The organism is Paraburkholderia sediminicola (genome assembly GCF_902859805.1).
In the GTDB taxonomy this organism is placed as follows: domain Bacteria; phylum Pseudomonadota; class Gammaproteobacteria; order Burkholderiales; family Burkholderiaceae; genus Paraburkholderia; species Paraburkholderia sediminicola.
Window position 1 is genome coordinate 1,035,525 of the sequence record NZ_CADIKC010000001.1, and the last position, 115,343, is coordinate 1,150,867.

A 115,343-nucleotide genomic window follows, 5' to 3' on the forward strand; every position below is an offset into this window, starting at 1 on the left:
ATCTTCGTATTGAGAACGGCGAGGTCGTGGTGATCGTCGGGCCCTCGGGTTCGGGCAAATCCACCCTGCTCCGTTGCATCAATGCGCTCGAAAAAATTAGCGGCGGCGAATTGCTGGTCGATGGCTTGAGCGTCAAAGGTGATGCATCTGACATCCGCAGCATTCGCCTCGAAGCCGGCATGGTGTTTCAGCAGTTCAACCTGTTTCCGCAGATGACAGCGCTCGAAAACGTCATGTTCGGTCCCATCGAGTCACGTGGCGCTTCCCGTGCCCAGGCACGCGATCAGGCGATGGCGCTACTCGACAAAGTCGGTCTCGAATCGCGGGCCAATCACTATCCGTCGGAGTTGTCCGGCGGACAACAGCAGCGTGTGGCCATCGCCCGTGCGTTGGCTATCAAACCGAAACTGATGCTGTTCGACGAACCGACGTCCGCGCTCGATCCTGAGCTTCGTCACGAAGTTCTCAAGGTCATGCAAGACCTCGCGATGGAAGGCATGACGATGATCGTCGTGACGCACGAAATTGGCTTCGCCAAGCGGGTGGGGACACGCCTGCTGTTTATGGACAACGGCGGAATTGCTGAAGATGGCGAACCGGCGATGCTAATCGACAATCCGCCGACGCAGCGTTTGAAAGACTTCTTGAAGCATGTGGCGTAAGCGGTGCATCTTTTGAATGCCGGAATCAGGCCGGTAGGGGTATGCACGGTACCCCTGCCACCCGCGCGATGCTACGCTTAAAGTTCTTTGCGCACGACACTAATTAAACACAGACTTCAGCCAGACTTCGGACAACTCGTCGAACCGCCACGGGATACATGACGGGTGTCTTTGGCACTCCACAGAGTCGATAGCGAACTGAAAAAGCGGCGCAAGCAACCGAATATCCGTTCAGGAGACTTCGATGAAGACAGCGGCTTCCACCCCTCTACCGCCAGATCAGGCGAAGAAGCAGGCCTTCTGGCCCCAAGGATGGTGGAGGCTGATGGAAATCCGCATCGGCATCATTCCGCTGCCGATCTACATCATTGCCGGCGCGCTCATCGCAGTGCTTGTCTATATCGACAAACTGCCGAATGAGATTTCGCTCGTGATCGTGATGTTTGCGTTCTTCGGTTTCACGCTGGCCGAAATCGGTAAGCGCATTCCAGGCATTCGCGCGATCGGCGCCGCCGCCATCTTTGCGACCTTTATCCCGTCCGCGCTGGTGTACTACAAGTTGCTGCCTGTGCAGATCGTGAAGGTCACCATCGAATTCACCAAGTCCACCAATTTTCTGTACCTGTTCATTGCGTCGATTATTGTGGGCAGCATCCTGAGCATGGACCGGCAGGTCCTGATCAAGGGCTTCCTCAAGATCTTCGTGCCGCTCGGTATCGGAACGATCGTGGCCGGCGCCGTCGGGACGGCCGTCGGCACGGCGCTGGGACTCGGCGCCTATCACACGTTCTTTTTTATCGTCGTACCGATCATGGCTGGCGGAGTCGGCGAAGGGGCCATTCCGCTGACCGTTGGATATGCCGGGATCCTGCATCAGGATCCCGGCGTCCTGTTTGCGACCGTTCTACCTCCCGTCATGCTCGGCAGCCTGGCGGCGATCATTTTCGCCGGCACGTTGAATTTCGTGGGCAAGCGATACCCTCGTTTCACCGGCGAAGGACGTTTACAGCCTGGCGAGCACGGCGAAATGGACCCTGCCCAGCAAGAAATCTCGGGCCATATGGATGTGACCCATATCGCCGCCGCGGGTATCACCGCACTGACGCTCTACGTTGTCGGCATCTTGTGCCAGCGGCTATTCGGCCTGCCGGCGCCGGTCGCCATGCTTTTTATCGCGGTGGTCGTGAAACTCACGCAGGCGGTGTCTCCAGAGCTGCAGGAGGGCGCCTACATTGTGTACAAGTTTTTCTCCACCGCGGTCACCTACCCGCTGCTGTTCGCCATCGGCGTATCGCTGACGCCATGGGACAAGCTGATGGCTTCCTTCACCCTGCCGACCCTCATCACCATCGTGTCGACCGTCGCAACCCTGATGTCAGTCGGTGCTCTGGTGGGGTACTGGATGAAGATGTACCCGATCGACGCAGCCATCGTGAACGCCTGCCACAGCGGTCAGGGCGGCACGGGCGACGTCGCGATCCTGACTGCCGCCAATCGCATGACGCTGATGCCGTTCGCGCAGATCGCGACCCGGATCGGCGGGGCGATTACCGTGACGACCGTGCTGATTGTTCTGTCGCGCATGTCTAGCTAGCGCCTCTCCAACCGGCGGCACACGCGTGGCGTGTGCCGCGTCTAGACACCAGCCAGCGCGGGCAGATCCACCTCGTAAGACACGCGCTCGCGCCAGCTGCTCATCTGCGGCTGACGTACGGCCTGGGCCGCATGCGGCGCGCTTTCGACACGCATCGATACGCGCGCCGGATAGCGCGCTTTTTTCCTCTCGAGGATGGCTCGGCTCAGAAACTCGACGCTGTACGCCTTCAGCAAGTGAGGGTGATGTGCTTCGATGTACGCGGCAATCTGCGCCTCTTCATCGTCGATCATGGCTACCAGCGCCAGCGTGCGCGCATCCCAACGGAAGCGCAGGCCGAGTTCTTCGAAAGCGCTGTTGTAGGCGCACAGTTGCGCCTCTACTTCCGCGTCGTGCGCGCTGTCGCGGGCGTCGAACTGGGACGGGTTCATGGTCGTCTCCTTCAGGCAAATTGACATGACCAAGAATAGGAGCGCGCATAGATAAACAACAGTTAAAGTTATTTCGAAAAACCATAACATTTTGTTTATATATTAATTCCTCTGCCGACAACATCGATGAAGTCGGAACGTCTGAAGAGTCGCCGCCAATCCCCCTCCTTCAACCCGCCGTGCTGTAGCCGCTTCGCGTCGGCCAGACATACCCATCCATTAGGCATGCCTAATACAAACCATAAAATGTTTTAACTTTTACTTATCGCTGTTCGCGCGCAGCATCCTTGAGACGCGCTCCACGCGAAACGCCTTTTACCCAGTTGTTGCGAGATCGACGGGCAAGGGTTTTCGTCAGTGCAATTCCCTCTGGCCGACCACTGGCGCTTGATTGCCAACAGACAAACCGGCGATGAAGCGATTCGATCACGTAGGTCCAACGCGCCGCACGAGCGCGCCGGAATATACAGGAGACGAAGGACATGGGACATTCCAACGTAGCCGGGACAGGCAGTACGCCGTTCCGGCAAAACCGCTGGGTGCAGCTCGCGATCGGCATCGTATGCATGGGGCTCGTCGCGAATCTGCAATACGCCTGGACGCTGTTCGTCGTACCGATGGACAACGCCCATCACTGGGGCCAGGCCGCCATTCAGACCGCCTTCACGGTCTTCATCGTTACTGAAACCTGGCTCGTGCCTATCGAAGGCTGGCTCGTCGACAAGTTCGGGCCGCGCCCGGTTGTGATCGGCGGCTCGGTGTGCGCGGCGCTCGGCTGGATCATCGACGCGCATGCGAGCAGTCTCGTCGAGCTCTACATCGCAGCCGTGATCGCCGGCATCGGCGCGGGTTGTGTGTATGGCACCTGCGTCGGCACGGCGCTCAAATGGTTTCCGGACAAGCGCGGTCTCGCGGCCGGCCTGACCGCGGCAGGTTTCGGCGCCGGCGCGGCCGTCACCGTGATTCCCATCGCCAACATGATCCAGCGCTCGGGTTACGAGCACACGTTCATGTTCTTCGGCATTTTCCAGGGTGTCTGCATTCTGCTGCTCGCCACCATGCTGGTCCGGCCGAAACCTCCCGCATTCGCAGTCGCGGCCAAACGCGTGGTCGCCAGCAAGATCGACTACACGCCCGGCGAGATGATCCGTTCGCCGCTCTTCTGGGTGCTGTATCTGATGTTCGTGTTCGTCGCGGCCGGCGGCATTATTGCCACCGCCCAGCTTGGGCCGATCGCGAAGGAATTCGGCTTTGCCAGGCTGCCGGTGAACCTGATGGGCATCACGTTGCCGCTGCTCACGATGACGCTCTCGATCGACAACCTCTGCAACGGTTTCACGCGTCCGTTGTGCGGCTTCCTGTCGGACAGAATCGGCCGCGAAAACACGATGTTCATGATCTTTCTCGGCGAAGGCGTTGCACTGCTCGGCCTCATGCAGTTCGGCCACAACCCGTACGCCTTCATGTTCTTCGCCGCCGCCGTGTTTCTGTGCTGGGGCGAGATCTTCTCGATCTTCCCGGCAACCTGCGCGGACACGTTCGGCAGCAAGTACGCCGCGGCCAATGCCGGCACGCTTTATACCGCGAAGGGCACCGCCTCGATGCTGGTGCCGCTCGCGTCGGTGCTGTCGGCCAACGGCGGGTGGAGCACCGTGTTCATCTCAGCGGCGGTGGTGTCGATCGCGGCAGCCGTATCCGCGAAATTCATCCTCGCCCCCATGAGAAAACGCTGGATCGAAAACTCAGGTGCGCCGGCTGGCGTAGTTATCGCTGAAGCGCGCCTGCAGCCGTCGCCAGGCGGCTCACCTGAATGAACAACAACGTGAGCTCGCCACTCACGACAAATCCATAACGTCCCGCGACCAAGGAGCAACATCATGGCAGAAGCCGACCGTCAAACAGTAGAAGAGACTTCGACACAACAAGCGGCCGAGACGACCGACGGGTTTCATCTCGTCATCGACGCGCTGAAACTGAACGACATCAGCACCATCTTTGGTCTTGTCGGCATCCCGATCACCGACCTCGCGCGGCTCGCCCAAGCGGAAGGAATGCGTTTCATCGGTTTTCGTCACGAGCAGCACGCGGGCAATGCAGCGGCCATTAGCGGGTTCATGACGCAAAAGCCAGGTATCTGCCTGACAGTGTCGGCGCCCGGCTTTCTGAACGGCCTGACCGCGCTCGCCAACGCAACCACCAACTGCTTCCCGATGATCCTGATCAGCGGTTCCAGCGAGCGTGAAATCGTCGATCTGCAGCAGGGCGATTACGAAGAAATGGATCAGTTGAATGCGGCCAAGCCGTATGCGAAGGCCGCGTATCGCGTGCTGCATGCAGAAGACATCGGCATCGGCGTGGCGCGTGCGATTCGCGCCGCCGTGTCCGGGCGTCCGGGCGGTGTGTATCTGGACTTGCCGGCCAAGCTGCTCGCGCAAACGCTGGACGCCGTGAAGGCGCAGCAATCGCTGGTCAAAGTGGTCGACGCCGCGCCGCGTCAGTTGCCGGCGCCGGAATCGGTCAAGCGCGCAATCGACGTGCTGAAAAGCGCGAAGCGTCCGCTGATTCTGCTCGGTAAGGGCGCGGCTTACGCGCAGGCTGACGCGGAGATCCGCGCGTTCGTCGAGCAGAGCGGCATTCCGTATCTGCCGATGTCGATGGCCAAGGGCCTGCTGCCCGATACGCACGAGCAATCGGCATCGGCGGCGCGCTCGTTCGTGCTGCAGGAAGCCGACGTTGTCGTGCTGATCGGCGCGCGGCTGAACTGGCTGCTCTCGCACGGCAAGGGCAAGACGTGGGGCGCGGAGCCGAAGAAGTTCGTCCAGGTCGATATCTCGCCGACCGAGATCGACAGCAACGTCGCGATTGCCGCGCCGGTGATCGGCGATATCGGCTCGTGCGTGGCGGCATTGCGTGCCGGCCTCGATGCGGGATTCGCGAAGCCGGGCGCCGAGTGGACCGGCGCCATCGCCGAGCGCAAGAGCAAGAACCTCGCAAAGATGGCCGCCACGCTCGACAAGAACCCGTCGCCGATGAATTTCCACAGCGCATTGCGTGCGATTCGCGATGTACTGAAGACGCGCCCGGACATCAACGTCGTCAACGAAGGCGCGAACACGCTCGACTACGCGCGCAGCATCATCGACATGTACGAGCCGCGCAAACGCTTCGACTCGGGCACGTGGGGAATCATGGGCATCGGCATGGGTTTCGCGATCGGCGCGGCGGTGACGAGCGGCAAACCGGTTGTCGCGATCGAAGGCGACAGCGCGTTCGGCTTCAGCGGCATGGAACTCGAAACCATCTGCCGTTACGACCTGCCGGTTTGCACGATCGTGTTCAACAACAACGGCGTGTATCGCGGCACCGACGTGAACCCGACGGGCGGCAAGGACGTCGCGCCGACCGTGTTCGTGAAGGGCGCGCGCTACGACAAGATGATCGAGGCATTCGGCGGTGTCGGCTACAACGCGACCACCCCGGAAGAACTGACGAAGGCACTGCTCGAAGCGATCGCATCCGGCAAGCCGACCTTGATCAATGCCGTCATCGACGAAGCGGCGGGCACTGAAAGCGGCCGCCTGACCAATCTGAATCCGCAAAGCGCGGCAATGAAAAAGTGATCCAGCGTAACCACGGAGATAGCAAAGTGACCAAACCACTCGAAGGCATCAAGATCATCGACTTCACCCACGTTCAGGCCGGTCCTGCGTGCACCCAGTTGCTCGCCTGGTTCGGCGCCGACGTGATCAAGGTTGAAAGACCGGGTTCGGGCGACGTGACGCGTAACCAGTTGCGCGACATTCCTGACGCCGACGCGCTGTACTTCACGATGCTCAACAGCAACAAGAAGTCGCTCACGTTGGACACGAAAAAACCCGAAGGCAAGGAAGTACTCGAAAAGCTGATTCGCGAATCCGACGTACTGGTCGAAAATTTTGGACCGGGTGCGCTGGACCGGATGGGCTTTTCGTGGGAACGCCTGAACGAACTCAATCCGAAGATGATCGTGGCTTCGGTGAAGGGCTTCAGCGACGGCCATCACTACGACGACCTGAAGGTCTATGAAAACGTCGCGCAATGCGCGGGCGGCGCGGCCTCCACCACCGGCTTCTGGGACGGCCCGCCGACCATCAGCGCCGCGGCGCTCGGCGACAGCAACACCGGCATGCATCTGGCAATCGGCATTCTGACCGCACTGATTGGACGCGATAAAACCGGCAAGGGCCAGAAGGTCGCGGTGTCGATGCAGGACAGCGTGCTGAACCTGTGCCGCGTGAAGCTGCGCGACCAGCAGCGGCTGGAGCGCGTGGGCTATCTCGAGGAATATCCGCAGTACCCGCATGGCGAATTCAGCGACGTAGTGCCGCGCGGCGGCAATGCGGGCGGCGGTGGCCAACCGGGCTGGGTGCTCAAGTGCAAGGGCTGGGAAACGGATCCGAACGCGTACATCTACTTCACGATCCAGGGCCATGCGTGGGAGCCGATCTGCAAGGCGCTCGGCAAACCCGAGTGGATCAACGACCCTGCCTACAAGACCGCTGAAGCACGTCAACCGCATATCTTCGAGATCTTCGGCACCATCGAAGCATGGCTTGCCGACAAGACCAAGTTCGAAGCAGTCGACATCCTGCGCAAGTTCGACATTCCGTGCGCGCCGGTGCTGACAATGAAGGAGCTGGCCAACGACCCGTCATTGCGCGCGAGCGGCACGATCGTCGAAGTGCCGCACAAGAAACGTGGCTCGTATCTGACGGTCGGCAGTCCGATCAAGTTCTCGGACATGAAGCCGGAAGTGACCGCGTCGCCGCTGCTCGGTGAACACACAGATGAAGTGCTGGCGGGCCTAGGCTACAGCCGGCAGGACATCTTCAACCTGCGCGAAATTAAAGCGGTTTAACGGTGTTACGCTGCGGGCCTATGTGTAGCTCAGACCCGTGGATACGGCGCCCCTCAGCGGGCGCCGTATCCAATTCCAGAATCTGCGATCCTACTTCCGGGGAGCGCCATGCAAAGCGCTATCGATTTCGAGCAACTCGTCAACGTAATCGGCGATGCGATCATCATTTCCGATGCCGCCGGCAGCATCACATTGTGGAACCCCGGCGCTGAACGCATGTTCGGCTTTACGCAGGACGAGGCACTGGGAAAGTCGCTGGATCTGATCATTCCCGAACGTTTGCGCGGCCGCCATTGGGACGGTTATCACAAGACCATGGCAACGGGCGAAACCCGCTATGGTAATGACGTGCTGCGTGTTCCTGCCGTCCATAAGGACGGGCGGTCACTGTCGATTGCCTTTACGGTCGCGCTGCTGCATTCGCCGCAGAACGAACTCACGGGCATCGTCGCCGTGATCCGCGACGAAACCAGCCGCTTCCAGGAAGATCGCCTGCTGCGCAAGCGTCTCGCAGAACTGGAAGCGTCCGCGGGCGCCTAAGCGGGCGCATAAGCGTCACGCATAGCGCGCAAGAAACATATCGGCAGCAGATTCCGCGACATGCCTTTGCTGATCCGCGCTAAGGGGAGGCTGCCCCATCGTCACCTGCGGCCAGAACGCGAACGCCTTCACGAGAGCCTGCAACTGCTGTGAGGCGAACATCGGGTCCGACGTCTTGAGGCGGCCATCAGCAGCGGCTGCGCGAATCCACACTGTCAGGTCCTCTTCGCGCTCGCCCATGCGCGCCACCATGTCGCGCGCCCGTTCCTGCGAATGAATGCCCGCCGCGATCGCAACGCGCGCGAGAGACAGAAACGCCTCGTTATTCAGAAGGGTCAGCTTCTTGAACAGAAGCTGGAGCAACTGCGCACGCAACGGATGCGCGGCCGAATAAGCCGTCACCTCTCCTGTATCGCTCGACTCCCACAACTGCCCCAGGATCGCCGCAAACAGCGCTTCCTTGCTTGGAAAATGGTTGTAGACCGTGCGCTTCGAGACGCCGGCGCGTGCCGCGATTCGGTCCATGCTGGTCGCGTCGAAGCCGGCCGCGAGAAATTCTTCGATTGCCGCCCCAATGACGGCGGCGCGCTTGCGGTCGGTGAGGCGGAGGGTGGGTTCACTGGTGCTCATCACTAAATTTTACACCGGACAGTTTACTTTTCTCGAAAATAAACTACACTGAACAGTCTACTTTCCGCTTCGAGGCTGCTCGCATGACATCGTTCACCGGTTCTATTCGCCGCGCCTTGGGGCTGACGGCTGCGCAACGCGGGCGTGAATCGTTCGATATGTCGGCTCAGCACGACGGCGAGCGCTTTCGTAACGTCAAACCGCGTCCTGTCGAAGGACTGGGCAAGACCTTGAGCATCGTCTGGAATATTTTGCTTAACAAGCCGGCGGGCACGGTGCCGGCGGGCGCCCTGCCCGTCGATGCCCTGACGCGCGAGCAACTCCAGGCCGCACCTGACCGGAGCCTGTATCGCCTCGGGCATTCCACCATGCTGATCAAGCTGCGGGGTCAGTTCTGGTTGACCGATCCGGTCTTCGCGGAACGGGCATCGCCGTTCCGGCGCTTCGGCCCGAAGCGCTTTCACGCGCCGCCCATTGCGCTCGAAGACTTGCCGCCGTTGCGCGGCGTGATTCTCTCGCACGACCACTACGACCATCTGGACCGCGAGACGGTGCTGGCGCTCGCTGCAAAGACAGGCGTATTCCTGACGCCGCTGGGCGTCGGCGACCGTCTGATCGAGTGGGGTATCGAGGCGTCGAAAGTCCGCCAGTTCGACTGGTGGCAAGGCGTCGAAATCGACGGCCTCGCGTTCACGGCCACCCCGGCGCAGCATTTCTCCGGCCGCAGTCTGTTCGACGGCAACAGCACCTTGTGGGCTTCGTGGGTCATCGTCGATGACGCGCTGCGCGTGTTCTTCAGCGGCGACACGGGCTACTTCGACGGATTCAAGGCCATTGGCGAGCGGCTGGGTCCCTTCGACGTGACGCTGCTCGAAACCGGCGCCTACGACGCTCAATGGCCGTACGTCCACATGCAACCCGACGAGACCGTCCAGGCCCACGTCGATCTGCGTGGCCGTTGGCTCGTGCCCGTTCACAACGGCACGTTCGATCTGGCGATGCATCGCTGGCAGGAACCCTACGAGCGCGTGATCGGACTCACCGCCGCGCGCGGCATTCCGCTGTCGACGCCGCGCATGGGCGAGCGGCTGGATCTCGCCTCGCCGCACCGCGGCCAGAAGTGGTGGCGCGAGGTTGTCGAGACCGAGAGTGCGCAAGAGCCCAGGACACCGCTGCGCCGGTTCTTCTGCCGCCAGACCCGGCAAGCGAATTCGTGAGGTCGGCGGCTTCGCGCAGCGTATTCTCAGCCGGCGTGGACAGCGAACTCCGCGTTCGTGCGTTCCGCTTCCAGCCGCTGCCGCAAGGTCCGGGCCGCGAGGACCATGTTGGTCAACGCGGCTTCCGTTTCCGGCCAGCTGCGCGTCTTTAACCCGCAGTCGGGGTTGACCCACAAACGCTCGGCGGGGATGACCTCGCAGGCGCGTTCCAGCAGCCGCTGCATCGCTTCGACACTCGGCACTCGTGGTGAATGGGTGTCGTACACACCGGGCCCGATTCCATTCGGATAGGCGAATGCGCCGAACCCGGCAAGCAATTCCATGGACGATCGCGAGGTTTCGATGGTGATAACGTCCGCGTCCAGCGCCGCGATTGCCGGCAGAATGTCGTTGAACTCCGAATAGCACATGTGCGTGTGGATCTGCGTGGCATCGGAGACTCCGCCCGCCGAAATTCTGAATGTCCGCGTCGCCCATTCCAGATAAGCCGGCCAGTCGATCCTGCGCAGTGGCAGGCCTTCACGAAACGCCGGCTCGTCGATCTGGATGATGCGGATACCCGCCTTTTCCAGGTCGACCACTTCTTCGCGAATAACAAGCGCCAATTGCAGGGCGGTGATCGATCGTGGCTGATCGTCGCGAACGAACGACCACTCCAGCATCGTTACCGGCCCCGTCAGCACGCCTTTCACCAACCGGTCCGTCAAGGACTGCGCGTGACAGGCCGCGTCCACCATCATCGGCTCGGGGCGGTAAATATCGCCGTAGAGGATCGGCGGCTTGACGCACTGCGCGCCATAGTTCTGTACCCAGCCGCACTCCGTGAACGCATACCCCCACAGTCGCTCGGCGAAGAACTCGACCATGTCGTTGCGCTCAACCTCGCCGTGCACCAGCACGTCGAGCCCGAGTTCCTCCTGCTTTCTCAGCACAGAGGCGGTTTCCGCGCGCATGCGTTCGAGGTAGTCGAGTGCGCGTAATTCGCCGCGCCTGTAAGCCGCGCGAGCCTTGCGGATGCCCGGCGTTTGCGGAAACGAGCCGATGGTCGTGGTAGGCAGGAGTGGCAATTTCAGCGAATGCCGCTGCACGCGAGACCGGTCGGCAAACTGACTCTTGCGGTTCGCCATCTCGTCCGTGATGGTCGCGACTTTTCTCTGCACGAGCACATTCATCACCGCACTTGAGCTGCGCCGCGCATCGAGGGCCTTGTCCGCCGCAGCCAACTGAGGCTCGGCCGCCGCCGGATCGTGAAGCGCGAGCGCGATGGCGCCGAGCTCATCAAGCTTCTCGCTCGCGAACGCAAGCCAGGATTTCAGATCGGTATCCAGTCTCTTTTCCAGGTCCAGCGTCACCGGTACATGCAGCAGCGAGCATGACGGCGCAACCCAGAGCTTGTCGCCACGCTGCGCATGTAAGCGTTGCAACGAGTCGACGATTTCGCCCAGGTCGGCACGCCAGATATTGCGCCCGTCGATGACGCCGGCCGACAGCACCCGGTCAGCCGGCAACGCCTCATGCCACGCCTCAAGTTGCTCCGGCGCCCTGACCAGATCGATATGCACACCGTGGACCGGCAGCGTGGCAACGCGTGGAGCATGATCGGCTGCCGTGCCGAAATACGTCGCCAGCAATACCTTGACACCCGACGCGCCCAGCACCTCGTACACGGCAGAAAATGCTTCGAGCCATTCGCCCTCGAGATCGAGGCACAGCGCGGGTTCGTCGAGCTGCATCCATTCGATCCCGCGTTGCTTCAACTCGTCGAGAATACGCAGGTAACGGATCACGAGCTTGGGCAACAAGGACAGTCTGTCAAAACCGGTCACGTGACTTTTGGACAGCCACAGATACGTGATCGGACCGATCAGGACAGGCTTGACCGGCAGATTCAATGCGAGCGCTTCGTCGATCTCCTCGAAGAACCAGTTCACTCCGCCGTTGAATGTCGTCTGCGGTCCAAGCTCCGGGACGAGATAGTGGTAGTTGGTGTCGAACCACTTCGTCATTTCCATCGCCGGCTGCGCCGTGTTGCCGCGCGCCAGTTCATAGTACTGAGCCAGCGACAGCGATGCGGGCTCGAACGCGAATCGCTCGGGCAACGCACCGAGCAGTGCTGTCAGGCTCAGCATCTGATCGTAGTAGGCGAAATCGCCCACTGTGACGAAGTCGAGGCCCGCCGCACGCTGCTGCTCCCAGTGACGAGCGCGTAGGGCCTGCGCGACGCCGCGCAGAGCGGCATCGTCGGACTCGCCGCGCCAGAACGACTCCTGGGCAAACTTGAGTTCGCGATGCGCGCCGATGCGCGGAAAACCATGTATGTGAGTGCGAGCCATAGCGGATCCTTGACTGCTTCGATCAAATGCCGGCGCGCAACGTTTTCGCTGCCGCAACCATGTTTTTCAACGCAGGAATGACTTCTTCCCACGCGCGGGTCTTCAGCCCGCAGTCGGGGTTCACCCACAAGCGCTCAGCCGGAATCCGCTCAGCCGCCTTGCGCATCAGATTCACGATGTGCTCCTGGCTGGGGATATTCGGCGAGTGGATGTCGTAGACGCCCGGCCCGATTTCGTTCGGATAGTTGAAGTGGTCGAAAGCGTCCAGCAATTCCATATCCGAGCGTGACGTCTCGATCGTGATGACGTCTGCGTCCATATCGGCGATCGAAGCGATGATGTCGTTGAACTCCGAGTAGCACATGTGCGTGTGGATCTGCGTCTCGTCCTGCACGCCATTTGCCGTGATACGGAACGATTCCACCGCCCATTGCAGATAGTCGTTCCACTGCGACTTGCGCAACGGCAGGCCTTCACGCAACGCTGCTTCGTCAATCTGGATCACGCGTACACCCGCATTCTCCAGGTCCAGCACTTCTTCGCGGATCGCCAGCGCCAGCTGATAGCAGGAGACCGAACGCGGCTGGTCGTCACGCACGAACGACCAGTTCAGGATCGTGACCGGGCCGGTCAACATGCCCTTCATCGGCTTGGCGGTCTGCGATTGTGCATACCTGATCCACTCGACCGTCATCGCCTTCGGACGGCTGATGTCGCCGAACAGGATGGGCGGCTTCACGCAACGCGAGCCATACGACTGCACCCAGCCGAACTGGCTGAACGCGTAACCGTCGAGCTGTTCGCCGAAGTATTCGACCATGTCGTTACGCTCTGCTTCGCCATGCACGAGCACGTCGAGACCCAGTGCTTCCTGTTCCTGCACGCTGCGCGCAATTTCGTGCTGCATGACCGTCTTGTAGCCGGCTTCGTCCAGCTCACCGCTCTTGAATTGGCTGCGCGCCTGGCGGATTTCGGCGGTTTGCGGGAAGGATCCGATGGTGGTGGTCGGGTAAGCGGGCAGGTTCAACAGCGCAGACTGCCGGGCAGCGCGTTGCGGATAGGCGCTGGTGCGACGTCCCAGCGCGGCATCGATCTTCGCAATCGCGGCCTTGACCGCCGGGTTGTGCACGCGCGGCGACGTGCGACGGCTCTGAATGGCGGCCTGATTCTCGGCAAGCGCAGCTTGCACCGACTCGCGTCCATCGTTCAGCGCCTTCGCGATGACCTTCAGTTCATCGAGCTTTTGTAGGGCAAAGGCGAGCCACGACCGGATTTCGTGATCGAGCTTCTGTTCGCTGTTCAGGTCGACCGGAACATGCAGCAATGAACACGACGGCGCGATCCACAAGCGAGCCTGCAACGCCTGATGAATCGGCGTCAGCCATTCGAGCACCGCGCTCAGGTCGGTCTTCCAGATGTTGCGGCCATTGATGACGCCAAGCGACAGAATCTTGTCGGCGGGCAAGCGCGCGACGACCGGCTCGATCTCGCTACGGCCGTTGATCGCATCGACATGCAGACCGTGAACCGGCAATCCGCAAGCAAGCGCGAGGTTGTCGCGCAGCTCACCAAAATAGGTTGCCAGCAGCAGCTTCACGCGGGTGGTCTTCAACGCGTCGTACGCCGTGACGAACGCGTGTTGCCATGCCGGCTCGAGCTCGGTGACCAGCGCCGGCTCGTCGATCTGCACCCATTCCACGCCTTGCGCCGCCAGTTGCTCGAGCAGGGCCGCGTACACAGGCAACAGGCGCGGCAACAGCGCGAGCTTGTCCGAATCGTCTTTCGCCTTGCCGAGCCATAGATACGTTACCGGTCCGATGATGACTGGCTTGGCTTTGACGCCAAGCGCGCGAGCCTGGGTGAGTTGATCGAGGAGGCGCGACGCGTCGAGCGAAAACTCGGCCGACGCACTGAATTCCGGCACGATGTAGTGGTAGTTCGTATCGAACCATTTGGTCATCTCGCCGGCTTGCACGCCGCAACTGCAGGCGGAATCATGCGCGGAGCGGCCACGCGCAACACGAAAGTAATTGTCGAGCGCGTCGCCTTCGAAGCCCCGGACCCGTTCCGGGATGTTGCCCAGCATGAAGCTCGTATCGAGCACCTGGTCATAGAACGAGAAGTCGCCAACCGGAACCTGATCGAGGCCGGACTGGTTCTCCCAGTGGCGCTGACGCAGTTGCGCGCCCAGGCTTTTCAGCTCGTCGCGCGACGACTGGCCCTTCCAGTAGTGCTCCTGGGCAAACTTCAGCTCACGCTTTGCGCCGATGCGGGGGAAACCCAGATTGTGTGTCGTAACCATGGTGATGAGCTGCTCCGAAAATGAACGGCTCGATCATAGGGTGGATGGATCATGAAATATAATGGCATTATTTCATTGATCAATTAGTTTTCTTCATGGACTCGCCATGCTTGAACGAACCCATCTGACGATCATTCGGGAAGTGGACCGCCAAGGCTCCCTGACCGCGGCGGCCAACGTACTGTGCCTGACGCAATCGGCGCTGAGTCACACCGTCAAGAAGATGGAACAGCACCTGGGCACCGCCGTGTGGGATCGAGAGGGCCGAAACCTGCGCCTGACCCAGGCCGGTCAATATCTGCTGGCGCTCGCGAACCGGGTGCTGCCGCAAATGGAACACGCGGAAGAACGGATGAAGCAATACGCCCAGGGGCAGCGCGGCACGCTTCGTATCGGTATGGAGTGCCACCCCTGCTATCAGTGGCTGCTCAAGGTGGTCTCGCCGTATCTCGCGCGCTGGCCGGACGTGGATGTCGACGTCAAACAGAAATTCCAGTTTGGCGGCATCGGTGCGCTGTTCGGTTACGACATCGACATTCTGGTCACCCCGGATCCGCTACGAAAACCCGGTCTATGCTTCGAGCCGGTGTTCGATTACGAGCAGGTGCTGGTGGTCGGCCCCGGGCACCGGCTTGCGCAGTTGCCCTTTATTCCGCCGGAGGAACTGGCGGATGAAGTCCTCATTACGTATCCGGTGGAAATCGACCGGCTGGATATCTATAACCAGTTTCTGATGCCGGCGAACGTCATGCCGAAACGCCACAAGGTCATTGAAACAACCGACATCATGTTGCAGATGGTAGCGAGTGGGCGGGGCGTCGCCGCGCTGCCGCGCTGGCTGGTGGAAGAGTATGCCGGCAAGGTCGCCATCAGTCCGGTCAGACTGGGCAAGCGAGGCATCGCCAAGCAGATTTTTCTCGGCGTGCGCGAGACAGACGCGGCGATCGATTATCTGAAAGCGTTCGTCGAACTCGCGCGCGAATCGGACTGGAACGCGACTGGGAAAGCCGTCTGAACAGTGAGCCTATCTGGAGACTTCGACGCGTTGATGGGCGGCCGTAGTGCGTGACGACGCAGTGCTGATCGTCGATTCGCCTCGCCGCCCGGAATCTCGACAGATTTACTCCGGTGACTCCATCGCCGATTGCTGATAGTTCTGAATCCCCACCTTGTCGATCAACTCCAGATTGGTCTCGAGCCAGTCGATATGTTCCTCGGTGTCGTCGAGAATATGGGTGAGGATCGCGCGTGAGACGTAATCGCTAACCGTCTCGCAGTAGGCAATGGCTTCCTTGCACGTTGCCTGCGACATCCGCTCGAGCTTGAGGTCGCACTCAAGGATTTCCTGCGTTTCCTCGCCGATCAGCAATTTGTGCAGGTCCTGCAGATTCGGTAAGCCATCCAGCACGAAGATGCGCTCGATCAGCAGATCGGCGTGCTTCATCTCGCCGATTGATTCGTCGTACTCGTGTTTGCCGAGGCCTTTCAGGCCCCAATGACCATACATTCTTGCGTGCAGAAAGTACTGGTTGATTGCGGTCAGTTCATTCTTCAATTGCGCATTCAGGTATTCGAGTACCTTGGCATCTCCTTGCATACCGCCTCCTCAATTTGCTACGCCACGCCGCTCAGGCAACGCATTTCGCGTGATGCTGTTTGGTGCATAGCATCACGCTGCTCATGTGCGGCACCCGTTAGCGCAGCATAGTGCATGGCACGCTCAGCCGCACGAATGAGAATTGGTATCGCTTCAGATCTAACCAAACCCAACGCGCAAAGGGTCACTGGGTTGCCAACTTTCGTATTCCATCCAGCAGCCTGCCGATTTCCGTCTCGGTAGTCAGATAGCTGACCGACGCGCGCGCGATCTGCTTAAGTCCTCTGGATTCCATATCAAGGGGCGTGTACGGGACACCGTTGCTGCCGATTGAGATGCCTTGATCCGCCAGACTGCGCTGCACCGAAGCAGCCTCCAGACCCGCTATGTTGAACGCCACCAGCCCGGATCGCTCCCGACCCTGGTCCAGCACGGTCACACCGGGAATCTCCGCGAGTTGCCCGCGCAACGCTTGTGCCACGCTGTCGATCTGCGCACGAATATTTTCAACGCCGATCTCCAACGCCTCTTCCAACGCGTTAGCCAGGCCGCAATGCAGCGCTGGCGCGGCTTCCGCCGCCTCGAAACGCACCGCGTCGTCCCGCAAGACAGGTTCGCCGTCTGCGCCCAGCGGCGCGGATCGTATGTCGACGAAAGCCGGCGTCAAGCGGGACAAAAAATCCTCCCGCACATACAACAGGCCCGTGCCTCTCGGACCACGCAGCGCCTTGCGGCAGGGACCGGTCAGGACATCGCAACCCACCTCGGCGACGTCGACAGGAAGCTGTCCGACCGCCTGAGCAGCATCGATGAAGTAGGGGATGCCGTGGCGGCGCGCGACCTGCCCGATCGCCGCAGCCGGATTGATCAGCCCGCCATTCGCCGGCAACCAGGTTAGCGCGATCAGGCGCACACGGTCGTCGAGCATGGCCTCCAGCGCCTGAGGATCCACGGCGCCGCTGGAATCGGACGGAATGACTTCGATCGTCGCCCCTGCGCGCTGCGCCGACAGACGCATGGCCGCCAGATTCCCGCCCCACTCGTGACGCCCGACCAGGATTCGCTCGCCGGATCGCCAGGGTCCTAGCGCGGCGAATGCGCGCCCCCACCCTGCCGAGTTGCCGCTGGTCAGCGCGATCTCCGCCGGACGGGCGTTCAGCAGTCGCGCAGCCAGCAAGCGAGCGCGCTCAGACTGCTCACGCCCGGCTATGCCGGCTTCCATCGGCCCCATCGTGGCTTCGCGCCAAAGATGGGCGCGCATCGCCTCCAGCGTGGCGGACGACGGCAACGAGGCCCCCGCGTGATTGAAATGCGTGGTGCTTTGAGCACCGGGCGTGAGGGCGCGCAATGCGTCGACGGCAGCAGGCGAAAGAGGAGAAGGCATAGCGGTAGTGGGCGAGTCGGATGCATCCGACATGGGCGATAGGAGTTTGCCATGCTACCCCACCTGGCCTGGACGAGCGCTGGCCTCGCGCCCTCGATCGGCTCCACGGCTTTAAAAAAAACCGCATCCAGCGACGGATTCCCACGGGTTGCTCCGTTAAAGAAGCTGAAGCACTACGTTCGCGTGGTCACGAGCCGCCTGACGGCACTGAAAGCCTGCGTGGCAAACCACCAGTCGTGACGTGACGGCCAACGTTATTGCACCCCTGATTGCCGGCTATGCGTTCGATTTCCCTACTATGACAACTCAAATACTGGTCGTTGACGACGATGTCGAACTACTTGGATCGCTGGCCGACTTTCTCGGACGAGAAGGCATGGCGGTCTCCGTATTGCACGAGGTGAAGTCGCTCGGGGAACATATCGAACGCAACCCACCCGATCTGATTGTCCTCGACCAGATCATGCACGGTGTGAACGGCCTCGCAGCGCTGAGCACGCTACGCGCCGCGGGCAACACCGTCCCCGTGATTCTGGCCTCGGGACCCGACGACATGGATCGGATCGTGGGGCTCGAAATGGGCGCGGACGACTGCATCGGCAAACCCTTCAATCCTCGCGAACTCCTTGCCCGCATGCGAGCCGTATTGCGACGGCGAACCCTGACTGCCTCGGCCGCGGCGCAGGAAAAACACGAAGTCGTCGGATTCGGCCCATTCACGCTTGACCTTCAGTTGCGCACGCTCAAGACGGAGACCAACCGGCTTACGTTGTCGGCGGGAGAATTCGCGCTGCTTAAGATCTTCGTCAGTCACCCCATGCGCACGCTTACCCGTGAGCGCCTGCTTGAATTGCTGCACGGCCCGGAAGACGATCATACCGGCCGAGGGGTCGATGTCCAAGTGTGGCGATTGCGCAGGCTTCTCGAAGCGGACCCCTCCGCGCCGCGGTTCATCCAGACCGTCCGCAGCCATGGTTATGTATTTGTGCCGAACGGCGCGCAACCGTCTACGACGCACTGAATCTTCACGCGTCGCGGCAATCGCAAGCTCGAGTGCGGATATGGACAAGGCGTGCACGGCACTGCATTATCCATGCTGGCTGTCAGACACCACCCGCGCACGAGAGGCGAACAATGCCCAGGCACAACCCAGCGCTTCATCGCAATGAAAAACGCCCGATGACACCGGGTCGCCGGCGGCTTCTCATCGCCGGCGTGATCGTGCTAATCGCTGCGTTTGGTTGGGGGCTTTGGGTCATACTCGAACCCGCCTTCCGGCACACCATCGTCATCACAACTGGCGCAGACAACGGGATCTATCGCGGTTTTGCAGATCGCTATGCACCTATCCTGAAGCGTGACGGCATCAAGCTCGATATCCGCAGTTCGTCGGGCTCGAGTGAAAACTATCAGCGGCTGAATGACCCTGACAGCGAATACGAGGTGGGCTTCATCCAGTCCGGTACCACCAGCCCGAAAGAATCCGACCATCTGCAGACGATCGCCGCCGTCTCCTATGAACCGATCTGGGTGTTCTACCGTGGTGACTCCACCATCACGCGGCTCGCACAACTGCGTGGCAAGAGAGTTTCAGTCGGCGTTCCTGGCAGTGGCCTGCTGAACGTCGCGCAGGTATTGCTCGGATACAGCGGCATCACGCGGGACAATACGAAGCTGCTCGAAATGGACGCGGTCAAATCCTACCAGGCTCTCGAAAACGGTCAGCTGGATGCAGCATTCTTTATCGGCAGGCCTGACGCGCCCATGCAGACCACGCTGCTGAACAGCGATCTCAAGCTGATGAGTTTCGTGCAGGCCGATGCGCTGATACAGAAATTCCCGTCGCTATCCAAGGTTATTTTTCCGCGCGCCGCAACCAGCATCGTCAACGATCTGCCGCAAGCCGACGTCACGCTGCTCGCCGCCACCGCCCTGCTCGTCGCCAAAGATACGCTGCACCCTGCGCTGGTTTACCTGTTGCTGGACGCAGCTAAAACCGTCCACGGCGGCGAAGATTACTTCACGCCGCTTGGCGTATTTCCCAATCTGAATACCGCGGATTTCCCTGTTTCCGAAGAGAGCGAGCGTTACTTCAAAACAGGCCGTCCCTTCCTGCAACGCTACCTGCCATTCTGGCTGGCCAGCTTTATCGAACGACGTCTGCTGATCCTGCTCCCCTTCATGGCGTTATTGCTCGGCCTGCTGCAGGCGTTGCCGCGCATGGCGGAGGCACGCATAAAAAAACGCCTGGTTGTCTGGTATCGCGAGATCAAGGCGCTCGAAGACGAAATATGGAAAACGAGCCATCCAACGCCGGACCAGGTTGCGCAATGGCAGGACGAGATCGAACACATCGATGCCAACGCCAATCAGATCCGGATGCCGCAGCGTTATTTCCAGGACGTTTATGCACTCAAGCAGGCGATTGCCGTAGTGCGGAACCGGATTTCCCGCGTCGCGGACCAGGCTACGACGGGCGCAGCATAAGCTTCTGGACTCGCCAGTTCAGCAACTCGGCGACAAACAGCACGTTCTCGGACGGACAGGCCATCTGGTGAATCCAGCCGAACTGCTTCAGTTGCTTGCCGGATTGACCCAGCATGCCGAGCAGCTTTCCTTCGAGCGTCAGTTTGTAGATGCGACCCGGAAACGCATCGGAACAGTACAGCACCTGATTCGGACCGGGAGAAATGCAGATCGCCCACGGAGAGCCTGGTGCGAACGTGCCGGCAGCTATCGTGGCTTCATCGGGAACGTTACCGATCGCGGGTTGAGCGCCGGGCGGGGCCGGTACGTCGATCGTGAACTGCCGCTGGAAATTACCCTCGCCGTCGAAAACCTGAATGCGACGATTGCTGCGATCGGCAACATACACGAGGCCTTTGGCATCGACAGCGATACTGTGAGGCGTATGAAACTGACCCGGGCCGGTCCCACGTTCGCCCCATGATTTCAGCCAGTTGCCGTCCTTGTCGACTTTCGCCACACGGGAGTTGATATATCCGTCGCTGATATAGGTGTTGTCAGCGCTGTCCCACGCGACATCGGTGACCTGCCTGAAGCGTCCCGGCTCCGCGGGCAAAGGCGGATTCGGATGCTTGAGCGGACCCGTTTCCTCGTCTGCCGCCTCCTGCTTACGACCGAAAACCATGGCGACGCGTCCCTCCGGCGTGAACTTGATCACCATGTCGGAACCCTTGTCCGTCACCCAGATGTTGTCGTGCCGGTCGACCTTGACTGTATGTGCGAACGACCAGGCATACAGGTTGTGGCCAATTTCGCGGACGAACCGACCGTCCGGTGCGAACTCGAGAAGCTGAGCCGCGGCAGCGCCGTAGGCAGGCCCAATCGAACTGCCGCGCGAAAGCACGAAAATATGCCCCTTCGAGTTGAAGCTCACGCCCGAACACTCGCCGAAATAGACGTCTCGAGGGAGATGCAGCAGATCGGGAACCGACTCGTAAGCAATGGTCGGGACAGAGTCTGCGTAGGCAAGACCAGGGAAGAGAGCGAGCGCCGCGGCGCTTTCGGCCGCCAGGGTGAGAAAGCGGCGGCGGCTGAAAGCAGCGCTCGGGGAGTCGCTGCAACATAGACAAGAGTACGGTTGCCGATCGTTCATTGGCTTGCCTCCTTTTCGCTTGCTGTGCGGGACAGCAGCGTTGTCGGTTTTCGCGCCGATGCATACGGCATGTCCGAACAACAGGCGCGGTAGGTCTTGCACGCCGAGGATACACCGAGTAGCCGCGGGTGATCGGAGTCAGCTGGTCAGAGTCAGGTTAGCCGAGAGGCGCACACGCAGACTTCAGTCGCATATAAGATCACGCGTACGATCCGTACCATTCAGTTCACCGGTCATACTCAGCGACCGCAACTGCCATGCACCGCGTTTCACTCAAGGGGATATCCATGCTCAGGAAAGTTTCGCAAGCAAGCTTCGCAACCATCGCCGTATCCCTGCTGGCCGCGTGTGCCACACCACCAGCAAGTCCCCCAAGTGCATCTATCAATCCACCTCAAGCTGAGCGCTTGATGACGCTCACTGCTTCAGGTGTTCAGAACTATTCGTGTGAATTCGACGCGCAGCATCAGCTGGGATGGGTGTTCAAGAGTCCGCTGGCAACACTCTACGATGCGAGCGGCCACGCTACGGTCCGGCATGGCGCAGGTCCGTCCTGGGAAACAGAAGATGGCAGCCGGATCGTCGGCCACGTGCTTGCACAGCAGCCCAGCGAAACACGGGCGAGCATTCCCCAGCTATTGCTCGAAACGCATAGCACGGCTGGCAGCGGCCCACTGTCAGCGGTGCGGTATGTGCAGCGCTTGCATACCGTCGGCGGCCTGGCGCCAACGGCACCGTGCTCAACGGAACATCAAGCCGGAAGCTCGCCCTATCTCGCCGACTACGTGTTCTACCGGTAGCGCTTATTTCATGTCGGACTGATTCGGTGGCGGCAATGACGGATCGAGTTTCGCGGACTCTTTTACCAACTGGTCAGTCATCGCAGCCGCAACCGGATTCGAGCCTGGACGATACGAATCGTCATGAGTGGCTTGGGCTTGAATCTGGACTTGGGCCGGCGGCGGCAAAGCTGGATCGAGTTTCGCAGACTCCTTGACCAGTTCATCCGTAATCGCGGCCGCGACCGGATTCGAACCATGCCGACGCAGACTGTCACGCGTGCCATCGGTTCGCCACATGGGGTTGGTCTTCGACTCGGCATAACCACGAACGGCGACCGATTCGCGTGGTCGCGTGTTCGCTCGCGGCAATGGCACGGCGTCGTCCACTGGCGAGCCGGATACGGTCACCACTGTCCCGTTCGCAGACTGCCTGGGGTCAGTCACCGTGTTGCCGGAGAGCGGCGCCGCACCGATCACACTTCCCGCAGTCACATGGATGTCACCCGATCTGGGGGAAGTGACGGCCAATTCCGTCGAATCGCCTGGCGCAGGGTCGGGGTCGACTGTCGAGCGATGGCTTTTTTGTAGCAGTAGAAAAGCGCCGAACACCAACTCGAGGAGCAGCACTCCAACAATCAATGATGTACGTACATTCCTCATATTAACCAACGATTCGTTCAATCGAGACGATTGGATTGATGATGGCCGTTGGCTCGAAGAGCATGCCAAACGGCAAGTTCGCAGCGTGAGTCTGCGATGGGTTGATGTGGGGATGATTTGCGCGACCCGCACACGTTGATTGTCCGGTGGCAATGGTCCGGTGATTCGCTCCACCGAACGGCACGGGACATCTCCCGTATGCTAATGCGAAAAAATAACCTGTGCTGAGCGGTCACCCTTCGGGGCGCGATCGTCAAAAACACGCGGGCATTCTCTGCACCCGCGGCCACGGGGGACTACAGCTTGATTTGATGGACCATGCGGTTGGCGAGAGGCAATTTTCTCGTCCGGTGCAGTCAGATTTTTGTCGGCAACGAACTAGTTCTGTTCGCGTTTGATGTGCATGCGATTTGTCCGACGATCCGCACGCAGCGAAATGCCGCGTGCGCTGTCAATCAATATGCTCCTTGCACCAGATTGGTCGGCACACCATTGACGAAGTTTTCAATGTTGTCCATTAATTGATCGGCAAGACACTGTTGCGCCTCATCAGATGCCCATGCAACGTGCGGCGTCAGAACGACGTTCGAGCGACCGGCGGCACGCATCAGCGGATTGTCCTCAGGCGGCGGTTCGCTTGCGGTCACATCGAAACCCGCACCGCTGATCAAACCTTCGTCAAGCGCCTGCACAAATGCGCCTTCGTCGACGAGGCCGCCGCGCGCCGTGTTGATGATCAAGGGCTTTCTTTTCATCGCGCGAAACTCGGGCATGGCCAGCATATTCCGCGTGTTCGGTGTGAGCGGACTGTGCACGGTGATGATGTCGCTGGTCGCGAGCACCTCGTCCCACGGCGTGTAAAGCGGCCCCAGACCGTCACGCCCCTTGTGCGCGGCGAACATCGGTTGCATGCCGAAGGCTTTGCCGATTTCCGCAACACGCTGACCGAGCACGCCTTCACCGATGATGCCGAGACGCGCGCCCGCCAGATCGTGGATCGCGTGCGTAAAGAAACAGAATTGCCCGGACTTCTGCCACTCGCCGGCGAGCACATCATCGCGGTACGCGATCAGATTACGCCGCAGAGCAAGTATCAATGCGAAGGTGTGCTCGGGCACCGTGTTGATCGCATAGCCGCGAATATTGCACACAGCGATGCCGAGCCGCTGGCAAGCCGCTTTGTCGACACAATCCGTGCCCGTCGCCGCAATGGCGACAAGCTTCAGATCGGGCAATTGAGCGAGCATGTCCTGCGTCAGCGCCACCTTGTTGATGATCGCGATCGACACGCCGGCGAGCCGCTGCAACACCTGCTCAGACGACGTGTTTTCATACTCGATCAACTGATGATCGAAGCGCGGCTCGCGCAACGCGATTTGCGGCGCAAGCGTGGTGCGGTCGAGAAAGGCGATCTTATGCATGTTCATGTCCTTGTTGATTTACAGGTGCCGCTTTGCTTCGGCCACGACATGCTGTGCGGTGATACCGAAGTGCTCGTACAACGTCTCCGCGGAAGCCGAAGCGCCGAAGCCCGTCATCCCGACGAAACCACCCCGCTCGCCCAGATAGCGATCCCAGCCGAAACGCAGCGCCGCTTCGATACCGACGCGCACCGTGTTCGGACCCAAAACCGCGGCGCGATAATCGGCGTCCTGTTCATCGAAGATTTCCCAGCACGGCATCGACACCACCGCGGTCGCAATGCCCTCTTCCTGTAACTGAAGGCGCGCCTGCAACGCCAGCGCGACCTCGGAGCCGGTGGCCAGCAATGTGACGACACGCGTGCCGCCCTCCGCTTCTGCCAGCACGTAGGCGCCGCGACGCGACAACGACTCGGCGCTATATTCGCGGCGCACCAACGGCAACGCCTGCCTTGCAAAAATCAACGTGCTCGGCCCGTGCCGATGTTCGAGAGCGAGCGCCCAGCACTCAGCGGCCTCCACCGCATCCGCGGGACGCAGCACGCGCATATTCGGCATCGCGCGTAACGAGGCAAGTATCTCGACCGGTTGATGCGTCGGCCCGTTTTTGCCGACGCCGATCGAGTCGTGGCTAAACACGTAATGCACCGGCAAGCCCATCAGCGCGGCCATGCGCATCGCCGGACGCTGATAGTCGGAGAACGCCAGATACGTAACGCTAGTCGCGACGATGCCGCCGTGCGCAGCCATGCCGTTGGCCATCGCGCCCATCAGATGCTCGCGCACACCGCAGTGGACGTACGCGCCGCTGTGGTCGTCGGCGGTGAAGGCGTGCAACTGGCGTTTGTGGCCCGTGGGCGCTTCGAGGTCGGCGCAACCCACCATGCGCTCAGGCAGCAGCGGCGCGAACAGATCGCTGATCTCGCCGGACACGGTGATGCCAGGCTGCGCTTCGTCGCGTTCCACTGCGCGCTTGCGGTAAGCGTCGAGCACGTCGCGCCAGCCTTCCGGCAAGCCGCCTGCCATGACCCGTTCGAACTCGGCGCACTCCGCGTCCGGTAACGCGGCGAGGCGTGCATGCCACGCGTTGTATTCCTCACTACTGCGCCGGCCCGCTTCGCGCCATGCGCCCAGGACATCGGCGGGCACGTCGAACGGTGCATGCGGCCAGCCGAGTTGTGCACGTGCCGTGTCGGCATCCGCCTGGAACAGCTTGCCGCTATGCCCGCCACGCTGTCCTTGCAAGCGCGCAATACCGCGGCCGATAACTGTCTTGCACGCGATCATCGAGGGCCGCGGGTCGGCGCGCGCAATCGTCAACGCCGCGCTGACCGCTTCGAGATCGTGGCCGTCAACTTCGATCACCTGCCAACCGGCAACGCGAAATCGCGCGCACACATCCTCGCTGATGGAGAGTGAGGTACTGCCGTCGTCGGTGATCTGGTTATCGTCCCAGCAGAGGATCAGTTTGCCGAGCCGCAGATGGCCGGCCAGCGAGATCATTTCCTGACCGATGCCCTCCTGCAGGCAGCCGTCACCGACGAATGCATACGTGTAGTGATCGACGAGCTCGCGGCCAAAATTCGCCGCGAGATACGCTTCGGCGATGGCCATGCCGAACGCGTTGGCAATGCCCTGCCCCAGCGGACCGGTGGTCGCCTCGATACCATGCGCCGGCTCATACTCGGGATGCCCTGCGCAATGCGAACCCAGTTCGCGGAAAGTCTTGAGCTGGTCAAGCCCGATCGCCGCATAGCCAGTCAGATAGAGCAGCGAATACAGCAGCAGCGATCCGTGGCCGTTGGACAGCACGAAGCGGTCGCGGTCGGGCCAGGTTGGATCGGCGGGATTGAATTTCAGGTGCCGGGTGAACAACGCAGTCGCGATTTCGGCCATGCCGAGCGGCACGCCCTGATGGCCTTCACCTGCGCGCAGAATTGAATCGATGGAGAGGAAGCGGATTGCGTCGGCCAGCGGCAATTGGGGCGCTTGCTCACGAGATTGCGTTTGCGTCGCTGCGGCCAACAAAGAAGTCGATGGCGTAAGCGAAGCAATCGGTGCGGCAGACTGAGCTTCAGTGGTGGACATGGCAAAAGGCTCCTCTACGCCGCCCCGGCACGCAGGGCGGCGGCAATCAAAACGGATCGAATCGGATCAGGCGGAAGAACGTTGTATGAGGCGGCACCGCGCAGCCCCATACGTCAGCGGGTCAATGCAGGAAACCTGTCGAAATCCACGGCACCGCGGCGACGATAATCAACCCGACCATCAGCGCTGCGATGTAGCCAAGAATCGGCTTCATGCCTTCGTCGGGATGAATGCGGCTCACCGCGCAAGCCGAGTAATAGCCCACGCCGAATGGCGGTGCGAACAGGCCCACGCCCATTGAAAGAATCACCACCATCGCGTAGTGCACGTCGTGAATGCCCATCTGTCGCGCGATCGGGAACATGAGCGGGCCGAACAGCACGATCGCCGGAATGCCTTCGAGCACGCTGCCGAGAATCACAAACACGCAGATGGAGGCAGCCATGAACATCGCCGCGCCGCCAGGCAGAGCGCCGAGCGTCTGTGCGAGCTGCCCGGAGAAGCCCGATTGCGTCAACGCCCAGGCCATGCTCGTCGCCGCGCCGATGATCAGCAAAATCGCGCCGGACAAAGTCGCGGTATCGATCAGCATCGGCTTGAGCCGCTTCCACTCGAAACGGCGATAGATCAGCAAGCCAGCCAGCACCGCATACGCAATGCCGATGGTCGAGACTTCAGTCGCGGTCGCAATACCTTCGACCACCGCGGCGCGGATCACGAACGGCAACGCAATCGCAGGAAACGCGATGACGAACTTGCGCAGAATCTCGACGCCCGTCGCACGCTTGACGCCGGACATGTCTTCGCGCCGATAACGCCACTGCACCACGATGCACAAGGTGATCGCCAGCACGATGCCCGGCAGCATGCCGCCCGTGAAGAGCGCCGAGATCGACACGCCGGTCACGGAACCGAGCGTAATCAGCACGAGGCTCGGCGGAATCGTCTCGGTCTGCGCGCCGGTCGCGGCCAGCAGCGCGACCAGATCGCCCGGCTTCGCACCGCGCGCTTTCATCTCGGGAAACAACACGGGCGCAACTGCCGCCATGTCCGCGGCTTTCGAGCCCGAAATGCCCGACACCAGATACATCGCGCCGACCAGCACGTAGGACAGGCCGCCGCGCACGTGACCCAGCAAACTCGCGAGAAACGCGATCATCGCCGCGGCCATGCCGGTCATTTCGATCAACTGGCCGAGAAACACAAAGAGCGGCACCGAAAGCAGGATCAGATGCGACATGCCCTCGTCCATCCGGCCGACCACCACGGGCATCGGCGTATTTGTGGTGAGCGCAAGGTAGCCGAAGGTGGCGAGTCCAAACGAGAAGGCAATCGGCACACCGCTCAGCACACCGAGCGCGACCAGGCCGACAAAGAAGATCAGCAGGTTGATATTGCCGAGATCGCGCAGCAACGGGCCGAGTGCGATGAAGATGCCGGCCAGCGCGCCGACCGTTGCAATCGCGGCGAGCGTCAGGCGCCAGTTGCCCATACGGGCGAGCCTTACCACGGCCACCAGCAGCATCAGCGCCGAACCAACCGGCAGGGCAGCTGCGCGCCACGAGTTCGACAATTCGAGTGCCGGCGTAGTGATGAACGACTCGTCCTGCGCGAAGCTGATCGCCGGACCGATCACCATCGCGAGGAACGCGATCGGCGCGGCAATCGCGACCACGTCGAGAAAGGCGCGCACACCTGGCGGCGCCATGCCGACCAGCGCCGTCATCCGCATATGCTCGCCGCGCCGCAAGGCGATCACGGCGCCTAGCATGGCGAGCCACAGGAACAGCATCGACGCGAGTTCATCGGACCACACAAGCGGTGCGTGCAACAGATAACGGCTCGTCACACCAGCCAGCAGCACGACGATTTCCGCGAGCACCAGCAACGCAGCGGGAATCTCCACCAGATGGCCGAGAGCGGAGTCGAGCGCACAGGCGAACCGATGCTGCCGCTCGTGCGAATAGGAGATCGAGATCATCGCATTACCCCAGTTTTCCGACGGACTTCTCCATCAGTCCCCACGCCTCATCGCCGTACTTGGCTTTCCAGTCGTGATAGAAGCTCGTCTTGGCCAGCGCGCCGCGGAAAGCGTCCCGGTCAACGTCGATAAAAGTAATGCCCTTCTTTTTCAGGTCGTCTCGCAGCGAGAGGCTGAGTCTGGCGATATCCGCGCGTTGCAGCATCGCGGCGCTTTCGAATTCACGCGTGACGATCGCGCGGATGTCTGCAGGCAGACGCTCCCACGCGGCGCGATTGCCGAGAATCCAGTAACCGTCCCACACATGCGACGTGAGGCTGATGTACTTCTGCACTTCATAGAGCTTGGCCGTCGCGATGATCGGCAGCGGGTTTTCCTGACCTTCCACCACACCGGTTTGCAAGGCCGAATACAGTTCGTTGAAATTGATCGGCGCGGGGCCGGCGTCGAGCGCCTTGAACAACGAGGTCAGCATCGGCGCTTGTGGCACGCGAATCTTGAAGCCTTTCAGATCGGCCGGTGCATGCAACGCTTTGGTGGAGGAGCTGATCTGCCGGAAGCCGTTGTCCCACACCTTGCTCACCGAGACGAGGCCAGACTTGCCGATCTGCGCACGGATGTAGTTGCCGAGATCACCGTCCATCGCCTTCCAGACCGCGTCGTAGTCCTTGAACGCGAAGCCGGTATTGACGATGCCCGCGGAGGGCGTCAACGTCGCCAGAATCGACGACGCCTGGTTGAAGAACTCGACGCCGCCATTGCGCACCTGCGACAGCAGATCGGTATCGGAGCCGAGCTGATTCTGTGGAAAGAGTTTGATGTCGAGGCGGCCCTTGGTCGCTTCGCGAATGCGATTGATCGCCTCCTGCGCGCGGATATTGACCGGATGTGTCGGGTCCTGGCCGGTGGCGAGCTTGTACGAAAACTCGGGGGCCGCCATCGCGCTTCGCGAGATGCTCCATAACGGCGCGGCGGCGGATAAGGTCGCACCGGCCTTCAGAAAAGTGCGGCGGCTAATGCCCTGCGGGGCGTTCGAACGGGTTGTCATGGTGTCTTCCTCCAATGCTGGATCGCGCGTCGTTATGGTTTTGGAATCTGAACCGCGGCGGCTGCACGTGTTGCTCGCCGCGATCGTCTGTTCTCTACTACGTGGTCCCCATCGCCGCCGCCGGCCCCCCGCCTGACGGCCCGTCCTGCCGTCAGGCGTCAGCCGTGAATCAGCATGCCACCGTTCACATCGATCACCGCGCCGGTGATATACGACGACAGGCTCGACGCGAGGAACAGGAAGGCGCCGGCCACATCGTCGGGTACGCCCAGGCGATTAAGCGGAATGCCCGCGAGAATTTCGCCGCGCTTGTCGTCGCTGATCTTGCCCGCGTTGATGTCGGTCTGAATCAAGCCCGGCGTCACGCAGTTCACGCGGATGCCGTCGTTGCCGAGTTCGCGCGCCATCGCTTTGGCGAGTCCCAGCACGCCGGCCTTCGCCGCCGAGTAATGCGGGCCGCCGAGAATGCCGCCGCCACGCTGTGCCGATACCGAAGACATACAACCTATCGAGCCGCTTTTCTGCTTCTTCATCTGCGGCACAACCGCTTGCGACAGATACAACACGCCGCGCAGATTGACGTCGAGAATACGGTCCCAACCTTCCGGGTCGATTTCGAGCAGTTTGGCCGCCTGGGTAATGCCTGCGTTGTTGATCAGGATATCGATCGAACCAAAATCGGCGACGGTGCGTTCGACAGCGGCCTGGCAGGCGCCACGGTCGGTCACATTGCATACATAGCCGCGATGTTCGGGCCCAATCGACGCAGCGGCTTCGACCGCGGCATTTTCGTCGAGATCGAAAATGGCGATGCGTGCGCCGTGCGCCGCGAACATGCGGGCGGTCGCCATACCGATGCCGCGCGGCGACGCGCCGCCGGAAATGACGGCGACCTTGCCGTCGAGTAGACGTGACTCTGACATGATGCGGATCTCCTGAATATGAAGCTTATGGTTTGCTGAATTGTTTGCTATCGGTAAGTGCGCGTATGTGCGGCACTTACCCGCCTTGATGAACCTTTACCGCAGCCAGCCTTTGATCGTGTCGCACATCGCCTCGGTGGAAATGCCGTAACGGTCATGCAAGGTCGGCAGCGCGCCCGCGTCGAGAAACGCATCGGGCAGGCCGATCTGGCGGAACGGCGGCGTGACGCCATTGGTCAGCAGCACCGCCGCCACCGCTTCGCCCAGGCCGCCGATCACCGTGTGGTTCTCCGCCACCACGACAAGGCGGCCGGAACGGCGCGCTTCGCGCAGCAGCGTGGCGGTGTCGAGCGGCTTGATGGTCGGCACGTGCAGCACGCCCACGTCGACGCGATCGGCGGCCAGCGCCTTCGCTGTTTCCAGCGCACGCATCGTCATGATCCCGGACGAGATGATCAGCACCTCGGCGCCGTCGCGCAGCAGCTTCGCTTTGCCGAGTTCGAACTGGTAGTCGTATTCGTCGAGCACGACCGGCACGTTGCCGCGCAACAGCCGCGCATAGACGGGCCCGCGATGGTCGGCGATGGCCGGCACCATCTGCTCGATTTCGATGGCGTCGCATGGGTCGATCACCGTGAGGTTCGGCATCGCGCGGAACAGCGCGAGGTCTTCCGCCGCCTGGTGGCTCGGGCCGTAGCCGGTCGTGAGACCCGGCAAGGCGCAGACGATCTTGACGTCGAGGTTGTCCTCGGCAATCGCCTGATGGATGAAGTCATAAGCACGGCGTGCGGCGAACACGGCGTAGGTGGTGACGAACGGCTGCGCGCCTTCGTGCGCCATGCCGGCCGCGGCGCCCATCAGCAGTTGCTCGGCCATGCCCATCTGGTAATAGCGCTGCGGGTATTCCTTCGCGAACAGATGCAGGTCCGTGTACTTGCCGAGATCGGCGGTCATGCCGACCACTTCGGGCCGGTTGCGCGCGAGTTCGACCAGCGCGTGGCCGAACGGGGCCGAGCGGGTGATCTGCCCTTCACCGGCAATCGAGGCGATCATCGCCGACGTTTTCAAACGCGGTTTCGGTACGGCGGCGCTCATACGGTTCTCCCGGCTTCCAGCGCCTGCAGCGCGAGCTGCCACTCGTGCGCATCGACGCGGATAAAGTGATTTTTCTCGCGCGCCTCGAGGAACGGCACGCCACACCCCATGCGCGTATCGCAGACGATGATTCGCGGTTGCGCTTCCGGATGCGCGTGTGCCGCGTCGAACGCGGCGACGACGGCGGCGAGATCGTTGCCGTCCACGCGTTGCACGAACCAGCCGAACGCCTGCAGTTTGTCGGCCAGCGGCTCGAACGCCATGACGCTCGACGACGGGCCGTCGGCCTGCTGATTGTTGACGTCGACCATCGCGATCAGGTTGTCGAGTTTCCAGTGGGCCGCGGACATCAGCCCTTCCCAGATCGCGCCTTCATCGAGTTCGCCGTCGGAGAACAGCGTGTAGACGCGGGCATCCGAGCCTTTGCGCTTCAGCCCCAGACAGCGGCCCACCGCGATCGTCAACCCCTGTCCGAGCGAGCCGCCGGACATCTCCATGCCGGGCGTATAGCTCGCCATCCCGGACATCGGCAGACGGCTGTCGTCGCTGCCGTAGGTTTCCAGTTCTTCGTCGGCGATGATGCGGGCCTCGATCAGCGCGGCGTACAGCGCGATGGCGTAGTGACCGTTCGATAGCAGAAAGCGGTCGCGGCCTTCCCATTCGGGGTCGTCGGCGCGAAAGCGCATGGCGCGGAAATAGGCGACGGCGAGGACATCGGCGATATCGAGCGCCTGGCCGATATAACCCTGCCCCTGTACTTCGCCCATGCGCAGCGCGTTGCGGCGAATCTGATAGGCGTGCTCCGCGAGTTGGGCGTACGGCGCGGTTTCGCTAGTGGTCACTGTTTGTCTCCTTGAGGATCGCTTCGCAGGGGCCGCTGTGATGCCGATCCCAGTGACTCAAGCGTAATCTCGCGCTCACACGCGCTCAAACGAATTAAGATGGGTCAATGGATGAATTCAATTCACCTTGATGCTGCCATGCACAATCGCGTCACCTTCAAGTCGATACAGGCATTCGAGGCCGCTGCGCGGCTCTCGTCGTTTGCGCTCGCAGCAGACGAACTGTTTGTCACGCCCTCGGCCGTCAGCCATCAAATCAAGCTGCTGGAAGAGCAATTGAGCATTCGTCTGTTTCATCGGCTGCACCGAACGGTGATCCTGACGGACTATGGGCGGCAATACGCTGAGGAAATCACCGCGGCGTTCGCGCGAATCGATTCGGCCACCCGCGAGATTGGGCGCGCCGCCAAGAGCGACATCCTCACGATCCATTGCACGCCCAGTTTTGCGACTCAATGGCTGATGCCGCGCATTGCGCGTTTCAGTGCGGCACATCCGGATATCGACGTGCGCCTGAATGCTTCTTCAGAGGCGGTGGATCTGATCTCGGAAGCCGTGGATATCGACATCCGCTACGGTCCGAGAAAACTGCAGCCGGCCGGTACCATGGTGCTCGAGCTGCCGCCCGAGACAATCGTCCCGCTGTGCTCGCCCGCGCTGATGGCTGGAGAACATCCGCTGCGCAGCGTCGCGGATTTACCGCACCATGCGTTGATTCATAGCGAGGGGTGTCTGGTCGGATGGAGAGACTGGATGCGCCTATATCGCAAGACGCGACTCGATATCGGACGCGGTCCGCGTTTCGATCGCTCGTTCATGGCGATCAGCGCGGCGGTGGACGGCCTGGGTGTCTGCCTCGAAAGCCTGCTTCTGGCGCAGCGCGAACTGGAAACGGGACGACTCGTAGCGCCCTTCGGTCTGGAAGGACTTCCAGTCAATGGCTATACGCTGAACCTGCTGAAATCTCGCGCCGAATTGCCGAAGCTGCATAGCTTCCAGGATTGGCTGTTTGCCGAACTTGAGAAGTGATGCGTGTGCGGCACTGATCCGGTCATGCGCAATGCGCTGCCGGTGACAGTGCCGACTACGAGCTTTTAAGATTTGCCTTTGAGGGTGAACGGCGCAAGCAGTGACCGTACGTCGACCTGCTGCCCCTGGAGCAGAAGCAGCCTTGCGTGAAGCACCGTGTTCTCGAGAACAAGCTTGGCGGTGCTCAGCAGATACAACGCGTGGATATCGGAGATCGACATGTTGCCTGCTTCGACCTGGTGGTGACGCTCGACAAGTGAACTCATGACGAGCCGCCTGAGTTCCTGTTCTCCAAATGGAAGGTCCGCGTAGTCGATCGGGTCGTCGGCTTCTACTTCCCGCAGCAGTTCCACCAGCGTTTCAGTGCTCACGTCCATGTGCAGGCTCCACGTTGTCGTTCAAGACCAGCATAGCCAAACAGAGTCACCAGCACTGACAGCCTACCGTTTCTATTCAAGGGAGTCCAGCGTGAGCAGCGCAGTAGAATGCTTCGGATACGGAGGGGTACGCCATGGCAAGAATCACGAGTGTCGGCATTGAACAACTGCGCCCGCTGCAGGCAACAGTCGGCATGCTGGAAGTCGATGCAAAACGAAAGCGCCTGCTGGCCATGGATGCAAAGTCTTTGAAAGACTTTCTAAAGAGCGCACCGATTCCCACCGTCATCGGCAAACGTGACAGGCACTACGTCATCGACCACCACCACCTCGCGCGTGCGCTGTGGGATGGCGGCATCACCAAGGCGTTCGCCGAAGTTGTAGCTGACCTGTCGCGGCTGCCGAACGCGAAGTTCTGGGACACCGTGATTGAAAGGCGCTGGGTGCATCCCTACGATGAGCGCGGCATTCTGCGAGCCATTTCCTCGATCCCCGATGAGGTTTCCGGCCTCACTGACGACCCGTACCGCAGCCTCGCCGCGTTCGTGCGTGACGCGGGCGGCTATCTGAAGACACCGGAACCCTTCGCCGAATTTCAGTGGGCGGACTTTTATCGAACACGCATGCCGATCTGGACGAGCGAGTCGCAGTTCAAGGCGGCTGTGGAGCAGGCTGTCCACCTTGCGTGGAGTCCCGACGCCCGGACACTGCCGGGCTTCAAGTCCCGTCGCGTGAAATAGCGTCCGGATAGTCCCGGTAAAGAAAAACGGTTCGACGCCCCGGCAAGTCAGTTGCCGGAGCGTCGAACCGCAGCGAAGCGCAACTTATCCGTGCCGCTTCTTCTTCAACTCGATCGTTTCGAACAACTCATAGTTCTGCGTCGGTGTCTGGTCCGCACCCGGCGCGTGATAGTAGTTCATCGTTATCGTGGTCTCGCCACCCGGATGGCCCGGATCGTGGTCGAACACCGCGATACCGTAGCCCGTGCCCGTGTCCCGTTGCGCCGACCACACCGCATCTTCAACGGCATCCGCGCTGGCGCGTACAAACGTACCCGCGGTGGTCCCTGTAACCGGACGATTCGGCCGCGTGAAAATACGCGCCTGCGGCAAGCCTGTGCCGATATCCACCCCGTACACGTCGAGCGGCGCGCTCGTGCCGCCACCGCCGAGAATCAGGTGAATCGTGCCGTGACTCGTATCGAACGTCGATGCCCCCGACGACACCGCCGACATCACCGGCCGCGGCTGCAGCGTATCGACTACGCGCCCTGTGGCGATATCGGTGCCCTTGTTGTGATTACAACCACGCACCGGGTAGCTGCGCTCGTAATCGTGATCATGCCCGCACAGCACCAGATCCACGCCGTAGCGGTCGAACAGCGGCAGCCACGCTTCGCGGATGCCCTTGTCGGAGCCGTTGCCGGTCTTCGATGAACTCAGCGCGTCCTGATGCATCTGCACGACGATCCAGTCGACTTCGTCGTCTTCCGCCGCGCGGCGCAATGTCTTCTCGAGCCAGCGAGTCTGCTCGCCCTCGCTATAGCCACGCACATAGAGCGACGTGCCCGGCTGAATCGGCGGATTGCCGGTGCTCGCCACCGGCACCAGGGGAGCCGGGCCGGCCACGAAGGCAGCCGCATCCTGGTAGACCACGTCGTCCGCATCGAGCGAGATGAACAGCACCGAGCTCACGCGGAAGCTGTACCAGCGTCCCTGGAAGCGCGTGTGATTCTCAGGCAGCGTGTAGCGCGAGAGATACGAGGCGAGGCCCTGTTCGCCGTTGTGGAATTCAAGCTCGTGGTTGCCCGGACATGGCATCCACGGACGGTTCGACGCCGAGGTCTGGCAGTTGTTGCCGAAATCGCGCCACACGTCCGGCTGGTGCGTCGGATTCAGATTGGCGTAGCAGAGATCGCCGTTGAGCAGGTGGAACAGCGGCTGAAATCGCTCGACGGCCTGAACCGCGAAACGGCTCTGCGGCGACGACAGGACCCAGCCGGTGTTGGGCGTCGCGAGATCGCCGTAGCTCGTCCAGCGAAACGGCGCGCGGCCGCGGGGCGCCGTGCGGAAGCTCGCGGTGAATGGCTGAGCGGCGTTGCTGGCGTTGTCGGCGCTCACCTCGTACTCGTAGCTCGTGTCGGCCTTCAGGCCACGTAGACGCGCGTGATAGGTGAACACGACCTCGCCGTTGATGCCATCGGTATAGGTGCTTTGCACGCCGTGCACCGTCACTCTCGCCCCGCCCCCGCCGCTTAAGCGCACCTGCGGATTGACCGCCGGCGCCGGCGACGCCCATGACACGGTGACCTCGCTCGTCGGATCGTTGCCCCAGGTCAGGTGGATCTGCTCAGGCGTGCCGTCGGGCGCGCCGTTCGCGGCCCGCGCCGCGGATGCGAGCGTGCCCGCGGCCGTCGCGAGGCTCGATGCGCCTGCAAACTTCAGAAAGCCACGGCGCGAGACGATGGTAGCGCCCTGATCGGCCGGCGAATCCTTGTCGATTTTCTTGTTTGTCATATCGGGTTTTTGTATGGGGGTGGAAGGTCGGCAACGCGGACGGCGAGCGCACGGCGCGATAGGCGCCACGCGTGCCGTGCCGGACCAGGGTGCGACAGAAGTGACAGGGCATCCTAGTCGCGAAGCTATGACAGCCCGATGAAATGGCTGGCCCTGGGCGACGCGGCGCAGCCTCTTTCGGGAGAGACTGCACCGCGTCGGCGCAGTACATTGCGCCGCGCTACCGCCGTGATCATTCAGTCGATAGACGGTGTAGAAGCCGCCCAATTAACCTCGTAAAAACCCTCGTGGCGGCCCAAACCACCCCATTGCGATCGGCCCGTTGGCCGCGCTGAAACCCCTCACTTACCCGGCCCACTCATTAAGGGGCTGCATCCCTCCCCCCGCCGACGTGTAAACTGCTGACTTTTTTGACTCTGGTGGTATGGTGCAAGCCCCACAGCGCACAGCTTTCAGTGGCCCGGCGCTCATTCGTTTACTTGCTCGCCTGACGGACGTCGATGTTCCCGAATCCAGCCAGTCGCTTTCGGACCGGCTAAGCCAATGGCTCGGCTGGACCGACGCGATCGCGTTGTCCTCGGCGCTGAGCAACGCTCCGCCTGGCGTCGCCGCCGGTGCACGCGCCTTCAGCGAGGCTGAAGAGAGCGAGTGCGCCCGCGTGCGCGCGTCGTTGGCGGACGCCATCGCAGGCGATAGCGTGTTTGCCGTCGCGCGGCGTCGCGGGTCGGCGGCGCAGGCGCTCCCGCATGGCGCCCCGGCGGATGCGCCGGTCGATTATGCGGTTTTTCGTCAGCGCTACCTCTCCTTGCAGCAGTCGATGGAGACGGGCATCGGCACCCTGCGCGCGCGCCTGCGGGCCATGCTGGCCGCCAGAACGCCCGCCATGGCCCGGCTCGCGGTGGTGGACGCCGTGATGGAGCGAGCGCTCAGCGAACGTGAGCGGAATCTGCTGGCCGCCGTGCCCGGCTTGCTCAAGGGGCACTTCGAACGTTTGCGCGCGGCGGAGCAACAGACGCTGGCCGACGCCGAAGCCTCGGGGGACGCCCCAACAGGCGAACCCGTCCCACCCGCCACACCCGGCGCATGGCTGAACACGTTCCGCAAGGATATGCAGAGCGTGTTGCTGGCCGAACTGGATGTTCGTTTACAACCGGTCGAGGGGCTGCTCGCCGCCCTTCGCACCTGCTAACTGGGACACTATGTCCAGATATCTCAATCTCGTTGTTTTTCTGGTCGGTCTGGCCGCGGTGTGCTGGATCGGTGGCGGCTACGTCGGTTCGAATGTGCTGGCTTTGGCGGTCACCCTGTTGATCGGCGCCTGCTACCTCGCAGGCGCGCTCGAGCTGCGGCGCTACAGCCAGGCCACGTCCACGCTGGCGCGTGCGGTTGCGGACCTGTCCGGACCGCCGGCCAGCCTGGGCGCCTGGCTCGGACCCTTGCATCCCAGCCTGCGCAATGCGGTGCGCCTGCGCGTCGAAGGCGAGCGCGTGGCGTTGCCGGGCCCGGCGCTGACGCCGTATCTGGTCGGCTTGCTCGTGTTGCTGGGCATGCTCGGCACGCTTCTCGGCATGGTGGCGACCCTGCGCGGCACCGGCATGGCGCTGGAAAGCGCGACAGACCTTCAGGCTATCCGCGATTCGCTCGGCGCGCCGGTCAAGGGACTGGGCTTCGCGTTCGGCACCTCGATCGCCGGCGTGGCCACATCCGCGATGCTGGGACTGCTTTCGGCGTTGTGCCGGCGCGAACGGATCGATGCCGCGCAGATGCTCGACGTGAAGATCGCGACGACCTTGCGCATCTACTCGCAGACCCATCAGCGCGAGGAAAGCTTCAAGCTGCTGCAGCGGCAAGCCGAGGTGATGCCCACGCTGGTCGATCGTCTGCAGGCGATGATGACCGCCATCGAACAACAGAGCCTCGCCTTGAACGAGCGGCAACTCGCCAGCCAGGACGCGTTCCACGGCAGGGCCGAGGCCACCTATACGCGCCTTGCTGCGTCTGTTGAGCAGTCGTTGAAGGAGAGCGTCGCCGAAAGCACCCGCGCCGCCAGCGCAGCGCTGCAGCCGGTCATGGCGGCCACGCTGGCAGGTCTCGCGCGCGAGACAGCCGCGATGCACGACTCCGTCACACACGCCGTGCAGCAGCAGTTGGATGGACTCTCGACTGGCTTCGAGGCAACCACTTCCACCGTCGCGGGCATCTGGAACAAGGCGCTCGAGGGGCAGCAGCGATCGAACGAGGCTCTTACGCAGCAGTTGGGCACGTCGCTGGAGCGATTCACCGAGACTTTCGAGCAACGCTCGGCCGGCCTGCTGGAAGGCGTCTCAGCGCGCCTCGAGGCAACCGCGGGCAACGTGTCGACAGCGTGGAACGAGGCGCTGTCACGGCAAGAACAGGTCGGCGAGAAACTGGCGGGACACAATCAGCAAGCTTTGGCAGCGGCCGCTGCAACTTTCGAGCAGCACTCGGCGTCACTGCTAAGCGCCGTGGGCCAATCGCATACGGACTTGCAGACGGAATTGGCCTCGCGAGACCAGCAACGATTGGCAGCCTGGACCGAGACGCTCGGTTCGATGGCCGCTACGTTGAACAAGGAATGGGAGCAAGCCGGCACGCTTAGCGCGAGCCGACAGCAGGAGATCTGCGACGTGCTGGCGCAAACCGCGCGCGACATCTCCGCTCAAACTCAGGCACACGCAAGCAGCACGATCGCAGAGATCGACCGGCTCGTGCAAGCGGCGGCGGATGCCCCCAAGGCCGCCGCAAGCCTGCAGGCAGAACTCGCCGCGCGAGATCAGCAGCGACTGGAGGCCTGGACCGCGGCACTCGGTTCGATGGCCGCTACGTTGAACAAGGAATGGGAGCAAGCCGGCACGCTCAGCGCGAGCCGCCAGCAGGAGATCTGCGACGTGCTGGCACAAACCGCGCGTGACATCTCGACCCAGACGCAAGCACACGCAAGCAGCACGATCGCCGAGATCGACCGGCTCGTGCAAGTGGCTGCGGATGCCCCCAAGGCCGCCGCAAACCTGCAGGCAGAACTCGCCGCACGGGACCAGCAGCGGCTGGCCGCATGGACCGAGACACTCGGCTCCATGGCCGCTACGCTCAGCAAGGAATGGGAGCAGGTTGGCACGCGCAGCGCGAGCCGCCAGCAGGAGATCTGCGACACGCTGGCACAAACCGCACGCGACATCTCCGCTCAAACACAGGCGCACGCGAGCAGCACAATCGCCGAGATCGGCCAGCTTGTGCAAGCCGCGTCGGAAGCGCCCAAGGCCGCGGCGGAAGTTGTCGCCGAATTGCGTCAGAAGCTCTCCGACAGCATGGTCCGCGACACCGCGATGCTGGACGAACGCAGCCGCCTGCTGGCAACGCTGGAAACCCTGCTCGATGCCGTCAACCATGCATCGACCGAACAGCGCACGGCCGTCGACGCGCTCGTCGCCACGTCGGCAGATCTGCTGGATCGTGTCAGCACCCGTTTCACCGACAAGGTCGAACTCGAAACCGGCAAGCTGGGCGCGGTGGCCGCACAGGTCACCGGCAGCGCCGTCGAAGTGGCGAGCCTCGGCGAAGCGTTCGGCGCGGCCGTTCAGGTGTTCGGCGAATCGAACACTACGCTCGTCGCGCATCTGCAGCGTATCGAAGCCGCGTTGGACAAGTCCCTCGCGCGCAGCGACGAGCAACTGGCCTATTACGTTGCCCAGGCGCGAGAAGTCATCGACCTGAGCATGATGTCGCAGAAGCAGATCGTCGAAGACTTGCAGCACCTCGCCGGCAAGCGGGCGTCCGTCGGAGCTGAAGCGGCATGAGCGAGGAAATCGATGGCGGCGTAGAGACCACGGCGCCCATCTGGCCCGTCTTCGGCGACCTGATGTCGGTGTTGCTGGGCGCGTTCGTGCTGATCCTGGTGGGTGTCATCGGTGTGCAACTGGAACTCTCGACCAGGTTGGAGCAGGAGGTCAAGCAGCGTCAGATGGAAACGCAGCGCCGCAAGACCCTGGAGCAGGCGCTGGCGGGACCGCTCGCAGCGGGCCGAGTCACGCTGGTCAACGGACGCATCGGCATCAATGGCAACGTGCTGTTCGCACTGAACTCCGATCAGTTGCAGCCCGAAGGCCGGGACGTCCTGAAGAGTCTGGCGGGGCCGCTGTCCGCTTACCTCCGGACCAATGACCAGATCCTGATGGTGAGCGGCTTTACCGATGACCGGCAGGTGCGGGAAGCCAACCGTCGCTTTGCCGACAATTGGGAGCTCTCGGCCCAGCGCGCGCTGACGGTGACCCGTGCATTGATCGATGCAGGCGTTCCCGCCTCGTCCGTATTCGCGGCCGCGTTCGGCTCGCAGCAGCCCGTCAGCACGAATGCCGACGACCAGGGCCGGGCGAAAAACCGGCGCGTGGAAATAGCACCGGTTCCGAGGCCTTCGAGCGCAACGGTGAAGCCACGTGAGTAGTGTGAGTCATACGAGTAGTGGCGCTAGCGAGGTGACAGGCGCCGCCCGGGCAACGCTCGACGCATGGCGCGAGCGCGGCGCCGATCGCATGGATCCCATCCGCTTTCATCTCATCGAGGCGCTGGATCGGCGGGCAGCCGGTCATAGCGGTGAGGCGCGGCGTCTCCTGGATGAGAGGCTCTCCAAACTGATCGAGGCGTATGCCGTTGATCTCGAGCGCGTTGCGTCCAAGGCTGGCGATGCCGACACCAGGGCATCCGAGGGCGAGCCCGCTCGCGGAGCGCTGGCCGGACTGATCGACTACATCGCCAGTCATGTGCCTGCAGACGGTGACGGCCTCACAGCAGGTAGCGCGACGCCTCGGCGATCGTCTTATCCGGAGCTGGAGGCGCTCGACTACTTCAGGGAAACCTGGTCCAAGGTCCGCTCCGAGAAACAGTTGCGCCAATCGCTGAAGAAGGCGCCGGGCAATGCCGGCCCGCTCAATTCAAGCAGCCTTGTGCATCGATCGCTCTCGCTGATGCGAGAGTTGTCGCCGGGGTATCTCCAGCAGTTCCTGTCGTACGTCGACGCCTTGTCGTGGATGGAGCAGATGAACGGCGGGAGTGCCTTGCCGGCTAAAGACGCGCCTCGCGCCACAAGCGCCAAAAAGAATACCAGGGGCAAATCGCGTTAGCGCGAGGGCAGATCCGTCTAGCCCCTGGACCATCACAATCCAGCCAAAAGCAATCCTCCGGTTTGCGCCGCTTTAACATCCGAAATCGCAATTTAGAAGACAAGCTCTACTTGCGATAATCAGATTGTACTGGCTGGTTAAAATCTGAAAATGTTCGAATCCCCGCTGTCTGATGAAGATTGGCAACGCATTGCCCACCTGTTCCACCACGACACTACACCCAGAGTTGGCCGACCACGGCGAGATCCTCGCGAGATCGTCAACGCCATACTGTGGATCGTTCGCAATAACGAAAAGTGGCAACGTCTCCCCGCAAGCTTTCCGCCATCGCAAACCTGCTATATCAAATGGCTGGAGTGGCGACGCGCCGGCATGATGTCAAAGGTGTTCGCCGAACTTGGCATGAGCGAGCAGTTGGAGTGTTCAAACGGCACGCGATGTTGAAGTGGTGAAGCAGGACAGGAAGAATCGCGACATCGCGAATCACATCTATCCGCAGGTTGCGCGGGTCGACACACGTCACGCCCGATCCGCTGTCCACTTCACGAACGCTGCACCGACCTCCCGCAAGACGGCCTCCCGTGCGGACATGTCAAGCGCGGGCGCATCGTAATAGGCTGCGATCAAAAGCGGTGCGCGTCCGGGCGGGCGAACAATCGCATAGTCGTTGGTTTCTTCTTCCACGCTGGTTCCAGGCCGGTCACCCGCAATCCAGTCAGGCGGTAACGCTGCGCGGAGCCGGTTCAAACCCGGCTTGCAGGCAATCATCCACTTTTCCAGCTGCGTACGCGATTGGGGACTCAGAACATTTCCCAGGAGAATTTTTCTCGCCGAGTTAGCGATCGATCGAGGCGTAGTGGTATCGAGCACACCGCTATATTTGTTCGACTCGGGTTCGTACCGATCGGAACGCGTCACGGTATCGCCGAGACCGCGAACGAATTGAGTCAAAGCAGCGGGACCACCGGCGCTTCTCATCAACAACACGGCTGCCGTGTTGTCGCTCACTTCGACAATCGCCTGGCACAGTGCGCCGACCGACATCGCACCTTCTGCAACGTGTGCCTTCGTCACGGGCGACGTAAAGATCAGATCCTTCTCGGTGTACTTCACAAGACGGGCAAGATCTTCCTTGCCGGCATCGACGCGCGACAACACCTGCGCGGCAAGCAGTCCCTTAAACGTGCTGCACATCAGAAAGCGCTCGTCAGCGCGATGAGCCAAGGTTCGCCCCGAACCGGTATCGATAGCGAATACGCCAAGGCGTCCACCATGGCGGCGTTCGATGTCGGCTAAAGGAGGTGCGTTTGCGGCTAGTGTGGGAGTAATGCGAAGACTCAGGAGCAGCGGCAGCCCGAGTGTCAGGGTCCTGCGTGTCGCAGAGATGGTCAAGGAATTGTCCTCAAATCAATTCGCTCACAACAAGCACGCGACGGATGGCAACGATCAGGCACATCACGTCCTGGCTCACCATAAAAAACGGGCCAGTCCTAGGTAGGACTGGCCCGCTCACAGCGCAAAAATCACGTCTGAGGATTCGTACCGTCTGCAGCCTGAGCATTGTCGGCGTCGTCCTGCTTCTCGCCGTCTTTCTTCTCGACCAACCCCTCCAATGCACCGGCGCCTTCAAAGCCGGCAATCGCTGCAACGCCTTTCGTTAGCAAACCTGCATCCGGATCGACTTTTTCCGCTGCTTCAACGGCCGCCACTGCACCAGCGATCTTGCCTACTTCGTCCAAGAGTCCCATTTCGCCCTCCGCGAGAAAAAGTGAAATGCCATCCTCTCACGAACTCAGCGCCTTGTCGCCAAATGTAAAATTGACTTACCAGTTTGCCGTCAATCCGAAATGACATTGAAAGAAATGCCGGCTCCGTACGCCTAAATCGCCGACGTCACAGGCGCAGTGGCAGCCGGATCGGTGATGCTGGTGTGGCCCGTTTCCACGTGACCTGCAATGCGCCGCAACCAGCCCGCATTGCCCGCGACAGTCAATTGAAAGTCATACCACTGGCTACTGCATGACAGGTCCCAATGCGCCTCTACACTGCTTGCCGCAGGCACGCTCACCGTGCGCGGCGCCTGCCCGTAGGCGACGTCGGCCACGGTGACCGTGAGCGGCGTAGTGCCCGCATTGGATAGCGTGACATAGACGTTGCCGTTGGCCACGTCGTAACAGGTCACGACATCCGGCTTCGCGGCAGCATCCGCAGTGGACGAACCCGCGAAGCGGCGGAAGTAACCGTTCGGGCCATAGACGTTCACCAGGTAATTACCGTTCGCGTCGAGTGTCCACGTATCGGTCAGCTGCTTGCCGGCCTCGACGGTATAGCGACGCGGCATCGCGGTCGGATCACCCGTGTACACCCAGAAATGCGCGCCCTGCGTGCCCGTGTTCGCGAACGTCAGCGCATACCCTTGCGACTGCAACTGCCCGTTCACATGCAATTCATACGGCAGCGCCCGTGCGGGCCGCGTGCCCGCCTCCTGCGCCGTCACCAGTTGCTGGGCCGTGCTGGCCGGCGCAGCCTGCGCCGTGGAACGCGCGCATTGCAGATCGGCCTGTGCGACGTAGGTTTGCGTGCTCGGCAGCGACGGCACGGTCGAGTCCGATTTCGAAAAGTCGAGCGCCGTGGTCAGGTCGCCGCAAACGGCACGGCGCCACGGCGAGATGTTGGTTTCGACTACGCCGAAACGCTTTTCGATGAATTGCAGCACCGACGTGTGATCGAACACCTGCGAGCAGACAAAACCACCCTTCGACCACGGCGACACGACCGTCATCGGTACACGTGGCCCAAGGCCGTACGGCAGATTGTCGGCGGTATACGTGCCGGCCTGCGTCGCGGTCACGACGTTGTGCCGTTCGAGCGAGATGTCCACGGTGCTCATACCGGAGCCGGGCACCGTAGGCGCTTGCGGCGGCACGACGTGATCGAAGAAGCCGTCGTTCTCGTCGTACATGATGAACAGGACGGTCTTGCTCCACACGTCGGGATTCGACGTCAGCGCGTCGAGGATCGTCGAGATGTAATTGGCGCCGTAGAGCGGCGTGAACTTGGGATGCTCCGAATACGCGGCGGGCGGCAACAGCCAGGACACTTGCGGCAATGCGCCGGCCTGCACGTCGGCCTTCAACTGTGTCAGCGTGCGCGTGCTCATCCCACGGTTTTGCAGCGACGAACCCGCCGGTGCGTTCACGAAGTTCTGGAACGAGGCCAGCATGTTCGTGCCGTAGTTGCCGGTGAAATTGTCGAAGCCGGTGCCCTGCTGATAAATCTGCCAGGAGATGCCGGCCGTTTCCAGCCGCTCGGGATACGTGGTCCAGTTGAAGGGCTGCAGTTTGATCGTATCGAACTGGTTGTCGATGTAATCGGTGTTGTCGAGTAGCGGGCCGCCACCCGTGGCGAGTGGGTCGACCATCCCCGTCATCAAATACATGCGGTTCGGGTGCGTGTTACCTGGAATGGAACAGAAGTAGTTGTCGCACACCGTGAAGGCGTCGGCGAGCGCGTAGTGGAACGGAATGTCCTCGCGCACGTGATAGCCCATCGTCATGTTGGTCTTCTGCACGGCCCACTTGTCGGCGCGGCCGCTGTCGATCGCGCCATGCGTGGTGGCCCACGTATGCGGCAAACCGCCGATACATTGCGCGTTGACGTTCGGATTGGTCGTGTCGTAGCGGAACGGCGCGATCACCTTCGTCTGATCCTCCTGGCGCGGCTGGAACCACACCGGCTGACCGTTCGGCAGCGTCACAGGGAAACGGTCGTTATAACCGCGCACGCCGCTCAGGTGACCGAGATAGTGGTCGAACGAGCGGTTCTCCTGCATGAACACGACAATGTGCTGCACGTCCTGGATCGTGCCCGTCACCGAATTCGGCTCGATCGCCAACGCCTTGCGAATCGATTCGGGAAACAGAGTGGTGGCGGCTGTCGCGCCAGCCAGCCCGGCGGACAGCTTCAGAAAATCTCGACGAGTTTTGGTGACCATGCGATGAACCTAATTTGAATTCTGAACTCAGGAGGCGGGCGGGACGAAGCCCGGCGGGCAGCTCATGCGGGCGTTCACTTCGGTGGTGTTGCCGCATGCTGCCTTGACCGGCGTGGACGATACGCCGTCGCTGCATGCGCCAAGCAGCGCTGCCGCAGCAACAGAACAGATAAGCGCAAACAGCCGGAATGCCGACGTCGGCATGGAGGTCTCCGTGGAAATGAATGACGGACGCGATCGCGCGTCGGCAACCGCCGCGCTCTGGCGCTAGCGGTGCCGAGACAATAGTTTCGATTTATTACACGCGAGTGTCGTGTTAAAAAGGAGATGAACTACATGTAATCGCTAGCGCCTGGGCGGCTGCTGGTTATTCGCGGGATTAGTATCGAACCGGGCAACGCTTTTAAAGCCATCGTCACTAGCGAGTGCCGTCAATTCAGCTTCCAGCACGTCGGCGACTTCCTTGCCGTATATCTCGTCGCCATTCACGTAGACCGTGAATGATTGCAAGTACTTCGCTTTCTTCTCGGGGTTCTCAATTGTCTGCCGGGTCCATTGATAAAGCGGATAGTTTTCCGGGCCCTGCTTTTCCGCTTCATTCACGTAATCGGCGAAAGCGTCGAATTGACATTTCAAAGTCGCGTTGTGCTTGCGCAGCACATTGCGAAGCGCAGCATGCGAGGCATACGTCGGGTCGGCGCGAAGATCGTTAGCAAGTTCGGGGGAGACGGTGATTCTTAGCTGGAATTGCCAGGTGGGTTCCATGTGGGCCTCGGTATGGAATCGTGAGCACGCCAAGCGGAGATGAGTAAATGCTATTAGCAGTAGTGCAATTTCTGAACACGGACCGATTGATTCCGAATTAGTCCGTCGATACATCTCGCATAATAGTATTACGCCAAGCTTTCAATTACAAAAAGAGAATATCTCTTCTGTCAATTTTTCTCCGGACTTGCCGATAACACGTGAACTGCCTCTACATAAACGTCGAGGCGGTCGGCCACCTCATTTTGATCATAACCAAAGAGGCATTAGAAGCCCATGTTTGCTCTGCGAAGGATTCTCCTTTTCGTCCCCGTTGCCGCGCTCGCCGCGTGCTCGGTTGTCGCGCCGCCCTACTCGGCCTCCGTCGACAATATCCAGGCGCTGAAGAACGCCTCCCCCGTGGCAACGCGTCTCGGCGCATTCACTAACGACGCAGCCGATGGCGATCACTCATCGGTGCAACTGCGTGCGAATAGCATGCGCTCGCCCGTTGGCGATTCGTTTGCTCAATACCTGTCGAGTGCTCTGCAGCAGGAACTGACGATCGGCGGCGCGCTTTCACCCGACGCCAAGGTCGAACTGAGCGGCGTGCTGCTGAAGAATAACGTCGATGCCAACATCGGTACAGCCACGGGCACGATCTCCGCGCGCTTCATCGTCAAGCGTGGCGCCGAGGTGCGATACGACAGCGTGAAAACTGCGACAACGCAATGGGATTCGTCGTTCGCAGCGGCGATCGCGATTCCGAGGGCGACCCAGGAGTATCCGCTCATCGTCCAGAAACTGCTCGCGTCGCTCTATGCAGATCCCGCATTCATGCAAGCCATCCATTAATCGCTCTCTTCTCAACGACAAGAAATCATCATGAAGCTGATCCACTTTATTCGCAGTATCGCGGTCACCGGCGCCATTGCGACGCTCGCAGGTTGCGCACACGACATCACCATCTCCGGCGACCCGGCATCGCTCACAGCGACATCTACTACCGCAGCAACCTCGACGGCGCAAACGCAGCCGATCAACAAGACGGTTGGACTCGTTATTACCGACGAACTTCGCGCAAAGGAAGTCGTCACGCCAGGCGGTGGTGGCGACAAGGTGGCCTACAAACCGTATCGCGATCTGGAGCTTCCGATCTATGTCGAACTCAGCCAGGTGTTCAGCAACGTTGTGAAGCTGAATACCGTGCCTGATGAGGCAACCGTCCAATCAAAAAGCCTGGCCTATGTCGTCACGCCGACCATCTCAACGACTTCTTCGTCGCCGAGCCTCCTGACCTGGCCGCCGACCGATTTTTCGGTGACGCTCGTGTGCACCGTGACAGATCCGAGCGGCAAGCTCGTGACGAAGAAGGAAGTGACGGGCAACGGTCACGCGGAGTTCGGCGAATTCAAGCGCAACTTCGGTCTCGCCGCACAGCGTGCGACGATTGATGCCGTACAGAAGCTGCAGGCAGCTATGCAGGATTCGCCGGAACTGCGCCAGTAACAGCAGGCCGCAATGATCGGCGCCCGCTGAACTCAGCGGGCGCATCGCACAGTCGCGCAAAGACGACCCCTGCCAGACAGCGCCCCCCTTCCAAGCGACTCGCTGGTCGACGACACGGCTAGCGTTAGTTGGCAATGCATCGACTTAAAGCTGCTGTCAGACAAGCAGTCCATCAGCACTTTGCTCTGAATCCAGCAGCTTGAAATTACGATCCCACCCATCGAGCGGCGCAGCAGGACGCCCGCCTCGATGGCATAGCTCGTGCTTTGTAGTCCATATGGTCAAGAGCTCAACTGCTCTGCCTTACTCCACCTATCGACTCAAGAGCAGGCGCATGACATCACAAAACTCGCGTGAAAAACACCCGCTTTCGTATGGCACAGACTATGAACAGTTGGCTGCCAGGTTCAGGCCGATTTTCAACCGGATCGCGGAAGGCGCGCTCGAACGCGAACGCACTCGTGCGCTGCCGTACGAGCAGATTGTCTGGTTAAAAGAAGCCGGGTTCGGCGCTGTCAGAGTGCCGCGCGAATACGGCGGCGCCGGCGCGTCGCTTCCGCAACTCGTGCAGTTGCTCATCGAACTGGCCGAGGCCGATTCGAGTTTGCCGCAAGCATTGCGCGGCCACTTCGCCTTTGTCGAAGACAGAATCAGCGCAGCACCCGGCTCTGCACAGGATAAATGGCTGCAACGCTTCGTGGCGGGCGAGATCGTCGGCAACGCGTGGACCGAAGTCGGCGCGGTCAAGATCGGCGACGTGATTACGCGTGTCTCGCGCCGCGGCAATCAGTGGGTCGTCAACGGAACCAAGTACTACAGCACAGGCAGCATCTTTGCCGACTGGATCGACGTCTACGCGCAGCGCGACGACACCGGCGCCGACGTCATCGCTGCAGTGAGCACACACCAGTCAGGCGTCAAACAAAGCGACGACTGGGATGGCTTCGGCCAACGTACCACGGGAAGCGGGACATCCGTATTCGAAAACGCCTCGGTCGATGAAGAGAACATCATCGACTTCTCCACGCGCTTCAAATACCAGACTGCCTTCTATCAACTCGTGCTGATCGCCGTCATTGCCGGCACGGGTCGCGCTGCCTTGCGTGACATCTCACACGAAGTCCGTAAACGCACCCGGGTTTACAGCCACGGCAACGCGCCACGCGTCAGCGAAGACGCCCAGGTTCAGCAGGTGGTGGGACAAATAGCGGCACGCGTGTATGCAGCAGAGGCTGCCGCTGTGCGAGCCGCGGAGCCATCACAAAGAGCGTACGAAACGCGCTTCGGTGCGGACCGCGATGCTGAACACGCTGCGAACGTGGCGGCCGAAATCGAATCGGCAAAAGCCCAGGTCGCCGTGGCCGGTTTGATCTTGCAGGCAACCACCGACCTGTTCAATGCACTCGGTGCTTCGGGTACTAGCGAAAACAAATTATTGGATCGGCACTGGCGAAATGCGCGCACCGCTGCGTCACACAACCCGCTGATCTACAAGGAGCGGATCGTGGGAGATTGGGAAATCAACGGTAAAGAGCCGCCCTTCGTCTGGCAGATCGGGGACAGCAGAACCGCAGCATAGTGCGCAAAAGCGGCGACATGCAGCGACATGCGGACCGGTCTCGCGACCGATCCGCTTCGACTTCTAATAGCATGCAAAAGGCAGTACCGCATCCACTATCCGCCATCACGCACATGAGCCTACTTCTGCGCGGAAATCTGCTTCGCCCGAATCAGGCGCGCCCGCAACACATTGCGGCTAATGCCCAGCAGCCTCGCCGCCTGGATCTGATTCCGGTAGCAGAAGTCGAACGCCACGCGCATCACCGTGTCTTCAATCTGCTCGAACAGGTTACCTTCCGTGTGATCGAACAGATGACGCAATGCCTGCTCCAGCCCTTCCAACGGCGTGGACGCAGCAGGCTCACTGGCAGTTCGTCGCGCGGCGTGAATCCCAAACGAGGACATTTGCAAATCACCCTCGCCCAGCGAATCGCTGCGGCACACCAGCAACGCGTAGTGAATGACGTTTTCAAGCTCACGGATATTGCCGGGCCAACTATGTTCCAGCAGCTTTCGCTCCGCACGCGGCTCGATGTCGACGGGACCGTAGCCCAGCCGGTTCCGGTACTCTTCAATAAAGTAACGGGCCAGCGGCAATATATCGCCGGGCCGGTCGCGCAGCGTCGGTACAGCCAGATGCACGACATTCAGACGATAAAACAGGTCCTCGCGGAAATGGCCCGCCGCCACTGCGTCCTGCAGATGCACATTGGTCGCGGCCAGTACCCGCACGTCGATGGGAATGCTCCGGCGCGAGCCGAGCCGTACGATCTCACGCTCCTGCAATACGCGCAGCAGCTTGACCTGCATCGATAACGGCAGATCGCCTATCTCGTCGAGAAACAGCGTCCCGCCATTGGCCGCTTCGAACCAGCCGGGCTTGGCGCAGAACGCACCGGTGAACGCGCCTTTCTCGTGACCGAACAACTCGCTCTCCACCAGCGACTCGGAGAAGGCCCCGCAATTGACCGCCACAAACGGGCCGTCCTTGCGAGCACTCAGGTTATGCACATGACGCGCGACCAGCTCCTTACCCGTCCCTGTCTCGCCGATCACGAGCACGTTAGCGTCGCTCGGCGCCACCATGCGAATACGTTCGAGTAACGCCAGCGATTGCGGGTCTGAAAAGACCTGCGCGGTTGCGCGAATCGAGGTGGTCAGCGTGCGCTTGTCGGGCATCGTCAACAAAGGCGGCACTTCCGTTCGTGCGATGGCAGGCCGGTCTGGTAACACGTGATTGAGTGAATAGTTCATGAGTAGAAGCTCGGCGTCGGATATCGTTGCGTCAGGGCCCATTCGCCGATTTCTCGAAGCTTATAGGCAAGCGGATCGTGAAGCGTATGCGTGCGCAAATTCCGCCAGTGACGGTCCAGTCTCAGCGCGCCATGCGTCGCACGCGCGCCGGCCACGTCAAACATACGGGTACAGATGGTGAGCCCGATTTCTGTGGCGGCAACTTTCGCCGTTGCGACTGCCAACGCCACGTCGCCGCGTTCCGCGTCGGTCAGCGCATCCGCTCGGGTCCAGGCCGCATCGAAACGATCGGCCGCCCTGTCGGTCAACAGCCGCGCTGCCTCGAGGCCCGCCCAGAACTCGCCGTACTGGCCGAGAATATATGGATCCGCCGAGGTGGTTTGCACGCCGGACGTATGCCACGGACGCGCTTCATGAAGCGTGTAGTGACGGGCGTCGTTAAACGCGCTTTCGCCGATGCTGAGGTACACATTCGTCAGGATCAGTTGAGCGAGCAAGGGCCGCAGGCATGCAAAAGGCGTCGACAGCGGCCCTGGGTCGGTCAGAATCTCATGGTTCTCCACCCGCACCTTTTCCAGCGTCACCGTGCCGCTATCCGTTTGGCGCTGGCCGATGTTGTTCCAGTCCTCCGCGACAGAGATGCCCGTGCGCCCCGTGGGCACCGCCGCGATTAGCAACGCCCCCGAATCCACATCTCGCGCTGACGCGATCAGCATTTCGGAATCGAGCGCGCCGGAACAGAAGCTCTTCTGCCCGCTGAATTCCCACCAATCCGCGTGCGAGTGGCTCACGGCCCGTTCATCGAGCGGGTTTAACGCATTGCCCCAGAACCATTGACGGCGGGCCGTCTGCTCGAACCAGGCGCGCCACTGCGCCGACGAACCGAACAGCCGCACTGTCGCCAGCATCAGATGATGGAAGCCGAATACATGTCCAAGCGAACTGTCGGCCCGGCCAAGCGTGCGCACTACATCCAGCGTCTGCCGCCAGTTCGCCCCGAGACCGCCGTGCGCTTCGGGAATGCTCATCGCAAGAAGACCGCTGGCGCGCAATGCGTCCCGCTCAGCTTTCGGCGTCCCGCCCCGCGCGTCGCGTTCGGCGGCGGTCAGCGCAAATGTGGTCGCGAGCCGCTGCGCGATCCGCAGCGGCGTTTCAATAACCGATGCTGTCTCCGCGCTCGATTCCAGGGAAGCCGGCGCGTCCGGCAGTACGTAGGTCGAATTCATATGGGCAAAGACACTCACTCCGCTACGCGCGGGCGTTAGACGGCATCGATCAGGGTTGCTTCCTTAGAAGCGTATTCTGACCATCTACCGCAACTTCCGATGCAATTTGTTGTGGTATCCAAAGTCGAATTGCTGCTTACGCAGCAGCAGCGGTATGGATGCTGCCTCTGCACCAGCACCGCCCTCACTCACTGCCTCCCAGGCAGCAGGCCAGTTGGAATACTGAACGCCCTCCCGCCCATCTCCGGCGTCCGGCGCTGCTTCTCCAGCAGCAGCGCCGAGGCCATCTTGCTTCGCCAGCTTCATACGTCAGCCTGCAATGGTTCCATGCCACCGCGATATGCGCGGCAGCAAAAACCGCAAACGGTTATGCCATTTGACTTTCGCGCGATCGACGTTGGTCCGCGCCTTCGTCTTCAACCTGACTTGTTCACGCAAAACCGGATGGCACGGTATTCGCTAAATAAGCGGCACTCCCGATTAATTCGCTTTCGCGTGAAAGGATCGTTCGAATGAGTAAGAGATTGAAAGTAGTCGCCGTCTCCGGCGGATTGCAACGGCCGTCGCGCACCCTCGTGGTGGTCGAACGCCTGCTTGCCGCGCTCGGCGACGCGCTGCCGATCGACTCGCATCTCGTCGAACTGGGGCAGATAGCCTCGAGCCTCGCCGGTGCGGTTCATCGCTCGCAGGTCTCTGCCGACGTGGCCGAGCACATCGAGGCCATTGAATCGGCGGACCTGCTGATCGTTGCGAGCCCGGTTTATCGCGGTTCGTATACGGGGCTCTTCAAGCACCTGTTCGATCTCGTGCATCACGAGGCGCTGGTCGACGTGCCGGTTCTGCTCGCCGCAACGGGCGGCAGCGATCGCCACGCGCTTGTCATCGATCATCAATTGCGTCCGCTGTTCAGCTTTTTTCAGACTCGCACGCTACCGATCGGCGTGTACGCGTCCGAAGCGGATTTCAACGGCTATGCAATCTCTAACCCGGCACTGGAGGAACGCGTTGCACTCGCGGTGACACGCGCGCTGCCATGGTTGCACGCCGGACGCCTACCCGCCTCTTTCCCGCAAGCCGCAACGCTGGCTGCCTAGACCTCTTCATTCAATCATCAGGAATATCATGAGCCAGAACCACTCTCACGACGACGCCGTCAAGTTCGCTTACTGGGTGCCCAATGTCAGCGGCGGTTTGGTCGTCAGCACGATCGAGCAGCGCACGGACTGGAGTCTCGAGTACAACCAGAAGCTCGCGCTCACCGCGGAGAAGGCGGGTTTCGAATACGCGCTGAGCCAGATCCGTTTCACCGCCGGCTATGGTGCGGAATATCAGCATGAGTCGGTGTCGTTCAGTCAGGCCCTGTTGCACGCTACAACCAAACTCAAGGTGCTGGCGGCGATTCTGCCAGGTCCGTGGCACCCCGCCGTTGTCGCCAAACAGATTGCCACCATCGACCATATTTCCAATGGCCGCATTGGGATCAACGTGGTGAGCGGCTGGTTCAAGGGTGAATTCACCGCGCTCGGCGAACCGTGGCTCGAACACGACGAACGCTATCGCCGCTCGCACGAATTCATTCAGGCGCTCAAGGGCATCTGGACACAGGACAATTTCACCTTCAAGGGCGACTTCTACCGCTTCAACAATTACACGCTGAGTCCCAAGCCCGTGCAAAAGCCGCATCCGGAGATCTTCCAGGGCGGCAGTTCACGCGCCGCACGCGACAACGCTGCGAGCGTCTCCGACTGGTATTTCACCAACGGCAACACGCCGGAGAACCTGAAAGCACAGATCGACGATATTCAAACCAAGGCAGCAAAGAACAATCACAAAGTGCGCATCGGCGTGAATGCCTTCGTGATCGCCCGCGATACCGAAGAAGAAGCCAAGGCCGTGCTCGCCGACATCATCAAACATGCTCACGTCGAAGCCGTGCATGCGTTCGGCGACGCCGTCAAACAGGCCGGCAAGGCTTCGCCGGAAGGCGAAGGCAACTGGGCCAAGTCGAGCTTCGAAGACCTCGTTCAATACAACGACGGCTTCCGCACCAATCTCATCGGTACACCGCAGCAGATTGCCGAGCGCATCGTCGAACTGAAATCGGTCGGCGTGGATCTCGTGCTGACCGGCTTCCTCCATTTCATCGAAGAGGTGGAGTATTTCGGCAAGCGGGTTCTGCCGCTGGTGCGTGAGCTTGAACTCAAGCAGCAGGCCAAGGTCGCCTGATCATGACAAACGCACAGCCGTCGACGCTGCCGGACTGGCTGCACCATCAGGCGCAGCATCGGCCGCATGCCATCGCATTGCGGCACAAGCGGCTGGGCGCGTGGCACGCGTTGTCGTGGCAAGACGTCGCCACGGCAGTCGAGCAGTTGGCCGCCGGTCTCGCGCAACATGGCTTCGCGGCGGGTGACGCGCTGCTGCTCGTCAGTCATCCGCGCGAGGAGGCGCTGCTACTGTCGCTAGCCGCACAATGGAACGGTGGCGTCGCGATACCGCTCGACCCGCAACTCACCGACAACGCATTGCGCTCGGTACTCACGCATATCGCGCCGCGCTTCGTGTTTGCAGAAGACGACAGCCAGATCGATCGCCTGCTGACGCATAAAGGTTTGCGCGTGATCGATGCCAACCCACGCAATCTGGCGTCGCATCCGCATGCGGACGTGACCGACTATCGCGCGTTGTCGGTCCGTAACGAGGGCGGCTTTGCTTCCACGGCTCGTCCCCATGACGACGCATTCGCCTTTGTGCGCCTCGATGCCGATGGGCAACTCGTCGAACAACGTTTCCAGCATGCGACGTTAGTGCGTGAAGCACAGCAGCTCGTCGCCACCGAGAAACTCAACGCGGACGACGAAGCGTTTGCAGCACGCGCATTCGCGGCCGGCTCCCAGGCACGTTACCTGATTGCACCGTGGGTACTGAGCGGTTTTCGTCTGAATTTTCCCGAGTCGCTCGCGACGCGCGACAACGACCGCCGTGAACTCGCCCCCACGCTCGTAGCAGGCACGCGCGAAACCTACGCCCGGGTGGCGCAGCTCGTCGACGACCGTTTGCCCGGTGCGCGCTCATGGCGGCGCCGTCTGATCAACCGTGCGCAGCGCAAACAGGGCGGCCCACTTGCTCGTGCGCTGACCTGGTGGCTCATCACCCGTCCGTTGCGCGAAGTGATCGGTTTTTCGCGCACGCATGCCGCGCTCGTCATCGGACCGCCGCTCGATGAAAAAACCGCTGCATTGTTCGAAGCAATACGCGTCGATGTGCGCGCCTGGCCCGATACCGGCGACTGGCGGCGTGTCGAACCTAAACGTCAGGCCCTGGCGCCGCAGCGCTATGCGACAGACGGCGCGTCAGAACAGCCGGCCTATTGACGCATGACTCAACGTCCAATGACTTCATCCTCAAACGCTCTGCTCTCGCTCGACCATATCTCGCTGTCGTTCAAAGGCGTGAAAGCGGTCACCGATATCAGCTTCGCTGTGCACACGGGTGAGATCTGCGCACTGATCGGCCCGAACGGCGCGGGAAAAAGCTCGCTGCTCAACGTGATCAACGGCGTCTATCAACCGCAGCAAGGCAGCGTCAATTTCGACGGCCGCGTCTATCGGCGCATGAATCCGTATCACGCGGCGCACAGCGGCATTGCCCGCACGTTTCAGAACATCGCGCTGTTCCGGCGGATGAGCGTGCTGGACAACGTGCTCACCGGCCGCAATCTGCATCGGCGCAGCACCTGGCTTGAACAGACTTTGAGCATTGGCCGCGCGCGCCGCGATGAGACGGTGCAACGCCGCTATGCCGAAGTCGTCATTGAAGCGCTCGACTTGCAGCGCTACCGGCATACCACCGTCGGCACCTTGCCGTACGGCGTGCAAAAACGCGTTGAACTGGCCCGCGCGCTCGCCGCCGAGCCACGTCTCTTACTACTCGACGAACCGATGGCCGGCATGAATGCAGACGAAAAACGTGCAATGGCTGGTTATGTGCTCGACGCCAACACGCAATTCGGTGTGACTGTCGTGCTGATCGAGCACGACATCGGCGTGGTGATGGACCTGTCGGATCACGTGGTGGTGCTCGATTACGGCAAGAAGATCGCCGACGGCGCTCCCGCCGACGTGCGCACCAACCCGGACGTACTGGCCGCTTATCTCGGCACCCGTCACTGAGAGATTGAACAACATGGGATTTTTCCTCGAAGTACTCGTCGGCGGACTGCTGGCGGGCGTGATGTATTCGATGGTCGCAATCGGCTTCGTGCTGATCTACAAGGCGTCCGGCGTGTTCAATTTCGCGCAGGGTTCGATGGTGCTGTTCGGCGCGCTCACGTATGTAAGCCTCGTCGAGCGGCATGTGCACCCCGTGCTGGCATTTGCGATCACGCTAGCGGCCCTGGTGCTGATTGCGTTGCTGATCGGCCGGCTCGTATTGAGGCCGCTGGTGAATCGGCCGCCCATTGTGCTGTTCATGGCGACGCTCGGCTTGAGCTTCATTCTTGAAGGCGCGGCGCAATTGTTCTGGGGCGCCCAGGTGCACGGCCTCGATCTCGGCATCGACGACAAACCGCTGAACGTGGCCGGCGTCATGATCAGCCAGTTCGACGTCTTTGCGGCGGCGACCGCCGGCGTGCTGGTGATCGGTCTGTCGCTTCTGACCCAGCGCACACGTCTCGGGCTGTCGCTGCGCGCAGTCGCGGACGACCCGCTCGCCGCGCTCGCTATCGGCATACGGCTGCCGCGCGTGTGGGCGATCGTATGGGCCCTGGCGGGCTTTGTCAGCCTCGTGGCGGGGCTTCTGTGGGGCGCGCGGCTTGGTGTGCAGTTCTCGCTGTCGCTGGTGGTGCTGAAGGCGCTGCCGGTGCTGATCATCGGTGGGTTTTCGTCGATCGGCGGGGCGATTGTCGGCGGCCTGCTGATTGGCGCGTCGGAGAAGCTTGCCGAAGTCTATGTCGGCAGCCTGCTCGGCGGCGGGATCGAAAACTGGTTTCCTTATCTGCTCGCGATGCTTTTCCTGCTCGCGCGGCCTGTGGGTCTGTTCGGCGAACCCGCCGTTGAACGCGTGTGAGGCTCGCCATGTCATCTCCTCACTCCGCGCTGAATACGCCGCGTCGGTTCAAACCGTACTCGCTTCAATCGCAGGGACTGAAGCTTTGGTTCGCGGCGGTCCTCGCGCTGATTGCGTTCGTCGCCGTGCCGATCGTCGGCAACGATTACTGGCTCAATGCCATTCTGATTCCGTTCCTCGTGCTGTCGCTCGCGGGACTCGGGCTGAACCTGGTTACGGGCTACGCGGGTCAACTCTCGCTCGGTTCCGCGGCATTCATGTCGGTCGGCGCCTATGCCACCTACAACCTCATGGTGCGGGCGCCCGGGTTGCCGCTGATCGTCGATCTACTGCTCGGGGGATTGATCACTGCCGCGGTGGGCGCCGTGTTCGGCTTGCCGAGCCTGCGTATCAAAGGCTTCTACCTGATCGTCTCGACGCTGGCTGCGCAGTTCTTTGTCGAATGGATCTTTACGCGAGTCAGCTGGTTTTCCAACGACGACACCTCGGGCGTACTCAGCGCACCACGCCTCACTGCGTTCGGCTGGAAAATCGACACGCCGGCGGCACGCTATCTGCTCGTGCTCGGCGTCACCACCGTCCTGTTCATTCTTGCGGCTCGCCTCGTGCGCAGCGAACTCGGCCGACGCTGGATGGCCGTGCGCGACATGGACACGGCCGCGCGCGTGATCGGCATCCCGACCGGCCGCACCAAGTTGCTCGCATTCGCGCTGAGTTCGTTCGTGATCGGCATTGCCGGCGCGTTGTGGGCATTTGCCTATCTGGGCACCGTCGAGCCGCACGGCTTCGATCTCAATCTGTCGTTTCAGGTGCTGTTCATCATCATCATTGGCGGCATGGGGAGCATCGGCGGGAATTTTCTCGGTGCGGCCTTCATCGTGCTGCTGCCCATTCTTCTCTCGAATGCGGCAGGTGCGCTAGCCAGCATCGGCATTGAAGCCGGTCAGTTGCAGAACCTGCAGAAGATCCTCTTCGGCACGCTGATCATTGTTTTTCTCATCAAGGAACCGGACGGGCTCGCAAGACTGGTTCAGACCGCGCGGAATCGTCTGCGTGACTGGCCGCTGCGCCCATGACTTCGCTTTCACGCATCGCTGTTTAATCCATCGTTTATCCATTCAAGGTCCATCCAGCATGAATTTCATCGACTCCTTCAAAAGGCGCGGGACAGTCTCGCGCGTCGCCGCTGCCGCGAGCCTGATGCTTGCCCTTACCGCCGCATTTGCACCCACCGCGCAAGCCGCGGGCGAGGAATACTTCCCGCTGCAAAGCTACCGCGTCGGACCGTATGCGGCGGGCGGCAGTGGCTTCTTCGGGGGCTTTATCGACTATATGAACCTCATCAACAAGCGCGATGGCGGCGTCAATGGGGTCAAGCTGACGTGGAGCGAATGCGAAACCGAATACGTCGTGGAAAAAGGGGTGGAATGCTACGAACGGCTCAAGAGCGGCCTGAACGGCGCGCCGGCTGCAGCGACCAATCCGCTCTCGGTCGGGATCGCCTATGCGACGCTCGATCGCTCGACCGCCGACAAGATTCCGCTGGTTACGATCAATCACGGCCGCACGGACTCCACGGACGGCGCAGTATTTCCGTACGTGTTTCCGCTTCAACTCAACCCGTATAGCGAAGTCTCGGCGATCGTCAATTACATCGGCCAGCAGTCAGGCGGGCTGAATCAGCTGAAGGGCAAGAAGATCGTGGTGCTCTACCATGGTTCTCCTTACGGCCGCGAGACGATTCCCGTGCTCGATGCGCTCGCCAAAAAATACGGCTTTGAACTCACGCAGATCGAAGTCCCGCACCCGGGCAACGAGCAGGGCTCACAGTGGCTCACCATCCACCGGATCAATCCGGACTGGGTGATTCTGCGCGGCTGGGGCGTGATGAATCCGGTCGCGTTGAAGTCGGCGCAGAAGGTTGGCTTTCCGGCGAATCACATCATTGGGAACATCTGGAGTAATTCGGAAGAGGATGCGCGCCCGGCAGGCGACGCGGCGAAGGGATTCATTTCGATTACCACGCATCCGTCGGGAACCGACTTTCCGGTACTTCAGGCAATCAATCAATATGTGATCAAGCCCGGCAACGGCAACCTGAAGGACCCGGCGCGCTTCGGTACGGTGTATTACAACCTGGGCGTCGTCAACGGCATTCTCAACGTCGAAGCGTTGCGCGTGGCTCAGGCCAGGTTCGGCGACAAACCGCTTACGGGCGAACAGGTGCGCTGGGGTTTCGAGCATCTGAATCTCGACGACGCGCGTCTTAAGCAATTGGGCGCGTACGGTCTGGTTCAACCGCTGAAACTCTCGTGCTCCGATCATGAAGGCGGCGGCGCCGTCCGCTTCCAGCAATGGGACGGTCAGCAATGGAAGGTGATTAGCGGCTGGGTTCAGGCCGATCGTGCACTGTTGCGCCCGATCATCGAGAAGTCGGCGAACGCATATGCCAAAGAAAAGGGCATTACGCCGCGCGATTGCAGCAAGGACCTCTGAGCATGAGCGCCGCCCCGATCCTGCAGGTCGATGACATCGCCGTGACATATAGCCAGCTCATTCCGGCATTGCGCGGCGTTTCGCTGACGGTGCCGTCCGGCGCCATAGTCGCTCTGCTGGGCGGCAATGGCGCGGGCAAAACGACCACGCTGAAGGCCATCTCGAGCCTGATTCGCGCGGAACGGGGCGAGCTTACGTCGGGCCGCATCGCGTATCGTGGCGACGCGATTACCGACGTGGACCCGTGGACGCTCGCGGAACGCGGCCTCGTCCAGGTGCTGGAGGGACGGCGCTGCTTCGCGCATCTTTCTGTCGAGGAGAATCTCCGGCTCGGCGCGTTTGTGCGGCGGCCTGCCCGCGCTGATCTCGAGGCGGATCTCGAACGTATCTACGGCATCTTCCCCCGGCTAAAGGAGCGTCGTAAGGCGTTTGCAGGCTATACGTCCGGCGGTGAACAGCAGATGGTTGCGATCGGCCGCGCGTTGATGGCGCGGCCGTCCCTGGTGTTGCTTGACGAACCGTCGATGGGGCTCGCCCCGCAAGTTGTCGAAGAGATCTTCGAGACAGTGGCGACACTCAATCGCGACGACGGCGTCAGCTTCCTGCTGGCGGAGCAGAATGCAGCGATCGCGCTGCATTCTGCGCAGTCTGGATACGTGCTCGAAGGCGGCCGCGTGGTGGCGCATGGGAACGCAGAGACGCTGCTGGAACTGGATACCTTGCGCGACGCCTATCTTGGGCGTGGAAAATCCGCCACGAGCGGCACGCGCAGAGGATCACGCCACCCTGCCCTTTGACTGGCCGGCCAACGCCGCAGTCAAAGTACCGCAAAAAATAATTCCTCTGTATATTGGCGCTTTCGTGCCGTGCAGCCTGCCCAACGAAACCCGGCAGCCGCGCACGCACGAACCCTCGATCCCGACGAAAGCCTGACTGTGTGCGGCTGACAGCCCGGGCTCTGAGTTCCAACCGGTTTTGTCAGACGTTATCGGCCTGCCAAAGTGAAACGAATTGTCAGCCGGGATGGGTTGCGCGCACTTCGGTGTACGCTCGTGAAATGAGCCGTGATCCGAGCGACATCTTGTAGTTATATATTTCGGAAAAAATCGTTTTGTCCCCAAGGGAGTAGAAGATGGTCAGTTTCTTAACGCATGCCGCATGTTTATTGATCGGCGTGGCGATCGGCGTGTTCGTATGCGCACTATGCGTTGCGCGGTCAAGGACACCAAGAGACGATAGTTAAGCTAGCTAAGCTCGCCGCTTTCACGACCTCCGAACAGCGCGAGTTCCAGACGTCGATCATGCTCGTCGACCATGCTTTCTGACCTAACCAACACGCCCCAGATAACGGTCAACGCCAGACGCAGCGATGACATTCTTCCAGCGTAAGTGCACCAGTGTTGATGGATCGTTCAAGGGCACCATATCGCCCTGGAAATCGCAAATGCTGGAAAATACGTCAGGACCCGTCACTTTGCATTGAATACCGAACGCCGCGGCGGCATTCAGATTGGAGGGTGAGTCATTGCAGATGATCCTTTTACCGAGCGCGGCATACTCCAGCAGCTTGGTTGGTGTCTGCACGTTGTACGGGCGCGTATAAGGTATGGTTGAGACAGCGAATTCGCAGTTGCGCACAACCGCGAGCGCGTCGCGTTGGGACAACCGCCCTGTGAACAGGACACCTGGCGACTGGCGATAGGCGTCAGCAATCTCCTTCTCGACCGGTCCAATCAGAACGAGAGAATCCGAGCCGCGCCTCGCCAGCAAGAAGTCCGAGAGAAATCCAACAAAGCCGCGTTCACGCGTTATTTCGCCGAGGTAGCAATAGGTGCCCGACGGTAGCGCCTCGTTCTGAGCCGTGTCAGTCGCGAAGATCCAGTCAGGCACGCCCATCGGCAGGAAAATGGTATCGACATCGTCCTGAAAGCCCATCAGGTCGCACATGGGTTCGTTCTGAAAAATCCTCAGATCCGGCCGCGGGTGGAATGCCTTCTTGATTCGATCCTTCAGGACACTGTTACTTCCAATCGAAAGCGAACGGTAGTCATGAATCACATACCGGGCTGTCAGCTTTCTCGGATAGAAACCCATAATGCACCACAGCACATAAGCTTCAGGGTGCTTGATGTCCCGGTACTCGTCCAGCGTTCCGGATAACACTTCGCATCGACTCTCCCGGAAATATTCGGTGTAGGCGTCTATTTCTGGGTAGTTCGCCTTCCCGGGGTGAAGAATGAATATTTTCATTTCATTGCCGCCTTTCTGTTAGGCCTGCACCTATGTCCCGTCTCTCCGACGGGCAGCGCTGATACGACTTGTCTCGACATCGCATGACAATTCATCCTTCAGGAAGCGCCCAAATTGAGTCCTCTCGGTAAAAAAGACGCTACGTTCGATTGCTCGATCACTTTGTCCCACATCAGATTTCTGAAATCCGAGCCACGATTCGACTTTGCACCGCGCATGGCGTCGTCGTCGATCTCATCGAAAATACTGGCCTTGGTGATAACGCTGTTGATGCCCATCTCCTCGCAACATTGAATATTCGAAGGGGAATCGTTGCACAGGATTTTCTTGCCCAATGCGGCGTACTCGAGGAGCTTGGTTGGCGTCTGATAGCAGTGCGGGCGGTGATAGGGGAAATAACATACGGCAACGTCGGACTCGGCCACCAGCTTCAGTGCTTCGATCTGAGGCAACGGGCCGGTAAAGACCAAGCCCTTCCGGTTTGAATACTTTTCATAAATGCGTGCGTCTGGCTTTCCGACCAGAAGAAGCGAGACGTCACGGTCGGCGAATTTCCGGAGGAAGGCGTCCAGCACGTGATCGAATCCTCGCTCGAAGCTCATTTCTCCGATATAGCAAAAATCGGCCTTTTTCCCCGCCCGCCCGCCTTCCCCGTGGACGTCGAATATCCAGTTCGGAACACCCATTGGCAGGATGACATGCGGCACATCGGTGGCGAACCCCATGATTTCCTGCTGCCGCCGGTTCTGAAATATCCGCAGATCCGGCCGATAGTTAAAGTACCTTTTTGCGAAGTCCTTCATGGCCGGCCATCCGCCAACGGAGAGTGACCTGTAATCATGAATCACGAAATTTGATGCGAAACGGTTGGGGTAAAACCCCATAATTGCCCAGAGCAGGAAATCGCCCTTGTTGTCCAGCAACCGATATTCGCTCATCGTTCCCGCGATCACATCCACACCGCGGGCCTGAAAGTAGTTCTTATACGCAGTGACTTCCGGATAGTTGGCGTTACCGGGATACATGATGAAGATTTTATGCATGTCGCCTCTTTCGATCTAAAGAGATGCTGGGCAATGAGACCGTTATCCGGGTACTCCTTTACTCCGTTGGCCACGCCCACCTTCGCGGGAAACCAGCGTTATCGATGCGGCAGAGTGGCGAACCGGTCCGAGCGACTTTCCATCAGTGGGCCGCAATCAGAAGCACCCCACATGGACTGGTGCTGCGATCATTGCGCCTGCTTCAATGACCCGGGTTTGTTGAAGAGACGCGCCCCAAGACGCCGGACGCGTCCCAACCGCAAATAGCGCGGCATGAGTGTCAGGCCCGTTAGCTGCACGGCAAACCATGGCACGGAGGAATCGTCCTCAATGTCGAATGCCTTAAGCCGAAACGGGTCGCTTCGTTCGTCGTTCCAGCCGACATCCGTCGTGCGTCCTGTTTTGTATCCTGCGGCTTTCAGAATGGCGACTTCGCGCGAACCGTAAATTCCGTACGGGTAGGCGAAATGCTCACACGGCCTGCCGATCAGCCGCTCAACCTCCGCCTTGGATCCGATCAATTCTTCGGCGCACTCTTCGTCCTCACAACACGTCAGCGTCGGATGAAAGCGCGTGTGAGACTGGAAGTCGACAAAGGGGCGCATCGCCTGAATCTGTTCGCTGCTAAGCCCGCTCACTTTCGCTTCGCCGTTCAATTGATCCTGATAAAAACCTTTCGCGTTCAATTCAGCCAGGCGCTCACCATTTCTCATACGGATAAGCCGCTTCACGCCCGCGTCCTTGGCAATCGGATGTAGCCACCAGTGCGTACGTTCGTGCGCCACGATGCTGCTGCAAATATAGATAGTTGGATGCACGCCATGTTTGATGAATACCGGAAGCAACTCTGCATTGCCTGCATGTCCATCATCGAATGTAATCGCAGCACGTGGGCGACCATTTCCAGGCGCACTAATCTGTGACAAGGGAATGAAATCGACTTTGTCTTTAAGGTATTGAAGATGAGCGTCGAGCGTAGCGGGCGTAGGATCGTGATACAGCAATATCGCGGCTCGATCACGCCAAAACATCGCCCGAATTGCCATCGCCACACCGGTGAAGAGCAAAACACGCGTGAGTAGTTCACGCATCAGAGATTTCATGTGTATGCCTCTTTTCCAAGCGTCTCATTCGATTGTGCCGTTGTCGGAAAAGACGCGAATGTGCGTTAGCGAACAGAGACGGGACCAGGCTCTATTTAGACCACACTATCTGTTGGATACCTAATTTAATTTTTTGCTCGACGATAAATCTATGCTACGGTAATCAGGGTTCCAGTGGTGTTCTCGCAAACACTCTGCAAAGCGAATCGCGCAATCATCCTAAGTAACTTGCAATAGTTTCTTGACTGATGAATCTGAATGGGAAGTTCCTGCGTAAGTAGTTGCGGACACACTCTTATTTCAGTTTTCTGCATAGGCGGAAATAGAAAGAGAGCTTGTCCGATATACGCTTCCCTTTAGTTCTGGTACGCCATTTTTTGCATTGAGTATCCGCCAAACCCGGCCAAAGTTCTGCAATCCGGAATTCAGCGTGTTTCGACGCGCCGATTTGGACAGACGGTGTTCATCAAGACTGAACGCCTTCCCCTCTCTTCAGAAGACACACGTTCGACACAATCTGCGCGCCGCGTCCCAATATTTCGTATACCGAATCATGGAGTTTCGATGAATCAGAGCGCTCCTCTCGCGAAAGTTGCTGTGCAGCGAAATGACGATGTCAGCCTTTCCCGCTATATCGACGTATTGATAGCGAACCGTTGGCTGGTGGGGGCCATCGCCGCAAGCGTGCTCGCACTCGGCGCAGCCTACGCGTTTATCGCGCCCCCTGTGTACCAGGCCGACATCCTCGTACAGGTTGAAGACGCTGTTCCAACCTCGAATCCGAAGAGCCCGCTAGGCGACGTCTCCAGCATGTTCGACGTGAAGACGGAACCCACGGCGGAAATGGAAATCCTCCAGTCACGCATGGTGGTCGGAAAAGCCGTCGACAACCTCGGACTGGACTTGAGCGCCAATCCAAAGCGCTTTCCCCTGATCGGAGAATGGTTGGGCAGACAGGCCAAAAGCCTTTCCGATCCTGGACTATTTGGGTTGGGTGGCTACGCGTGGGGTAATGAGCAGATCAAGGTTTCGAGCTTCAGCGTCCCTGAGGAACTGGAAGGTGAAAAGTTTACGCTGACCCTGTTGGGCGAGGGCCGCTATCAGCTCGAACAGTCTGACCTTGCCAGCCCGATCGAAGGTCACGTTGGCGACACGCTAACTTCAAAGCAGGCCGACGGCACGATCACGCTGCGAGTCGATGCCGTGGAGGCAAAACCAGGCACCGAGTTCGTGCTCGTAAAGGAATCGCGGCAGAAGACGCTGGAGAACTTGCAAAACAAACTCAGCATTGCCCAAAAGGGGAAAGATAGCGGCGTAATCGGCGCCTCGCTAACGGGTACAGATCGGCTGTTGACCGCCGCCATACTGAATCAGATCGGCGCCGAGTATGTCGACCAGAACCTCAAACGCAAAGCCGCTGAGGCCGAAAAGTCTCTCGCATTTCTGAGCGACTTGCTGCCGCAACTCAAAGGCGATCTCGAGCGCGCGGAACAGCGCTACAACGCGATGCGAAACAAGCGCGGCATGTTCAATCTCAGCGAACAGGGCAAGGCCTACCTCGACGAAAGCGTCGCGCTGCAACGTAGCTTGCTCGAACTGAAGCAGAAGCGGGCGGAGCTGGTTCAGCTCTATACCCCGGAGCATCCGAATGTCGAGGCGGTCGACGGGCAAATTGCCTTGATGACAAGCAAGATCGACAGCCTCTCCCAGCAAGTGAAGGCACTTCCGGATCTGGAGCAAACTGCTCTACGCCTGACCCGTGACGTGAATGTCGACAACGATCTGTATGTCGGCATGCTCAATAACATGCAGCAACTTAAGCTGGTGCGGGCCGGCAAAGTAGGAACGGTGCGGCTGATCGATAGCGCGCTTGTGCCGAAGGATCCCGTCAAGCCGAACAAGCTGCTGGTGCTGATCTATGCCGCGGCGGCTGGGTTGATTCTGGGCGCCGGGGCAGCATTCGCTCGCACAGCGCTCTACAGAGGCGTGACCGATCCGCACGAAATCGAGGAACAAACGGGACTCAACGTCTACGCGACGGTGCCACTGTCACTCGCAAAAGTGACGCGGATAGGAAAGGGAGCGAGTCGACTCTCGCAAGACCCGTTTCTATTGGCAAGCCAGTTCCCTCGCGATCCCTCCATTGAGAGCCTCCGCGGACTCAGAACAGCGCTGCACTTCGCGATGCTGGAAGCCGGCGACAATCGCGTATTGTTGACCGGACCCACAGACCAGGTCGGCAAGTCCTTTCTTTCGGCCAATCTTGCGGCCGTCATGTCGACAGCCGGAAAGCGCGTGCTCCTGATCGACGCCGATTTTCGCAAGGGTCATCTCGATCAGTATTTCGGCGTGAGCTCGCAACCCGGTCTGGCCGACTATCTTGCGTCCGATGCGACGCTTGACGATATCGTTAGACACGACGTGGTGCCGGGCCTCGACTTCGTTCCGCGCGGAACGACTCCATCCAACCCGGCCGAACTTTTACTCGGCGAACGCATGGAGCATTTCCTCTCGATAGGTCACGAGTACGACATCGTGCTGATCGATACGCCACCCGTGCTTGCCGTTTCCGACGCGACCGCACTGGCCCATTGCTGCGGCACCGTGCTTCTGGTCACTCGCTTCGAAGCGACCTCCATTGACGAAGTGATGGAGGCCACCAAGCAACTGAAGCAGGCGAACGCCCAGGTAAAAGGCGTCATTTTCAACGGGTTCAACGCGAGCACGTATCGCTACAGCCTGGGCTCGCGTGCGGGTCTGAATCGGAACGCCTCCTATCTCTATGCGTTGCCCGCGGGTGACGAGTCCCATAAGACCTGACGTGAAACCGAAACGAGGCACCGTCACCGTAAAAATCGCTGAACATTCCAACCGGCCTCCGGCGCAAAGACAATTGTGAATATCAAGCACTCGTTCGTCAGTGTCGTTGGTGTTGTACTAAGCCAGGCACTGAATTTTGTTTCAATACTATTAATTGGGAAGTACTGCGGTCCGACGGATCTAGGCTACTTCAGCCAGCTCACTGCCAGCGGGCTCTTTATCGGATCGGTGATCGGCTTGCGCCTGGAGGTTGCATGCATGGCATCGGAGAAGGCGCTTGCCGTCCGCGCGATGGTCAGCTCCGGCGTCATCGCTTTTGCAATCGGACTCGTGCTTGTCGTGGGCGCGCTCCTCGGCGGCCGGCAAGAATACGCTCCGGCGATCGCACTTGCGCTGGGCGTCTTTCTGCAGCAAGCCTTGTGCGCGGCGCTCACCAGCGAAAGAAAGTATACAAAGATCGCAACCATCCGATTCTTTCCAAACGCGGCTTTTGCGGTCTATTTTGTCTGCCTGATGGCATTCTCAAAGAAGGAGTGTACGGGCACCAACGTATTTAACATTTACAGCTGGATCTTCCTGACTTCGACGTTGGTGCCCGCCGCCATCTACATTTTCCGCGCACGGGGGCTGATCCCGGCCAGGTTCTTGAGTCTTTCCGCGATCCAGATACAGTACGCAAAATTTGGCTTGCCCACGACCACCCTGAATTCGTTCGTGATCTATGCGTCGGCGATCGTCATGCCGCTCATCTTCGATCACCGTGACGCCGGAATTTTTGCTTTGGCTTATCGCGTGGGCTATTTCCCAGCCTCCCTGTTATCGCAAAGCCTTGGAGCGGTGTTCCGCCGGGATCTGATTGACTTTTTTGACGGGAAAGGAAGGCGCGGGGAGCAGAATCCGTCGAAGACATTTTTTGTCACGCTGACGTTCATCAGCGTCGCGCTTGTTGCGGCGTGCTATGCAGGGTTGAGTTTGATCATTACGCTGAAGATGGGGGACGAATGGAAACCTTCGATGTCCGTGTACTTCATTCTGGTTCCGTACTTCCTCGCAATGGCAATCTACGGCTCCATGGCGCAGATCTTTATCGTGCTGAATCAGCAGAAAATTGACCTGATCATCCAAACCACGAACGCGGCCCTGATCTTTCTGGTGTTCGCCACCGCCCATTTTCTGAAGGTCGGTTTCATGGAGACAGTGTCGCTTCTCAGCATCTCGGGAGCAATTGTTGCCAGCATCGGTACCTATCAGGCGATCAGGATAGGAAAAGGACCGGAAGAAAAACGCATCCTGACCGCCGGCCCGAATGAAGGAGCCAGCGATGTCAGAGCCTGAAGCATTGCCGGCCGGCAACCGGCATTCCTCCGCAAGCCGACGCACAACCGGAAGGAGCGCGGTACAGCCGTTCGAGGAGCAAAAATGCGCATTGTGAAAATACCTGGCCTGATCGGCACCAATGCGAGCGCCGGCGTTTCAGCCGCAGTCTGGTTCGTCGTGTTTGTCGCGCTCTACGCAGTCTCGGCGACACATGAGACATCTCTGCCGGCGCGCTTCCTGTTCGACGAAGTGGTGATATTCGACCGCATGAAAACCGTCGCTGGTTTTCGTGCCTTTGGAGACTCTTTCGACAATCTCGCGTGGGTATTCAATTTTTTTGGACTTGGAAATTTTTCCATATCGCTGATCGGTTTCCTCACGTCGACATTGGGTCTGTTCTTTGCAATCTGGCGATCCAACGTGAGTTCATTGAAGCCCCTTGAGTTCTTCCTGGTAGTCTTCTGGCTCATCAACCAGACTGTCTACATCGGCGTCCCTTCGAAAGAGTTGATCATCTCGCTGCTGGTGTTGTTTGTCTTTATTTTCAGCACTTCGCGAGCCGTGATCCTTGCGTTCATATTTTCTGCGGTACTGGTCGCCATTTTCTTCAGGTCTTACTGGGGCATCACGCTGGTCGCAACCACAATCCTGTACCTCGGACCCAATGGCTTGAGGAAACCAGCGTCTCTGGTTTTTTTCGCACTCAGTTTATTTGTCGTCGTGGCCTTTCTGTTCGCAAAGGTCTACGGCGAGTCGCTGGATTTTGCAAGGCTGAATGCCAATGAGTGGAGAGATCCGAACGAGGTAGGTTCGATCATTGTCCAGTTCATTCCCGGTGACGGCATCTTCGTTGGCGTTGCGAACGTTGCGATAACGCTGGCAACCTTTATTCTGCCGCTTCGGTTGATTCTATCGGGTGCGCTCATGCAGACGATCGGCGGCATCGGCGTTTTTTTTACTTTTTCCCTCCTTCTGCTCCGATACCGCGTGGCCTCAACCCTATTTCCTGTAGGTAGATTTGAGAAGCTATGCTTCTGCTTTCTTGTCTGTTTCATCTCGACCCAAGCCATTTTTGAACCTGACTATGGATCGTTTCTTAGACACCTTTCGCCGGTGTCGCCGATGATCATGTATCTGGTTCTCCGGCTGAAATCACTTCGCGAGCAGGGAGAGGAGCCCGTTTTAGCAGTCCCCTGAATTTCCGTTGCGTTCAAGCCGGCACCCGCTGACGGATACCTTTTAATTTCGCCGCATAGAGCAACGCCACATTGTTGAAGAAGCGGTCCTCGCTAAACCGGTCGCGCGCTTCCTCGCGAGCCTGGCGCGTTAGTGCGTTTCGGAAGACGTCGTCGTCCATGATTCTTTTGAGGAGCATTCTGGCTTCCAGAGCGGAATGATAGATCGCGCCGGTCGAACCATGACGAACGGTATCGATGTTTCCAGGGCAGTCGGAGGCCACCACCGGTGTGCCGAGCGTCATGGCCTCGATGACGGAAATCGGCATGCCCTCCCAGGAGGCCGTCGACAGAAAGATATCCGCCTGTGCAACAGCATCAATAACTTCCGTTCGCGCTAGCCATCCCGTTACTCGCACACCCGCTTCCTCCAGCATTCTTTTAAGATCGGGATCGCCGTCGCCGATCCATACGAACTCAGTGCCGTCCTGGTTAAACGAGCTAGCAATCTCCGCAAACAGCCGGGGATTTTTTTGCACACGAATGCCGCCTACCGTCACAATTCGTTGCATCGTCTTCGAATGCGATCTGTCCGAATTCCAATCGCGACGCGCTGTCACAGTTCGATCCACCGCGTTTTCGATTAGCACCGCAGGCCGTCCGAGGTAGCGCTGGATTGCCGCGCACTCGCTCTCCGAGCAACCCACATAGGTGCAACTCTTCACGCACGCCAACAGTTCCAGCGCAGCGAAGCAATATCGTTTCATACGGCCGACGTCCCGTCGAATGAAGGAAATGCAATGAGGGCTATATAGAAACGCAGTTGAAGGCAGGCAGAACAACGTAGATAGCCGGCCCAGAAATCCTGCGAACGACGAGTGCAGATGAACAATGTCGGGCCGCAACTCGATAAGCTTTCGGCGCAAGCCCAGCAGTGTGCTCGCCAACGAAGGCCCTTTCATCTGTAGATTCAGTAAGACGACGTCTGGGTGAAACAGGGCATGCAGGTTCTGTGGCGTTTCATCTCTTGCGGAATAAATCACCTGGACTTCGTGACCTTCCGCAGCCAGACGATTGGCGATCGTGCATACCACCGCAAGCGTTCCTGTGGCAGTCGATTCGATTACGTGGACTACTCTCATGATTTATTCTGTCTGAAAAAGGAGTGCGCTACATGGCGACCATGTCAAATTCAATGGAGGAGATCTGCAACCGAAGACATGGATTGAATGCGGACGGCTTAGTACGCCCCGTCTTTTTCCAGCACTACTTTGACGGTCTTCAAGAGAATCGTGACGTCGAGCGCCAACGAGCGGTTCATGGCATAGCAAACATCCAGTGAGACACGGGTCGGGTAATCTACGTTGTTTCTACCGCTGATCTGCCACAGACCTGTGATTCCGGGCTTCAGCATCAGGTAATAACTCACATCGGGTCCGTACCGTGCCAGTTCCTGGCGGACAACCGGACGCGGCCCCACAAGGCTCATATCGCCGCGCAACACATTCCAGAGCTGGGGAAGTTCATCAAGACTTGTTCGCCTCAGAATGCGTCCTATCGGTGTGATGCGAATATCGTTTTTAAGCTTGAAATCGCGGTTCCATTCCTCACGAGCCTGTGGATCGGTGGCCAGCAATTTTTCAAGTACCTGATCTGCGTTCCTGACCATCGAACGGAATTTCAGACACAGGAAAGTCCTCCCTCCCCGACCGATTCTCGGATGCCCGAATACGATGCTTCCCCGGTCACTCATGACAGCGATCGCGATGACAATCAGAATCGGAAACAGTACGACAAGCAGCGTGGAAGCTCCGCAGACATCGACCGTTCTCTTTAAGAAATCTCCCCACCATCCAGAGAATGAGTTTGCATTCTTCGGAACGGTGTCATTGGAGGCGGCTTGCTGCGAGGATACGTCGATGCGCGAGTCTCCTAACTTCGGATCCGTGCGAACTTGGGAATCGGACATGCAAACTCCTTTAGATGCGGGCATCATTTGACACGATGCCAGCGTGCAGCACGTACGCGGCGTCTTTCGATTTCAAATCCGATTGGTATGGAACGCGATGGCTCTTGCGATAAGCATCGCCCGCATCGCTGTGACTTCAAGACGAGGGTAGCACCCCCTTGCGCACGCCGAATACTTCAATAGCGCGCTCAGACGCCATCGTACAGTCGGATCACGACACGTTGGCAGAGATGGGGAATTGAGCTGGAATCTTGCCGAGATTGAAGAAAAATATCTCGAAGAATGTGAACATACCAGGTCAAAAAAGATACATGTCTTTCAAATCGTCAATTCGTTTGAAGAGCACTGACCATTGCAGAGTCCTAAACGTTTTGACATTTGAAACCGAGAGTGCAGACAGGCCTTTCGTCGGACATTTGATGAGCTGTCTGACGCGACGACAACAAGCTGTCACACGTTGAACCTGATGATTTGATTGCGAGCCTTGCGAGTGCAAGTTTGGTGCATTAGACGTGACTGATTACCGACTCGATCGTATGTCGGTCAAAAAAACCGTTCACTCCTTATCCGCGGAATGCGCAGCAATTCTTTTTTCGAGGTGCGCAATTTCTTCACTCCGGACCGGTTTGCCCAGTAGAAAACCCTGAGCGTGCGTGCATCCGCAGACGCGCACGAAATTCAACTGCTCCTGCGTCTCGATGCCTTCCGCCGTGGTGGGCATGCCGATCTCTCGTGCTAACGCCACAATCCCGCGAACCACGGCCGCGGATTCGCGTCGATGCACGGACTCTTTTACGAACGAACTGTCAATCTTGAGCTTGTCGAATGAGAAGCGCACGAGCGTCGACATGGTTGAGAATCCGGTGCCGAAATCGTCGAGTGCGAGACCGATTCCCAATGCCCGAAGCTTCTCGACGTTGTGCCGCGTGACGATATCGTCGCTCAACAACACCGTCTCCGTGACTTCGATATTCAGGCGCGCGGGCGGCAATCCGGTTTTCGCGAGGATCGCAGCGACCGTGGACGCGAACGATTCCTCCCGCAATTGCACCGGCGAAACATTCACGGCGACACTCACTGCATCGCGCCACGTGGCAGCTTCCGTGCACGATTGCAGCAGCGCCCATTCGCCGAGTGCGAGGATGAGGCCCGTACGCTCGGCCGTCGGAATAAATGCGGAAGGAGAGAGTTCACCGCGCGTCGGGTGTGTCCAGCGAAGCAGCGCTTCGCGGCCGGAAATCGTATCGTCGGCGAGATCGACGATCGGCTGGTACTCCATGCGCAGATCGCTGTAAGACTGCATCGCGCCTTCCAGATCGCTTCGCAGGAGGCTCAAACTTTCGTCGGATGCGTGCCTGACGGCGTCGAAGATAGAGAAGGCGCTTTTGCCGCTGCGTTTGACGGCATACAACGCGCGGTCCGCGCAGATCAGCAACTGCGGTCCTGTCTTTGCGTGCTCCGGATAGAGCGAGACGCCCACGCTCGCACCGATATGCACCAACGCTTCGCTGAGTGTGAAAGGTCGTGCGAGCGTTTTGACGATACGGTCTGCCAGCAAATGGACATCGCGGGTCAATGCCGTGCCATCGGTAATGGCGACGAACTCGTCGCCGGCGAGGCGTCCGACCAGATCTCCGGCAGGCAGTACTTCACGCAATCGAATCGCCGCTTCCTGAAGGATCTGATCGCCCGCGGCGTGACCCAGGCTGTCATTGATCGCCTTGAACCCGTCGAGGTCGATCAGTAGAACCGCGAACCGATGATTCAGCCGTAACGAGCCTGCCGCCGTGCGTTCCAGCAGAAGCTCGGTAATACGAGCGCGGTTAGGCAGGCCAGTGAGACTATCCTGGTGAGCCAGCCGATGACTGCTCTCGCGCGCCAGCAGTAATGCAACGGTGTCGCGATTGCTGCGTAATGCCACGGTAAAGAAACCCGCCGCGCAAAACGGCGCCTGAAACAGCAGCACGAGCTTGCCGGAGCCGGGAGAAAGCGCCGCCCCGCAACCCAACAGCCCGAGAATGAATGAAATCTGGAGAAGCACCAGCCGGGGTGTGCCTGCGTTGCGCCCGGCTAATCCGCCGATCACGCCCACGGCGCAAACGTTGCCGAGCAGAAAAAGTGTCTGATTTCCGCTGATATTGCACAAAAAAGTGCCATAGCCGAACAGGGCCGCCCAGAGAAGACTGGCAAACAGAAAAGCTGAAGTAGGAGTGGGCAGATTGCGGGCACTGCGCTCGCAGCACAACCAGATCAACGCGAGACGCGTTATCAGCAGCGCGACCACCGCGCCGCCCCACCACGCGTAAAGGGCCCTTGGATAAAGGTAGTACGCAGTTGCGCAGACACTGATTTCGCAGATCGACGCAAAGACAATCGACGCGGTTCGAGTGAACAGATTGGCAAGCAATATTTGCCGATTGTCGGCGCTCAGGTTCTGAGCGGAGGACACTACCCACTTGAAAAATGGAGACCTTGGTTCGCTGAAAGCCATGACCTGCGCATTTTTAATGGTTAATGGGTCGAATCGGACACGCCTCGCAATTATTACGTAAACACCCAATGTCCGTTACAACGCAATTGCGTTGGCTTATTGGACACGCTCATTGGGCATCCTCATTGGGCACCCTTATTGGACACCACTACGCCTATGCAACAGGCAATGCGGCGCCACTGCTCGTCCGAAGACGCGAGTATCCCTTACGAATTACATCGCGCCCCGGCGAGAGATGCGGTCGTTCAGACTACTTCTACAGGCACCCGTTTTGCCAAGGCGCACATCAGCTCGTACCCGATCGTCCCGGAAGCGTGAGCGACGTCATCGATTTTGACCTGTTCGCCCCACAGTTCGACCTTTGAACCGATCTGCGCATGCGGGCACGGTGTCAGATCGACAGTGAGCATATCCATCGAAACACGGCCCACTACCTGCGTCATGACGCCGTCGATCGAGATCGGTGTACCCGTCGACGCGTGACGAGGGTATCCGTCCGCATAACCGCATGCGACCACACCAATGCGCATCTCGCGGTTCGCGGCGAAGGCGCGACCGTACCCAACCGTTTCCTCCGCCAACAACGACTGCACACCGATCACTTCGCTCCTGAGTGTCATCGAGGCGCGCAAGCCCACGTCGTCGATATGGCGCGACTGGCCCGTAGGCGAACCGCCGTACAGCACGACACCTGGCCGCACCCAGTCACGATGCGCCTGGGGATGCCACAAAACGGCCGCTGAATTCGCCAGGCTCCGTTGACCCGGTATGTCTTGCGTCACCGCATCGAAACGATCCATCTGCCATGCCACGTCGCCGTCATCAGCATTCGCGAAATGGCTCATCAGCGTGATGTCCGCTATAGCCGCAATCGACCTGGCCTCCTCCCACGCGGCCCGGTACGCATCGGGTCGGAATCCGAGTCGGTTCATCCCGGAGTTCATCTTGAGATGCACCTTGACGCGCTCATGCGACGGCGACAGGCGCAACAGATCGAGTTGCTCACGGCAATGCACGGCCATGGAAAGATCGAACTGCTGGGCGATTTGCACATCGCCTGGCTTGAACACGCCCTCCAGAAGAAGGATCGGCTTGGTCCAACCCAACTCACGCACACGGACTGCTTCGTCGAGATCGAGCAGCGCGATACCGTCGGCATTCGCGAGTGCCGGGAAAATGCGGTCGATTCCGTGTCCGTATGCGTTGGCTTTGACCACGGCCCAAGCCCGCGATCGAGATGCCCGCTGCTTGACGATGGAGAGGTTGTGGCTGACTGCGGCCGGATGAATCTGAGCAACGATCGGGCGTGGCATAGGAGGCGTTGAGGGCTAGTTTGGAAAGGGAATGGATGCCCGTTGGTAAAGACTGGCGTTACGGCCTACAGGCAGCTTTTTCCGCTATCGTATCTAGCCATAACCAGTTTTTGTTACTGTATTGTTTGGATTTTTGGGTTTATCTATCGCCCCCTGTTGCCCCTCGAAATCCTCCCCGGCGGTTCTCGATGTTTGAGATCGGCGAGGCATGTTGATTTGCCGGCGCGCGGCTTTGGCCTGATTCCATCTATTACCGGCCGCTACTTGTTGAGGGCACACGTATCGCGCTATATATAGTTGGATACAACGACACAAAAGTAGATACCTCAAGGTCCATGACTCGCTCAATCAACGCCTTTCAGGCGCTCACGCTCGTATCCGCAGGGATGGGGGCGACGTTCTCAGCCCATGCTCAAGACGACGGAATTCAACTCACACCTGTCGTCATAACTGGAATATCACCCTCCTCATACCCGTCATATCAGATCGACCGAACGAAAGTTGGACCGCTCGGCGAGAAAGTGCTGCTCGATACGCCGTACTCAATTAGCGTCGTTCCCTCATCGCTCGCGGAGAATCAGCAACTGCAGAGCGTGCGCGAAGCGTTTCGCTTCATGCCGACGGTTCAGGGCGAAAATATCCGTCCGCAGACTCGAGGACTGCAAGCCGGGGTAGTCCAGAACACGCGGGTTGATGGCCTGAATATCGCGGCGACAACCGACTATCCAATCGAGCAATTCGAGCAGATTGAGGTTCTGAATGGTCTGGCCGGTGCGCTGTACGGCCCCGCCAGTCCCGCGGGCACATTCAACTATGTGCTCAAACGGCCTACCACCGAGCCATTGCGCGAGTTCACGTTCGGCTACGCCTCACGCCAGTCCTTGACTGAACATCTGGACCTCGGAGGACACTTCGGCAACGACGATCTCTTCGGGTATCGGTTGAATTTACTCAACCAGAATGGTGAGGGATATGTGGAGGGCAGTCGCCTTCGCAGACAACTTGCAAGCCTCGCGTTCGACGTTCGTTTCTCCCCGGATACGAGACTCGAGACCAATTTCAGCACGTACCACTATCTGTCGACCGGATTCCCAGGAACGTTTGCTTTAGCGCGCAACGTGCCCTTTCCCAGCGCGCCCGACCCTACACGTCCCGGCTACGGCCAATCGTGGGCTGGTGACGACAACGTCACCAACATGTTCAGCGCCACCTTGAAGCACGACTTCAACAAGGACTGGCACTTTAGCGCTGGTGTGTTGAGAGAGACGAACGACCGTGCGTCGACAGTGCCAACCAACACCATCACCAGCAAAACAGGCGCCTATACGACGACCACCGCGACAACCACGTACAGCCTGGATACGATCGTCAGCAACACGGTCGCATTGAATGGCCACACGGAGCTTGCAGGCTTGTCACACGACGTTTTCGTGTCGAACACCGGGTTCTTCTGGAATCGATACACGCCATTTCAGACAGGCGCGATTACGCTCGGCAACGCAAGCATCAACGATCCACTCTCTTTTGCAAAGCCTCCGCTGCCCGATTTCTCGAATCGATATCGGTCCGTCAACACGGTCCAGCAGTCGATTAGCGTTGGAGACACAATCGGATTCGACAAACACTGGTCAACGCTATTGGCCGCGAGTCAGAGCTGGATACACACTGAGAACTACAACAAGCAGGGCGCGACGACCAGCAAGTACAACGCGAACGGCATCAGCCCGACGGCCAGTCTGATGTTTAAGCCGCTAGACAATATGACGGCGTATCTGACGTACGCCGATAGTCTTCAACAGGGGGACAATGCCCCGGCTGGATCAGCCAATGCGGGAGAGAGCCTCGCTCCCTACCGAAGCAAGGAATGGGAACTGGGCTACAAAGTCGATGTGAGCCAAGTTACGCTCGGCGCGGCCCTTTACCGCATCGAGCGACCGTACGCGTATGTCGGCGCAAATAACGTGTTCGCCGAGCAAGGTCAACAAGTCAATCGCGGGCTTGAGCTCACCGCGACAGGCGCGGTGACAAGAGATCTCAACATCTTCACGGGGATCTCGCTTCTCGATCCCCGTCTATTCGACACTGGTTCGGCGTCTACCAGTGACAAACAGATCCTCGGGCTTTCGCGCGTCGTGTTCAATGCACTACTCGACTACTCCGTGCCGGCCGTTGCCGGTCTCGGGTTCAACATCAACATGAACTACGCAAGTCGTCGACCAGGCAACTATACGAACACGGACTATGTCGACGGCTATACCGTCTTCAATCTAGGCGCGCGCTACAGAACGAAAATTGCCGGCAAATCAGTGACGCTGCGCATTGCTATCGACAACATCACCAACCGCCAGTACTGGGCCAACATCACACCAAGTGGACAGAACGGCTACAGCGGCTCCGACAACGGCACAGGTACGCTTGGCGCCCCACGTACCGTCCGCGCTTCGCTACAAATCAATCTCTGAACAAGGACCGACATATGGTACTTCGCACTTTCCTTGCCGTCGTTCTCAGTAGCACCACGAGCATCGCCTGGGCGCAACAGGCGCCCGCCACACCGGTTGTCACCATCTATGCTGCGGGAAGCATGAGCGGTGCACTCGCCGCTATCACGCAACAATACACGAGGGAGTCTGGCCAGAAAGTCGATCTCGTTACAGGTCCAGCAGGTCTTCTACTGAACAGGATCGAGAATTCCGCCAGGGCAGACGTTTTCGTTTCCGCCAATATGGCGCATCCACAGCGCCTGACGACGGAAGGAAAGGCCGCGCCCACTGTCGTTTTTGCGAGGAATCGTGTTTGTGTTCAGGCTCGCCCGGACGTCGGCCTCACAACGGACAATCTGCTCGACAAACTGCTTGATCCGAACGTTAAGATCGGCACTTCAACACCCAAGGCGGACCCGGGCGGTGACTATGCATGGGAGTTGTTCGCGAAGGCTGACTCAGTGCACCCCGGAGCGAAGCCGATTCTGGAAGCGAAAGCACAGCAACTAGTTGGTGGCCCAGCAGCGCCGCAGGTTCCAGCGGGACAGAATCCCGTGAAATACTTTATGGCGACGCGGCGTGTCGACGTTTTCATTGGCTATTGCAGCTCTCACGAAACAAAGCCCGATTTGGACCTTGTGCAGGTCGAGCTCCCGGCCAATCTCAGCATCTCCGCCGACTATGGGATGACGGTTCTGGAACTGCCGCAGACCGCTGCCACCCGTAATGCCGCTTACCGGCTCGCCTTGTATCTGATGAGCCCTGAGGCACAGGACGTACTCACACGTTACGGGTTCACGCCGGTTGCGCGCCAATAGAATCTCCGCAAGCTGACGGGCCACGGCGTTCGCTTTTCGCCGGACGGCTCGTCAGCAGAGCGTCTTGGTTACGGTCAGCCACATCGATGTTCGTATCGCGATCGCTCGCTCCAGATCATTTCACGGCAACGTAACGAGTTGCCCAAATTCACCGTTCTGAAAAGCTCTGATGCGATCTTCGAGTTGTTCATTGGAGTTCATGACCAACGGCCCGTGCCTGGCAATCGGTTCATTCAAGGCTGAACCGGAAAGCATGACGAAGTGGCTGCCTTCGTCAGAGACAAGCCGAATCGCGACGCCGCTCTCCGTAGCGTCCTCATCCAAAGCGACACCAACTGCCTCTCCGGCCAGCAGATGTCGCACCTCGCCTCCAATCTCGATCCGCAACGTTCCTGAGACCGCATAAAACAATCCATTCCACCCGCGCATCAGCTCATGGTTGAATGCAGATGAAGGTGAAAGGAACGCATCCAGCAACGTGAATGGCTCGGGTAGTTGTGCAGAGTGAGCGGCGCTCACGCCATTGCTGCTGCCCGACACCACACGCACGCGAACACCGGTAGCCTTGAACTCCGGAATGTCACGCGGCTCCGCATGAACGGCATAGGGCGCGTTGAATTTCTTGCTGGCCGGCAGATTCACGAAGATCTGCAGCGCGTGAACATGTTGTTCCTCGCCTTCCGGCTGTTCGGTATGCACCGCTCCGCGCCCCGCGGCAAACCAGTGCAATGCGCCCGGATTGATCGGACCATGATTGCCCAGCGAATCGTAATTGACATGTGCCCCTATCGCGTCCTCGAACACGTAGGTCACCGCCGAAATTCCAGCATGCGGATGCGCGGCAAAGGTCGGACCAGTCATATGAAAATGATCGAGCATGACAACGGGATCGATCAACCCGTCGAACGATCGCTCATCGAAGCGCTTTGCCCAAAACGCTTCGCCAATGGTCACGTCGTGACCGGCAATGACATGCGACACGCGCACAAACTTGTCCATGGTGGTGTTCCGTCTTACCTTGGCATTCAGCCCCGAAGCTATCCAGGCCTGCATGTCTGGATAGCTTCGGGGTTGTTCAGACGAGGACGCAGTTCGCCCTCACCGGATCAGGTTGCTGCCTCACTTGCGCGAAGCGTTCTTGAGCTGCCACACGAGGTTGGCAAACGGCATGTCGAGATCGGCATACACCTGCTGCGCCTTCGGATCATCGTTACCCTGCAGCATTTCCACACCAGCCGTGGCGTAATCGGTCACCGGGATGCCGGCACCTGCCAGACGCTGCAGCCCAACCGTGCGCTTGGCATCGCTAAACGTACCCGATGCGTCGAGCACCACGCGGGGGTCGTAGCCCGCAGCCTTGAGCGACAGCGCCGGGAACGTGGCACACACTTCCAGAGAAACACCGGCGATCAGAATCTGTTTGCGGCCGGTCTTCTCGATCGCGGCGCGCACATTCGGATCGTCCCATGCATTGATCGAGGTGCGGCTGATCACCGGGACACCCGGAAGCGCGGCGGTCAGTTCAGGGATCGTGGGACCCCACATGCCGTCGGGCATCGTAGCGGTGACAATGACCGGGATGCCGAGCGTCTTCGCGGCTTTGGCGAGCGCCACGACGTTATGCTTGAGCTCACCGGTATCGATGTCGCGCACTCCGGTGAACAGGCCAACCTGGTGGTCGACCAGCACGAGCACCGTGTTGTCCCGCGACAGCAGCGAGTAAGGGGCGCCCGATGGAGCGACCGCGTTCGTCGCAGGCGCTGCGCTGGCCGTCTGGATGGTGCCGGCAGAAGTGGCGACGATAGCCAGGGGAAGAACAACAGCTTTCAGGAGATTAAGGATTTTCATGGTCTTGATTAACGTTGGCATTTGGGATGCGGCAACGACGTAGAACCGCCCTGCCGGACCGTCCGGTGCACATCTGCGCCGGGTTGAGATGAATCATATTTGCGCAACGACAATCGATAAATATGGTATTTCTCAACCTATCGTTTCCCACAGGAAACGATCAACACACCAACCCAACGAAAACCGGACGTCGGATGAACCCCGTATCCTCTGACCTGAACGACCTCTATCTCTTTGCTCAGGTGATCGAGCATCACGGCTTTACCGCGGCCGGAGAGGCGCTTGGCGTAAGCAAATCCCATATCTCCCGCCGGATCACCGATCTGGAAGCCAAGCTCGGCGTTCGGCTGCTTCACCGGACCTCACGCCGGCTTAGCCTGACCGACGCCGGCGAAGAGCTGTACGCCCATTGCCGGGCCATGATCGCCGAAGCGCAGGCCGGTGAGGAAGCGGTTCGGCGCCGGACCGCCGAGCCCTCTGGGCTGGTGCGGGCCAGCATGTCCGTCGCGATTACAGACATCGTGCTGGCCAGATTGCTGCCCCGTTTCATGTTGCGCTACCCGAAAGTGCGACTGGCCATCGAGGCAAGTAATCGACAGGTCGACCTTCTCGAAGAACATGTCGATGTGGTGATACGCGGCCTCGGTGTTGACGTGGAGCTTTCCAGCCTGGTCCAGGCCCCGCTGGGCACGGTGCGCTGGGGGTTAGTCGCAAGCCCCGTGTATCTGTCGGAGACCGGGACGATTGGTACGCCGGATGCGCTACCTCGCGGCGATCTGTTGATCTACGAGTCGATCAGCAGGCCGGCGACCGTATTGCGGCTGATCGGCGCGAATGGCGATGTTTCCACGCAGACGATTCAGCCCCGCCTGCAGAGCGACAACATCGCGGCGCTGAAGGAAGCCGCGTTGGCAGGAATGGGTATCGCGAGCCTGCCTCTCTATGCCTGCACGCGGGAGATCGAAATGGGAACTTTGAACCTTGTACTGCCGGAATTTCGTTCAAGGGAGGGACGATTGGCCGTGCTGTTTCCGACGCGGCGCGGAATGATGCCCGCGGTACGCGCCTTCGTCGATTTCCTGAAGGACGAATTGCCGCCGCTATTGGGTTAGTGCCAACGCGGTTCCTTCATCGTCGAAGGCGAAGGGCGAAGGCATGGTCCACAACCTCTCCATCTATCGAAGTGCGTTCAGATAGCGATTGACTTCCGTTAGGAGCGACGAGTGATACTTTTCCGGTAAGCATCGGTCGTCACTGAGGCCCATCAAATCTTCAATCCTGTCGCGGAACGAGGCGGCGATATCGGCCCGCATGGCATTGGGCAGGTGCGTCAGCACGGAAACCAGCAATTCGCCGATGACTGCGAGGCGCGCATCATGCTGAACAACCGTAATGCCATTGACCTTCGATAGCGCAGTGAGCGCGTTGAGTAACGCGCGGTCACTCTCTTTGCGGAATTGAACCGCCACGGCAAGTGGCGATTGTTCTGCCGATGCGTCGTCAGCCTGTTGCGCGTCGTCGTTCTGCATTTTGGAGTTGTTATACATAGGTTCGGGTTCAGGTCAGAAGGTTTGCCAGTCCGAGCCCGCAGTATCGACAGCGGCCATTACAGGTCTGTCGGACATAGTTGCAGGCGCAATCCTCGGCTTCGCAGGCTGTGCGCGACGCGTCGTTTGAACATTCGATGCAGGCAGTCGAGGCCTGGCCTGTGGCAGAACCACTCGCGGCTCACTATGCACAGCGCCCGCGGCCACCTCAAACACCGAGACTGCATCTTTCAGTCTGGTTGCCTGCTCCTCAAGTGACTTGGCACCGGCTGCCGCCTGCTCGACGAGCGCCGCGTTCTGTTGTGTGACTTCGTCCATCTGGCCGACTGCCTGATTCACCTGTTCAATGCCACGGCTCTGCTCTTCGGACGCTGCAGCGATCTCGCCGACAATATCGGAAACCTGCTTGATCGCCTGCTTGACCTGTCCCATGGTCGAACTGACTTCCACGGCTTGCATGGAGCCGTCCTGAATGGTTGCCACCGAGGAGCCGATCAATTCCTTGATCTCTTTCGCAGCAGCGGCAGAGCGCTGCGCCAGACTGCGAACTTCACTGGCGACGACAGCGAAACCGCGTCCCTGTTCGCCCGCACGTGCGGCCTCCACAGCCGCGTTCAACGCCAGAATGTTGGTCTGGAATGCAATGCCTTCAATGACACCGGTGATCTCCGAAATCTTGCTCGAACTCGCACTGATTTTCTCGATCGTTCCTACCATGCCTTGTACGGTCTCGTTGCCTGCGTCGGCTATGTCGGTAGCGCGCGTTGCCAGCGCATTGGCCTGGCGGGCATTGTCGGCATTCTGTTTTACCGTCTCGGTCAGCTGTGTCATGCTGGCTGCAGTTTCCTCCAGTGATGCAGCCTGTTGCCCGGTACGGGCCGCAAGGTCCGTGTTGCCGCTAGCGATTTCCCGCGACGCCACCGTGACCGATTCCGCGGATGTCTTGATCCCGTGAATCGTATCGCTCAACTGTTGATCCATTTTCTTGAGGGACGAGAGAAGTTGCCCGAACTCGTCTTGGGATTGGTTCGGGATGTCATTCCCGAGTTTCCCAGTTGCGATCCGCTCGGCAATGTTGACTGATATGTTCAACGGCACCAGGATCGCACGCAGCAAATAGATCAGGGCACCAGCAGCAAAAAGTACGGCACACGCGATCACGCCAAAAGAAATGTAGCGCGTAGTCACAACAGCAACTTGCTGTGCAGCGAAACGCGCCTGAGCCGTTGCGCGCAAATCCTGTTTCATTTTGGCGAGAATGCCGAAAACGTGATTCGCGTTGTCTTTGACTTCCAGCCTGTTCACTTCGGCACCGCCTTTCACATCCCCGGCCTCAATGCGCTCCACCTGATGCTTCATCCCGGCCTGCATTTTCTGGTAGGCGTCCTGTAGCCCCCTGACCACCTCCAGTTTTTCTCCATCGCGATGACTTGCCAGTTCGGTTATCACTTTGTCAACCTGACTAAACCGCTCTGCATTTTCCTGCTTCCATCCGGCGATTGAGGCAGGGTCCCCAATCGCGATCATCCGGAGAATGTTGATATCGGTTCTGGTAAGTAGTCCGTCGATCTCGCTAACGGACGCCGCATCAGAAAAATCCGCCCTGTACATCAATTCCAGTTCGTCCCCAGCGGCACTGAGGCGCATGAGAAAGAAGGCGCTCAAGGCGAGCGTGATGAGCACGAGGCCCGTGACAATGGCGATGAGCCGATTGCGAATGCTTAAGTTCACTGACTGTTCCTATCCGTAGCACGCGTAGCGCGAGTTGATGGTATTCCCCGCGCCAGCGGGAGCACATTGATCTCCACCAGAGCTTGCTGAAGAGCGCAACAAAACCTTCCGCTTGTTGGCGCGGGTTGTATAGGAAGTAACGGCAACGTATACGGGGTCTGAATAGCTAATCCTAGCCATGCGGGATGTGTTTTATCGCATCGGTTAGCCGCCTTAGGACGGAAACACGATAGATGACGTGTGCGGCAAATACGCTTTGTCGACACTGGTGTTGTGGCTCGCCTTAAGCACAGCGAGTCCAATGCCGGCGCGAGAATCGATCGCGAGTTTTTCAAGTATTCGGCCGACATGAATGCGCACAGTCCAGTAGCTTATCTTCAGGATGGCTGCTATCTGTTTGTCGGCCAAGCCCTTGAGCAGCAAGGGGCAAATTTCGCCTTCACGAAGAGTCAGATCAAAGTGCTGCTGAAACCATGACCCTGAACCGACCGTACGTGCCAACAGGTAAACCATGTACGCACGTCCCTTCTTGTGTTCATCGGCAGCGTACTCGACGCAAAGGTCGAAACCGTTCCATTGCGCGGCCACAGATGGGTCATACGGTATCTGGGATATCAGACGGCACAATGCCTCCCTTTCAGCCGGTTGCAGACCAGCCAGAAGCTTATGAGCCTTGTGATTGGGTTTCGGCTTTTCTGATTTCTGAACCAGGAAGCTAGCGTAATTTTCTACGGCGGTATCCGTCTGGGTGTTGGTGCGCGCCATGTGGCGCAATTGGTATTCGTTGATCAGGTAGGGACGCAGCATATTGAGCAAAGAGACTTCGCGCTCGCCGAAGCGCTTTTTCTGGTTGCTAGTCCAAAACCGATAGTTAAACTGAATCTGCCCGGCGTCGTGTGGGTACAGGTCAACGCCGGAGTACACCCGGTAACGTAAAAGAAAATCACTGAAATATTCCGTGTTACGGAACGTTCGACGATCGATCAAACTGTCGCTTGGAACCGCGTCTTCGCGTCCAATTAACAAGGGGGAAATTGGATCAAGAAACTGAAAATGCTGTTCGTATTCCACAGCCATGTGAGCGTCGCGGCCCCAGTGAGTGGCCTGTTCGAATTGGCCATTATGGCGACTCCAAACGGCGTGTCCGATGAAATCTGCGTGGAATAGAGACGCGAGTTTCTGAATGACGTCTGGGCGATCGATAAGATTCTCGCGCGAAGGCCTGCCGAGTAGTTCGACCAACTCAAGTACAAGACGAAGATCTTCAGCAGTAAAGTGCATCGTATGTAGAACGAGTGATTGATAACTCACCGATGGGACAGTATCCACATGGTCCCAGGCAGGAGAACGATCGGCGCTCACCGGCTTAAGCTGGTGAGCCACCCCGTTCGGGGACCGAGATGGCTTCAAGTAACAGGCGCGATTGATGTTCAACACGCTGAGCCGCTGCGGCACTTTCTTCCACCAATGCGGCGTTTTGCTGTGTGGTGAAGCGCAAAGACCTGGGCGAAGTAGTTTTAGCTTAAGTTCGTTGCCCGACCGGCTGTCACGCCGGCGAACGCGCCATTGCAGCAATCTCAACCTGACTGTGCGTCAGCGTGGACAGCACCGTGTGATCAAGAAAGCGGAACGAGCAAAGTATCTGCGAAGTGGAGGCAAGCCTCTCGATCTCTTCAGGCGAGAGCGCCAGCAGAACATCGGCCACCTCCGACGACACGCCAAGACTGCTCATGCCCGAGGCTTTATCTTCCACAAGCAGGCGCCGGGTCAGGAGAAGATAGGCGAGATTTATATCGTGTATCAGGCGGTGCGTGTCGTGTTCCATTTCAGCTCCCCCGCGAAACCGACCGGATCGCCCCTGCTGTGAAGGCACCGCGCAGCGCACAGACGCAACAAACGTCGCCGTGTGTAGATGCTAGATCGGCGGCGGGTGCTGCGCAGTCAGGACTCGTGGAAATTTCGCTAGGTCGATGCGGAATCTTGCGTAGGGAACTCCCTACATGCACTGCGCGGCCCTAGCGCAAATCCAAATCCTGACCGATCAGACAGTTTTGGCATGGTTCCTGCATTTACTCGCGGCCTGCATGGGTATTGGCGTTTAAAGCTGACTGACCGGTCAACATTGGGGCGTCAGTGCACGCAGAACATGCGGCCTGCAGTTTAGCGGTGCTCCTGCCAAAGTTTGGAGAGATTCACACAGCAGTGGCTCATCGAAAATATTAACGACAGTAAGGATTCGATCCGATGATTAACATTAGGTATCCAAAGGAAATAAACGGAAAGAAATGGATGACTCGCGCAAAGCGCTGTGGCGCGCTTGCGACCTGGATCGGAATGGCGATGTCGGTCAGCCTGCTGGCCGCGCAAACGGCTTGGGCCGACGGATCCACCGACTCGACGCTTGCGGAAAGCGGTGCAGTCGTGACTGATCCGACGCCACGAACCGCGGCTTCTCCTTATGTGTCGAGCTGGTTTCACCAGAGTTTGGGCGTGATTGGCTCGAAGGACATCCGCTTCGGTCCGTATAAGACCAACGACGTGTACCTGGAGTACGAATACTTCGGCCGCAAGGGTCCGTTCGATTTGTACGGGTACGTGGATGCGCCGAAGGTCTTCGGCGTGGGCAGCAAGCATGACTCCGGCGTGTGGGATAGAGGGTCCCCTCTCTTCACCGAGCAGGAGCCGCGCGTATCGATCGACGACGTCGTCGGCAAGCATCTTGGCTTTGGTCCATTCAAGGAATGGTATCTGGCGTTCGATTGGATCTATGACCAGGGCTATAACATCGGCGGCCGCCAGAACACCCTGTATAGCGGCATCGGCACGGATATCGACACGCACACACCATTGATTCTGTCTGCCAATTTGTATGTGAAGCGCCAATGGGAGAACTACGGTGCGGCGAACGAGAACTCGTGGGATGGCTATCGCGCCCAGATGAAATACATCTATCCGCTTGGCACGTTCCACGGCGGCAATCTGACCTACGTCGGTTTCTTCAACTACGACTTCGGCTCGCGACTGCGCGAAAAGACGGGTGACGATAGCCGGACCGATACGGCCTTCGTCGCAACAAACGTGCTGATCTACTCGTTTACGCACTGGCGCTTCTGGACCGCGGCTCGCTACTTCCACAACGGCGGCCAATGGGCCGGTGGAGACCTCAACTTTGGCGATGGTCCGTTCGCAAACCGTTCGACCGGTTGGGGCTATTACGCCAGCGTCGGTTACCAGTTCTGATCTCATAGACAACGCAATTCAGATCAAGCCTCACAAACAATCAGGGACACCGATTTAATGTTAAAGCAAAATTTTTGGCGAATGCTTGCAGGATTGGGGCTCGCGATTTCGCTGGTGACCAACGCCCATTCCGCGGGTGATACTGCACAACGCCCGCGGCCTGTGAAGGTCCTCATCATCAGCATGTTCGGGCCGGAAGGCAAAGTGTGGTTGGACCATCTGGGTCCGATGGAACACGTCAAGGTACCGGGTCTGTCCGCGGACTACCCCGACGTCCAGTGCAACCACGACAGCGTGTGTGTCCTGACGACCGGTATGGGCCACACGAACGCGGCGGCCTCAATGGCCGCGCTGGTGTATTCGAGAAAATTCGATTTACGCAAGACGTACTTCCTCGTATCGGGCATCGCCGGCATCGACCCGGCGCAGGGAACGCTTGGCTCAACTGCCTGGGCGCGCTATCTGGTGGATTTCGGCATCCAGTGGGAACTGGATGCGCGTGAGATTCCGGCTGGATGGAAGTCCGGCTATCTCGGCATCAACACAAAGAGCGAAAACGAAAAACCGCCGCTGGATTACCGCACCGAAGTGTTTCAACTAAACGAGGCGCTGCTGCAAAAGGCCTACGCTCTTTCGCGCGACGTGACACTGACCGACAGCCCGCAGGCCGTCGCCTATCGCGCGAAGTATCAGAGCGCGCCGGCCAATCAGCGTCCGACCGTCATCCAGTGTGACACTCTCGCAGGCGATACGTGGTTCTCGGGCAATGCTTTAGGGCAGCGCGCCCGTGACTGGACCAGGCTTCTGACCGACGGCAAGGGCGTGTACTGCACGACGCAGCAGGAAGACAACGCGACCTTCGAGGTCGTCAAGCGTGCCCAGGCGGCAGGCCTCGCCGATACGCAGCGCGTGGCGGTGTTGCGCGCCGGTTCGGATTTCGATCGCCCGCCACAGGGCGGCTCGAACATCGACAACCTGCTCGATTATCAGAATCAGGGCGGCTTTGTCCCGGCGCTCAACAACCTCTATCTGACCGGCTCGCCGCTCGTGGCGGCGATCGTCAGGGACTGGAAGCACTGGAAAGACGGCGTACCGGCCAATTAAACACACCGTGTTGATTCTCACGACCGGTGGAAAAGATGTCCGCTTCCGGTCGTGCCGTCCGCCTCAATCCGGGGCGTTTTTTTCTAACTTCAAAGGGGAACTACGTGGATATCGTGCGCAGCGTTTGCGGCATGTTGATACTGCTGTTGATTGCCTATTTGCTATCGAACAACCGTGGCGCGGTCCGGCCCCGGACCCTTTTCGCCGCGCTTGCGACACAGTTGGCAATCGGTGCGCTCGTGCTGTTCGTCCCATTCGGGCGTAGCGCGCTCGCAGTCGTTGCCACCGCGGTCAACCGTGTGCTCGAAATGGGCAACCATGGGGTGTCGTTTATCTTCGGGGGGCTGGTCGACAGCAAGATGTTTGAGCTCTTCGGCGCGGGCGGTTTTGTGTTCGGCCTGCGTGTGCTGCCTATGATCGTCTTCGTGACCGCACTGATCGCGGTACTCTATTACGTCGGGATCATGAAGTGGATCGTCACCATCGTCGGTATGGCGCTGGAAAAATTGCTGGCGGTGAGCCGCATTGAGGCGTGCTCGGCAGTCGCAACCATCTTCCTCGGTCAAAGCGAAATGCCGGCGCTCGTGAAACCGTTCGTGCGGCAAATGACCAGTGCAGAGATCTTTGCCGTGATGTCGAGCGGGATGGCGTCGGTAGCAGGGTCCGTGCTTGCTGCCTATGCCGGCCTTGGCGTAAAAATGGAGTATCTGCTGGCCGCATCGTTCATGGCCGTGCCGGGCGGCCTGCTGTTCGGCAAGCTGCTGTATCCGACTGTCGAGCCAACCCAGATGAATATCGACGGGCTGGATTTCGACGAGAAGGGTTCAGCCAATGTCATCGACGCGGCAGCCTCGGGCGCGATGATCGGACTGAAGATCGCCATCAACGTCGGTGCGATGCTGATTGCCTTCATCGGTCTCATTGCGCTCGTCAATACGGGCGTAGGCGGCATTGCCGCATTGTTCGGCTTTGCGAACGTCACGCTGCAGGGTCTGCTGGGCGGCTTGTTGGCTCCGCTTGCCTGGATGATCGGCGTGCCGTGGCACGATGCGTCGCTAGCCGGCAACTTCATCGGCGAGAAGCTGATTCTCAACGAGTTCGTCGCCTATGGGGATTTGTCGCCGTACCTGAAGGACACCGCGCAGGTCGCCGCGGCGGGATTGCAGGTTCTTGATCCCAAGACGATTGCGATCGTATCGTTTGCGCTATGCGGTTTCGCGAATTTTTCGTCGATCGCCATTCTGGCCGGCGGATTCAATGCCGTGGCGCCGCAGCGCCGCTCGGAGGTGGCGCGCCACGGTCTGCGCGCGCTGGCGGCCAGCACGCTGTCGAATCTGATGAGCGCGGCGATTGCCGGTCTCTTCTTTTCCTTGCATTGATATTGAAGGAGTCGTCATGTTCCTGCCCCAGGAATTTATTCGCAAGAAACGTGACCGGCAGCCACTCGATCGAGACGAAATTGCAGCGTTTGTCCGCGGCGTGGTGGATGGCAGCGTCACCGAGGGGCAGGTGTCAGCATTCGCAATGGCGGTGTATTTCAACGACATGAGCGTCGACGAACGCGTCGCGTTCACCCTTGCGCAACGCGACTCGGGTCAGGTGCTCGATTGGCATGCGTTGGACCTGAATGGACCGATCGTCGACAAACACTCGACAGGTGGCGTCGGCGATCTGACCTCGTTGTTGATCGGTCCGATGGTTGCCGCTTGTGGGGCTTATGTGCCGATGATTTCGGGGCGCGGGCTCGGACATACGGGCGGCACACTCGACAAGCTGAATTCGATCCCGGGCTATAACGTGACGCCCGATACGAACGAATTTCAGCGCGCAGTACGCGACGTCGGCGTGGCGATCATCGGCCAGACTGCGCAGCTCGTGCCCGCCGACAGACGCATCTATGCGATCCGGGGCATCACCGCGACGATCGAATCCGTCGCGATGATCACTGCTTCGATTCTGTCAAAGAAGCTTGCAGCGGGGCTTGAAGGTCTGGTGATGGACGTCAAGGTGGGCTCGGGCGCGTTTATGCCGACTCCGGAAAAATCGTTCGAACTCGCGAGGAGCATCGTCGACGTCGGCAACGGCGCCGGCATGAAGACCACGGCGCTGCTGACCGACATGAACCAGTCGCTTGCGCCGTGCGCGGGCAACGCGCTGGAAGTTGCGTGCGCAATCGATTATTTGACAGGCAAGTCGCGTCAAGTTCGTCTGCACGAGGTCACAATGGCGCTCGCCGCGCAGATGCTGATCAACGGCGGAATCGCTACGGACGACCTGCAGGCGCGAGTCAAGTTACAGGCGGCGCTCGACTCCGGTGCGGCCGCGGAGCGCTTCGCGAAAATGGTGGCGGCGCTGGGCGGCCCCATCGACTTGATCGAGGCGCCTGCGCGTTATCTGGCCAAAGCGCAAATCAGGGTTCCGGTCGTTTCACCTGTGAAGGGACAGGTAGAGCGGATCGACTGCCGCGCGCTCGGCGTCGCAGTCGTAGAACTGGGTGGAGGCAGGGTGCGGGCGGAAGACTCAATCGACTACGCTGTCGGCCTATCGGAACTCGTGCCGCTTGGACAATGCGTGGACGTTGGGCAGCCACTTGGCTTCGTGCACGCACGCAGCGCCCGGGAAGCGGTGCATGCGGCGGCCGAGGTGCAGCGCGCATACACGCTTTCCGCGGCAGGCGAAGCGCTACCGTCGATCATCTATCGAATCGTTCAGTAGATGCGGCCGCCGAATCAAGACCAATATGTCCTATGGCGCCGCCGCTTTTGTTCTATCCGCAGATTTTTGACTTTGATGTACTGACGATCAATCTCATTGGTTGGCGAGGCATGCATTATGAGTCTTACAAAGGCTGCCTTCGTCCTTCTTGGCTTCATCTGGGGATCGAACTTTATCTACATGAAGTGGGCGGTGACCCTGATCAGCCCAATGCAGATCGCGTTTTTACGGGTACTCTTCGGCTTCCTGCCACTGGCGCTTGCCGCCTGGCATCAGGGAGTGATCAACCGTAGCCAGGTGCGTCATCTGCCTCACTTTTTCGTCATGGCCTCTGTGGCGACAGCTTTCTACTATGTTGCCATCGTAAAGGGCACTGCGCTGCTTCCCTCCGGCACCGCAGGTGTTTTGGGCGGCTCTATTGCTATATTCACCGCTATCTTCTCACGATTGCTCCTGCGAACCGAGAAGGTGAACGGGTTGATGGTGGTGGGCGTGGTTCTGGGATTTGCGGGCATCGTTCTGATTGCACGGCCTTGGGAAAGTGCAGACAACCCCATCGATCTTGCCGGCGTTTTCTGGATGTTGGCAGGTGCGATCACTCTCGGGCTGTCGTATGTTTACGTCCGCCGCTTTCTGTCGCCATTCAACCTCCCGCCCTTGGCGTTGGTCACGTGGCAGATAGGGCTGGCCCTGCTTATACTGACCTTGCTCACAGACTTCACCGGGATGCAGCACATACTGCGGGATTGGCGCGCGGCCGCCGGTGTCGTGGTCGGACTTGGTATCCTGGGAACCGGAATTGCCTTTCTGATCTACTACTTCCTGCTGCAGGAACTCGGCGCAGTTGCCGCTTCGGGCTCAACCTACATTACACCTACCGTTGCGCTTCTGATCGGTTGGGTCGCCGGGGAAAAGGTTGGCGCATTGGAAGTGATCGCCGTCGCCCTGATTCTCGCCAGTATCGCAATGTTGCAGATTGGACGGCAACGAGCATAGGAGCCCTCCCACAATTTACTTGACATCTAAACTATCGACGCCTAAATTACCCTCCAGAGCAAGGTCCACATGGAGAGTCAACATGCGCATCGTATGTATCGGCGGCGGCCCGGCCGGCTTGTATTTCGGCCTGTTAATGAAGGGCCGGAACCCGGCGTATGACGTCACGGTGGTCGAGCGCAACCGGCCCTATGACACCTTCGGCTGGGGCGTCGTATTCTCCGACCAGACACTCGGCAACCTGCGCGCCGCCGACGCCCCCAGCGCGGACGCGATTCTCGACGCCTTCAACCACTGGGACGACATCGAGATCAATTTCCGCGGCAGGCAGGTTCGCTCGTCAGGCCACGGCTTCTGCGGCATCGGCCGCAAACGTCTGCTGAATATCCTCCAGGCGCGCTGCGAAGAATTGGGCGTCAAGCTGGTTTTCGAAACCCAGGTCACGGACGACACCGTCTACGAAGCCGACCTGATCATCGCCTGTGACGGCGCCAACAGCGCTGTCCGTCAGAAGTACACCGCCACCTACAAGCCCGCGATCGACATGCGCGATTGCCGCTTCGTCTGGCTCGGCACCAAAAAGCTCTTCGACGCCTTCACGTTCGCTTTCGAAGAAACCGAGTTCGGCTGGTTCCAGGCGCATGCCTACCGTTTCGACGATCGAACTTCGACGTTCATTGTGGAAACACCGGAGCGCGTATGGCGCGCCGCCGGCCTCGATGAAATGAGCAAGGAAGACAGCATCGCGTTCTGCGAGAAGCTGTTCGCCAAGTATCTGGACGGCAACCCATTGCTGTCGAACGCCGCGCATTTGCGCGGATCGTCGCAATGGATTCGCTTCCCGCGCGTCGTCAACGAGGAATGGGTACATTGGCGCGGCAACGCCGATGGCACCGAAACGCCGATCGTACTGATGGGCGACGCGGCACACACCGCGCACTTCTCGATCGGCTCGGGCACCAAGCTCGCGCTCGAAGATTCGATCGAACTCGCCAACAGCATCGGCGCGCATCCGGGAGATTTGCCCGCTGCGTTGCAGCACTACACGGACGTCCGCAGTATCGACGTATTGCGTATTCAAAACGCCGCGCGCAATTCGACGGAGTGGTTCGAGCATGTCGATCGCTACACTTCGTTCGAGCCGGAACAGTTCGCCTATTCGCTGCTCACACGCTCGCAACGCATTTCGCACGAGAATCTGCGGGAGCGTGACGCAACCTATCTCTCGACGTTCGAAGACTGGCTGGCACACCGCTCAGGTATTGACCGCACGCCTGAAAAACACTCCGTTCCGCCGATGTTCACGCCTTTCACCTTGCGTGGCGTCACCCTGAAAAACCGCGTAGTCGTCTCGCCGATGGCGCAATACTCCGCCGTCGACGGCATCGCCGGTGACTATCACCTGATGCATCTCGGTGCGCGCGCCATGGGCGGCGCCGGTTTAGTCATGACGGAAATGACCTGCGTGTCGCCCGAAGCGCGCATCACGCCCGCTTGTCCCGGCATGTACGCGCCCGAGCATCTCACGGCGTGGAAGCGCATCGTGGATCTCGTGCATGCTCAGTCGGACGCGAAGATCGGCATTCAGCTAGGACACTCCGGCGCAAAAGGCTCGACGCGCGTGGCGTGGGAAGGCATCGACCAGCCGCTTGACGAAGGCAACTGGCCGCTCGTGTCCGCTTCGCCGCAGCAATATTTAAGCGGCGTCAGTCAGACCTCGCATGAAGCCACACGAGACGAACTTAAAGAAATCGAAGCGCAGTTCGTACGCGCCACGCAGATGTCCGCCGAGGCAGGCTTCGATTGGCTCGAACTGCACTGCGCGCACGGCTATTTCCTCTCGAGCTTCCTGTCGCCGCTGACCAACCATCGCACGGACGAATATGGCGGCTCACTTGAAAACCGTCTGCGCTACCCGTTGCAGATCTTCAAGGCGATCCGCGCTGTCTGGCCGCAAGATAAGCCGATTTCCGTGCGTATTTCCGCTAACGATTGGGTTGAAGGCGGCACGACGCCCGACGACGCCGTGCAAATCGCCCGTGCCTTCAAAGCCGCAGGCGCCGACATGATCGACGTCTCGTCGGGCCAGGTCAGCAAGCAGGAAAAGCCCGTGTTTGGCCGCATGTTCCAGACACCATTCGCCGACCGCGTGCGCAACGAAGCCGGCATAGCAACCATTGCCGTCGGTGCGATCTCGGAAGCGGACCACGTGAACAGCATCATTGCGGCAGGCCGTGCCGATCTCTGTGCAATCGCGCGACCGCATCTGGCCAATCCGTCGTGGACGTTGAATGAAGCCGCAAAAATCGGCTATCTGGACGTGACCTGGCCGAAGCCATACACGGCAGCGAAGTCGCAACTCGAACGCAATCTCGAACGTGAACGTGCACAGGCTGCGGCAAACGCAGGGTTGTCGCCGCAAGAACGCGCACAACGCGCTGAAGGAACCACGTGAATACGCCCAACACGACCCTCGCAGGACAGCACGCTGTCGTCACGGGCGGCGGCAGTGGCATCGGTGCGGCAGTGGCCGAAGCGCTGCTGCGCGCCGGCGCTCGCGTCACCTTGATGGGCCGCAGCGCACAACGTCTCGATGCGCAGCGGGAAAGTTTCAACGGACTCGGCGAGGTCGCCTGCATCAGCGTCGACGTCACGAGCGAAGCATCGGTCGAGAAAGCATTCGCACAAGCCGGCGCAATCGACATTCTCGTCAACAACGCCGGCCAGGCGCAAGCCGCGCCCTTCGCTCACACCGACATGGCGCTCTGGCAGCGCATGCTCGACGTGAACCTCACCGGTGTCTTCCTCGGCACGCGCGCCGTATTGCCCGGCATGCTCGAGCGCGGCCAAGGCCGCATCGTCAATGTCGCGAGCACGGCGGGACAGATCGGCTACGCCTATGTCGCCGCTTACTGCGCCGCGAAACATGGCGTGATCGGCCTGACGCGCTCACTCGCACTGGAAGTCGCGACGAAAGGCGTCACCGTCAACGCCGTATGCCCCGGCTACACGGAAACCGAACTGCTGCACGCATCGCTCGAACAGATCACCAGCAAGACCTCGCGCACCGAACAGCAGGCGCGCGAAACCCTGCTTCGCACGAATCCGCAGCGTCGTTTCGTGAGCCCGGAGCAGGTCGCCAATGCCGTGCTTTGGCTCTGCCAACCCGGCTCGGACGCGATCACGGGGCAATCCATTTCCATCTCCGGTGGAGAAGTAATGTGACCAAGTTATCGAACCTCAAAAAGACTACGGCTGCTGAAACCAAGCCGCCGCGCAAAGGCGTTGCCAAACCAGCGGAGAACGTCGTGGATCTGGAAATGAGTACCGGCGCCGATAGTCACATGGGCCTGCGTTTGTGGTTGCGCATGCTGACCACGACCAATCTCGTGCAAGCCGAACTGCGCAAGCGCCTGCGCAACGAATTCGACACCACGTTGCCGCGTTTCGATTTGATGGCGCAACTCGAACGTCATCCGGAAGGCCTGAAGATGACCGAACTGTCGCGCCGTTTGATGGTGACGGGCGGCAACGTGACCGGCATCACCGATCAGCTTGAAAAAGAAGGTCTGGTTTCGCGCGGCACCGATCCCAACGATCGCCGTTCGATCAGCGTGTGCCTCACACCCGCCGGCCGCAAGGCGTTCGACAAGATGGCCATCGCGCATGAGCAATGGGTTGTCGAACTGTTCGGTGGCCTGAGCCTCGACGAAAAGTCGCGGACCCATCAGCGCCTCGGCAAACTCAAACAACATCTGCTCGACAGTCTGAAAGACTGATCCGCACCGAATCCAGCTATGCATGTGACCAGAGTAAGACGTCAAAGCGCCAACTCTGGTCGACAGGAGATACTCATGACACGATCCAACGCCGACGCCCTACTGGCCGGCAACCGCCTGACGCTCGCCGGTTACGAGGCGCGGCACTTCGGCTGGTCGGTCGCCGACAAGGTCGCGACGATCACGCTGAATCGCCCCGAACGCAAGAACCCGCTGACGTTCGAATCGTATGCGGAGTTGCGCGATCTGTTCCGGCAACTCACCTACGCGACCGACGTGAAGGCCGTCGTGATTCACGGTGCAGGCGAGAACTTCTGCTCCGGTGGCGACGTGCACGACATCATCGCGCCGCTGATCGATCTGCCGATGCCGGAACTGCTGCTGTTCACGCGCATGACCGGCGATCTGGTCAAAGCGATGCGCCACTGCCCGCAACCCATCATCGCCGCAGTCGACGGCGTGTGCGCGGGCGCAGGTGCAATTCTCGCGATGTCGTCCGACATGCGGCTCGGCACCGCGCGCAGCAAGCTCGCGTTTCTGTTCTCGCGCGTCGGCCTCGCCGGTTGCGATATGGGTGCTTGCGCGATCCTGCCGCGCATCATCGGCCAGGGACGCGCCGCCGAATTGCTGTTCACCGGTCGCTCCGCAAGTGGTGATGAGGGCCACGCATGGGGTTTCTACAACCGCCTGTGCGAACCGGCAGCGCTCATCGCAGACGCACAGAAGCTCGCCGCTGATCTCGTCGCCGGTCCGACCTTCGCGCACGGCATCACGAAGAAGATGCTGCACCAGGAATGGAGCATGAGCATCGACGAAGCGATCGAATCGGAAGCGCAAGCACAGGCAATCTGCATGAGCACACGCGATTTCGAACGTGCGTATAGCGCGTTTGCCGCGAAGTCGCGCCCAGTCTTCGAGGGAGATTGAATTGAGCCCTAACAGCGATCTGGATCTGCACAGCGCACTCGCCTGGCCGTTTTTCGAACCACGTCATCGCGAACTGGCCGCGGGTATCGAAGCATGGTGCCGCGCGAATCTCTCGCACGTAGAACATGACGACGTCGATGCAACCTGCCGCCGTCTGGTCCGCGAACTCGGTGCAGCGGGCTGGTTGAAATACGGTGTCGGCGGCGTTGCCTATGGCGGGAATGGCGACACAATCGACACACGCGCCGTGTGCCTGCTGCGTGAGACGCTCGCCAAGCATTCCGGTCTCGCGGATTTCGCTTTAGCGATGCAAGGACTCGGCTCAGGCGCGATCTCGCTCGGCGGCACGCATGAGCAAAAGACACGGTATTTGCCGCGCGTGGCGAACGGCACGGCTATCGCCGCCTTCGCTTTGTCGGAGCCGGAAGCGGGATCGGACGTCGCTGCGATGTCCCTCTCAGCACGCGAAGACGGCGACTTCTACGTACTCGACGGCGACAAGACGTGGATCTCGAACGGCGGTATCGCCGATTTCTACGTCGTGTTCGCCCGAACCGGCGAAGCGCCAGGCGCACGCGGCATCACCGCGTTCATTGTCGATGCCGACACGCCGGGCCTGGAAATCGCCGAACGCATCGACGTGATCGCGCCGCATCCGCTAGCGCGTTTGCACTTTGCCGGCGCACGCGTGCCGCGCAGCCAGATGCTCGGCGCGCCCGGCGAAGGTTTCAAACTTGCGATGCGCACGCTGGATATTTTCCGTACGTCGGTGGCGGCAGCGTCGTTGGGCTTCGCGCGTCATGCAATGGCTGAAGGCCTCTCACGCGCGTCGTCGCGCAAGATGTTCGGACAGACGCTCGGCGATTTTCAGTTGACGCAGGCGAAGCTCGCACAGATGGCATTGACGATCGACAGCAGCGCATTGCTGGTCTATCGCGCGGCCTGGCTGCGCGATCAGGGCGAACAGGTCACGCGTGAAGCCGCAATGGCCAAGTGGCACGCAAGCGAAGGCGCGCAACAGGTGATCGACGCCGCCGTGCAACTCTACGGCGGCATGGGCGTGCAAAGCGGCACCGCCGTCGAGATGCTGTACCGCGAAATTCGTGCGTTGCGGATCTATGAAGGCGCGACTGAAGTGCAACAGCTGATTGTCGGCCGTGACCTTCTGAAGGCGCATGCCGCGGAAGTCATCAAGGACGCAGCGAAATGAACACGACTTTCGAACGACCTGTCCGCATCCGCTTCCAGCACTGCGATCCGGCCGGCATCGTGTTCTTTCCGCAGTATCTGGTGATGACCAACGCGTTGGTCGAAGACTGGTTCAACGAAGGCATGCAGATCGACTACGCGCAAATGATCGCGCAACGCCGGGTCGGTTTGCCGATCGTCAAGCTCGATTGCGAGTTTTCGCGGCCGAGCCAGATGGGCGAAACGATCACGCTGTCACTCAGCGTCACGAAGGTCGGGCGTCGCTCGATCAGTATCGAGATCGTCGGCCGGCACGGCGACGAAATCCGCTTCAGCGCGAAACAGGTGCTGGTGACGACATCGCTCGATCGCGGCACATCCATTGACATTCCCGCAGACATCGCGAGCGCGCTCGCGGCGTTTGTCCCACAGCCTGAATCCATCGAGGCGCATCGCTCATGAAAAAAGCTCTCCTTCCCGCCGGTTGGATCAAGCCGCGCGGTTACGCGAACGGCGTTGCAGCAACCGGCACGCAAGTGTTCATCGCCGGCCAGATCGGCTGGGACGAACAGGCGCAGTTTCAGACCACCGACTTCGCACAGCAGGCGATTCAGGCGCTCAAGAACATCCTCGCCGTCCTGCACGAAGCGGGCGGCAAGCCTGAGCATCTGGTCCGGCTGACGTGGTACGTCACGGACAAACGCGAATACCTCGCCTCGTTGAAAGATATCGGCCGTGCGTTTCGCGAGCTGATCGGCGACTACGACATCGCGATGAGCGCGATACAGGTCGTCGCACTGATCGAAGACGAAGCCAAGGTCGAGATCGAAGCCACGGCCGTGATCCCCCAGTAAGCACCCGAAACACGTAACACGCAACCCAGCCCCCAAGCCAACCGAAGCGCATTCAGCCGGCTCAACGCCCGGGAGACCATGATGGAACCGTCAGCACACGTCGATACCTTCGCGCGCGACAATCTTCCGCCGCAGGATCAATGGCCTGTCTTTCTGCTCGACAACCCGGACGTGGCTTACCCGGCGCGCTTCAATTGCGCGACCGAATTGCTCGACAGAACGATCGAAGCGGGACATCGCGACCGTCCGGCGATCTGGTCGGACGTGGATGGCAAACCGCAGGCGACCACTTATGGCGAGTTGCTGGCTTTGGTGAATCGCAGCGCGCATGTGCTGGTCGATGAAATGGGTTTGCATCCAGGCAACCGCGTGCTGCTGCGCGGACCGAACACCTTGCACATGGCGGTGACGGCGCTCGCCGCGCTGAAGGCCGGCCTCATCGTGGTGCCGACCATGCCGCTGCTGCGTGCGAAAGAACTCAAGCAGATCATCGAGAAGGCGCAAGTCAGCGCCGCGCTTTGCGACGCGCGCCTGACGGCTGAACTCGCGCGCTGCAACGATCCCAAGGACGAGTTCTACTGCGCAGGTCTGAAACAAACGCGCCTGTTTCACGATGATTCCGCCGATTCGCTCGACACCCTCGCGATCAACAAACCGGATCACTTCACTGCCTGCGACACCGCTGCTGACGACGTCTGCCTGATCGCCTTCACCAGCGGCACGACGGGCGCGGCGAAGGGCTGCATGCACTTTCATCGCGACGTCCTGGCGATGTGCGATCTGTTTCCGCGTCATGTACTAAAACCTTCGTCGAGCGATGTATTTTGCGGCACGCCGCCGCTCGCTTTCACATTCGGCCTCGGTGGCTTGCTGTGCTTTCCGCTGCGAGTGGGTGCGTCGACGGTGCTGATCGAGAAGCTCACGCCCGAGACCTTGCTGCAAACCGTCGAGCGTTTTCACGCGACGATCATGTTCACCGCGCCGACGTTCTATCGGCAGATGGCTCCGCTCGTTGCGCATCACGACATTTCGACCTTGAAGAAAACGGTCTCGGCGGGAGAGGCGTTGCCGGATTCGACGCGCCGCCTGTGGCACGAAGCAAGCGGCATTGAGATGATCGACGGGATTGGCGGCACGGAGCTGATCCATATTTTCATCTCGGCGCAAGGCGACACGATCCGCCCGCATGCCATCGGCCGCGCGGTGCCGGGTTACGTCGTGCAGGCCGTGGACGACGCCATGCAACCGGTCCCGGCTGGCACAATCGGCAAACTCGCGGTGCGCGGGCCGACGGGCTGCCGCTATCTCGCCGACGAGCGGCAAGCGAAGTTCGTTCGCGACGGCTGGAATCTTCCCGGCGACTCGGTTTATCTCGACGAAGACGGCTACGTGTTCTACCAGGCCCGCGCCGACGACATGATCGTCTCCGCCGGCTACAACATCTCCGGCCCGGAAGTGGAAAGCGTGTTGATGCAACACGAGGCGGTGGCCGAATGCGGGGTGATCGGCGTACCCGACGAGACGCGCGGACAGATCGTCAAGGCCTTCGTGGTGCTGAACCCAGGTTATACGCCTGACGACAAAATGGTCGCGCAACTGCAGGATTTCGTGAAAAATAGCGTGGCGCCGTATAAATACCCACGCGTCATCGCTTTCATCGGGGCGCTGCCGCGCACCGAAACCGGCAAGATCAAACGCTTCGAATTGCGCACGCTCGGGTAGCCCCTCATGTAGTCCCACTTTCCCGTTGGAGACACACCGCATGGCCGCCTCTTTCATCGAAGTCGTCGCCCAGGATGGCGGCCGTTTCAACGCCTACGTCGCGCGTCCAGCGCAAGGCTCGGGCCCGGGGCTCGTCCTCCTGCAGGAAATCTTCGGCATCAACGACACGATGAAGTCGATGGCCGACCGGTTCGCAGAAGAAGGTTATGTGGTGCTGGTGCCGGATCTGTTCTGGCGGAACAAGCCGGGCATTTCGCTCGGCTATGGCGAGGCCGATATGAAGCAGGCGCTCGACTATCTCGGGCGCTTCGACGTCGATCTCGCCATCGACGATATCGCGGCAACGGTCGCGACATTGCGCACGTTGCCCGAGCAGGCCGGCAAGGTGGGCACAGTCGGCTACTGTCTCGGCGGCAAACTCGCATTCCTGAGCGCGGCACGCACCGACGTGGACTGTGCGGTCAGCTACTACGGCGTCGGACTCGAAGCTTATCTGGATGAAGTGCCTGCCGTGCGCTGCCCAATGGTGTTTCACTTCCCCGAGAACGACGCGCACTGTCCGCCCGAAACGCGCGAGCGAATCAGCGCCGCATTGCGCACGCGCCCGCAGATCGAGCAATACGTGTACCCCGATTGCGATCATGCATTTGCCGCACCATCGCGTCCGCAGTACGACAAACCCGCCGCGATGATGGCCTATTCGCGCACGCTCGCCCTGCTCCGCAAAGTGCTGGGTCCGGTCTACGATCTGAACGCGTTGTGGGAAGCGCATTGCTATTACGAGTTCGCCACGCGCGACGTCGACGCCGTCATGCCGACCATGGTCGCGCAACCTTACGTCAACCACGTCCCAACCATGACCGGCGGCGTGGGGCATGACAAGCTCAAACGTTTCTACACGCATCACTTCGTCAATTCGAATCCTGCCGACACGAAGCTGATTCCGATTTCGCGCACGATCGGCGCGGATCGCATCGTCGATGAATTCATTTTCAGTTGCACGCATAGCTGCGAGATCGACTGGCTGTTGCCTGGCGTCGCGCCAACCGGTAAGTATTTCGAAGTACCGATGCTGGCCGTGGTGTGCTTTCGCGGCGACAAGCTGTACAACGAGCACATCTATTGGGATCAGGCATCGGTGCTGGTGCAGGTCGGCTTGCTGAATCCCGAGGGACTGCCGGTGGCCGGCATCGAAAGCGCGCGCAAGCTGCTCGATGAGACCTTACCGTCAAACCAGCTGATGGGTACGAAGTCGCGCGTGTGAGCTGTGGCCAAGGGTGGGCAGGAGAGCGAACTCGAGGGCAAGCAAATAGAGCCCCGCCTCGGCTCAACACCCCTATGATGTGACGCTTCACCGGCCAACCTCCCTCGATCCATGCTGACCGTCCATCATCTGAACAACTCCCGCTCGCAACGCGTGTTGTGGCTGCTCGAAGAACTCGGCGTGCCCTACGAGATCAAGCGCTACGAGCGCGACCCGAACACGATGCTGGCGCCGCCCGAGTTGCGTGCGGTGCATCCGCTCGGCAAGTCGCCGGTCATTACGGACGACGGCCAGACCCTCGCCGAATCCGGCGCGATCATCGAGTATCTGGTCGACAAGTACGGTCAAGGCCGCTTCGCGCCCGCGGCGGGCACGCCCGAGCGGCTGCGCTACACCTACTGGATGCACTACGCGGAAGGCTCGGCCATGCCGCCGCTGCTGTTGAAACTGATCGCCCTGCGCATCGCCAGCGCGCCGATGCCGTTCTTCGCCAAACCAATCGCCCGCAAGATCGCGTCGACGCTGCAATCGAGCTTCATCGATCCGCAGTTGAAGCTGCACCTCGGCTACATCAATAAGGAATTGGGCGCGACCGGCTGGTTCGTCGGCCATGATTTCACGGCGGCCGACGTTCAGATGAGCTTTCCGCTCGAAGCCGCCACCGCGCGCGGCGGCCTGGAAGGGCAGATTCCCGCCGTCGTCGATTTCGTGAAACGCATTCACGCGCGGCCGGCCTATCAGCGGGCACTGGAGCGCGGCGGCAAGTACGAACTGCTGGGCAGCGATTGACGGCCAACGCCGCCCAGGAATTCGTAGTTGTGGCTTAAAACTCGTGGGTGCTAGACTAAAAGTCCCCATTGCCATCAACGGGTTGCCGACCGGGCTTCGAATTTGTGCCGTGCGGCGGAACGTCCGGCATTCGCTTGCATCCGCTGGCGCCCGCTTGAGCTTGATGGACCACGGCAAAGGAGCCCCTGCATGACCCATTCCATCCACGGCAACAAACGCTGGCTGGCGCTGATCGTTCTGTGCCTTGGCGTGCTCATGATCGTGCTCGATACGACGATCGTGAACGTTGCCCTGCCGTCGATCGCCGCGGACCTCGGCTTTAGCGAAACCTCGCTGGTGTGGGTGGTCAATGCGTACATGCTCACCTTCGGCGGCTGCCTGCTGCTGGGCGGGCGGCTGGGCGATCTCTACGGCCACCGCAAACTGTTCCTCGGCGGCATCACGCTGTTCACGCTGGCGTCGCTCGCGTGCGGCATGGCGAACTCGCAAGTCCTGCTGGTGTGCGCGCGTGCCGTGCAGGGTTTGGGCGGCGCAGTGGTCTCCGCTGTTTCGCTGTCGCTGATCATGAATCTGTTCACCGAAGCAGGCGAACGGGCGAAAGCGATGGGTATCTACGGTTTCGTCTGCGCGGGCGGCGGCAGCATCGGCGTGTTGCTCGGCGGTCTGCTGACTAACCTGCTGAGCTGGCACTGGATCTTTCTCGTCAACCTGCCGATTGGCATCGCCGTCTACGCGCTGTGCGTGGCACTCCTGCCGTCGGCACGCGGCCATGCTCATGGCGAACGGCTCGACGTGGCCGGTGCGGTAACCGTCACTGCTTCGCTGATGCTCGCCGTGTACGCAGTCGTAAACGGCAATGAAGCGGGCTGGACCTCGGCGCAGACGCTCGGCCTGCTGTTCGCTGCGCTCGCGCTGCTCGCCGTGTTTCTTGTGATCGAAGCGCGCGTGCAGCATCCGTTGATGCCACTCGGTCTGTTCCGCTTGCGCAATGTTGCGACTGCCAACGTGGTCGGCGTACTGTGGGCGGCGGCAATGTTCGCGTGGTTCTTCATCTCTGCGTTGTATCTGCAGCGCGTGCTCGGCTACCGGCCCTTGCAGGTCGGGCTCGCGTTTTTGCCGGCCAATCTGATCATGGCGTTCTTTTCGTTGGGCCTGTCGGCGCGCGTGGTGATGCGCTTCGGTCTGCGGCTTCCGCTTGCCGTCGGATTGCTGGTCGCGGCAATTGGCCTCGCGCTGTTTGCACGCGCACCGGTCAACGGCAGCTTCGTGCTCGACGTGCTGCCCGGCATGATCCTGCTCGGCTTCGGCGCGGGCATCGCATTCAATCCCTTGCTGCTCGCCGCCATGAGCGACGTCGATCCGAGCGACTCGGGCCTCGCGTCCGGCATCGTCAATACGTCGTTCATGATGGGTGGCGCACTCGGTCTCGCTGTGCTCGCGAGTCTCGCGGCCGCACGCAGTGACGCGATGCAGGCGTCTGAAAACGCGGTGGCGGCGCTCAATGGCGGCTATCACGTAGCGTTCCTGTTCGGTGCGATCTTCGCGGCGGCGGCGGGGGTGTTAGGTGGTTTACTGTTGCGCCCAGGGCAACCTGGTGGTGCGAACGCAAACGCGGATGCGCACGGTGACGACGGCTCCACGGCTGCGCAGTCGCGTGGCGCCAGTAACGCGGCAGCGACCGAAAACTACTGACCTCTCCGATCTGAAACCAGTCCGACCGCGGTCAATCAGGCGCCCACCGCAAAACCGCAAGCGCGATCAAATGCGACGCATCGCGCCTGGCTATGCTGGCTTCATGCTGACGTGAGAGCCGAAATGAACCCCGTCGGAAAAGCGCTCTGGTTTATCGAAAGCCACTTTGCTCGCGAGTTGACGCTCGACGACATCGCCAACTGCGGATGCGTGTCGCGCTTTCACCTGGCGCGTGCTTTCGAAGCAGCCACTGGGCTTTCGGTGATGCGCTATGTTCGCGCGCGCCGCCTGAGCGAAGCGGCACGCCGCCTCGCCGACGGTGCGCCCGATATTCTGAGCGTCGCCATCGACGCCGGTTACGGTTCTCATGAAGCATTCACGCGTGCGTTTCGCGAGCAATTCGGACTGACGCCCGAAGCGCTGCGCGCGCGTGGTCACCTCGACAACATTGCTATCGTGGAGCCGATCAAAATGGACGAAACCCTTCTCGCGCATCTCGAACCGCCGCGTTTCGAAAACGGCAAACCGTTTCTCGTCGCGGGCCTGAGCGAGCGCTATACAAGCGAAACCTGCGCCGCGATTCCTTCGCAGTGGCAGCGCTTTGGCGAATACTTCGGCAGAGTGCCCGGCCAGCTCGGCAAGGTGGCCTATGGCGTCTGCTACAACGCCGACGACGCCGGCAATATCGACTACCTGTGCGGTGTCGAAGTCAGCGACTTTTCGGCATTGCCTGCCGAACTGGGCCGCTTGCGCATTTCCCCGCAGCGCTACGCGGTGTTCAGCCACCGCGAGCATATCTCGACCATACGGCGTACCTGGAACACGATCTGGAATCAGTGGCTGCCGGCATCGGGACATATTCCCGCCGATGCGCCCAACTTCGAGCGCTACGACGAGAAGTTCGATCCGGTCAGCGGCATGGGTGGCCTCGAGATCTGGCTACCCGTAAAGGCTTGATCCGAGCGTTGGGCGGCTCGCCCGGGAAACTAGCCGCTCACTTTGAGCAGCACCGGATCGTTGCGATACAGATCGGGAAACATGCGCTTCAGTCCACTCACCTTCGGCAGATCGTTAATCACGATATACGGGTAGTCGGGATGGAGCGCGAGGAAATTCTGGTGATAACTTTCTGCCGGATAGAAGCCCTTGAAATCCTCTACGCGCGTGACGATCGGCCCTGAAAATACGTGCGCCTTGTCGAGCTGCGCAATGTATGACTGCGCGACGCTACGCTGCTCAGGATTGGCTGGAAAGATGGCCGAGCGATATTGCGTGCCGTGGTCGGGCCCCTGGTAGTTCAACTCGGTGGGGTCGTGTGCGACCGAGAAGAAAATCTGCAGCAAACGTCCGTACGTTATCTGCGTCGGGTCATAGGTGACCTGCACCGATTCGGCATGCCCAGTATCGCCCTCGCTGACGGTTTCATATTGCGCCGTCCCGGCCGCGCCACCCGTGTATCCCGAGGCGACCTGCTTCACACCGCGCACGTGTTCGAACACCCCCTGAACGCCCCAGAAGCAACCGCCCGCGAACACAGCGGTTTCGCTGTGCACCGAGCCGACGCTCTCGTCGTGGGCCGGTGCCGGAATCTTCGTCATCGCTTCGGCTGAGTTCGCAATGCGCTGTGCAGCGAAGACGCCTGCCGCAATCGCGACGCAACCCGCGAGCCGGAAAAACGACGAACGCCTGCGCTGGGAAACCTTGCTAGTAGAGCTTGTGTGCATGATGTCAGTCTTTAAAAAAGAGTGGTTGAGTCACGTCGTCAGGCTCGGCTTAGCCAAACGTAAAGGCGAACGCTTGCACGCCCGGATCCAGAAACTCGATCGAGAACGTGTGATCCGCAACATCGCCGGTTTGCCGCACGAGCTGGTAAAGGCGCTGCTCGGTGACGATGCCGGTACCGTCGGCGGCGACGTCTGTTCCGTGCGCTGCGCCCGGGGCGGCGCCATCCACGCTTACGCGGAAGCGAACCGGCTTGCCGTCCTTGCCCGGACCGAGCACCAGATGCAGATCACGCGCATGGAAGCGATAGACGATGCGACCGGACGGCGCCGCGAGCGTCGCATGTTCAGCGCCCACATTCCACGCGCCAGCCAGCCCCCAATCGTTGACGGCGGGCTGTGACGGCGCCGTATAGGTATGCACCTTGTCCTCCGCTGCACCGCCGGGCGACGTGAAATTCTCGGCACGCTCGTATCCCACATAGGTTTCCGGCGATTGCATATCGACGCTGTCGGCCGCTGCCTGCACGCCTTGCGCGCTCGTGCCGGTGATACCGATTGCAACCTTCGACGCACTCGCATGCCCTGCCTCAGTCAGCAATTCCTGAATCACCTTTTCCGATTCTGCATAGTCGCCTTCGCCGAAATGGTGATAGCGGATCTGCCCTTTACCATCGACGAAATAATGGGCTGGCCAGTACTGATTGTTCAGTGCACGCCAGATCGCGTAGTTGTTGTCGATCGCGACGGGATAGTCGACGCCGAGATCGTGGACAGCCTTCTTGACGTTGTCGACATTGCGTTCGAACGCGAACTCCGGTGCATGCACGCCGATCACGACAAGCCCCTGGTCCTTGTACTTCTGCGCCCACGCTTTCACGTACGGCAGCGAACGCAGGCAGTTGATGCACGAGTACGTCCAGAAATCGACCAGCACGACTTTGCCGCGCAGGTCCTGAACCGTCAGCGGCGGTGAATTCAGCCACTGGACGGCGCCGTTCAAGGTCGGCAGCACACCTTCGACGGGCAACGCAGCCGCGCCGCCTGACGCGCCTTGAGAGGCACGCATCATCGCGCCGGCGTCGCTTGCATCGGCGGCGAGGTTGGCCGTCATCACGGCATCGTTGCCCGATGCGTTGGCTGCTGCGTTGGCCGGTGCATTGGACTTGGTCCCCGCCGCCACCGGATTCGCCGGCGTCGCGCCAGGCGACAGCTTGTCGACCAGTTTCTGTTCAAGACCACCGGTAGCGATGGTCGATACACGCGCCAGCACGCCGGTGTCGAGGCCGAGTGAAATCGCCACCACGCCGCACAGCATCGCCGCGCCGATCCCGCGGCGGATCCATTCGCCCGCGCCCAGCGAGCGCTTCATCGCCGTGAACACGTTGCCGCCGATCAGCAGCGCCACCGCGAGCGACGTCGCCGCACCGGCCGCATAGGCAACCAGCAACAGCGTGGTGCCGACGCTCGCGCCCCGCAATGCCGCGCCGGTCAGCACCAGGCCGAGAATCGGACCGGCGCACGGCGCCCACAGCAAGCCGGTGGCGATGCCCAGCAGAAAGGACGATCCCGCGCGAACCTGCTGACCGTCGCCCTGCGCGAAATTCGACAGGCGATTGCCGGCGCTCACCAGCGGGCGCATCAGATGGTCGGCGAAACGCGGCAGAAGCAGCGTCAGTCCGAAGATGGCGAGCAAGGCGATTGCAAGCCAGCGGCCATACTGGTTAGCCTGCGTGACCCAGCCGCCACCCACGGCGGCGAGGGTCGCGACGATGGCGAAGGTCAGCGCCATGCCGGCCAGCAATGGCAGCCCGCTGCGCACAAAAGGCTGATCGGCGCGCGCGAAGACAAACGGCAGCACCGGCAGGATGCACGGACTGAGGATCGTCAGAGCGCCGCCAAGATAGGCAAGAACGATGAGTAGCATGTCGGTTCCGGGCGATGTTGTAAGTCGGTTAGGATGGTTACGCGGCTTGGGTACGCTGCCAATCAGCAGATGGCGCAGCGCAAAGCGAGCGGAAAGTGCCCACATCCTAGGGCGCGAGGGGTGTCAAAGTCCTCACGAAAAGTTAAATTAAATGTGATAACTCGCCGCCCGGAAATTTTGCACAATGGTGCAACGGCCCGTTTTTGCGGGCGCCCTGTCTTTCCACCGCCCTGAACCACGCCCTTACCCGCGGCCAAAGCCCTCCATGGACCCATTGAAGCGCATCCTGATCGTTGAAGACGACGTCGACATCGCCAACGTGCTGAGCCTTCATCTGCGCGACGAGCGCTACGAAGTCGTGCACAGCGCCGACGGCAGCGAAGGGCTGCGTCTGCTGGAGCAAGGCGGCTGGGACGCGCTGATCCTCGACCTGATGCTGCCCGGCGTCGACGGCCTGGAAATCTGCCGGCGCGCCCGCGCGATGACGCGCTATACGCCGATCATCATCACCAGCGCGCGTTCGAGCGAAGTGCACCGGATCCTCGGCCTCGAACTCGGCGCCGACGACTACCTGGCCAAGCCGTTCTCGGTGCTCGAACTGGTTGCGCGCGTCAAAGCCTTGCTGCGGCGCGTCGAAGCCATGGCGAAAAACTCGCGCATCGACGCGGGCAGTCTGCAGCTCGCCGGACTCACAATCGATCCACTGACGCGCGAGGCCACAGTGGACAGTCAGCCGATTGAGCTGACGCCGCGTGAATTCGACCTGCTGTATTACTTCGCGCAGCATCCCGGCAAAGTGTTCTCGCGGATGGACCTGCTCAATGCCGTGTGGGGCTATCAGCACGAGGGCTACGAACACACCGTCAACACCCACATCAACCGCCTGCGCGCGAAGATCGAGACCGACCCCGCCCAGCCCGAGCGCATCCTGACCGTCTGGGGGCGCGGCTACAAGCTGGCTATGCCCGGCAATCCAGGCGACGGACCCACGCCCGCCGGCGCACCTCAGGACGCGCCGTGAATCTGACACTGACCCAGCGCCTCTCGCTCGTCTTCTCCGCGCTGCTGCTGGCGTGCTGTGGCGCGTCAGCGTGGCTGCAGATCCGGTCGAGCGACCTGCACGAAAAGGAAGTCGTGCAGCGCCTGTCGAAGGATCTCGCCAACCATATCGCGCATCGCACAACGCTGATGGACGCGAACGGCCTGCGGCCCGACGCGGTGCGCCAGTTGTTCGGCCAGTTGATGATGGTGAATCCGAGCGTCGAGGTGTATCTGCTTGACAACCAGGGGCGCATCGAAGGCGACGACGCCCCTGCGGGCCACGTCAAGCGCGCTCAGGTGGATCTCACGCCCGTCCGGCAATTCATCGCCGGGGACGCGTTGCCGATCCTGGGCGACGACCCGCGCAGCGTCGACGGGAAGAAGGTGTTTAGCGCCGCGCCGCTGCAATTGAGCGGGCAACCGCCGTCCGGCTATATCTACGTGGTCCTGCTCGGCGAGGAACACGACGCGCTCGCCGCGCGCGTGGCTGCCAGCTCGGTGCTGCGCACCACGCTCTGGTCGATGGCGCTGGTCGCGCTGCTGGGATTGCTTGCGGGGTTGACGGCATTCGGCCTGATCACGCGGCCGCTGCGCCGCCTCACCGACGCCATGCGCCGTTTCGATGCCGACGGCGAGCCGGACACCCAGCCGGCAGTGCCACGCTCGTCGCCTGCCGGACGGCGCGACGAAATCGGCGTACTCGAGGCGACGTTCGCGCAGATGGCCAACCGCATCGGCGAGCAGTGGCGCGCGCTGACACGCCAGGATCAGCAGCGGCGCGAACTGATCGCCAATATTTCGCACGATCTGCGCACGCCGCTGACCTCGCTGCATGGCTACCTCGAGACGCTGTCGCTCAAAGCCGAGACGCTCGGTGAAACGGAGCGCAAACGCTATCTGGCGATTGCGCTCGCACAGAGCGTCAAGGTCGGGCGGCTCGCGCAGGCGCTATTCGAACTGGCCCGGCTCGAACACGGCAACGCGCAACCGGCGCTCGAGCCGTTCTCGCTGGTCGACCTGGTTCAGGACGTCTTCCAGAAATTCGAATTGCCGGCCGAGGCGCGGCACATCCAGTTGCGCGCCGATTTCCCCCCTCGTCTGCCGGCGATCTACGCCGATCTGGGGATGATCGAGCGCGTGCTGACGAACCTGCTCGACAACGCGATTCGCCATACACCCTCCGGCGGCTCGATCGACGTCGATCTCGCGCACAAGGACGGCAAGGTATCGGTCACGGTCAGCGACACCGGTCCCGGCATTCCAGCGGAGCAGCGCGAAGGCCTGTTCGAACGTCCGTTCAGTTCAGGTGGCGGGCATCGCGGCGGCGGACTCGGCCTGCTGATCGTGCAACGCATGCTGCAGTTGCATCACAGCCAGATACGCCTAATCGATCGTGAGGGAACGGGCACGGCATTCTGTTTCGAGCTGCCGACCACCGAAAAGCCGGCTGTCGCCGGCATCCCGCTCTGACTTTTTTGTTCTACGCTATAGGAGCGACCCGCAGCGCGTCCGAATGTCTTTCCCGCATCCCGGTTATTTGAGAGCATCTCTGAATCTGCTGCGTCCGCAGACGGTCCTCCGGCTCGATATGGAGCAATACGGTGTAAACCGCCGGAGGGTAGTTTCTAGTCAGACCAATTGCCACTCAACACCCAGGTAGCCCACGGGACGTTACGCCGACCGCGGCACGGGTACCTCGGTGCACTCACCTATGGAGACTGAAGATGTCGATTCGACTAGGAGAAAACGCTCCTGATTTCACTGCCGAAACCACCGAAGGAACGATCCATTTTCACGAATGGATCGGAGACCACTGGGCGATCCTGTTTTCGCATCCGAAGGATTTCACCCCAGTTTGCACGACGGAACTCGGCTACCTGGCGGGTCTCAAGCCAGAATTCGATAAGCGCAACACGAAAGTTATCGGGCTCAGCATCGATCCCGTGAGCGACCACAAGGAGTGGGTCAAGGATATCGCGGAGACGCAGGGCCACGCGATCAACTACCCGCTGATCGGCGACCCGGACCTGACAGTCGCGAAGCTCTACGACATGATTCATCCCGAGGCGAGCGGCGGCGGCCCGCGCACCGCGGTGGACAACGCAACCGTACGCGCCGTGTTTCTCATCGGACCGGACAAGAAGGTCAAAGCCTCGCTCGTCTATCCGATGAGTGCTGGCCGCAATTTCGACGAAGTGCTTCGGCTGCTCGATGCCCTGCAACTCAACGCGAAACATACGGTGGCGACGCCGGTAAACTGGAAGCCAGGCGAAGACGTGATCATTCCAACCTCCGTTTCCAACGATGCCGCGATGCAAAAATATCCGGATGGTTTCAAAACCGTGAAGCCTTATCTGCGATACGTTACGCAACCGAAGTAAAAAAACGCGCATTGATTGGAGCGGCGAACGCCAGATAGTGCGAAGTCCGGTGGCCGATGCGAGTCCGGGTGCGCCCACGTGCCCGGACCGCTGAACGGGGTGCGTCCAGTTTGATTGCCTGAAGGACGATTTGGCGACGCTCCAGGGGCCGCGATCCTTAACCGCTCGCAAAAGCGGGCCGCGGGGTGAAATCGTGTTGATCTTCAGACAGCTGTTCGATCAGCAATCCTCGACCTATACGTATCTTCTTGCCGACAGCGCAACGCGAGAGGCCGTGCTGGTCGATCCGGTATTCGAACAGGTGCGCCGGGATGCCGCGCTGATCGAAGAGCTCGGATTGCATCTGCTTTACACAATCGACACCCACGTCCACGCCGATCACGTGACCGGTGCATGGATGCTGAATCGCCGCACAGGTAGCCGGATTGCGATCTCGGCTGCAAGCGGCGCCGAAGGCGCGGACCGCTATCTGAGCCAAGGCGACAAGGTCGCGTTTGGCACGAGGTATCTGGGCGTACGCGCGACGCCCGGTCATACCGATGGATGCATCACACTCGTACTCGACAACGAGACCATGGCGTTTACCGGCGACTGCCTGCTAATCAGAGGCACCGGCCGCACGGATTTCCAGGGCGGTGACGCGCACGCCATGTTTCGCGCGGTCCACAACCACATCTTTACGCTACCTTCCGCGTGCCTGCTTTACCCAGCCCACGACTATCGCGGTTTGACGGTCACCAGCGTGGATGAAGAGCGGCGCTTCAATCCGCGTCTTGGCGGTGAATTGTGCGAAGACGATTTCACCGGATACATGACGAACCTGCATCTGGCGCATCCCAAGCAGATCGACGTGGCGGTACCCGCAAACCTGAAATGCGGCCTGGCGGCGAGCTACCCCGCGCAGATAGCGGAGCCCGATTGGGCGCCACTGACGTGCAGCTTTGCGGGCATCTGGGAAATCAATGCCCAGTGGCTCGAGGAAAATCTGCGTGCGGTCGAGATCCTCGACGTGCGCGAGCCCGACGAGTTCAGCGGGCCGCTAGGGCGCATCCCCCTTGCAAGGCTCATTCCATTGGGCGAGCTCGCCAGGCGCGCGGCCGAACTCACGAAGGAACGCCCGATCGTGACTGTCTGCCGGGCCGGCGGACGGTCGGCACAAGCCACGGTCATGCTGCGACAGGCCGGATTCGAGCAGGTTGCGAACCTGCCTGGCGGCATGCTCCGCTGGCGTGCGGAAGGCCGCGTCGTCGAAAACGCCAGCATGTAGCGGAATCGTCAATCGCCGGCTGATGGCTAAGCATCGGCCAGGCGGCGTCTGATTTAGCGCTTCACGCGTGCTCCTGCTTCCATTGCCGATAACGCCGCGTCAGCCGCCGCGTGCGCAGTTGATCGAGTATCAATGTCAAGATCGCGGAATACCGGGCGGGCGCCGTGCGTCCCGTGCCGAGCGAACGCAGACGGCGTTTGACGAGCGCCATGCGCGCGAGTCCCGCAAGTGCCCGGTCGCGCCACTCGACCGGCTGAATGTGCGCCCCGAGATCGGCGCCTGCCTGCCAGCGTGCCGGCAAATCGGGCATCACAGCGAGCGCCGTGGCCATGCCGACGACGGCGACGCCGCTGTTCAGCACCTGCTCGGCTACGGCGCGGCGCCGGATGCCGCCGGTGGTCATGACAGGCATCGTGGCGACGCCGGCCAGATCCTTGGCGAATTCGAGGAAATAGGCTTCGCGCGCGAGGGTGCGCCCGTCGGCCGTGTCGCCCTGCATCGCGGGGCTTTCGTAGCTGCCGCCGGATAGCTCGACCAGGTCGACCGACAGGTCATTCAGCCACAGCACGACTTGGCGGGCATCCTCTTCCGAAAAGCCACCGCGCTGAAAGTCAGCGGAGTTCAGTTTGACGGCCACGCAAAAACCCGGTGAAACCCTTGCGCGTACCGCACCCACCACGTCCAGCAAGAGACGGGCACGGTTGGCCAGGTCGCCGCCCCAACGGTCGGCGCGGCGATTGGTCAGCGGCGAAAGGAACTGCGAGATCAAATAGCCGTGCGCGGCGTGAATTTCCACACCAGTAAAGCCCGCCTGTTCGGCCGCGTGCGCCGTCGCGGCAAAGCGGCCGATGGTCTCGCTGATCTCGTCCTCGCTCATGGCGCTCGGTTGCGCGAACAGCTTGCTGTGTTTGCCGAGCGCCATCGGCACCACCGAAGGCGCCCACGCCATGCCGCCCATTGCCGCCAGCACCTGCCGGCCCGGATGATTGATCTGCATCCACACCTGAGCACCGCGGCTGCGCGCCGCTTGTGCCCACTGCTTAAAGGGTGCGAGAGGCGTATTGGCATCGAGCACGATCCCGCCAGGCCCGGTCAGCGCCCGGCCGTCGATCATCACGTTGCCCGTGACGATAAGACCTGCGCCACCTTCGGCCCACGAGCGGTATAGGCGATGGATGGTTTCGCCAGGCAGTTGCCCCGCGTCGGCCAGGTTTTCTTCCATCGCCGCTTTGGCGAGGCGATTGGGCAGCCAGCTGCCGTTGGGCAACTGCACGGGCGTGAACAGCGATGTAGTCATGGCGGAGTCAGCATACAAAATGAGCGATGCCGCTATACTAAGATTCAAGTCAACTTGAAGGTCAAGCGTTATGAGAATCGGCGAACTCGCGGAGAAAACCGGTCTCGCGCCGTCTGCCATCCGCTTTTATGAGCAGAGCGGCTTGTTGCCCGAACCGGAGCGCAGTCCGAACGGTTATCGCGTCTACTCGGAGCAGGCCATTGGGCGCCTGCGCATGGTTCAGTTGGCGCAGAATCTGGGCTTTCCGCTCGACAGATTGCGTGAGGCCTTCACCGGTGACGAGGTCTATCCGAAAGAGGATTTGCTGCACAAACTCGATACGCGTCTCGAGGAGATCGAGCAACTCATGATCGCCCTGCGTACGCAGCGAAAGACGCTACGCACGCTTCGCACCACGCTCAGCGAGACGTGGGCTGCAGGAAAGTGTGTCGACGGCGTGGAGCTGGCCAATCAGCTCCTGGCACAGCAGCAGGAACCGGTGCGCCGGTCAAAAAGCCGGCACGAATGAAGCAGATCGCGCGCGCACCGCGATCAAAGCTTATTTGTTGAACGGCGCCTTTTCCGGCTCGGCCGCGTACTTGTCGCGGATCGCGTTCACGCAGTGCGTGAAGCGCGTGCGGAAACCGACGGGATCGGTGCTCGGCGGTGTCAGTCCGTCCGAAGTCACGGTCCAACCGTCGGACGTACGGGCGACATCAAGATCGAAAGAAGGACCCGGCTCGTCCTCAAGAATCACCGTTTCGCGCACATCCCGGTCACCGGCGCGGATGATCGCCATGCATCCCTGGCGGAGCCCGCCCGAAGCACGCTTGTAGACGCTGCCCGGAGCGGGGTTATCGGGCGCGGCGCCGTACATCCGCATTGATTCGAACTGGGGCGGCGTCCCGGTGCTAACGAATGCGGCGTCGGCCTCGGATATCCCGTCACTACAGCCGGTTACCAGGGTGGAGATCGCAGCCAACATGACGCCGGCGGAAGCGCGTCGGAGACTCGATGTGGCGTAGCGTGGCATGGTTGGTCTTGGATTTTGTAATACGTAGCGGTAAGCGGCATTTTAGGGCAAGTCGGCGTTCGTCAGCACGACCAGACGTTTCTCACGATCCGCCAACGCATCGTCATCGGCGCGAGCGCGGGCGAGAACCACGAATATCGCAATCGCGCACAGCAGCGTGATGACAGTTAAGCCTTCCAGCAAAAGACTGAAGGCGTCGGTGTAGATGTGCAGCAATGTCGCGCGGGCGACGTCCGGAAGGAGCGCCGACGCGCGATCGAGATCGCCGGCGGCAAGTCGCGCAGCGGCTTCTGATACTTCAGCGGATCGGGCATGGGATCCCAGGGCTGCCAGCAGACGTGCCTGCGTGATCGCGGCAAGAATTGCGCTGACCGTTGCGAGTGCAATGCATTCGCCGGCCACGCGCGTGGTGCTGAAGATACCCGTCGCCATCCCGGCACGCTCCTTCGGCACGACGCTCACCGACAGTCCATCCATCAATCCCCAAGGCATCCCTGCACCAACACCGATTGTGAGCAAAGGTGCGATCGCCGCATTGCTCGCGCCGTCATGCAACACAATGGTCAGCCAGTACAGGCCGGCTGCGGCGATCAGCAAGCCGATACCCGATATGACGCCGGCGGACATCCAGCGCGTTAGCGTCGCCGCGACGAACGGCACGACGAGCATGGGCGCGGACAGCGCGAGCATCAGCCAGCCAGCGTCGATCTCGTTGTAGCCGTCGGCGCCGACGAAACGCAGCGGCAATACGACGAGCAGCACGATGTAGCAGTAGCAGGTCGCGATGGGCAGCACTTGCACGCCGACAAAACGCGGGTAGCGGAACAAGGACAGATCGAGCATAGGCCGCGCGACCCGCGTTTCGATTACCCAGAACGCGGCGGTCAGCAGTGCCGCGCCCAACAACGATCCGACGACGAACGGGTTCGACCAGCCGCTCTCCGAGGACTGGATCACGCCGAACGTGAAGCACGACAACGCGCCGGTGAACGTCGCGATTCCCGCCCAGTCGATACGCCGCGCGTCCGGGTCGCGCGATTCACGCATCTGCGGCACGCCGAACAGCAGCGACAGGACACCCGCAACAGCCCCCGTCGCGAAGATCGCTCGCCAGCCAAAGCGCTCGATCGTGAAACCCGCCAGCACGGGCCCGAGTGCAAGTCCAAGCCCGAAGGTCGTGCCGAGCAGACTGAACGCGCGGGTGCGCGCACGGCCATCGAACTCCTGCGCGAGAGCCGCCGTCCCACCCGCGAGCGCGGCCGCCGCGGCGACGCCCTGCACGGCGCGCAGCAAATCGACAACGAGGATCGAAGGCGCGAGGCCAAGCAACAGCGAAACCAGCGTGAATCCACTTACACCAATCGCGAATAAGCGCTTGCGTCCAAACCGGTCTGCAAGTGTCCCCGCCGCCATCAGCAGGCTGCCAAAGGTCAGCATGAACGCGTTCGTGATCCAGTTCATCTCGACCGGGCCACCCGCAAGCTCCCGGCCGATCGCGGGCGTTGCCAGCGCCCCCGCCGAAAAACTGAGCGGTAATGCGAGCGCCGCGAGACAAACGGCCGTGAG

Annotated in this window: 99 protein-coding genes and 1 pseudogene (2 of these 100 cut by a window edge); 57 read left to right on the top strand and 43 right to left on the bottom strand. The window is 60.3% G+C overall.

Annotated features, from left to right (window positions below; translation table 11 throughout):
- Positions 1–662, top strand: the 3' portion of a protein-coding gene (glnQ, locus tag R8871_RS04605; RefSeq protein ID WP_175049255.1) for a glutamine ABC transporter ATP-binding protein GlnQ. Its footprint begins 67 nt before the window's first position; 662 of the gene's 729 nt are visible here — the last part of the coding sequence; its start codon lies off the left edge, out of view; it ends in the stop codon at positions 660–662.
- Positions 663–906: 244 nt separating this feature from the next.
- Positions 907–2,256 carry a 2-hydroxycarboxylate transporter family protein gene (locus R8871_RS04610; protein WP_175049256.1) on the top strand — a complete coding sequence of 450 codons (1,350 nt, stop codon included), beginning with the start codon at positions 907–909 and terminating at the stop codon, positions 2,254–2,256.
- Between the two features lie 41 nt (positions 2,257–2,297).
- Here R8871_RS04610 and R8871_RS04615 read toward each other — a convergent pair whose 3' ends face one another.
- The gene (locus tag R8871_RS04615; protein ID WP_175049257.1) at positions 2,298–2,687 is read right to left on the bottom strand and encodes a hypothetical protein; all 390 of its coding nucleotides are present in this window, start codon (positions 2,685–2,687) and stop codon (positions 2,298–2,300) included.
- Between the two features lie 482 nt (positions 2,688–3,169).
- Between R8871_RS04615 and oxlT the strand changes: the two genes are divergently transcribed.
- The 4 genes from oxlT to R8871_RS04635 all read left to right on the top strand — a co-directional run bounded on the left by oxlT (position 3,170) and on the right by R8871_RS04635 (position 8,124).
- Positions 3,170–4,501 (top strand): oxalate/formate MFS antiporter, encoded by a 1,332-nt coding sequence (gene oxlT, locus R8871_RS04620; RefSeq protein ID WP_175049258.1) that lies wholly within the window; start codon positions 3,170–3,172, stop codon positions 4,499–4,501.
- 63 nt (positions 4,502–4,564) lie between these two features.
- Complete coding sequence (gene oxc, locus R8871_RS04625; RefSeq protein WP_175049259.1) at positions 4,565–6,307, top strand: oxalyl-CoA decarboxylase; 1,743 nt, start codon at positions 4,565–4,567, stop codon at positions 6,305–6,307.
- A gap of 26 nt (positions 6,308–6,333) precedes the next feature.
- Entirely contained in the window at positions 6,334–7,584 is a 1,251-nt protein-coding gene (gene frc / locus R8871_RS04630; protein ID WP_175049260.1) for a formyl-CoA transferase, read from the top strand.
- Between the two features lie 108 nt (positions 7,585–7,692).
- Positions 7,693–8,124: a PAS domain-containing protein gene (locus tag R8871_RS04635; protein WP_175049261.1), complete on the top strand. Its 432-nt coding sequence runs from the start codon at positions 7,693–7,695 to the stop codon at positions 8,122–8,124.
- A gap of 15 nt (positions 8,125–8,139) precedes the next feature.
- Here the strand turns inward: R8871_RS04635 and R8871_RS04640 are convergent, their stop codons facing one another.
- On the bottom strand, positions 8,140–8,754 hold the full coding sequence (locus R8871_RS04640) for a TetR/AcrR family transcriptional regulator (protein WP_175049262.1): 615 nt from the start codon (positions 8,752–8,754) through the stop codon (positions 8,140–8,142).
- A gap of 83 nt (positions 8,755–8,837) precedes the next feature.
- Between R8871_RS04640 and R8871_RS04645 the strand changes: the two genes are divergently transcribed.
- Complete coding sequence (locus R8871_RS04645; RefSeq protein WP_175049263.1) at positions 8,838–9,971, top strand: MBL fold metallo-hydrolase; 1,134 nt, start codon at positions 8,838–8,840, stop codon at positions 9,969–9,971.
- A 26-nt stretch (positions 9,972–9,997) separates the two neighbouring features.
- Here R8871_RS04645 and metE (R8871_RS04650) read toward each other — a convergent pair whose 3' ends face one another.
- Together metE (R8871_RS04650) and metE (R8871_RS04655) are read right to left on the bottom strand one after the other, a co-directional pair.
- On the bottom strand, positions 9,998–12,304 hold the full coding sequence (gene metE / locus R8871_RS04650; protein WP_175049264.1) for a 5-methyltetrahydropteroyltriglutamate--homocysteine S-methyltransferase: 2,307 nt from the start codon (positions 12,302–12,304) through the stop codon (positions 9,998–10,000).
- Positions 12,305–12,326: 22 nt separating this feature from the next.
- A complete protein-coding gene (gene metE / locus R8871_RS04655) occupies positions 12,327–14,606 on the bottom strand; it encodes a 5-methyltetrahydropteroyltriglutamate--homocysteine S-methyltransferase (protein ID WP_175049265.1) in 2,280 nt (759 codons plus the stop codon).
- A gap of 106 nt (positions 14,607–14,712) precedes the next feature.
- On the opposite strand from metE (R8871_RS04655), the gene R8871_RS04660 reads away from it, so the two are divergent.
- Complete coding sequence (locus R8871_RS04660; protein ID WP_175049266.1) at positions 14,713–15,621, top strand: LysR family transcriptional regulator; 909 nt, start codon at positions 14,713–14,715, stop codon at positions 15,619–15,621.
- A 105-nt stretch (positions 15,622–15,726) separates the two neighbouring features.
- Here R8871_RS04660 and bfr read toward each other — a convergent pair whose 3' ends face one another.
- Both bfr and R8871_RS04670 read right to left on the bottom strand, forming a co-directional pair.
- On the bottom strand, positions 15,727–16,203 hold the full coding sequence (gene bfr / locus R8871_RS04665) for a bacterioferritin (RefSeq protein WP_054033607.1): 477 nt from the start codon (positions 16,201–16,203) through the stop codon (positions 15,727–15,729).
- A gap of 184 nt (positions 16,204–16,387) precedes the next feature.
- Complete coding sequence (locus tag R8871_RS04670; RefSeq protein ID WP_175049267.1) at positions 16,388–17,587, bottom strand: aminotransferase class V-fold PLP-dependent enzyme; 1,200 nt, start codon at positions 17,585–17,587, stop codon at positions 16,388–16,390.
- Positions 17,588–17,885: 298 nt separating this feature from the next.
- Here R8871_RS04670 and R8871_RS04675 point away from each other — a divergent pair, with 298 nt between their 5' ends.
- Positions 17,886–18,608 (top strand): response regulator, encoded by a 723-nt coding sequence (locus R8871_RS04675; protein WP_175049983.1) that lies wholly within the window; start codon positions 17,886–17,888, stop codon positions 18,606–18,608.
- Between the two features lie 113 nt (positions 18,609–18,721).
- Positions 18,722–20,074, top strand: a complete 1,353-nt coding sequence (locus R8871_RS04680) for a TAXI family TRAP transporter solute-binding subunit (protein ID WP_175049984.1) — start codon at positions 18,722–18,724, stop codon at positions 20,072–20,074.
- Here the strand turns inward: R8871_RS04680 and R8871_RS04685 are convergent.
- Positions 20,055–21,206, bottom strand: coding sequence for a peptidyl-alpha-hydroxyglycine alpha-amidating lyase family protein (locus R8871_RS04685; RefSeq protein ID WP_175049268.1), 1,152 nt, complete (start codon positions 21,204–21,206; stop codon positions 20,055–20,057). The genes R8871_RS04680 and R8871_RS04685 overlap by 20 nt on opposite strands.
- A gap of 410 nt (positions 21,207–21,616) precedes the next feature.
- Between R8871_RS04685 and R8871_RS04690 the strand changes: the two genes are divergently transcribed.
- On the top strand, positions 21,617–22,006 hold the full coding sequence (locus tag R8871_RS04690) for a DUF3455 domain-containing protein (RefSeq protein ID WP_407673092.1): 390 nt from the start codon (positions 21,617–21,619) through the stop codon (positions 22,004–22,006).
- Positions 22,007–22,009: 3 nt separating this feature from the next.
- On the opposite strand, the gene R8871_RS04695 is transcribed toward R8871_RS04690, so the two are convergent.
- The 8 genes from R8871_RS04695 to R8871_RS04730 all read right to left on the bottom strand — a co-directional run bounded on the left by R8871_RS04695 (position 22,010) and on the right by R8871_RS04730 (position 32,046).
- On the bottom strand, positions 22,010–22,669 hold the full coding sequence (locus tag R8871_RS04695; protein WP_175049270.1) for a hypothetical protein: 660 nt from the start codon (positions 22,667–22,669) through the stop codon (positions 22,010–22,012).
- A gap of 434 nt (positions 22,670–23,103) precedes the next feature.
- Entirely contained in the window at positions 23,104–24,069 is a 966-nt protein-coding gene (locus tag R8871_RS04700; protein ID WP_175049271.1) for a D-2-hydroxyacid dehydrogenase, read from the bottom strand.
- Positions 24,070–24,087: 18 nt separating this feature from the next.
- On the bottom strand, positions 24,088–26,157 hold the full coding sequence (gene tkt / locus R8871_RS04705) for a transketolase (RefSeq protein WP_175049272.1): 2,070 nt from the start codon (positions 26,155–26,157) through the stop codon (positions 24,088–24,090).
- 121 nt (positions 26,158–26,278) lie between these two features.
- Positions 26,279–28,138, bottom strand: a complete 1,860-nt coding sequence (locus R8871_RS04710; RefSeq protein ID WP_175049273.1) for a TRAP transporter large permease — start codon at positions 28,136–28,138, stop codon at positions 26,279–26,281.
- Between the two features lie 4 nt (positions 28,139–28,142).
- Entirely contained in the window at positions 28,143–29,186 is a 1,044-nt protein-coding gene (locus R8871_RS04715; RefSeq protein ID WP_175049274.1) for a TRAP transporter substrate-binding protein, read from the bottom strand.
- Positions 29,187–29,344: 158 nt separating this feature from the next.
- Positions 29,345–30,109 carry an SDR family NAD(P)-dependent oxidoreductase gene (locus tag R8871_RS04720; protein ID WP_175049275.1) on the bottom strand — a complete coding sequence of 255 codons (765 nt, stop codon included), beginning with the start codon at positions 30,107–30,109 and terminating at the stop codon, positions 29,345–29,347.
- Between the two features lie 96 nt (positions 30,110–30,205).
- Positions 30,206–31,204, bottom strand: a complete 999-nt coding sequence (locus tag R8871_RS04725; protein WP_175049276.1) for a transketolase family protein — start codon at positions 31,202–31,204, stop codon at positions 30,206–30,208.
- Positions 31,201–32,046, bottom strand: a complete 846-nt coding sequence (locus tag R8871_RS04730) for a transketolase (protein ID WP_175049277.1) — start codon at positions 32,044–32,046, stop codon at positions 31,201–31,203. Before R8871_RS04730 ends, R8871_RS04725 begins: the two co-directional genes overlap by 4 nt.
- Positions 32,047–32,157: 111 nt before the next feature.
- On the opposite strand from R8871_RS04730, the gene gcvA reads away from it, so the two are divergent.
- Entirely contained in the window at positions 32,158–33,075 is a 918-nt protein-coding gene (gene gcvA / locus R8871_RS04735) for a transcriptional regulator GcvA (RefSeq protein ID WP_234475221.1), read from the top strand.
- Between the two features lie 65 nt (positions 33,076–33,140).
- Here gcvA and R8871_RS04740 read toward each other — a convergent pair whose 3' ends face one another.
- The gene (locus R8871_RS04740) at positions 33,141–33,452 is read right to left on the bottom strand and encodes a hypothetical protein (protein ID WP_054033629.1); all 312 of its coding nucleotides are present in this window, start codon (positions 33,450–33,452) and stop codon (positions 33,141–33,143) included.
- A 134-nt stretch (positions 33,453–33,586) separates the two neighbouring features.
- Between R8871_RS04740 and R8871_RS04745 the strand changes: the two genes are divergently transcribed.
- Positions 33,587–34,192: a ParB-like protein gene (locus R8871_RS04745; protein ID WP_175049278.1), complete on the top strand. Its 606-nt coding sequence runs from the start codon at positions 33,587–33,589 to the stop codon at positions 34,190–34,192.
- Positions 34,193–34,276: 84 nt separating this feature from the next.
- Here R8871_RS04745 and R8871_RS04750 read toward each other — a convergent pair whose 3' ends face one another.
- A complete protein-coding gene (locus tag R8871_RS04750; protein ID WP_175049279.1) occupies positions 34,277–35,968 on the bottom strand; it encodes a purple acid phosphatase family protein in 1,692 nt (563 codons plus the stop codon).
- Positions 35,969–36,392: 424 nt separating this feature from the next.
- Here R8871_RS04750 and R8871_RS04755 point away from each other — a divergent pair, with 424 nt between their 5' ends.
- From R8871_RS04755 to R8871_RS04775, 5 genes are all read left to right on the top strand, one after another.
- The gene (locus tag R8871_RS04755; RefSeq protein WP_175049280.1) at positions 36,393–37,157 is read left to right on the top strand and encodes a DUF3348 domain-containing protein; all 765 of its coding nucleotides are present in this window, start codon (positions 36,393–36,395) and stop codon (positions 37,155–37,157) included.
- Between the two features lie 10 nt (positions 37,158–37,167).
- Complete coding sequence (locus R8871_RS04760; protein WP_175049281.1) at positions 37,168–39,783, top strand: DUF802 domain-containing protein; 2,616 nt, start codon at positions 37,168–37,170, stop codon at positions 39,781–39,783.
- The gene (locus R8871_RS04765; RefSeq protein ID WP_175049282.1) at positions 39,780–40,427 is read left to right on the top strand and encodes an OmpA family protein; all 648 of its coding nucleotides are present in this window, start codon (positions 39,780–39,782) and stop codon (positions 40,425–40,427) included. The genes R8871_RS04760 and R8871_RS04765 overlap by 4 nt, the downstream gene beginning before the upstream one ends.
- Positions 40,420–41,103: a DUF2894 domain-containing protein gene (locus R8871_RS04770; RefSeq protein WP_407673096.1), complete on the top strand. Its 684-nt coding sequence runs from the start codon at positions 40,420–40,422 to the stop codon at positions 41,101–41,103. Before R8871_RS04765 ends, R8871_RS04770 begins: the two co-directional genes overlap by 8 nt.
- Positions 41,104–41,253: 150 nt before the next feature.
- A complete protein-coding gene (locus R8871_RS04775) occupies positions 41,254–41,547 on the top strand; it encodes a transposase (RefSeq protein WP_175049284.1) in 294 nt (97 codons plus the stop codon).
- 75 nt (positions 41,548–41,622) lie between these two features.
- Here the strand turns inward: R8871_RS04775 and bla are convergent, their stop codons facing one another.
- The 5 genes from bla to R8871_RS04800 form a co-directional block, all read right to left on the bottom strand.
- Positions 41,623–42,489 carry a class A beta-lactamase gene (gene bla, locus R8871_RS04780; RefSeq protein WP_407673119.1) on the bottom strand — a complete coding sequence of 289 codons (867 nt, stop codon included), beginning with the start codon at positions 42,487–42,489 and terminating at the stop codon, positions 41,623–41,625.
- A gap of 137 nt (positions 42,490–42,626) precedes the next feature.
- Positions 42,627–42,851: a hypothetical protein gene (locus tag R8871_RS04785; RefSeq protein ID WP_093637023.1), complete on the bottom strand. Its 225-nt coding sequence runs from the start codon at positions 42,849–42,851 to the stop codon at positions 42,627–42,629.
- Positions 42,852–42,982: 131 nt separating this feature from the next.
- Positions 42,983–45,097: a phosphocholine-specific phospholipase C gene (locus tag R8871_RS04790; RefSeq protein ID WP_175049286.1), complete on the bottom strand. Its 2,115-nt coding sequence runs from the start codon at positions 45,095–45,097 to the stop codon at positions 42,983–42,985.
- A 27-nt stretch (positions 45,098–45,124) separates the two neighbouring features.
- Complete coding sequence (locus R8871_RS04795) at positions 45,125–45,301, bottom strand: hypothetical protein (RefSeq protein ID WP_175049287.1); 177 nt, start codon at positions 45,299–45,301, stop codon at positions 45,125–45,127.
- A 141-nt stretch (positions 45,302–45,442) separates the two neighbouring features.
- A complete protein-coding gene (locus R8871_RS04800) occupies positions 45,443–45,862 on the bottom strand; it encodes a hypothetical protein (protein ID WP_175049288.1) in 420 nt (139 codons plus the stop codon).
- Positions 45,863–46,138: 276 nt separating this feature from the next.
- Between R8871_RS04800 and R8871_RS04805 the strand changes: the two genes are divergently transcribed.
- The 3 genes from R8871_RS04805 (at position 46,139) to R8871_RS04815 (ending at position 48,929) form a co-directional block, all read left to right on the top strand.
- Entirely contained in the window at positions 46,139–46,696 is a 558-nt protein-coding gene (locus R8871_RS04805) for a hypothetical protein (protein ID WP_175049289.1), read from the top strand.
- Positions 46,697–46,726: 30 nt separating this feature from the next.
- The gene (locus R8871_RS04810) at positions 46,727–47,350 is read left to right on the top strand and encodes a hypothetical protein (RefSeq protein ID WP_175049290.1); all 624 of its coding nucleotides are present in this window, start codon (positions 46,727–46,729) and stop codon (positions 47,348–47,350) included.
- A 334-nt stretch (positions 47,351–47,684) separates the two neighbouring features.
- On the top strand, positions 47,685–48,929 hold the full coding sequence (locus R8871_RS04815) for an acyl-CoA dehydrogenase family protein (RefSeq protein WP_175049291.1): 1,245 nt from the start codon (positions 47,685–47,687) through the stop codon (positions 48,927–48,929).
- Between the two features lie 119 nt (positions 48,930–49,048).
- Here R8871_RS04815 and R8871_RS04820 read toward each other — a convergent pair whose 3' ends face one another.
- The 3 genes from R8871_RS04820 to R8871_RS04830 form a co-directional block, all read right to left on the bottom strand.
- A complete protein-coding gene (locus R8871_RS04820; RefSeq protein ID WP_407673099.1) occupies positions 49,049–50,164 on the bottom strand; it encodes a sigma-54 interaction domain-containing protein in 1,116 nt (371 codons plus the stop codon).
- Positions 50,161–51,390, bottom strand: coding sequence for an acyl-CoA dehydrogenase family protein (locus R8871_RS04825; RefSeq protein WP_246287384.1), 1,230 nt, complete (start codon positions 51,388–51,390; stop codon positions 50,161–50,163). Before R8871_RS04825 ends, R8871_RS04820 begins: the two co-directional genes overlap by 4 nt.
- Before the next feature lie 84 nt (positions 51,391–51,474).
- Positions 51,475–51,696 carry a hypothetical protein gene (locus R8871_RS04830; protein ID WP_175049293.1) on the bottom strand — a complete coding sequence of 74 codons (222 nt, stop codon included), beginning with the start codon at positions 51,694–51,696 and terminating at the stop codon, positions 51,475–51,477.
- A gap of 206 nt (positions 51,697–51,902) precedes the next feature.
- Here R8871_RS04830 and msuE point away from each other — a divergent pair, with 206 nt between their 5' ends.
- From msuE to R8871_RS04870, 8 genes are all read left to right on the top strand, one after another.
- Positions 51,903–52,484, top strand: a complete 582-nt coding sequence (gene msuE, locus R8871_RS04835) for an FMN reductase (RefSeq protein WP_175049294.1) — start codon at positions 51,903–51,905, stop codon at positions 52,482–52,484.
- 28 nt (positions 52,485–52,512) lie between these two features.
- The gene (gene sfnG / locus R8871_RS04840; protein ID WP_175049295.1) at positions 52,513–53,616 is read left to right on the top strand and encodes a dimethylsulfone monooxygenase SfnG; all 1,104 of its coding nucleotides are present in this window, start codon (positions 52,513–52,515) and stop codon (positions 53,614–53,616) included.
- 2 nt (positions 53,617–53,618) lie between these two features.
- Positions 53,619–54,764: an AMP-binding protein gene (locus R8871_RS04845; protein ID WP_175049296.1), complete on the top strand. Its 1,146-nt coding sequence runs from the start codon at positions 53,619–53,621 to the stop codon at positions 54,762–54,764.
- Positions 54,765–54,782: 18 nt separating this feature from the next.
- Complete coding sequence (locus R8871_RS04850; protein ID WP_175049297.1) at positions 54,783–55,562, top strand: ABC transporter ATP-binding protein; 780 nt, start codon at positions 54,783–54,785, stop codon at positions 55,560–55,562.
- Between the two features lie 13 nt (positions 55,563–55,575).
- Complete coding sequence (locus tag R8871_RS04855; RefSeq protein ID WP_054033662.1) at positions 55,576–56,457, top strand: branched-chain amino acid ABC transporter permease; 882 nt, start codon at positions 55,576–55,578, stop codon at positions 56,455–56,457.
- A gap of 8 nt (positions 56,458–56,465) precedes the next feature.
- Positions 56,466–57,533 carry a branched-chain amino acid ABC transporter permease gene (locus R8871_RS04860; protein ID WP_175049298.1) on the top strand — a complete coding sequence of 356 codons (1,068 nt, stop codon included), beginning with the start codon at positions 56,466–56,468 and terminating at the stop codon, positions 57,531–57,533.
- Between the two features lie 124 nt (positions 57,534–57,657).
- Positions 57,658–58,953: an ABC transporter substrate-binding protein gene (locus R8871_RS04865; RefSeq protein ID WP_246287386.1), complete on the top strand. Its 1,296-nt coding sequence runs from the start codon at positions 57,658–57,660 to the stop codon at positions 58,951–58,953.
- A gap of 2 nt (positions 58,954–58,955) precedes the next feature.
- A complete protein-coding gene (locus R8871_RS04870; protein ID WP_175049300.1) occupies positions 58,956–59,750 on the top strand; it encodes an ABC transporter ATP-binding protein in 795 nt (264 codons plus the stop codon).
- A gap of 529 nt (positions 59,751–60,279) precedes the next feature.
- Here the strand turns inward: R8871_RS04870 and R8871_RS04875 are convergent.
- The 3 genes from R8871_RS04875 to R8871_RS04885 form a co-directional block, all read right to left on the bottom strand.
- Entirely contained in the window at positions 60,280–61,203 is a 924-nt protein-coding gene (locus tag R8871_RS04875) for a glycosyltransferase family protein (RefSeq protein WP_175049301.1), read from the bottom strand.
- A 98-nt stretch (positions 61,204–61,301) separates the two neighbouring features.
- The gene (locus tag R8871_RS04880; RefSeq protein WP_175049302.1) at positions 61,302–62,246 is read right to left on the bottom strand and encodes a glycosyltransferase; all 945 of its coding nucleotides are present in this window, start codon (positions 62,244–62,246) and stop codon (positions 61,302–61,304) included.
- A 188-nt stretch (positions 62,247–62,434) separates the two neighbouring features.
- A complete protein-coding gene (locus R8871_RS04885; RefSeq protein ID WP_175049303.1) occupies positions 62,435–63,349 on the bottom strand; it encodes a polysaccharide deacetylase family protein in 915 nt (304 codons plus the stop codon).
- A 564-nt stretch (positions 63,350–63,913) separates the two neighbouring features.
- Here R8871_RS04885 and R8871_RS04890 point away from each other — a divergent pair.
- From R8871_RS04890 to R8871_RS04900, 3 genes are all read left to right on the top strand, one after another.
- The gene (locus R8871_RS04890; protein WP_175049987.1) at positions 63,914–66,169 is read left to right on the top strand and encodes a polysaccharide biosynthesis tyrosine autokinase; all 2,256 of its coding nucleotides are present in this window, start codon (positions 63,914–63,916) and stop codon (positions 66,167–66,169) included.
- A 75-nt stretch (positions 66,170–66,244) separates the two neighbouring features.
- Entirely contained in the window at positions 66,245–67,504 is a 1,260-nt protein-coding gene (locus tag R8871_RS04895) for a lipopolysaccharide biosynthesis protein (RefSeq protein WP_175049304.1), read from the top strand.
- 84 nt (positions 67,505–67,588) lie between these two features.
- The gene (locus R8871_RS04900) at positions 67,589–68,683 is read left to right on the top strand and encodes an LTA synthase family protein (protein ID WP_175049305.1); all 1,095 of its coding nucleotides are present in this window, start codon (positions 67,589–67,591) and stop codon (positions 68,681–68,683) included.
- Between the two features lie 13 nt (positions 68,684–68,696).
- On the opposite strand, the gene R8871_RS04905 is transcribed toward R8871_RS04900, so the two are convergent.
- The 4 genes and pseudogenes from R8871_RS04905 to alr form a co-directional block, all read right to left on the bottom strand.
- Positions 68,697–69,803 carry a glycosyltransferase gene (locus R8871_RS04905; protein WP_175049306.1) on the bottom strand — a complete coding sequence of 369 codons (1,107 nt, stop codon included), beginning with the start codon at positions 69,801–69,803 and terminating at the stop codon, positions 68,697–68,699.
- A 98-nt stretch (positions 69,804–69,901) separates the two neighbouring features.
- Positions 69,902–70,498, bottom strand: a pseudogene (locus R8871_RS04910) (sugar transferase); the annotation flags it as partial.
- Positions 70,499–71,186: 688 nt separating this feature from the next.
- The gene (locus R8871_RS04915; protein WP_175049308.1) at positions 71,187–73,121 is read right to left on the bottom strand and encodes a putative bifunctional diguanylate cyclase/phosphodiesterase; all 1,935 of its coding nucleotides are present in this window, start codon (positions 73,119–73,121) and stop codon (positions 71,187–71,189) included.
- 245 nt (positions 73,122–73,366) lie between these two features.
- On the bottom strand, positions 73,367–74,434 hold the full coding sequence (alr, locus tag R8871_RS04920) for an alanine racemase (RefSeq protein WP_175049309.1): 1,068 nt from the start codon (positions 74,432–74,434) through the stop codon (positions 73,367–73,369).
- Between the two features lie 335 nt (positions 74,435–74,769).
- Here alr and R8871_RS04925 point away from each other — a divergent pair, with 335 nt between their 5' ends.
- Positions 74,770–76,896 carry a TonB-dependent receptor gene (locus R8871_RS04925; protein ID WP_217468880.1) on the top strand — a complete coding sequence of 709 codons (2,127 nt, stop codon included), beginning with the start codon at positions 74,770–74,772 and terminating at the stop codon, positions 76,894–76,896.
- Between the two features lie 14 nt (positions 76,897–76,910).
- Entirely contained in the window at positions 76,911–77,735 is an 825-nt protein-coding gene (gene modA / locus R8871_RS04930; RefSeq protein ID WP_175049310.1) for a molybdate ABC transporter substrate-binding protein, read from the top strand.
- Positions 77,736–77,855: 120 nt separating this feature from the next.
- On the opposite strand, the gene R8871_RS04935 is transcribed toward modA, so the two are convergent.
- A complete protein-coding gene (locus R8871_RS04935) occupies positions 77,856–78,734 on the bottom strand; it encodes a pirin family protein (RefSeq protein ID WP_175049311.1) in 879 nt (292 codons plus the stop codon).
- 120 nt (positions 78,735–78,854) lie between these two features.
- Positions 78,855–79,583: an isochorismatase family protein gene (locus R8871_RS04940; protein ID WP_175049312.1), complete on the bottom strand. Its 729-nt coding sequence runs from the start codon at positions 79,581–79,583 to the stop codon at positions 78,855–78,857.
- A gap of 194 nt (positions 79,584–79,777) precedes the next feature.
- On the opposite strand from R8871_RS04940, the gene R8871_RS04945 reads away from it, so the two are divergent.
- Positions 79,778–80,695 (top strand): LysR substrate-binding domain-containing protein, encoded by a 918-nt coding sequence (locus R8871_RS04945; protein ID WP_175049313.1) that lies wholly within the window; start codon positions 79,778–79,780, stop codon positions 80,693–80,695.
- A gap of 63 nt (positions 80,696–80,758) precedes the next feature.
- Here R8871_RS04945 and R8871_RS04950 read toward each other — a convergent pair whose 3' ends face one another.
- The 4 genes from R8871_RS04950 to R8871_RS04965 form a co-directional block, all read right to left on the bottom strand.
- A complete protein-coding gene (locus R8871_RS04950) occupies positions 80,759–81,112 on the bottom strand; it encodes a hypothetical protein (RefSeq protein WP_175049314.1) in 354 nt (117 codons plus the stop codon).
- 33 nt (positions 81,113–81,145) lie between these two features.
- Positions 81,146–82,861, bottom strand: a complete 1,716-nt coding sequence (locus R8871_RS04955; RefSeq protein ID WP_217468881.1) for a methyl-accepting chemotaxis protein — start codon at positions 82,859–82,861, stop codon at positions 81,146–81,148.
- Positions 82,862–83,074: 213 nt separating this feature from the next.
- A complete protein-coding gene (locus R8871_RS04960; protein WP_246287389.1) occupies positions 83,075–84,298 on the bottom strand; it encodes a helix-turn-helix domain-containing protein in 1,224 nt (407 codons plus the stop codon).
- A gap of 109 nt (positions 84,299–84,407) precedes the next feature.
- Complete coding sequence (locus R8871_RS04965) at positions 84,408–84,686, bottom strand: flagellar transcriptional regulator FlhD (RefSeq protein ID WP_175049315.1); 279 nt, start codon at positions 84,684–84,686, stop codon at positions 84,408–84,410.
- Positions 84,687–85,150: 464 nt separating this feature from the next.
- On the opposite strand from R8871_RS04965, the gene R8871_RS04970 reads away from it, so the two are divergent.
- The 17 genes from R8871_RS04970 (at position 85,151) to R8871_RS05050 (ending at position 104,088) form a co-directional block, all read left to right on the top strand.
- Positions 85,151–86,101 (top strand): nucleoside-specific channel-forming protein Tsx, encoded by a 951-nt coding sequence (locus R8871_RS04970; protein ID WP_217468882.1) that lies wholly within the window; start codon positions 85,151–85,153, stop codon positions 86,099–86,101.
- An 81-nt stretch (positions 86,102–86,182) separates the two neighbouring features.
- Complete coding sequence (locus tag R8871_RS04975; protein ID WP_407673100.1) at positions 86,183–87,205, top strand: purine-nucleoside phosphorylase; 1,023 nt, start codon at positions 86,183–86,185, stop codon at positions 87,203–87,205.
- Between the two features lie 104 nt (positions 87,206–87,309).
- On the top strand, positions 87,310–88,584 hold the full coding sequence (locus R8871_RS04980; RefSeq protein ID WP_175049317.1) for a NupC/NupG family nucleoside CNT transporter: 1,275 nt from the start codon (positions 87,310–87,312) through the stop codon (positions 88,582–88,584).
- Between the two features lie 16 nt (positions 88,585–88,600).
- Positions 88,601–89,920, top strand: coding sequence for a thymidine phosphorylase (gene deoA / locus R8871_RS04985; protein ID WP_175049318.1), 1,320 nt, complete (start codon positions 88,601–88,603; stop codon positions 89,918–89,920).
- A gap of 117 nt (positions 89,921–90,037) precedes the next feature.
- On the top strand, positions 90,038–90,916 hold the full coding sequence (locus R8871_RS04990; RefSeq protein ID WP_175049319.1) for a DMT family transporter: 879 nt from the start codon (positions 90,038–90,040) through the stop codon (positions 90,914–90,916).
- A gap of 82 nt (positions 90,917–90,998) precedes the next feature.
- On the top strand, positions 90,999–93,371 hold the full coding sequence (locus tag R8871_RS04995; RefSeq protein ID WP_175049320.1) for a bifunctional salicylyl-CoA 5-hydroxylase/oxidoreductase: 2,373 nt from the start codon (positions 90,999–91,001) through the stop codon (positions 93,369–93,371).
- Positions 93,368–94,141: an SDR family NAD(P)-dependent oxidoreductase gene (locus R8871_RS05000; protein WP_175049321.1), complete on the top strand. Its 774-nt coding sequence runs from the start codon at positions 93,368–93,370 to the stop codon at positions 94,139–94,141. The genes R8871_RS04995 and R8871_RS05000 overlap by 4 nt, the downstream gene beginning before the upstream one ends.
- A complete protein-coding gene (locus R8871_RS05005; RefSeq protein ID WP_175049322.1) occupies positions 94,138–94,695 on the top strand; it encodes a MarR family winged helix-turn-helix transcriptional regulator in 558 nt (185 codons plus the stop codon). The genes R8871_RS05000 and R8871_RS05005 overlap by 4 nt, the downstream gene beginning before the upstream one ends.
- Before the next feature lie 75 nt (positions 94,696–94,770).
- Positions 94,771–95,622 carry an enoyl-CoA hydratase family protein gene (locus R8871_RS05010; RefSeq protein ID WP_175049323.1) on the top strand — a complete coding sequence of 284 codons (852 nt, stop codon included), beginning with the start codon at positions 94,771–94,773 and terminating at the stop codon, positions 95,620–95,622.
- A 1-nt stretch (position 95,623) separates the two neighbouring features.
- Positions 95,624–96,832 (top strand): acyl-CoA dehydrogenase family protein, encoded by a 1,209-nt coding sequence (locus R8871_RS05015; protein ID WP_175049324.1) that lies wholly within the window; start codon positions 95,624–95,626, stop codon positions 96,830–96,832.
- Positions 96,829–97,272 (top strand): acyl-CoA thioesterase, encoded by a 444-nt coding sequence (locus R8871_RS05020; protein ID WP_175049325.1) that lies wholly within the window; start codon positions 96,829–96,831, stop codon positions 97,270–97,272. The genes R8871_RS05015 and R8871_RS05020 overlap by 4 nt, the downstream gene beginning before the upstream one ends.
- Positions 97,269–97,664, top strand: coding sequence for a RidA family protein (locus tag R8871_RS05025; RefSeq protein WP_175049326.1), 396 nt, complete (start codon positions 97,269–97,271; stop codon positions 97,662–97,664). Before R8871_RS05020 ends, R8871_RS05025 begins: the two co-directional genes overlap by 4 nt.
- An 81-nt stretch (positions 97,665–97,745) precedes the next feature.
- Entirely contained in the window at positions 97,746–99,386 is a 1,641-nt protein-coding gene (locus R8871_RS05030; RefSeq protein ID WP_175049991.1) for an AMP-binding protein, read from the top strand.
- A gap of 40 nt (positions 99,387–99,426) precedes the next feature.
- Positions 99,427–100,650 (top strand): dienelactone hydrolase family protein, encoded by a 1,224-nt coding sequence (locus tag R8871_RS05035; RefSeq protein WP_175049327.1) that lies wholly within the window; start codon positions 99,427–99,429, stop codon positions 100,648–100,650.
- A 111-nt stretch (positions 100,651–100,761) separates the two neighbouring features.
- Positions 100,762–101,439 (top strand): glutathione S-transferase family protein, encoded by a 678-nt coding sequence (locus R8871_RS05040; RefSeq protein ID WP_175049328.1) that lies wholly within the window; start codon positions 100,762–100,764, stop codon positions 101,437–101,439.
- 189 nt (positions 101,440–101,628) lie between these two features.
- Complete coding sequence (locus R8871_RS05045; RefSeq protein ID WP_175049329.1) at positions 101,629–103,131, top strand: DHA2 family efflux MFS transporter permease subunit; 1,503 nt, start codon at positions 101,629–101,631, stop codon at positions 103,129–103,131.
- 123 nt (positions 103,132–103,254) lie between these two features.
- Positions 103,255–104,088 carry an AraC family transcriptional regulator gene (locus tag R8871_RS05050; RefSeq protein WP_175049330.1) on the top strand — a complete coding sequence of 278 codons (834 nt, stop codon included), beginning with the start codon at positions 103,255–103,257 and terminating at the stop codon, positions 104,086–104,088.
- A gap of 29 nt (positions 104,089–104,117) precedes the next feature.
- Here the strand turns inward: R8871_RS05050 and msrA are convergent, their stop codons facing one another.
- Positions 104,118–104,855, bottom strand: a complete 738-nt coding sequence (gene msrA / locus R8871_RS05055; protein WP_175049331.1) for a peptide-methionine (S)-S-oxide reductase MsrA — start codon at positions 104,853–104,855, stop codon at positions 104,118–104,120.
- Between the two features lie 49 nt (positions 104,856–104,904).
- Positions 104,905–106,779 carry a cytochrome c biogenesis protein DipZ gene (locus R8871_RS05060; protein ID WP_175049332.1) on the bottom strand — a complete coding sequence of 625 codons (1,875 nt, stop codon included), beginning with the start codon at positions 106,777–106,779 and terminating at the stop codon, positions 104,905–104,907.
- A 265-nt stretch (positions 106,780–107,044) separates the two neighbouring features.
- Here R8871_RS05060 and R8871_RS05065 point away from each other — a divergent pair, with 265 nt between their 5' ends.
- The 4 genes from R8871_RS05065 (at position 107,045) to R8871_RS05080 (ending at position 111,468) form a co-directional block, all read left to right on the top strand.
- Complete coding sequence (locus R8871_RS05065) at positions 107,045–107,800, top strand: response regulator transcription factor (protein WP_175049333.1); 756 nt, start codon at positions 107,045–107,047, stop codon at positions 107,798–107,800.
- Positions 107,797–109,290, top strand: coding sequence for a sensor histidine kinase (locus R8871_RS05070; protein ID WP_175049334.1), 1,494 nt, complete (start codon positions 107,797–107,799; stop codon positions 109,288–109,290). Before R8871_RS05065 ends, R8871_RS05070 begins: the two co-directional genes overlap by 4 nt.
- A 254-nt stretch (positions 109,291–109,544) precedes the next feature.
- The gene (locus R8871_RS05075; protein WP_175049335.1) at positions 109,545–110,201 is read left to right on the top strand and encodes a peroxiredoxin; all 657 of its coding nucleotides are present in this window, start codon (positions 109,545–109,547) and stop codon (positions 110,199–110,201) included.
- Between the two features lie 196 nt (positions 110,202–110,397).
- Positions 110,398–111,468 (top strand): rhodanese-like domain-containing protein, encoded by a 1,071-nt coding sequence (locus R8871_RS05080; RefSeq protein WP_175049992.1) that lies wholly within the window; start codon positions 110,398–110,400, stop codon positions 111,466–111,468.
- 61 nt (positions 111,469–111,529) lie between these two features.
- Here R8871_RS05080 and R8871_RS05085 read toward each other — a convergent pair whose 3' ends face one another.
- On the bottom strand, positions 111,530–112,765 hold the full coding sequence (locus R8871_RS05085; protein ID WP_175049336.1) for an NADH:flavin oxidoreductase/NADH oxidase family protein: 1,236 nt from the start codon (positions 112,763–112,765) through the stop codon (positions 111,530–111,532).
- A 70-nt stretch (positions 112,766–112,835) separates the two neighbouring features.
- Here R8871_RS05085 and R8871_RS05090 point away from each other — a divergent pair, with 70 nt between their 5' ends.
- Complete coding sequence (locus tag R8871_RS05090) at positions 112,836–113,273, top strand: MerR family transcriptional regulator (protein WP_175049337.1); 438 nt, start codon at positions 112,836–112,838, stop codon at positions 113,271–113,273.
- A gap of 30 nt (positions 113,274–113,303) precedes the next feature.
- Here R8871_RS05090 and R8871_RS05095 read toward each other — a convergent pair whose 3' ends face one another.
- On the bottom strand, positions 113,304–113,729 hold the full coding sequence (locus tag R8871_RS05095) for a hypothetical protein (protein ID WP_175049338.1): 426 nt from the start codon (positions 113,727–113,729) through the stop codon (positions 113,304–113,306).
- Between the two features lie 90 nt (positions 113,730–113,819).
- Positions 113,820–115,343 carry the 3' portion of an MFS transporter gene (locus R8871_RS05100; protein WP_175049339.1) on the bottom strand. 48 nt of this gene lie beyond the right edge of the window, so the window shows 1,524 of its 1,572 coding nt (coding positions 49–1,572); its start codon lies beyond the right edge, outside the window; it ends in the stop codon at positions 113,820–113,822.

Excerpts from the sequence above, each read along its gene's own strand:
- R8871_RS04610 (WP_175049256.1), top strand. The coding sequence starts at position 907 with ATGAAGACAGCGGCTTCCACCCCTCTACCGCCAGATCAGGCGAAGAAG.
- R8871_RS04615 (WP_175049257.1), bottom strand. The coding sequence starts at position 2,687 with ATGAACCCGTCCCAGTTCGACGCCCGCGACAGCGCGCACGACGCGGAA.
- oxlT (WP_175049258.1), top strand. The coding sequence starts at position 3,170 with ATGGGACATTCCAACGTAGCCGGGACAGGCAGTACGCCGTTCCGGCAA.
- oxc (WP_175049259.1), top strand. The coding sequence starts at position 4,565 with ATGGCAGAAGCCGACCGTCAAACAGTAGAAGAGACTTCGACACAACAA.
- R8871_RS04635 (WP_175049261.1), top strand. The coding sequence starts at position 7,693 with ATGCAAAGCGCTATCGATTTCGAGCAACTCGTCAACGTAATCGGCGAT.
- R8871_RS04640 (WP_175049262.1), bottom strand. The coding sequence starts at position 8,754 with ATGAGCACCAGTGAACCCACCCTCCGCCTCACCGACCGCAAGCGCGCC.
- R8871_RS04645 (WP_175049263.1), top strand. The coding sequence starts at position 8,838 with ATGACATCGTTCACCGGTTCTATTCGCCGCGCCTTGGGGCTGACGGCT.
- metE (WP_175049264.1), bottom strand. The coding sequence starts at position 12,304 with ATGGCTCGCACTCACATACATGGTTTTCCGCGCATCGGCGCGCATCGC.
- metE (WP_175049265.1), bottom strand. The coding sequence starts at position 14,606 with ATGGTTACGACACACAATCTGGGTTTCCCCCGCATCGGCGCAAAGCGT.
- R8871_RS04660 (WP_175049266.1), top strand. The coding sequence starts at position 14,713 with ATGCTTGAACGAACCCATCTGACGATCATTCGGGAAGTGGACCGCCAA.
- bfr (WP_054033607.1), bottom strand. The coding sequence starts at position 16,203 with ATGCAAGGAGATGCCAAGGTACTCGAATACCTGAATGCGCAATTGAAG.
- R8871_RS04670 (WP_175049267.1), bottom strand. The coding sequence starts at position 17,587 with ATGCCTTCTCCTCTTTCGCCTGCTGCCGTCGACGCATTGCGCGCCCTC.
- R8871_RS04675 (WP_175049983.1), top strand. The coding sequence starts at position 17,886 with ATGACAACTCAAATACTGGTCGTTGACGACGATGTCGAACTACTTGGA.
- R8871_RS04680 (WP_175049984.1), top strand. The coding sequence starts at position 18,722 with ATGCCCAGGCACAACCCAGCGCTTCATCGCAATGAAAAACGCCCGATG.
- R8871_RS04685 (WP_175049268.1), bottom strand. The coding sequence starts at position 21,206 with ATGAACGATCGGCAACCGTACTCTTGTCTATGTTGCAGCGACTCCCCG.
- R8871_RS04690 (WP_407673092.1), top strand. The coding sequence starts at position 21,617 with ATGACGCTCACTGCTTCAGGTGTTCAGAACTATTCGTGTGAATTCGAC.
- R8871_RS04700 (WP_175049271.1), bottom strand. The coding sequence starts at position 24,069 with ATGCATAAGATCGCCTTTCTCGACCGCACCACGCTTGCGCCGCAAATC.
- tkt (WP_175049272.1), bottom strand. The coding sequence starts at position 26,157 with ATGTCCACCACTGAAGCTCAGTCTGCCGCACCGATTGCTTCGCTTACG.
- R8871_RS04710 (WP_175049273.1), bottom strand. The coding sequence starts at position 28,138 with ATGATCTCGATCTCCTATTCGCACGAGCGGCAGCATCGGTTCGCCTGT.
- R8871_RS04715 (WP_175049274.1), bottom strand. The coding sequence starts at position 29,186 with ATGACAACCCGTTCGAACGCCCCGCAGGGCATTAGCCGCCGCACTTTT.
- R8871_RS04720 (WP_175049275.1), bottom strand. The coding sequence starts at position 30,109 with ATGTCAGAGTCACGTCTACTCGACGGCAAGGTCGCCGTCATTTCCGGC.
- R8871_RS04725 (WP_175049276.1), bottom strand. The coding sequence starts at position 31,204 with ATGAGCGCCGCCGTACCGAAACCGCGTTTGAAAACGTCGGCGATGATC.
- gcvA (WP_234475221.1), top strand. The coding sequence starts at position 32,158 with ATGAATTCAATTCACCTTGATGCTGCCATGCACAATCGCGTCACCTTC.
- R8871_RS04740 (WP_054033629.1), bottom strand. The coding sequence starts at position 33,452 with ATGGACGTGAGCACTGAAACGCTGGTGGAACTGCTGCGGGAAGTAGAA.
- R8871_RS04745 (WP_175049278.1), top strand. The coding sequence starts at position 33,587 with ATGGCAAGAATCACGAGTGTCGGCATTGAACAACTGCGCCCGCTGCAG.
- R8871_RS04750 (WP_175049279.1), bottom strand. The coding sequence starts at position 35,968 with ATGACAAACAAGAAAATCGACAAGGATTCGCCGGCCGATCAGGGCGCT.
- R8871_RS04755 (WP_175049280.1), top strand. The coding sequence starts at position 36,393 with ATGGTGCAAGCCCCACAGCGCACAGCTTTCAGTGGCCCGGCGCTCATT.
- R8871_RS04760 (WP_175049281.1), top strand. The coding sequence starts at position 37,168 with ATGTCCAGATATCTCAATCTCGTTGTTTTTCTGGTCGGTCTGGCCGCG.
- R8871_RS04765 (WP_175049282.1), top strand. The coding sequence starts at position 39,780 with ATGAGCGAGGAAATCGATGGCGGCGTAGAGACCACGGCGCCCATCTGG.
- R8871_RS04775 (WP_175049284.1), top strand. The coding sequence starts at position 41,254 with ATGTTCGAATCCCCGCTGTCTGATGAAGATTGGCAACGCATTGCCCAC.
- R8871_RS04785 (WP_093637023.1), bottom strand. The coding sequence starts at position 42,851 with ATGGGACTCTTGGACGAAGTAGGCAAGATCGCTGGTGCAGTGGCGGCC.
- R8871_RS04790 (WP_175049286.1), bottom strand. The coding sequence starts at position 45,097 with ATGGTCACCAAAACTCGTCGAGATTTTCTGAAGCTGTCCGCCGGGCTG.
- R8871_RS04795 (WP_175049287.1), bottom strand. The coding sequence starts at position 45,301 with ATGCCGACGTCGGCATTCCGGCTGTTTGCGCTTATCTGTTCTGTTGCT.
- R8871_RS04800 (WP_175049288.1), bottom strand. The coding sequence starts at position 45,862 with ATGGAACCCACCTGGCAATTCCAGCTAAGAATCACCGTCTCCCCCGAA.
- R8871_RS04805 (WP_175049289.1), top strand. The coding sequence starts at position 46,139 with ATGTTTGCTCTGCGAAGGATTCTCCTTTTCGTCCCCGTTGCCGCGCTC.
- R8871_RS04810 (WP_175049290.1), top strand. The coding sequence starts at position 46,727 with ATGAAGCTGATCCACTTTATTCGCAGTATCGCGGTCACCGGCGCCATT.
- R8871_RS04815 (WP_175049291.1), top strand. The coding sequence starts at position 47,685 with ATGACATCACAAAACTCGCGTGAAAAACACCCGCTTTCGTATGGCACA.
- R8871_RS04820 (WP_407673099.1), bottom strand. The coding sequence starts at position 50,164 with ATGAACTATTCACTCAATCACGTGTTACCAGACCGGCCTGCCATCGCA.
- R8871_RS04825 (WP_246287384.1), bottom strand. The coding sequence starts at position 51,390 with ATGAATTCGACCTACGTACTGCCGGACGCGCCGGCTTCCCTGGAATCG.
- R8871_RS04830 (WP_175049293.1), bottom strand. The coding sequence starts at position 51,696 with ATGAAGCTGGCGAAGCAAGATGGCCTCGGCGCTGCTGCTGGAGAAGCA.
- msuE (WP_175049294.1), top strand. The coding sequence starts at position 51,903 with ATGAGTAAGAGATTGAAAGTAGTCGCCGTCTCCGGCGGATTGCAACGG.
- sfnG (WP_175049295.1), top strand. The coding sequence starts at position 52,513 with ATGAGCCAGAACCACTCTCACGACGACGCCGTCAAGTTCGCTTACTGG.
- R8871_RS04845 (WP_175049296.1), top strand. The coding sequence starts at position 53,619 with ATGACAAACGCACAGCCGTCGACGCTGCCGGACTGGCTGCACCATCAG.
- R8871_RS04850 (WP_175049297.1), top strand. The coding sequence starts at position 54,783 with ATGACTTCATCCTCAAACGCTCTGCTCTCGCTCGACCATATCTCGCTG.
- R8871_RS04855 (WP_054033662.1), top strand. The coding sequence starts at position 55,576 with ATGGGATTTTTCCTCGAAGTACTCGTCGGCGGACTGCTGGCGGGCGTG.
- R8871_RS04860 (WP_175049298.1), top strand. The coding sequence starts at position 56,466 with ATGTCATCTCCTCACTCCGCGCTGAATACGCCGCGTCGGTTCAAACCG.
- R8871_RS04865 (WP_246287386.1), top strand. The coding sequence starts at position 57,658 with ATGCTTGCCCTTACCGCCGCATTTGCACCCACCGCGCAAGCCGCGGGC.
- R8871_RS04870 (WP_175049300.1), top strand. The coding sequence starts at position 58,956 with ATGAGCGCCGCCCCGATCCTGCAGGTCGATGACATCGCCGTGACATAT.
- R8871_RS04875 (WP_175049301.1), bottom strand. The coding sequence starts at position 61,203 with ATGAAAATATTCATTCTTCACCCCGGGAAGGCGAACTACCCAGAAATA.
- R8871_RS04880 (WP_175049302.1), bottom strand. The coding sequence starts at position 62,246 with ATGCATAAAATCTTCATCATGTATCCCGGTAACGCCAACTATCCGGAA.
- R8871_RS04885 (WP_175049303.1), bottom strand. The coding sequence starts at position 63,349 with ATGAAATCTCTGATGCGTGAACTACTCACGCGTGTTTTGCTCTTCACC.
- R8871_RS04890 (WP_175049987.1), top strand. The coding sequence starts at position 63,914 with ATGAATCAGAGCGCTCCTCTCGCGAAAGTTGCTGTGCAGCGAAATGAC.
- R8871_RS04900 (WP_175049305.1), top strand. The coding sequence starts at position 67,589 with ATGCGCATTGTGAAAATACCTGGCCTGATCGGCACCAATGCGAGCGCC.
- R8871_RS04905 (WP_175049306.1), bottom strand. The coding sequence starts at position 69,803 with ATGAGAGTAGTCCACGTAATCGAATCGACTGCCACAGGAACGCTTGCG.
- R8871_RS04915 (WP_175049308.1), bottom strand. The coding sequence starts at position 73,121 with ATGGCTTTCAGCGAACCAAGGTCTCCATTTTTCAAGTGGGTAGTGTCC.
- alr (WP_175049309.1), bottom strand. The coding sequence starts at position 74,434 with ATGCCACGCCCGATCGTTGCTCAGATTCATCCGGCCGCAGTCAGCCAC.
- R8871_RS04925 (WP_217468880.1), top strand. The coding sequence starts at position 74,770 with ATGACTCGCTCAATCAACGCCTTTCAGGCGCTCACGCTCGTATCCGCA.
- modA (WP_175049310.1), top strand. The coding sequence starts at position 76,911 with ATGGTACTTCGCACTTTCCTTGCCGTCGTTCTCAGTAGCACCACGAGC.
- R8871_RS04935 (WP_175049311.1), bottom strand. The coding sequence starts at position 78,734 with ATGGACAAGTTTGTGCGCGTGTCGCATGTCATTGCCGGTCACGACGTG.
- R8871_RS04940 (WP_175049312.1), bottom strand. The coding sequence starts at position 79,583 with ATGAAAATCCTTAATCTCCTGAAAGCTGTTGTTCTTCCCCTGGCTATC.
- R8871_RS04945 (WP_175049313.1), top strand. The coding sequence starts at position 79,778 with ATGAACCCCGTATCCTCTGACCTGAACGACCTCTATCTCTTTGCTCAG.
- R8871_RS04950 (WP_175049314.1), bottom strand. The coding sequence starts at position 81,112 with ATGCAGAACGACGACGCGCAACAGGCTGACGACGCATCGGCAGAACAA.
- R8871_RS04965 (WP_175049315.1), bottom strand. The coding sequence starts at position 84,686 with ATGGAACACGACACGCACCGCCTGATACACGATATAAATCTCGCCTAT.
- R8871_RS04970 (WP_217468882.1), top strand. The coding sequence starts at position 85,151 with ATGACTCGCGCAAAGCGCTGTGGCGCGCTTGCGACCTGGATCGGAATG.
- R8871_RS04975 (WP_407673100.1), top strand. The coding sequence starts at position 86,183 with ATGCTTGCAGGATTGGGGCTCGCGATTTCGCTGGTGACCAACGCCCAT.
- deoA (WP_175049318.1), top strand. The coding sequence starts at position 88,601 with ATGTTCCTGCCCCAGGAATTTATTCGCAAGAAACGTGACCGGCAGCCA.
- R8871_RS04990 (WP_175049319.1), top strand. The coding sequence starts at position 90,038 with ATGAGTCTTACAAAGGCTGCCTTCGTCCTTCTTGGCTTCATCTGGGGA.
- R8871_RS04995 (WP_175049320.1), top strand. The coding sequence starts at position 90,999 with ATGCGCATCGTATGTATCGGCGGCGGCCCGGCCGGCTTGTATTTCGGC.
- R8871_RS05010 (WP_175049323.1), top strand. The coding sequence starts at position 94,771 with ATGACACGATCCAACGCCGACGCCCTACTGGCCGGCAACCGCCTGACG.
- R8871_RS05020 (WP_175049325.1), top strand. The coding sequence starts at position 96,829 with ATGAACACGACTTTCGAACGACCTGTCCGCATCCGCTTCCAGCACTGC.
- R8871_RS05025 (WP_175049326.1), top strand. The coding sequence starts at position 97,269 with ATGAAAAAAGCTCTCCTTCCCGCCGGTTGGATCAAGCCGCGCGGTTAC.
- R8871_RS05030 (WP_175049991.1), top strand. The coding sequence starts at position 97,746 with ATGGAACCGTCAGCACACGTCGATACCTTCGCGCGCGACAATCTTCCG.
- R8871_RS05035 (WP_175049327.1), top strand. The coding sequence starts at position 99,427 with ATGGCCGCCTCTTTCATCGAAGTCGTCGCCCAGGATGGCGGCCGTTTC.
- R8871_RS05040 (WP_175049328.1), top strand. The coding sequence starts at position 100,762 with ATGCTGACCGTCCATCATCTGAACAACTCCCGCTCGCAACGCGTGTTG.
- R8871_RS05045 (WP_175049329.1), top strand. The coding sequence starts at position 101,629 with ATGACCCATTCCATCCACGGCAACAAACGCTGGCTGGCGCTGATCGTT.
- R8871_RS05050 (WP_175049330.1), top strand. The coding sequence starts at position 103,255 with ATGAACCCCGTCGGAAAAGCGCTCTGGTTTATCGAAAGCCACTTTGCT.
- msrA (WP_175049331.1), bottom strand. The coding sequence starts at position 104,855 with ATGCACACAAGCTCTACTAGCAAGGTTTCCCAGCGCAGGCGTTCGTCG.
- R8871_RS05060 (WP_175049332.1), bottom strand. The coding sequence starts at position 106,779 with ATGCTACTCATCGTTCTTGCCTATCTTGGCGGCGCTCTGACGATCCTC.
- R8871_RS05065 (WP_175049333.1), top strand. The coding sequence starts at position 107,045 with ATGGACCCATTGAAGCGCATCCTGATCGTTGAAGACGACGTCGACATC.
- R8871_RS05075 (WP_175049335.1), top strand. The coding sequence starts at position 109,545 with ATGTCGATTCGACTAGGAGAAAACGCTCCTGATTTCACTGCCGAAACC.
- R8871_RS05085 (WP_175049336.1), bottom strand. The coding sequence starts at position 112,765 with ATGACTACATCGCTGTTCACGCCCGTGCAGTTGCCCAACGGCAGCTGG.
- R8871_RS05090 (WP_175049337.1), top strand. The coding sequence starts at position 112,836 with ATGAGAATCGGCGAACTCGCGGAGAAAACCGGTCTCGCGCCGTCTGCC.
- R8871_RS05095 (WP_175049338.1), bottom strand. The coding sequence starts at position 113,729 with ATGTTGGCTGCGATCTCCACCCTGGTAACCGGCTGTAGTGACGGGATA.